This is a genomic window from Ruegeria sp. CG1, from assembly GCF_056537265.1.
This window is the reverse complement of sequence record NZ_JBQFRF010000004.1, coordinates 112,077-224,399: the sequence shown is the minus strand read 5'-3', so window position 1 is coordinate 224,399 and position 112,323 is coordinate 112,077. Positions and strand designations below refer to the sequence as shown.

Annotated in this window: 114 protein-coding genes (1 of these 114 cut by a window edge); 61 read left to right on the top strand and 53 right to left on the bottom strand. The window is 57.8% G+C overall.

What is annotated here, in order from left to right:
- The first annotated feature begins 93 nt into the window (after positions 1-93).
- Positions 94-300 (top strand): cold-shock protein, encoded by a 207-nt coding sequence (locus ACR0AU_RS13440; RefSeq protein ID WP_010442474.1) that lies wholly within the window; start codon positions 94-96, stop codon positions 298-300.
- A 167-nt stretch (positions 301-467) separates the two neighbouring features.
- Complete coding sequence (locus tag ACR0AU_RS13435) at positions 468-1,022, top strand: L,D-transpeptidase (protein ID WP_170733615.1); 555 nt, start codon at positions 468-470, stop codon at positions 1,020-1,022.
- On the opposite strand, the gene ACR0AU_RS13430 is transcribed toward ACR0AU_RS13435, so the two are convergent.
- Both ACR0AU_RS13430 and ACR0AU_RS13425 read right to left on the bottom strand, forming a co-directional pair.
- Positions 1,019-1,633, bottom strand: coding sequence for an SOS response-associated peptidase (locus ACR0AU_RS13430; RefSeq protein WP_170733614.1), 615 nt, complete (start codon positions 1,631-1,633; stop codon positions 1,019-1,021). The genes ACR0AU_RS13435 and ACR0AU_RS13430 overlap by 4 nt on opposite strands.
- 10 nt (positions 1,634-1,643) lie before the next feature.
- Positions 1,644-2,264: an arylesterase gene (locus tag ACR0AU_RS13425; RefSeq protein ID WP_170733641.1), complete on the bottom strand. Its 621-nt coding sequence runs from the start codon at positions 2,262-2,264 to the stop codon at positions 1,644-1,646.
- A 69-nt stretch (positions 2,265-2,333) separates the two neighbouring features.
- On the opposite strand from ACR0AU_RS13425, the gene ACR0AU_RS13420 reads away from it, so the two are divergent.
- Together ACR0AU_RS13420 and ACR0AU_RS13415 are read left to right on the top strand one after the other, a co-directional pair.
- Complete coding sequence (locus tag ACR0AU_RS13420) at positions 2,334-3,029, top strand: ATP-binding cassette domain-containing protein (RefSeq protein WP_170395925.1); 696 nt, start codon at positions 2,334-2,336, stop codon at positions 3,027-3,029.
- On the top strand, positions 3,026-5,554 hold the full coding sequence (locus ACR0AU_RS13415) for an ABC transporter permease (protein WP_480795796.1): 2,529 nt from the start codon (positions 3,026-3,028) through the stop codon (positions 5,552-5,554). The genes ACR0AU_RS13420 and ACR0AU_RS13415 overlap by 4 nt, the downstream gene beginning before the upstream one ends.
- On the opposite strand, the gene ACR0AU_RS13410 is transcribed toward ACR0AU_RS13415, so the two are convergent.
- Entirely contained in the window at positions 5,551-6,003 is a 453-nt protein-coding gene (locus ACR0AU_RS13410; RefSeq protein ID WP_480795795.1) for an RrF2 family transcriptional regulator, read from the bottom strand. The genes ACR0AU_RS13415 and ACR0AU_RS13410 overlap by 4 nt on opposite strands.
- Before the next feature lie 94 nt (positions 6,004-6,097).
- Between ACR0AU_RS13410 and ACR0AU_RS13405 the strand changes: the two genes are divergently transcribed.
- The gene (locus ACR0AU_RS13405) at positions 6,098-6,709 is read left to right on the top strand and encodes a gamma-glutamylcyclotransferase family protein (protein ID WP_170514025.1); all 612 of its coding nucleotides are present in this window, start codon (positions 6,098-6,100) and stop codon (positions 6,707-6,709) included.
- A 15-nt stretch (positions 6,710-6,724) separates the two neighbouring features.
- On the opposite strand, the gene gltX is transcribed toward ACR0AU_RS13405, so the two are convergent.
- Together gltX and ACR0AU_RS13395 are read right to left on the bottom strand one after the other, a co-directional pair.
- On the bottom strand, positions 6,725-8,050 hold the full coding sequence (gene gltX / locus ACR0AU_RS13400) for a glutamate--tRNA ligase (protein ID WP_170733612.1): 1,326 nt from the start codon (positions 8,048-8,050) through the stop codon (positions 6,725-6,727).
- Between the two features lie 60 nt (positions 8,051-8,110).
- The gene (locus tag ACR0AU_RS13395) at positions 8,111-8,449 is read right to left on the bottom strand and encodes a DUF1801 domain-containing protein (protein WP_480795794.1); all 339 of its coding nucleotides are present in this window, start codon (positions 8,447-8,449) and stop codon (positions 8,111-8,113) included.
- A gap of 212 nt (positions 8,450-8,661) precedes the next feature.
- On the opposite strand from ACR0AU_RS13395, the gene ACR0AU_RS13390 reads away from it, so the two are divergent.
- Positions 8,662-9,594 (top strand): MBL fold metallo-hydrolase, encoded by a 933-nt coding sequence (locus ACR0AU_RS13390; protein WP_170733610.1) that lies wholly within the window; start codon positions 8,662-8,664, stop codon positions 9,592-9,594.
- 3 nt (positions 9,595-9,597) lie between these two features.
- On the opposite strand, the gene ACR0AU_RS13385 is transcribed toward ACR0AU_RS13390, so the two are convergent.
- From ACR0AU_RS13385 to ACR0AU_RS13375, 3 genes are all read right to left on the bottom strand, one after another.
- Positions 9,598-10,929 (bottom strand): NAD(P)/FAD-dependent oxidoreductase, encoded by a 1,332-nt coding sequence (locus ACR0AU_RS13385; RefSeq protein ID WP_480795793.1) that lies wholly within the window; start codon positions 10,927-10,929, stop codon positions 9,598-9,600.
- A 149-nt stretch (positions 10,930-11,078) separates the two neighbouring features.
- Positions 11,079-11,420 carry a hypothetical protein gene (locus ACR0AU_RS13380; protein ID WP_170395910.1) on the bottom strand — a complete coding sequence of 114 codons (342 nt, stop codon included), beginning with the start codon at positions 11,418-11,420 and terminating at the stop codon, positions 11,079-11,081.
- Between the two features lie 218 nt (positions 11,421-11,638).
- Positions 11,639-13,297 carry an NAD+ synthase gene (locus ACR0AU_RS13375; RefSeq protein WP_170733608.1) on the bottom strand — a complete coding sequence of 553 codons (1,659 nt, stop codon included), beginning with the start codon at positions 13,295-13,297 and terminating at the stop codon, positions 11,639-11,641.
- 141 nt (positions 13,298-13,438) lie between these two features.
- Here ACR0AU_RS13375 and ACR0AU_RS13370 point away from each other — a divergent pair, with 141 nt between their 5' ends.
- Positions 13,439-14,944 (top strand): 2-isopropylmalate synthase, encoded by a 1,506-nt coding sequence (locus tag ACR0AU_RS13370; RefSeq protein WP_170514006.1) that lies wholly within the window; start codon positions 13,439-13,441, stop codon positions 14,942-14,944.
- Positions 14,945-14,951: 7 nt separating this feature from the next.
- Here ACR0AU_RS13370 and ACR0AU_RS13365 read toward each other — a convergent pair whose 3' ends face one another.
- Entirely contained in the window at positions 14,952-15,617 is a 666-nt protein-coding gene (locus ACR0AU_RS13365) for an SDR family NAD(P)-dependent oxidoreductase (RefSeq protein WP_170566546.1), read from the bottom strand.
- A 276-nt stretch (positions 15,618-15,893) separates the two neighbouring features.
- On the opposite strand from ACR0AU_RS13365, the gene ACR0AU_RS13360 reads away from it, so the two are divergent.
- Entirely contained in the window at positions 15,894-17,465 is a 1,572-nt protein-coding gene (locus ACR0AU_RS13360) for a 2-isopropylmalate synthase (RefSeq protein WP_170395900.1), read from the top strand.
- A gap of 172 nt (positions 17,466-17,637) precedes the next feature.
- On the opposite strand, the gene ACR0AU_RS13355 is transcribed toward ACR0AU_RS13360, so the two are convergent.
- Positions 17,638-18,423: a 23S rRNA (adenine(2030)-N(6))-methyltransferase RlmJ gene (locus tag ACR0AU_RS13355; protein ID WP_170612941.1), complete on the bottom strand. Its 786-nt coding sequence runs from the start codon at positions 18,421-18,423 to the stop codon at positions 17,638-17,640.
- A gap of 154 nt (positions 18,424-18,577) precedes the next feature.
- On the opposite strand from ACR0AU_RS13355, the gene ACR0AU_RS13350 reads away from it, so the two are divergent.
- From ACR0AU_RS13350 to ACR0AU_RS13325, 6 genes are read left to right on the top strand one after another with little or no spacing between them, the layout of a single operon-like run.
- On the top strand, positions 18,578-19,624 hold the full coding sequence (locus ACR0AU_RS13350; RefSeq protein WP_039523195.1) for a rod shape-determining protein: 1,047 nt from the start codon (positions 18,578-18,580) through the stop codon (positions 19,622-19,624).
- A gap of 56 nt (positions 19,625-19,680) precedes the next feature.
- Positions 19,681-20,583: a rod shape-determining protein MreC gene (gene mreC, locus ACR0AU_RS13345; RefSeq protein ID WP_170408296.1), complete on the top strand. Its 903-nt coding sequence runs from the start codon at positions 19,681-19,683 to the stop codon at positions 20,581-20,583.
- Positions 20,576-21,112 carry a rod shape-determining protein MreD gene (locus tag ACR0AU_RS13340; protein WP_170423786.1) on the top strand — a complete coding sequence of 179 codons (537 nt, stop codon included), beginning with the start codon at positions 20,576-20,578 and terminating at the stop codon, positions 21,110-21,112. The genes mreC and ACR0AU_RS13340 overlap by 8 nt, the downstream gene beginning before the upstream one ends.
- Positions 21,109-23,058: a penicillin-binding protein 2 gene (gene mrdA, locus ACR0AU_RS13335; protein ID WP_170733605.1), complete on the top strand. Its 1,950-nt coding sequence runs from the start codon at positions 21,109-21,111 to the stop codon at positions 23,056-23,058. The genes ACR0AU_RS13340 and mrdA overlap by 4 nt, the downstream gene beginning before the upstream one ends.
- Positions 23,055-24,194 carry a rod shape-determining protein RodA gene (gene rodA, locus ACR0AU_RS13330; protein WP_170395892.1) on the top strand — a complete coding sequence of 380 codons (1,140 nt, stop codon included), beginning with the start codon at positions 23,055-23,057 and terminating at the stop codon, positions 24,192-24,194. Before mrdA ends, rodA begins: the two co-directional genes overlap by 4 nt.
- Before the next feature lie 10 nt (positions 24,195-24,204).
- Entirely contained in the window at positions 24,205-25,137 is a 933-nt protein-coding gene (locus ACR0AU_RS13325; RefSeq protein WP_480795792.1) for a 2-hydroxyacid dehydrogenase, read from the top strand.
- Here the strand turns inward: ACR0AU_RS13325 and ACR0AU_RS13320 are convergent.
- The 6 genes from ACR0AU_RS13320 to ACR0AU_RS13295 form a co-directional block, all read right to left on the bottom strand.
- Complete coding sequence (locus tag ACR0AU_RS13320; protein ID WP_480795791.1) at positions 25,134-27,149, bottom strand: M3 family metallopeptidase; 2,016 nt, start codon at positions 27,147-27,149, stop codon at positions 25,134-25,136. The genes ACR0AU_RS13325 and ACR0AU_RS13320 overlap by 4 nt on opposite strands.
- A 52-nt stretch (positions 27,150-27,201) precedes the next feature.
- The gene (locus ACR0AU_RS13315; protein ID WP_170733602.1) at positions 27,202-28,260 is read right to left on the bottom strand and encodes a molybdopterin-synthase adenylyltransferase MoeB; all 1,059 of its coding nucleotides are present in this window, start codon (positions 28,258-28,260) and stop codon (positions 27,202-27,204) included.
- On the bottom strand, positions 28,260-28,715 hold the full coding sequence (dut, locus tag ACR0AU_RS13310; RefSeq protein WP_170566362.1) for a dUTP diphosphatase: 456 nt from the start codon (positions 28,713-28,715) through the stop codon (positions 28,260-28,262). The genes ACR0AU_RS13315 and dut overlap by 1 nt, the downstream gene beginning before the upstream one ends.
- A 26-nt stretch (positions 28,716-28,741) precedes the next feature.
- Complete coding sequence (gene coaBC, locus ACR0AU_RS13305) at positions 28,742-29,938, bottom strand: bifunctional phosphopantothenoylcysteine decarboxylase/phosphopantothenate--cysteine ligase CoaBC (RefSeq protein ID WP_170733600.1); 1,197 nt, start codon at positions 29,936-29,938, stop codon at positions 28,742-28,744.
- A 63-nt stretch (positions 29,939-30,001) separates the two neighbouring features.
- Complete coding sequence (locus ACR0AU_RS13300; RefSeq protein ID WP_480795790.1) at positions 30,002-30,823, bottom strand: ChaN family lipoprotein; 822 nt, start codon at positions 30,821-30,823, stop codon at positions 30,002-30,004.
- Positions 30,820-31,698 carry an RNA polymerase factor sigma-32 gene (locus tag ACR0AU_RS13295; RefSeq protein WP_480795789.1) on the bottom strand — a complete coding sequence of 293 codons (879 nt, stop codon included), beginning with the start codon at positions 31,696-31,698 and terminating at the stop codon, positions 30,820-30,822. Before ACR0AU_RS13295 ends, ACR0AU_RS13300 begins: the two co-directional genes overlap by 4 nt.
- A 103-nt stretch (positions 31,699-31,801) precedes the next feature.
- Between ACR0AU_RS13295 and cobU the strand changes: the two genes are divergently transcribed.
- Genes cobU through ACR0AU_RS13275 form a run of 4 tightly spaced genes read left to right on the top strand, consistent with a single transcriptional unit; the run spans position 31,802 to position 35,403 of the window.
- Positions 31,802-32,323, top strand: coding sequence for a bifunctional adenosylcobinamide kinase/adenosylcobinamide-phosphate guanylyltransferase (cobU, locus tag ACR0AU_RS13290; RefSeq protein WP_170408461.1), 522 nt, complete (start codon positions 31,802-31,804; stop codon positions 32,321-32,323).
- On the top strand, positions 32,320-32,898 hold the full coding sequence (locus ACR0AU_RS13285; protein ID WP_170408306.1) for a histidine phosphatase family protein: 579 nt from the start codon (positions 32,320-32,322) through the stop codon (positions 32,896-32,898). Before cobU ends, ACR0AU_RS13285 begins: the two co-directional genes overlap by 4 nt.
- Positions 32,899-32,956: 58 nt before the next feature.
- Complete coding sequence (locus ACR0AU_RS13280; protein ID WP_170733598.1) at positions 32,957-33,841, top strand: glutathione S-transferase; 885 nt, start codon at positions 32,957-32,959, stop codon at positions 33,839-33,841.
- A 47-nt stretch (positions 33,842-33,888) separates the two neighbouring features.
- The gene (locus tag ACR0AU_RS13275; protein ID WP_170733597.1) at positions 33,889-35,403 is read left to right on the top strand and encodes a YifB family Mg chelatase-like AAA ATPase; all 1,515 of its coding nucleotides are present in this window, start codon (positions 33,889-33,891) and stop codon (positions 35,401-35,403) included.
- On the opposite strand, the gene gshB is transcribed toward ACR0AU_RS13275, so the two are convergent.
- From gshB to rsmI, 3 genes are all read right to left on the bottom strand, one after another.
- A complete protein-coding gene (gene gshB / locus ACR0AU_RS13270; RefSeq protein WP_170733596.1) occupies positions 35,400-36,332 on the bottom strand; it encodes a glutathione synthase in 933 nt (310 codons plus the stop codon). The genes ACR0AU_RS13275 and gshB overlap by 4 nt on opposite strands.
- 61 nt (positions 36,333-36,393) lie before the next feature.
- On the bottom strand, positions 36,394-36,765 hold the full coding sequence (locus ACR0AU_RS13265) for a YraN family protein (protein WP_170733595.1): 372 nt from the start codon (positions 36,763-36,765) through the stop codon (positions 36,394-36,396).
- Position 36,766: 1 nt separating this feature from the next.
- Complete coding sequence (rsmI, locus tag ACR0AU_RS13260; RefSeq protein ID WP_480795788.1) at positions 36,767-37,624, bottom strand: 16S rRNA (cytidine(1402)-2'-O)-methyltransferase; 858 nt, start codon at positions 37,622-37,624, stop codon at positions 36,767-36,769.
- Between the two features lie 87 nt (positions 37,625-37,711).
- Here rsmI and ACR0AU_RS13255 point away from each other — a divergent pair, with 87 nt between their 5' ends.
- The 3 genes from ACR0AU_RS13255 to murJ are packed head-to-tail and all read left to right on the top strand — an operon-like array spanning position 37,712 to position 43,201.
- Entirely contained in the window at positions 37,712-38,884 is a 1,173-nt protein-coding gene (locus ACR0AU_RS13255; RefSeq protein ID WP_170395865.1) for a penicillin-binding protein activator, read from the top strand.
- The gene (locus ACR0AU_RS13250) at positions 38,844-41,663 is read left to right on the top strand and encodes a [protein-PII] uridylyltransferase (protein ID WP_480795787.1); all 2,820 of its coding nucleotides are present in this window, start codon (positions 38,844-38,846) and stop codon (positions 41,661-41,663) included. The genes ACR0AU_RS13255 and ACR0AU_RS13250 overlap by 41 nt, the downstream gene beginning before the upstream one ends.
- Positions 41,660-43,201: a murein biosynthesis integral membrane protein MurJ gene (gene murJ / locus ACR0AU_RS13245; protein WP_170733592.1), complete on the top strand. Its 1,542-nt coding sequence runs from the start codon at positions 41,660-41,662 to the stop codon at positions 43,199-43,201. The genes ACR0AU_RS13250 and murJ overlap by 4 nt, the downstream gene beginning before the upstream one ends.
- 6 nt (positions 43,202-43,207) lie before the next feature.
- Here the strand turns inward: murJ and ACR0AU_RS13240 are convergent, their stop codons facing one another.
- Complete coding sequence (locus ACR0AU_RS13240) at positions 43,208-43,894, bottom strand: rhomboid family intramembrane serine protease (RefSeq protein ID WP_170423757.1); 687 nt, start codon at positions 43,892-43,894, stop codon at positions 43,208-43,210.
- Positions 43,895-43,980: 86 nt separating this feature from the next.
- Between ACR0AU_RS13240 and trpS the strand changes: the two genes are divergently transcribed.
- Complete coding sequence (gene trpS, locus ACR0AU_RS13235) at positions 43,981-45,009, top strand: tryptophan--tRNA ligase (RefSeq protein WP_170408313.1); 1,029 nt, start codon at positions 43,981-43,983, stop codon at positions 45,007-45,009.
- A 66-nt stretch (positions 45,010-45,075) separates the two neighbouring features.
- Here trpS and ACR0AU_RS13230 read toward each other — a convergent pair whose 3' ends face one another.
- Positions 45,076-46,125, bottom strand: coding sequence for a Glu/Leu/Phe/Val family dehydrogenase (locus ACR0AU_RS13230; protein WP_480795786.1), 1,050 nt, complete (start codon positions 46,123-46,125; stop codon positions 45,076-45,078).
- Between the two features lie 129 nt (positions 46,126-46,254).
- Here ACR0AU_RS13230 and ACR0AU_RS13225 point away from each other — a divergent pair, with 129 nt between their 5' ends.
- The 13 genes from ACR0AU_RS13225 (at position 46,255) to ACR0AU_RS13165 (ending at position 57,212) form a co-directional block, all read left to right on the top strand.
- Positions 46,255-46,716 carry an Lrp/AsnC family transcriptional regulator gene (locus ACR0AU_RS13225; RefSeq protein ID WP_170408315.1) on the top strand — a complete coding sequence of 154 codons (462 nt, stop codon included), beginning with the start codon at positions 46,255-46,257 and terminating at the stop codon, positions 46,714-46,716.
- A 59-nt stretch (positions 46,717-46,775) separates the two neighbouring features.
- Entirely contained in the window at positions 46,776-47,639 is an 864-nt protein-coding gene (locus tag ACR0AU_RS13220; protein ID WP_170408316.1) for a branched-chain amino acid aminotransferase, read from the top strand.
- A gap of 73 nt (positions 47,640-47,712) precedes the next feature.
- Positions 47,713-48,168: a universal stress protein gene (locus tag ACR0AU_RS13215; RefSeq protein ID WP_170733589.1), complete on the top strand. Its 456-nt coding sequence runs from the start codon at positions 47,713-47,715 to the stop codon at positions 48,166-48,168.
- Between the two features lie 9 nt (positions 48,169-48,177).
- On the top strand, positions 48,178-48,771 hold the full coding sequence (locus ACR0AU_RS13210) for a DsbA family protein (protein WP_480795785.1): 594 nt from the start codon (positions 48,178-48,180) through the stop codon (positions 48,769-48,771).
- A gap of 69 nt (positions 48,772-48,840) precedes the next feature.
- Entirely contained in the window at positions 48,841-49,404 is a 564-nt protein-coding gene (locus ACR0AU_RS13205; RefSeq protein WP_170395847.1) for a NifU family protein, read from the top strand.
- Entirely contained in the window at positions 49,394-49,984 is a 591-nt protein-coding gene (gene tsaB / locus ACR0AU_RS13200) for a tRNA (adenosine(37)-N6)-threonylcarbamoyltransferase complex dimerization subunit type 1 TsaB (protein ID WP_170395845.1), read from the top strand. The genes ACR0AU_RS13205 and tsaB overlap by 11 nt, the downstream gene beginning before the upstream one ends.
- Positions 49,981-50,412 carry a GNAT family N-acetyltransferase gene (locus ACR0AU_RS13195; RefSeq protein ID WP_480772024.1) on the top strand — a complete coding sequence of 144 codons (432 nt, stop codon included), beginning with the start codon at positions 49,981-49,983 and terminating at the stop codon, positions 50,410-50,412. The genes tsaB and ACR0AU_RS13195 overlap by 4 nt, the downstream gene beginning before the upstream one ends.
- Positions 50,413-50,547: 135 nt before the next feature.
- Complete coding sequence (locus ACR0AU_RS13190) at positions 50,548-51,546, top strand: BMP family lipoprotein (RefSeq protein ID WP_170395841.1); 999 nt, start codon at positions 50,548-50,550, stop codon at positions 51,544-51,546.
- Positions 51,547-51,627: 81 nt separating this feature from the next.
- Positions 51,628-53,157 (top strand): ABC transporter ATP-binding protein, encoded by a 1,530-nt coding sequence (locus ACR0AU_RS13185; protein ID WP_170395839.1) that lies wholly within the window; start codon positions 51,628-51,630, stop codon positions 53,155-53,157.
- 3 nt (positions 53,158-53,160) lie between these two features.
- Positions 53,161-54,255: an ABC transporter permease gene (locus ACR0AU_RS13180; protein ID WP_170733584.1), complete on the top strand. Its 1,095-nt coding sequence runs from the start codon at positions 53,161-53,163 to the stop codon at positions 54,253-54,255.
- Positions 54,255-55,265 carry an ABC transporter permease gene (locus ACR0AU_RS13175; protein WP_170408321.1) on the top strand — a complete coding sequence of 337 codons (1,011 nt, stop codon included), beginning with the start codon at positions 54,255-54,257 and terminating at the stop codon, positions 55,263-55,265. Before ACR0AU_RS13180 ends, ACR0AU_RS13175 begins: the two co-directional genes overlap by 1 nt.
- Positions 55,266-55,525: 260 nt before the next feature.
- Positions 55,526-56,446, top strand: a complete 921-nt coding sequence (locus tag ACR0AU_RS13170; RefSeq protein ID WP_170395834.1) for a sulfite exporter TauE/SafE family protein — start codon at positions 55,526-55,528, stop codon at positions 56,444-56,446.
- Between the two features lies 1 nt (position 56,447).
- Positions 56,448-57,212, top strand: coding sequence for a TIGR02186 family protein (locus ACR0AU_RS13165; RefSeq protein ID WP_170395832.1), 765 nt, complete (start codon positions 56,448-56,450; stop codon positions 57,210-57,212).
- A gap of 3 nt (positions 57,213-57,215) precedes the next feature.
- Here ACR0AU_RS13165 and ACR0AU_RS13160 read toward each other — a convergent pair whose 3' ends face one another.
- From ACR0AU_RS13160 to ACR0AU_RS13135, 6 genes are all read right to left on the bottom strand, one after another.
- On the bottom strand, positions 57,216-57,944 hold the full coding sequence (locus ACR0AU_RS13160) for an SDR family oxidoreductase (protein WP_480795784.1): 729 nt from the start codon (positions 57,942-57,944) through the stop codon (positions 57,216-57,218).
- Positions 57,941-59,473, bottom strand: coding sequence for an AAA family ATPase (locus ACR0AU_RS13155; RefSeq protein WP_170733582.1), 1,533 nt, complete (start codon positions 59,471-59,473; stop codon positions 57,941-57,943). Before ACR0AU_RS13155 ends, ACR0AU_RS13160 begins: the two co-directional genes overlap by 4 nt.
- A 60-nt stretch (positions 59,474-59,533) precedes the next feature.
- Positions 59,534-60,172 (bottom strand): acyl-homoserine-lactone synthase, encoded by a 639-nt coding sequence (locus tag ACR0AU_RS13150; protein ID WP_170589699.1) that lies wholly within the window; start codon positions 60,170-60,172, stop codon positions 59,534-59,536.
- 83 nt (positions 60,173-60,255) lie between these two features.
- Positions 60,256-60,975 (bottom strand): helix-turn-helix transcriptional regulator, encoded by a 720-nt coding sequence (locus ACR0AU_RS13145; RefSeq protein ID WP_170395826.1) that lies wholly within the window; start codon positions 60,973-60,975, stop codon positions 60,256-60,258.
- Between the two features lie 367 nt (positions 60,976-61,342).
- Positions 61,343-62,629, bottom strand: a complete 1,287-nt coding sequence (ccrA, locus tag ACR0AU_RS13140; protein ID WP_170395824.1) for a crotonyl-CoA carboxylase/reductase — start codon at positions 62,627-62,629, stop codon at positions 61,343-61,345.
- Between the two features lie 111 nt (positions 62,630-62,740).
- Complete coding sequence (locus ACR0AU_RS13135) at positions 62,741-64,123, bottom strand: 1-acyl-sn-glycerol-3-phosphate acyltransferase (protein WP_170733581.1); 1,383 nt, start codon at positions 64,121-64,123, stop codon at positions 62,741-62,743.
- 145 nt (positions 64,124-64,268) lie between these two features.
- Between ACR0AU_RS13135 and ACR0AU_RS13130 the strand changes: the two genes are divergently transcribed.
- From ACR0AU_RS13130 to deoD, 3 genes are all read left to right on the top strand, one after another.
- Entirely contained in the window at positions 64,269-66,236 is a 1,968-nt protein-coding gene (locus tag ACR0AU_RS13130) for a protein meaA (RefSeq protein ID WP_170733580.1), read from the top strand.
- 115 nt (positions 66,237-66,351) lie between these two features.
- A complete protein-coding gene (locus ACR0AU_RS13125; RefSeq protein ID WP_170647115.1) occupies positions 66,352-66,663 on the top strand; it encodes an H-NS histone family protein in 312 nt (103 codons plus the stop codon).
- Between the two features lie 18 nt (positions 66,664-66,681).
- Entirely contained in the window at positions 66,682-67,392 is a 711-nt protein-coding gene (gene deoD, locus ACR0AU_RS13120; protein WP_480795783.1) for a purine-nucleoside phosphorylase, read from the top strand.
- Between the two features lie 12 nt (positions 67,393-67,404).
- Here deoD and ACR0AU_RS13115 read toward each other — a convergent pair whose 3' ends face one another.
- The 11 genes from ACR0AU_RS13115 to ACR0AU_RS13065 form a co-directional block, all read right to left on the bottom strand.
- On the bottom strand, positions 67,405-68,268 hold the full coding sequence (locus ACR0AU_RS13115) for an urea carboxylase-associated family protein (protein ID WP_480795782.1): 864 nt from the start codon (positions 68,266-68,268) through the stop codon (positions 67,405-67,407).
- A 286-nt stretch (positions 68,269-68,554) separates the two neighbouring features.
- Positions 68,555-68,695 carry a hypothetical protein gene (locus ACR0AU_RS13110; protein WP_170395806.1) on the bottom strand — a complete coding sequence of 47 codons (141 nt, stop codon included), beginning with the start codon at positions 68,693-68,695 and terminating at the stop codon, positions 68,555-68,557.
- A gap of 137 nt (positions 68,696-68,832) precedes the next feature.
- Positions 68,833-69,612, bottom strand: a complete 780-nt coding sequence (locus ACR0AU_RS13105; protein ID WP_170408332.1) for a succinate dehydrogenase iron-sulfur subunit — start codon at positions 69,610-69,612, stop codon at positions 68,833-68,835.
- 12 nt (positions 69,613-69,624) lie between these two features.
- The gene (gene sdhA / locus ACR0AU_RS13100; RefSeq protein WP_170395802.1) at positions 69,625-71,433 is read right to left on the bottom strand and encodes a succinate dehydrogenase flavoprotein subunit; all 1,809 of its coding nucleotides are present in this window, start codon (positions 71,431-71,433) and stop codon (positions 69,625-69,627) included.
- Positions 71,434-71,445: 12 nt separating this feature from the next.
- The gene (locus ACR0AU_RS13095; RefSeq protein ID WP_170733578.1) at positions 71,446-71,829 is read right to left on the bottom strand and encodes a succinate dehydrogenase, hydrophobic membrane anchor protein; all 384 of its coding nucleotides are present in this window, start codon (positions 71,827-71,829) and stop codon (positions 71,446-71,448) included.
- A 13-nt stretch (positions 71,830-71,842) separates the two neighbouring features.
- Positions 71,843-72,226, bottom strand: a complete 384-nt coding sequence (gene sdhC, locus ACR0AU_RS13090; RefSeq protein WP_170423721.1) for a succinate dehydrogenase, cytochrome b556 subunit — start codon at positions 72,224-72,226, stop codon at positions 71,843-71,845.
- Positions 72,227-72,433: 207 nt separating this feature from the next.
- Positions 72,434-73,105, bottom strand: a complete 672-nt coding sequence (locus ACR0AU_RS13085; RefSeq protein ID WP_370644346.1) for a DUF1194 domain-containing protein — start codon at positions 73,103-73,105, stop codon at positions 72,434-72,436.
- Positions 73,106-73,171: 66 nt separating this feature from the next.
- The gene (locus tag ACR0AU_RS13080; protein ID WP_480795781.1) at positions 73,172-74,200 is read right to left on the bottom strand and encodes a MaoC family dehydratase; all 1,029 of its coding nucleotides are present in this window, start codon (positions 74,198-74,200) and stop codon (positions 73,172-73,174) included.
- On the bottom strand, positions 74,200-74,406 hold the full coding sequence (locus ACR0AU_RS13075; RefSeq protein ID WP_170408336.1) for a DUF1737 domain-containing protein: 207 nt from the start codon (positions 74,404-74,406) through the stop codon (positions 74,200-74,202). Before ACR0AU_RS13075 ends, ACR0AU_RS13080 begins: the two co-directional genes overlap by 1 nt.
- A 12-nt stretch (positions 74,407-74,418) precedes the next feature.
- Positions 74,419-74,973 carry an NnrU family protein gene (locus ACR0AU_RS13070; RefSeq protein WP_480795780.1) on the bottom strand — a complete coding sequence of 185 codons (555 nt, stop codon included), beginning with the start codon at positions 74,971-74,973 and terminating at the stop codon, positions 74,419-74,421.
- A 6-nt stretch (positions 74,974-74,979) separates the two neighbouring features.
- Positions 74,980-75,837 (bottom strand): HpcH/HpaI aldolase/citrate lyase family protein, encoded by an 858-nt coding sequence (locus tag ACR0AU_RS13065; protein ID WP_170818597.1) that lies wholly within the window; start codon positions 75,835-75,837, stop codon positions 74,980-74,982.
- 175 nt (positions 75,838-76,012) lie between these two features.
- On the opposite strand from ACR0AU_RS13065, the gene ACR0AU_RS13060 reads away from it, so the two are divergent.
- Complete coding sequence (locus tag ACR0AU_RS13060) at positions 76,013-76,312, top strand: hypothetical protein (protein WP_170818596.1); 300 nt, start codon at positions 76,013-76,015, stop codon at positions 76,310-76,312.
- On the opposite strand, the gene ACR0AU_RS13055 is transcribed toward ACR0AU_RS13060, so the two are convergent.
- Positions 76,309-77,064, bottom strand: a complete 756-nt coding sequence (locus tag ACR0AU_RS13055; RefSeq protein ID WP_170395788.1) for a sulfite exporter TauE/SafE family protein — start codon at positions 77,062-77,064, stop codon at positions 76,309-76,311. The two genes, ACR0AU_RS13060 and ACR0AU_RS13055, sit on opposite strands and share 4 nt — an antisense overlap.
- Before the next feature lie 161 nt (positions 77,065-77,225).
- Between ACR0AU_RS13055 and mdh the strand changes: the two genes are divergently transcribed.
- The 10 genes from mdh to ACR0AU_RS13005 all read left to right on the top strand — a co-directional run bounded on the left by mdh (position 77,226) and on the right by ACR0AU_RS13005 (position 88,312).
- Complete coding sequence (mdh, locus tag ACR0AU_RS13050) at positions 77,226-78,188, top strand: malate dehydrogenase (RefSeq protein ID WP_170353522.1); 963 nt, start codon at positions 77,226-77,228, stop codon at positions 78,186-78,188.
- Positions 78,189-78,497: 309 nt separating this feature from the next.
- Positions 78,498-79,691 carry an ADP-forming succinate--CoA ligase subunit beta gene (sucC, locus tag ACR0AU_RS13045; protein WP_480592455.1) on the top strand — a complete coding sequence of 398 codons (1,194 nt, stop codon included), beginning with the start codon at positions 78,498-78,500 and terminating at the stop codon, positions 79,689-79,691.
- Between the two features lie 4 nt (positions 79,692-79,695).
- Positions 79,696-80,208: a hypothetical protein gene (locus ACR0AU_RS13040; RefSeq protein WP_480795779.1), complete on the top strand. Its 513-nt coding sequence runs from the start codon at positions 79,696-79,698 to the stop codon at positions 80,206-80,208.
- 15 nt (positions 80,209-80,223) lie between these two features.
- Complete coding sequence (gene sucD, locus ACR0AU_RS13035; RefSeq protein WP_058278790.1) at positions 80,224-81,105, top strand: succinate--CoA ligase subunit alpha; 882 nt, start codon at positions 80,224-80,226, stop codon at positions 81,103-81,105.
- A 34-nt stretch (positions 81,106-81,139) separates the two neighbouring features.
- Positions 81,140-81,679: a DUF805 domain-containing protein gene (locus ACR0AU_RS13030; RefSeq protein ID WP_170395785.1), complete on the top strand. Its 540-nt coding sequence runs from the start codon at positions 81,140-81,142 to the stop codon at positions 81,677-81,679.
- On the top strand, positions 81,676-84,633 hold the full coding sequence (locus ACR0AU_RS13025; protein ID WP_170513076.1) for a 2-oxoglutarate dehydrogenase E1 component: 2,958 nt from the start codon (positions 81,676-81,678) through the stop codon (positions 84,631-84,633). The genes ACR0AU_RS13030 and ACR0AU_RS13025 overlap by 4 nt, the downstream gene beginning before the upstream one ends.
- 3 nt (positions 84,634-84,636) lie before the next feature.
- A complete protein-coding gene (odhB, locus tag ACR0AU_RS13020; protein WP_480795778.1) occupies positions 84,637-86,151 on the top strand; it encodes a 2-oxoglutarate dehydrogenase complex dihydrolipoyllysine-residue succinyltransferase in 1,515 nt (504 codons plus the stop codon).
- 1 nt (position 86,152) lies between these two features.
- Positions 86,153-86,422 (top strand): hypothetical protein, encoded by a 270-nt coding sequence (locus ACR0AU_RS13015; protein WP_170395780.1) that lies wholly within the window; start codon positions 86,153-86,155, stop codon positions 86,420-86,422.
- Positions 86,423-86,493: 71 nt separating this feature from the next.
- The gene (lpdA, locus tag ACR0AU_RS13010) at positions 86,494-87,882 is read left to right on the top strand and encodes a dihydrolipoyl dehydrogenase (RefSeq protein WP_170513084.1); all 1,389 of its coding nucleotides are present in this window, start codon (positions 86,494-86,496) and stop codon (positions 87,880-87,882) included.
- 121 nt (positions 87,883-88,003) lie between these two features.
- The gene (locus ACR0AU_RS13005; protein WP_170733571.1) at positions 88,004-88,312 is read left to right on the top strand and encodes an EthD family reductase; all 309 of its coding nucleotides are present in this window, start codon (positions 88,004-88,006) and stop codon (positions 88,310-88,312) included.
- Between the two features lie 17 nt (positions 88,313-88,329).
- Here ACR0AU_RS13005 and ACR0AU_RS13000 read toward each other — a convergent pair whose 3' ends face one another.
- From ACR0AU_RS13000 to ACR0AU_RS12985, 4 genes are read right to left on the bottom strand one after another with little or no spacing between them, the layout of a single operon-like run.
- A complete protein-coding gene (locus tag ACR0AU_RS13000) occupies positions 88,330-88,935 on the bottom strand; it encodes a pyridoxamine 5'-phosphate oxidase family protein (protein WP_170733570.1) in 606 nt (201 codons plus the stop codon).
- Positions 88,922-89,662: a lysophospholipid acyltransferase family protein gene (locus ACR0AU_RS12995; RefSeq protein ID WP_170513904.1), complete on the bottom strand. Its 741-nt coding sequence runs from the start codon at positions 89,660-89,662 to the stop codon at positions 88,922-88,924. The genes ACR0AU_RS13000 and ACR0AU_RS12995 overlap by 14 nt, the downstream gene beginning before the upstream one ends.
- Positions 89,662-90,561 carry an FtsX-like permease family protein gene (locus ACR0AU_RS12990; protein WP_170408348.1) on the bottom strand — a complete coding sequence of 300 codons (900 nt, stop codon included), beginning with the start codon at positions 90,559-90,561 and terminating at the stop codon, positions 89,662-89,664. Before ACR0AU_RS12990 ends, ACR0AU_RS12995 begins: the two co-directional genes overlap by 1 nt.
- A complete protein-coding gene (locus tag ACR0AU_RS12985) occupies positions 90,558-91,235 on the bottom strand; it encodes a cell division ATP-binding protein FtsE (RefSeq protein ID WP_170423929.1) in 678 nt (225 codons plus the stop codon). The genes ACR0AU_RS12990 and ACR0AU_RS12985 overlap by 4 nt, the downstream gene beginning before the upstream one ends.
- A 182-nt stretch (positions 91,236-91,417) precedes the next feature.
- Here ACR0AU_RS12985 and ACR0AU_RS12980 point away from each other — a divergent pair, with 182 nt between their 5' ends.
- Entirely contained in the window at positions 91,418-92,185 is a 768-nt protein-coding gene (locus ACR0AU_RS12980) for a zinc-ribbon domain-containing protein (protein ID WP_480795777.1), read from the top strand.
- Here ACR0AU_RS12980 and ACR0AU_RS12975 read toward each other — a convergent pair.
- From ACR0AU_RS12975 to argH, 4 genes are all read right to left on the bottom strand, one after another.
- Positions 92,182-94,668: a TIGR02302 family protein gene (locus ACR0AU_RS12975; protein WP_480795848.1), complete on the bottom strand. Its 2,487-nt coding sequence runs from the start codon at positions 94,666-94,668 to the stop codon at positions 92,182-92,184. The genes ACR0AU_RS12980 and ACR0AU_RS12975 overlap by 4 nt on opposite strands.
- Positions 94,669-94,764: 96 nt before the next feature.
- Positions 94,765-96,030 (bottom strand): diaminopimelate decarboxylase, encoded by a 1,266-nt coding sequence (lysA, locus tag ACR0AU_RS12970; RefSeq protein ID WP_170733567.1) that lies wholly within the window; start codon positions 96,028-96,030, stop codon positions 94,765-94,767.
- Between the two features lie 294 nt (positions 96,031-96,324).
- Entirely contained in the window at positions 96,325-96,507 is a 183-nt protein-coding gene (locus ACR0AU_RS12965; protein WP_170395762.1) for an argininosuccinate lyase, read from the bottom strand.
- The gene (gene argH, locus ACR0AU_RS12960) at positions 96,507-97,895 is read right to left on the bottom strand and encodes an argininosuccinate lyase (RefSeq protein WP_480795776.1); all 1,389 of its coding nucleotides are present in this window, start codon (positions 97,893-97,895) and stop codon (positions 96,507-96,509) included. The genes ACR0AU_RS12965 and argH overlap by 1 nt, the downstream gene beginning before the upstream one ends.
- Before the next feature lie 21 nt (positions 97,896-97,916).
- Between argH and ACR0AU_RS12955 the strand changes: the two genes are divergently transcribed.
- From ACR0AU_RS12955 to yddG, 10 genes are all read left to right on the top strand, one after another.
- On the top strand, positions 97,917-98,483 hold the full coding sequence (locus ACR0AU_RS12955) for a TlpA disulfide reductase family protein (RefSeq protein WP_170395758.1): 567 nt from the start codon (positions 97,917-97,919) through the stop codon (positions 98,481-98,483).
- 93 nt (positions 98,484-98,576) lie between these two features.
- Positions 98,577-98,906 carry a hypothetical protein gene (locus ACR0AU_RS12950; RefSeq protein ID WP_170395756.1) on the top strand — a complete coding sequence of 110 codons (330 nt, stop codon included), beginning with the start codon at positions 98,577-98,579 and terminating at the stop codon, positions 98,904-98,906.
- 59 nt (positions 98,907-98,965) lie between these two features.
- Positions 98,966-99,352 (top strand): hypothetical protein, encoded by a 387-nt coding sequence (locus ACR0AU_RS12945; RefSeq protein ID WP_170395754.1) that lies wholly within the window; start codon positions 98,966-98,968, stop codon positions 99,350-99,352.
- A complete protein-coding gene (locus ACR0AU_RS12940) occupies positions 99,349-100,320 on the top strand; it encodes a sterol desaturase family protein (protein ID WP_170395752.1) in 972 nt (323 codons plus the stop codon). Before ACR0AU_RS12945 ends, ACR0AU_RS12940 begins: the two co-directional genes overlap by 4 nt.
- A 90-nt stretch (positions 100,321-100,410) precedes the next feature.
- A complete protein-coding gene (locus ACR0AU_RS12935; RefSeq protein ID WP_170395750.1) occupies positions 100,411-100,599 on the top strand; it encodes a hypothetical protein in 189 nt (62 codons plus the stop codon).
- A 110-nt stretch (positions 100,600-100,709) separates the two neighbouring features.
- Positions 100,710-101,543: an EAL domain-containing protein gene (locus tag ACR0AU_RS12930; protein WP_170626183.1), complete on the top strand. Its 834-nt coding sequence runs from the start codon at positions 100,710-100,712 to the stop codon at positions 101,541-101,543.
- 194 nt (positions 101,544-101,737) lie between these two features.
- Positions 101,738-102,913 carry an acetyl-CoA C-acetyltransferase gene (locus tag ACR0AU_RS12925; RefSeq protein WP_480795775.1) on the top strand — a complete coding sequence of 392 codons (1,176 nt, stop codon included), beginning with the start codon at positions 101,738-101,740 and terminating at the stop codon, positions 102,911-102,913.
- A 187-nt stretch (positions 102,914-103,100) separates the two neighbouring features.
- Positions 103,101-103,823, top strand: coding sequence for an acetoacetyl-CoA reductase (gene phbB / locus ACR0AU_RS12920; protein WP_170513883.1), 723 nt, complete (start codon positions 103,101-103,103; stop codon positions 103,821-103,823).
- 303 nt (positions 103,824-104,126) lie between these two features.
- Positions 104,127-105,074 carry a transcriptional regulator GcvA gene (locus tag ACR0AU_RS12915; RefSeq protein WP_170513880.1) on the top strand — a complete coding sequence of 316 codons (948 nt, stop codon included), beginning with the start codon at positions 104,127-104,129 and terminating at the stop codon, positions 105,072-105,074.
- Entirely contained in the window at positions 105,071-105,937 is an 867-nt protein-coding gene (gene yddG, locus ACR0AU_RS12910; RefSeq protein WP_170423689.1) for an aromatic amino acid exporter YddG, read from the top strand. Before ACR0AU_RS12915 ends, yddG begins: the two co-directional genes overlap by 4 nt.
- 4 nt (positions 105,938-105,941) lie before the next feature.
- Here the strand turns inward: yddG and ACR0AU_RS12905 are convergent, their stop codons facing one another.
- The 3 genes from ACR0AU_RS12905 to ACR0AU_RS12895 form a co-directional block, all read right to left on the bottom strand.
- Positions 105,942-106,106 carry a YdcH family protein gene (locus ACR0AU_RS12905; protein ID WP_170395738.1) on the bottom strand — a complete coding sequence of 55 codons (165 nt, stop codon included), beginning with the start codon at positions 106,104-106,106 and terminating at the stop codon, positions 105,942-105,944.
- A gap of 124 nt (positions 106,107-106,230) precedes the next feature.
- Positions 106,231-106,998, bottom strand: coding sequence for a methyltransferase (locus tag ACR0AU_RS12900; protein ID WP_170395736.1), 768 nt, complete (start codon positions 106,996-106,998; stop codon positions 106,231-106,233).
- Entirely contained in the window at positions 106,995-107,210 is a 216-nt protein-coding gene (locus ACR0AU_RS12895; RefSeq protein WP_008755664.1) for a putative signal transducing protein, read from the bottom strand. Before ACR0AU_RS12895 ends, ACR0AU_RS12900 begins: the two co-directional genes overlap by 4 nt.
- Before the next feature lie 56 nt (positions 107,211-107,266).
- On the opposite strand from ACR0AU_RS12895, the gene ACR0AU_RS12890 reads away from it, so the two are divergent.
- On the top strand, positions 107,267-108,265 hold the full coding sequence (locus ACR0AU_RS12890) for a polyprenyl synthetase family protein (protein WP_480795774.1): 999 nt from the start codon (positions 107,267-107,269) through the stop codon (positions 108,263-108,265).
- Here the strand turns inward: ACR0AU_RS12890 and ACR0AU_RS12885 are convergent.
- From ACR0AU_RS12885 to ACR0AU_RS12875, 3 genes are all read right to left on the bottom strand, one after another.
- Entirely contained in the window at positions 108,258-109,076 is an 819-nt protein-coding gene (locus ACR0AU_RS12885; RefSeq protein ID WP_170733563.1) for a 4-(cytidine 5'-diphospho)-2-C-methyl-D-erythritol kinase, read from the bottom strand. The two genes, ACR0AU_RS12890 and ACR0AU_RS12885, sit on opposite strands and share 8 nt — an antisense overlap.
- The gene (locus ACR0AU_RS12880) at positions 109,066-110,778 is read right to left on the bottom strand and encodes a tetratricopeptide repeat protein (protein WP_170733562.1); all 1,713 of its coding nucleotides are present in this window, start codon (positions 110,776-110,778) and stop codon (positions 109,066-109,068) included. The genes ACR0AU_RS12885 and ACR0AU_RS12880 overlap by 11 nt, the downstream gene beginning before the upstream one ends.
- Positions 110,779-110,882: 104 nt before the next feature.
- Positions 110,883-112,323, bottom strand: partial view of an electron transfer flavoprotein-ubiquinone oxidoreductase gene (locus ACR0AU_RS12875; RefSeq protein ID WP_170626187.1) — the 3' portion only. 206 nt of this gene lie beyond the right edge of the window; only the last 1,441 of its 1,647 coding nucleotides appear in the window; its start codon lies off the right edge, out of view; it ends in the stop codon at positions 110,883-110,885.

The window sequence follows — 112,323 nt, the reverse complement described above, 5'->3', positions numbered from 1 at the left end:
CAGTCTCCTTCTACGGCGCTCAGTCTATCGATACAGACAACGACGCCGGGCTGCCGCATCCACGTGGGCAGCACTAAACAGGAGACAACGGATATGCCCGCAGGCACCGTAAAATGGTTCAACACCACCAAAGGCTATGGCTTTATCGCACCCGAAGATGGCGGCAAAGACATCTTCGTACACATCTCGGCTGTCGAGCGTTCGGGCCTCACCGGTCTGGCCGACAACCAGAAGGTCACGTACGAGCTGCGCGCTGGTCGTGACGGCCGCGAAAGCGCCGACAATATCGAACTGGCCTAAGCCATTCAAAGGGCGGGATTTTTCCCGCCCTCTCCGCTATGCCCGCGCCCCGTGTGTGGCATAGGGAATACATCACAATCGGGTTATTCCTCCCCGGTGATTGACCAAATCCGCTATCATTTCAAAACTAGCGTTATGATTTCTTTGGTCATTTGAGGGATGTCGCCATGTTCACACGCCGCGTATTTCTGGCCGGTACTGCCGTCAGCCTGCTTCCGGGCGTTGTCAGCGCCAAGAAAGCGCTCGAGTATGATCCCACGCCACAATTCGTGCGGGTCAAAAAGCAATTCCTACCCGGTCAGCTGCTGGTCGTTCCCCGTTCCTTCTACCTTTATTACATAACCGAACCCCGCAAAGCGATCCGCTATGGCTGCGGCGTCGGCAAAGCCGGACTGGAGTTTACAGGAACCGCAACTATCGACGTAAAGAAGGAATGGCCCACCTGGCGACCGACCGATGAGATGATCGAACGCGACCCGGTGGCCTATGGTCGGTTCAAGGACAACGACTATGTCCAACCCGGAGGGAGCGATAATCCACTGGGCGCGCGCGCTTTGTATCTGTTCCAAAACGGAGTCGACACCTATTTCCGCATCCATGGCACCACACAACCGCAAACCATCGGTCGCGCGGCCTCGAACGGCTGCATACGGATGCTGAATGAGCATGTAATCGATCTGTACAACCGGGTGCCGATTGGAACCGTGGTGACCGTGGTCTAAGCCGCCGACCAATCCACATCGTCGGCTTGTTCAATCCTCAGGCGACCTTTTGGCCATGGGCGCATCAGCTTCTGTGCCTCTTCTTCGGATCCATGTAACCAGCAATCCACATCCTGCGACCCCAGCAACACACCCATACGGTGGTGGATCGGCTTTACATCGGCATTTGGCTCGCAGGTGACTGCGGCGACCTGATCCACACGCTGCCCACCAGGGGCCTCCCAACTATCCGTAATTGCAGCAAATAACAGCGGTATGCCATCCTTCGCTGCGATACGCCATGCAGTTTTGCGCCGTTTCTCTCCGGTCCACTCGTACCAGCCATCAACTGGTATAACTGCGCGCCCAACACCTTCGAATGCGCTTTTGTCAAAAACCGTTTCAGAGCGAGCGTTGATAATGGTCTCCATCACCGGACGTCCGCGCGCATTGACCCTGCCGACCGGGATCATCCCCCATCGCATCATCTTCAAGCCTTCACCGGTCAATACCGTCACCTCCTGACCCGGTTGAATATTTCTGCGCGGGGGCTGAGGCCCTACGTTATCTTTCACATTCAGGAACTTAACTATCTCGCCAATTGGTCGTGTGAGAAAAAACCGGCCTGGCATAGGACCCCTCCTAATCAGTAGCGCGCTCCGCTAAAGCCAGTACAAAAGGTCCTAGTGCGTCAACGATCAGCGCAACGCCTTGGGCATTTGGATGGATGCCATCAGATTGCATGAACTGGCGCGCGACTGCAGGATCGCCCTCGGTCGTGAGCCCGTCAAAGAAGCTTTCCGCATAGATCGCGCCATACTGCTGCGCCAGTTCCGGATACATGGCATCGAAACTTTGCTTGTAATCCGACCCATAGTTCCCGGGGGCTTGCATGCCGATCAGCAGAACTTCGACATTCGCAGCTTCAGCGGTGTTCAGGATTGCCTCAAGATTGGCGCGCGACACATCCGGATCGATACCGCGTAACAGATCATTGCCGCCGAGGGCTACAATCATGCCATCGACCTCTGGCGTCAGAGTCCAATCAACGCGGGAGGCTCCTCCTGCGGTCGTATCCCCGGAAACACCGGCGTTGATAAGCTGAATATCCGCCCCTTCCTCCTGCAACCAGCGTTGCAGTTGGGGCACAAACCCGTCTTGTTGCGGAAGTCCATATCCTTGTGTCAGGGAATCTCCGAGCGCCGCAATCACCACCGGCTCAGCCGTCGCGGCAAATCCGCAACAGATGAACACGCCTGACATCAAACCCTTGCGCAGCTTCTGTATCGCGCCATATCCCAATGGACTGTACCCCTCTTGATGGCCTGATCGATGACGACACCCGTTCTCACCCTCCAAGATGCCGCATTATCGCTGGATGGCAATGCCGGAAGAGTGGATATCCTGCACGACATCACTTTGACTGTGAGCAAGGGTGAAACTCTGGGGCTGATCGGTCCCTCTGGTTCCGGAAAGTCTTCGCTACTGATGCTGATGGGCGGCTTAGAACAGGCAACCGGCGGACGTGTTACCGCATTGGGTCAAGATCTAACGAAAATGAGCGAAGATGCGCTGGCACGGTTCAGAAGAGATGCCATGGGCGTAGTGTTTCAGAATTTCCACTTGATCCCGACGATGACCGCGCTTGAGAACGTGGCGACCCCGTTAGAACTCGCGGGACACAAAGATGCTTTCCAGCGCGCCGCGGCCGAGTTGGAGGCCGTGGGCCTTTCACATCGTATCGATCACTACCCGGCGCAGTTGTCAGGCGGCGAGCAACAGCGTGTGGCGCTGGCCCGCGCTTCGGCCCCGCGCCCGCATATATTACTGGCAGATGAACCAACGGGAAATCTGGATGAAACCAACGGTTCAGCAATCATTGATCTGTTATTCGGACTGCGGGACCGTCACGGGGCAACTCTGGTTCTGGTCACGCACAGCCATACGCTGGCTCAGAAATGCGACCGCGTTGTGCGCTTGCGCGATGGGCGTATCGCCGAGGAATCCCAGCGTGAGGCCGCCGAATGAGCCTGCGTCTGGCCGGTCGCCTGGCCCGGCGCGAACTGCGCGGTGGGTTGCGCGGGTTTCGGGTGTTTCTGGCCTGCCTGGCTTTGGGTGTTGCAGCAATTGCTGCGGTTGGCATGGTGCGCCAAGCCATTCAGACCGGATTGCAACAAGAGGGCGCGTCGCTCTTAGGCGGCGATGCCCAGCTGGAGTTCACCTATCGCTTTGCAAATGATGAGGAACGTGACTGGATGGCGGACACCGCGCAAGCAGTGTCGGAGGTCGTCGATTTCAGGTCCATGGCCGTCACGGGTGATGGCGCAGGCGCGCAACGGGCGTTAACTCAGGTGAAGGCCGTGGACGGGGCCTATCCGCTGTTGGGATCGGTGGCTCTGGAACCCGCAGTTTCTTTGCCCGAGGCCTTGGCGGGCGCCGATGGGCTGCCCGGCGCCGTGATGGCTCCGTCCCTGATTGACCGCCTGAACCTTGCGATTGGGGACCAATTTGATCTCGGCACGCAGAGGTTCGTTTTGATGGCCTCGCTGGAACACGAACCGGATGGTGCGGCAGATGGGTTCTCGCTGGGACCGCGCACGTTGGTTCGAACCGAGGATTTGCAATCATCGGGCCTGCTGGCTCCGGGTACTTTGTTTTCCACCAAATACAGGATGAACTTGCCGCAAACCGCCGAGTTGGAGGCGCTGTCGCAGCAGGCCAGGCAGGCCTTCGAGGGAACCGGCATGCGCTGGACTGATGCCCGCAATGGTGCGCCGGGGATATCCGAGTTTGTAGGGCGCCTCAGCGCGTTTCTGGTGCTGGTTGGTCTATCCGGATTGGCGGTTGGGGGGATCGGCGTATCGGCTGCCGTGCGCGCCTATCTGTCCCAGAAAACGGAAACCATTGCGACATTGCGGACTTTGGGCGCTGATCGGGCCACAATCTTTCAGACATACATGATCCAGATCGCCGTTCTTTCAGGCGTTGGTATCGTCATGGGTTTGACCCTGGGCGCGGCGCTTCCAATGCTGCTGGCACCGGTTATCGAAACCCAACTGCCGATCCCTGCTGTATTCTCGCTATATCCGCAGCCCCTGTTCGAGGCCGCACTTTATGGTGTGCTAACCGCGTTCCTGTTTACGCTTTGGCCTCTGGCCAGAACCGAGGAGGTGCGTGCGGCAACATTGTTCCGGGATGCGCTGACTTCGGCAAGCAGCTTCCCGCGCTTGATTTATGTAATTGCGACTACAATTGGCCTGGCCGTACTGATCGGAGCCGCCGCTTGGTTCAGCGGTTCAACCCGGTTGACTCTCTGGACAAGCGCAGGTCTGGCGGGGGCGCTCACTTTGCTGACCCTTTCTGCCTTTGCCATTCGCAAATTGGCCCGCGCGGGCGCTCCTTGGGCCAGAGGGCGTCCAGCCCTGCGGTGGGCGTTGTCCGCCATCTCTGACCCACGCGAAGGGGCAGCGTCGGTGGTTCTGTCCCTTGGGCTCGGCCTGTCGGTCCTTGCAGCGGTGGGACAAATCGACGGCACCCTGCGCAATGCGATCTCGGGGAACCTGCCAGAAGTGGCACCCTCATATTTCTTCGTCGATATCCAGAAGGATCAGATGCCCGGGTTCAGCGAACGTCTCGACACTGACCCTGCCGTCAGTCGGGTAGAAAGCGCTCCGATGCTGCGTGGGATCATTACCAAAATCAATGGGCAACCCGCGCGCGAGATTGCAGGCGATCACTGGGTTCTGGACGGCGACCGGGGCGTGACCTATTCCGCCCAACCGCCACAGAATGCCCGCGTGACCGACGGAGAGTGGTGGCCCGAGGATTACAGCGGCCCGCCGCAGGTCAGCTTTGCCGCCGAAGAGGCCGCCGAGATGGGGCTGAAACTGGGTGATGAACTGACCGTTAACATCCTGGGCCGCGATATCACCGCTGAATTGACATCTCTGCGCGAGGTTGATTTCTCCACCGCTGGAATGGGATTTGTCATGTCGATGAACCCCTCTGCGTTGGCAGGTGCTCCGCACAGCTTTATCGCGACCGTTTATGCAGAAGAACAGGCCGAGGCCGCCATCCTGCGGGATCTGGCCGGACAATTCCCAAACATCACCGCTGTTCGGGTCCGAGATGCCATCGACCGGGTATCTGGACTGCTGGCAGGGCTCGCGGCTGCCACCTCATACGGGGCGGGCGTGTCCCTTTTGACCGGGTTTCTGGTGCTGATCGGCGCCGCTGCCGCAGGCGAACCGGCGCGCAGGTATGAGGCTGCGATCCTCAAAACTCTGGGTGCAAACCGGGGGCGCATTCTGCGCAGCTTTGCCCTGCGCGCGATCCTGTTGGGGGCGGCCGCGGGTTGCGTTGCTTTGCTGACCGGAATTCTGGGCGGTTGGGCCGTGGCCACATATATCTTCGACACAGAGTTCGCGGTCATCTGGCGATCCGCGCTTGGGATCGTCATCGCCGGTGTTGGCGTCACATTAGGCGCGGGCATGGTTTTTGCCCTGCGCCCGCTGTCAGTACGTCCGGCGCGTATCCTACGCGCCAGCGACTAAGCTGAGCGCATACAAGCGACCGGCTGCAATATCTTCAACAACTGATCGTTGTCGCACACCAACGCATCGAGCGTGATTTCATCAAGCGAGGCATAGAACACCTCAGCCGCGTCCTGCAGCGCCAATCGCAGACGGCACGCATCGGTCAGTGGGCAGGTGTTGTCGGCATCCGCAAAACACTCGGCAATCGGCAATCCGCCTTCGACATGGCGAAACACGGACCCGACCCGGATCTGATCCGCCGGGCGCGCGAGCGTCATGCCGCCATTGCGGCCGCGTTGTGTGCTGAGATAGTCTAGCTGGCTCAGTTGGTTGATCACCTGTGCCAGATGGTTTTCTGAAATATTACAGACATCGGCGATCTCGGCCTTCGTGACCAGCCGTTCCTGATGTGCGGCGCAATACATCAAAACACGCACCGCGATATTCGTCCGTTTGGTAATCCGCATTAGGGCCTCCCGAATCTCAAGGTGAAGCTTTATTGCATGTCTCGTAAAAAGACTGTTTGACATACATCAATCGTCAAAGAAGGACGCGACCCGCATGGCAGACCCTTATTTCTTCGGCTATGGCAGCCTCGTGAACCTATCGACGCATGATTTCCCCGACCCGCGCCCAGCGCGACTGAAAGGTTGGCGACGCGCATGGCGGCACACGGATCTGCGCCCGGTGGCGTTTTTGACCGCTGTGCCGGATGCTGATTCCGAGATCGATGGTATGATCGCCCATGTTCCTAAAAACGACTGGGCCGCGTTGGATGAAAGAGAATGGGCTTATGACCGCGTTCCAGCCACACGGTCGGTCACGCACACTCTGACGCAAGAGGTGGAAATCGCTGTCTACGCAGTCCCGCATGATCGACACACCGCGCCCAGCAATCACCATCCCCTATTGCTCAGCTATATTGATGTTGTCGTGCAAGGGTATCTGCGGGCTTTTGGACCAGAGGGCGCCGATCGCTTCTTTGCAACAACCGATGGTTGGGATGCTCCGATTTTGAACGACCGCGCCGAGCCCCGTTATCCCCGTCACCAACAATTGAAGCAGGCCGAGACCGAATTCGTGGATGACCGCCTGCAACGCGTTTCGGCGCAAGTTTTGCGACCCGGAGAACAAAGAAAGGCAGGTGATTTACCTGCCTCCTTCGTATTCTAAGCACTGACCCTGAAGTCAGCCGCGAGCGCGGATCACCTGCAACAGCGGCAGCAAGGTCGCCATTTCGGGCCCGCGCTCCATCCCCGTTAGCGCTTTGCGCAGCGGCATGAACAGGCCTTTGCCCTTGCGGCCTGTGGCCTCTTTCACGGCCTTGGTCCATGTGCCCCAAGTTTCCCCATCGAATGGGCCTTCGGGCAGCAATGAGACAGCCTGAGCGATGAACTCACGGTCCTCGTCAGCGATCAGGGGTTCGGCCCCATCACGACACAATTCCCACCATCCCTCGAGATCGCTTAGCGTCGTGATGTTTTCGCGCGCCATGGTCCAGAAAGGCTCGGCCAGTTCAGCAGGTACACCTGCTTTAGCAACGGCATCGGCCACATCGGCCAGCGGTAGCGATTGCAGGTGCTTCGCGGTCAGCGGGAACAGGTCCTGCACGTCGAACTTGGTTGGGGCCGCACCGAAGCGTGTAACATCAAAGCCGTCGATCAACTCTGACATATCCGAGCGCAACTCAACCGGATCTGACGACCCCAGACGCGCCATCAGGCTCAGTAAGGCCATTGGCTGCACGCCCTGCTCTCGCAGATCGCGCAAGGCCAGAGTGCCCAAGCGTTTCGACAACGCCTCTCCCTGCGGGCCAGTCAGCAACGAGTGGTGCGCAAAACGCGGACAGGTGCCGCCCAACGCCTCGATGATCTGAATCTGCGTTGCGGTGTTGGTGACATGGTCCGAGCCGCGCACGACATCGGTTACGCCCATCTCGGTGTCATCGACCACAGAGGCAATCGTATAGAGAACCTGACCATCGCCCCGGATCAGCACCGGGTCGGATACTGAAGCTGCATCGATCGAGATGTCGCCCAAAATGCCATCGTTCCATTCGATACGCTCGTGGTTCAGTTTGAACCGCCAGACGCCATTGCCACGCTCAGCGCGCAGGGCTTCTTTCTCGGCGCCGCTGAGGTTCAGCGCTGCACGGTCATAGACCGGCGGCTTGCCCATGTTCAGTTGCTTCTTGCGCTTGAGGTCGAGCTCGGTGGGCGTCTCGAACGCCTCATAGAACCGGCCCATCTCGCGCAGCTTGTCGGCGGCCTCGGCGTAGCGGTCCAGACGCTCCGACTGTCGCTCAACCCGGTCCCAATGCAGGCCCAACCACTCCAGATCCTGCTTGATCGCGTCGACATATTCTTCCTTCGACCGCTCAGGATCGGTGTCATCGATACGCAAGATGAACGTACCGCCGGCTTTGCGGGCGATCAAATAGTTCATCAGGGCGGTGCGCAGGTTGCCCACATGGATGTAACCGGTGGGCGACGGGGCAAAACGGGTCGTGGTCATGGAAGTCTCCTGTTGGCGCGGCTCATCTCACATGGGCGCGTTTTTGTCCAGAAGAGGCTTTCAGGTTGGTTCAACCGGCCAAATGCCATCTAAGCGTTCGAGCCCGGCTTTGATGAGTTCACGAAGCACGTCGAGATCGATATCCGGTAGCTTATTCATATAGAGGCAGGATTTACCCAGCTTGTGCTTGCCCAGTCTTGATAAGACATCTCCGAAGTCAGCATACCCGGGCCTGATATAGATGGAATGCGCCGCCTTGCGCGGAGAGAACCCAGTTGCGAGAAAGTCGCCCTCGCGCCCTGACGCATAGCGATAGTGATATCGACCATAGCCAATGATCGACGGCCCCCACATTACTGGCGCATAACCTGTGGTTTCACGAAACAGCCTGTCCAGCACGTGCGCCTCCTCCGCCTTGCGGGTCGGCTGAATACTCGCCAGAAAATCAGCAACGTTTTGCTCGGTGGGTACGGTTTTATTCGCAGATCGCGGCATGAACAAAAATTAACACGTAATGTTCAACCACGCAGCCCATATAACAGTGCCATAGTATGGCCACAGGCCCAGACTGACCTAATTCAGTCAAACATGCTCTGACAGGGAGAACGACCATGACCATCAGATTGACTCGCCGGGCGGCGCTTGGAACGGTTGCGGCTCTGCCGCTTGCGGCAGCTACTTCGCCTGTTCTGGCCGCGGGTACCGAGACCAAAGCCAACTCTACAATAGCAAAATCGTTTCAACTGGGCGATTTCACCGTCACCACCTTGTTGGATGGCAGCCTGCCTCGTGATGGTGCGCAAGACATTTTCGGCGGCGGCGCCTCGGATGAAGATTTCGCCCGTGTATCGGCTGACAACTTCATCTCGCCAGATGTTGCACAGTTCTTCTTCACACCAACGCTGGTTAATACGGGGTCCGAGATGATCCTGTTTGATACTGGGCTTGGCCAAGGTGGAATTCAGGCCGCGTTGGCCGACGCCGGCGTAACGCCTGATCAGATCGATGTGGTGGTCATTACCCACATGCATCCCGATCATATCGGTGGTATGACAACCAATGATGCCGCGACTTTTGCCAATGCGCGTTATGTAACAGCAGCACCCGAATACGACTTTTGGTCAGCGCAAGACGCGGGCAACCGAGTGGGTGATTTGGTTGCAGCCAAAGTCACCCCGATGGCAGAGAAGATGACCTTTATCGGGGATGGTGGTGAAGTCGCATCCGGCGTCACCGGTATGGCAGCGTTTGGTCATACTCCGGGCCATATGGTCTATCACCTAGAAAGTAACGGTCAGCGTCTGGTCCTGACGGCGGATCTTGCAAATCACTATGTCTGGTCATTTGCACATCCTGAATGGGAAGTGCGATTCGACATGGACAAAGCCGCTGCAACGGAATCGCGCAGGAATGTGCTGGGCATGCTGGCTGCGGACAAAGTGCCTATGATCGGCTATCACATGCCTTTCCCGGCCGCTGGGTATGTCGAATCCCGTGGCGACGGGTTCCGGTTCGTGCCGGTCAGCTATCAAATGATGGGTTAGAGGCTAAAAACCAGCATCCGGCCGCACTTTTGACTCATCCGTGAAACGGGACAGGCGAAAGGCGGTCGGATCAACGCAAGGCGTGCTTTCCGTAACAAGGTCCGCCACTAATCGACCTGCGGCAGGACCGATGCCAAAACCGTGGCCGGAGAAACCGGTCGCAATATGCAGGCCCTGCACCGCGTCCACTTTCGAGATGACCGGGATCGCATCCGGGGTCACATCGATCAGGCCGGCCCAGCTTTGCACGATCTCCGCACTATCAAGCGCAGGCAACGCCTTGCGGGCGTTGGCCCACGCCCTTCGCAACACTTTCTGGGAAGGTTCCGGGTCGAGTACTCGGCAATGTTCAAACGGTGTCACATCGGTCGGCAGCCAGCTTCGATCCTCATTCGCCTCGACCATCCAGCGTCTCGAAAGGCGAAACCTTAAGGACCGCCACTCTTGCCGGAATGCGGGCAGAAACTGCAACCCGAGTCGGAAACTGTCAGGAACGATATCCACTGTATTCTCGTGACCCGAAGCTATGGTGTATCCCCCGTCCGAGCGCTTTCGAATGGCAAAATCATCTCTCCAAAGCGACACTTCTGGCCCTGCTGCAACCGGAGAGGTCCGCATTACCGTATTGAGCACTTTGAGCTGTGGCAGAGCGATTCCAGCGTTCCCCGCAAACAGCCGAGACCAGGCTCCGCCTGCAAGTACAACTTGACTACACCTTACGCGGCCGCGTTCGGTGAAAACACCTGCGATCCGGCCCGCAGCAACATCGACACTTCGCACCGCGCATTGCGTCATGATCGCGGCCCCACGGTCGCGCGCCGCCTCGGCGATTGCGGGGGCCGCCCATTGCGGCTCGGCCCGCCCGTCCTGCGGCATGTAAAGCGCTGAGCGCAGTTTCATACTGTTATCCGACAGCAACCCGTCCAGTTCAGGGCCGGATACCATGCGAGCACCTGTTTGCAGCCCTTCAACATGGTCCAGCCATCGCGTCAGGTTTTCATCGTCTCGTGCGCCAGATGCGCCAAACACGATTCCTGATTGAACATAGCCTGTGGCGCGTCCCAATCGCGCATCCAGCCCTTGCCAGATTCTAAGTGCCTCTTGCATCAGGGGGATCTCGCGCGGATCACGTGTCCCAAGGCGCACCCAGCCCCAATTGCGCGAGCTTTGCTCGCCCGCAATCCGGCCCTTCTCGCACAACAGAACGGAAACACCTCGCTCAGCAAGCTCGAAGGCTGCCGAAGCCCCGATGATTCCACCACCTATGACGACAACATCTACGTGTTTGGGAAGTGTGAGATCAGATTCGACGGGTGTCGGTGTGGGGCCTGGCATTAACCGCTCGGTGCTCGTTCATCGGAGCGACATCCAGCCTGAAGGCGATTTCACTGGCAATGTAGAAAACGGTTGGTCCCGAGCAATTGCCGGAACCTGTGGCCAATTGGCCAATGCGTGGCGAATTACGCCGCGCAGATGCGTTCAGATTACGCCGCCCCGGAAAGTTGCGCCCATTTCTGGCGCAGTACCGTGCTGAGCTTGGGATCGGACTTTGATGCAAGCGATTCCTGTGGCTGCAACACCGGAAATTCCGATCGCAACGGAACCGGGCCTGCCACCGCGCCGGGCGTCGGCTCTTCCTGGCTCATAATGTCTGCAATCGCAGCATCCAGCGCCTGTTCATCCAACTTGCGCGGCGCTGATTCCATAGGCTTCAACTGCAACGGAGAATGAAGCGGCTTATCGTATCCATTCGTCATTTGACCACCAATACCTTTACTGACATCCCAAACACGGATGCCTTTTCCCAGTTCCACAATCCCGGTCATCGGCTCTGAAAATGGCAGGCCAACCTACCGGATTGCGTCACATCCGCCCCATATGAGGCGAACCCCTGTCGTAAATGTGGCAAAAAAAGGACGCGCGTACAAGCGAAACATAGTCTTTTAACCGCACAACTGGCTGAAATTGATAAACAAACTGCCGCAGAAATCCGCATTACCATTCACTTTCGAAACAATGGTAAATTCTTCAACCAGAGCGGTGCTTACGTTCTATCCCGCCAGCGATTTACAATCGGATAGCGACGATCCAGCCAGAAGGCCCGCGGTGTCAACCGTGTGCCAGGCGCGGACTGGAAGCGCTTGTATTCACTAATGTAAATTAGGTGTTCGACCCGCCGGGCCTCGGCCTTGTCAAATCCGGCTGCAACGCAGTCGGCGATTGAGCCATCCTGATCTACCAAGATATCAAGAATCGCATCGAGAACGGGGTAGTCCGGCAGGCTGTCGCTATCTTTCTGATCTTCACGCAATTCAGCACTTGGCGGCTTGTCGATCACCGAAGGGCGTATCACCTCACCCTCGGGACCCATCATCCAGTCGCGATGATTGGCGTTGCGCCAGCGGCAGGTCTCGAACACGCGAGTTTTGTACAGATCCTTGATCGGGTTATAGCCGCCGTTCATGTCTCCATAAATGGTGGCATATCCCACTGCGACCTCGGACTTGTTGCCGGTGGTCAGCAGCATCTCGCCAAACTTGTTCGAAATCGCCATCAACAGCAGACCGCGCAGGCGGGACTGAACATTTTCCTCGGTCAGGTCCTCATTTCGACCCGCAAACAGCGGAGCCAGAGTGTTGGTTACTGCGGCGCGTCCCTCAGAGATCGGCACAAAGTCGTAATGCACGCCCAGCGCCTTGGCGACGGCTTCGGCATCATCCAAAGAACTTTGGCTTGTATATTCCGAAGGCAGCATTACGCAGCGTACATTTTCCGCACCGATCGCATCCACGGCTATTGCGGCCACCAGCGCCGAGTCGACGCCGCCCGACAACCCCAGCACAGCTTTGCCAAACCCCGTCTTGCCCATGTAATCGCGCAGAGATTGCACCATCGCGCGATAGTCCTGCTCCCATTCGTCGGGTTGCGGCACGACTTCACCAGCCACAATACGCCATCCGTCATCTTGGCGCGACAGATCGATATGACTGACGGCCTCATCGAAGACGGGCATGCGGAACGCAAGCTCTCCACCCGGGTTCAATCCAAACGTAGCACCGTCGAAAACCTGATCATCCTGCCCGCCGACCATGTTCAGGTAGATTACCGGCAGACCCGTTTCGACCGTGCGAGCCACCATGTGGTTCAACCGGATATCGTATTTGTTTCGAAAATAGGGCGAGCCGTTGGGGATCAGCAGAAACTCGGCCCCGGTTTCTTCCAGTGTCTCGGCGACATCCTCGTGCCAGCCATCCTCGCAAATCGGGCTACCGATACGGACATTTCCAACGGCATAAGGGCCGCCCATAGGACCCGCATCATAAAGGCGTACTTCATCAAAGACGGTTTCATTGGGCAAATGATGTTTAAGAACTTTGCTGACAATCCGCCCACCGTTAAGGATCAGGTAGGCGTTATAAAGCTTCCCATCTTCAACCCAAGGACCGCCGATGGCCAACGCCGGGCCGTCGGCACAGTCTTCAGCCAACGCCTGCACCGCATTCATCGCGGCCCGATGAAACGCGGGCTTCATCACCAGATCCTGGGTATTGTAGCCGGTTATGAACATCTCGGGCAGCGCCACAAGATCAGCCTGCGCCGCGCGCCCTTGCTGCCAGGCTGCAGCAGCCTTGGCGGCATTAGCGTCGATATCCCCAACCGTTGGGTTCAATTGCGCCAGAGTGATGCGGAAACGATCGGCCATTTTTGCCCTCTTGCCCTCATGTCTTTCAGGGATTTAGCAGATCACACCGCGAGTGAAAGGCAAATGCGCCAAAAGCCGTTGCTCTGCCCTCGGCGGTATCTTAGTTTTGCGCCAACACAAACACCGCAGGCAGGTACAAAAATGAAAGCGATCCGCACATCCCTTACCGCTGCAACGCTTACAATGCTGGCGTCTTTTGCTATCGCCCAACAGGACGGTCAGATTGTCATCGCTGATGATGATGTCGGAGGTGTCTACGAGGGCACGTTCGAAAACGGGCTGCGCCATGGCACCGGCACTTACCGCCTGCCGAACGGTTTTGAATATTCCGGTCAATGGGTCGAGGGCGAGATTCAAGGACAAGGCACCGCGCGCTACGCCAATGGCTCTGTCTATGAAGGGACATTCACCAAGGGCCAACCAGAAGGGCGCGGCAAAATCGTCTATTCTGATGGCCAGTCCTATGAGGGCGAGTGGGCCAACGGCACGATAAACGGTACCGGTATCGCGACATATTCCAACGGCTCGCGATACGAGGGCGGCTTCAAGGACGCCAGATATCACGGTCACGGCGTGCTGACCGGCCCGGATGGCTCGGTTTATGAGGGCGACTGGGTAAACGGCCAGAAAACCGGCAGCGCCAAGATCACCTACGCCGATGGAAGTACCTATGAGGGCGACTTGAATGGCGGGCAACGGCATGGTCAGGGTAGTCAGGTCTGGGTCGACGGCATGACTTATGCTGGGTCCTGGGCCAACGACCAGATGGCCGGAACAGGCCGTTTGGTTCAACCAAACGGAGATGTCTACGAAGGCGAAATGGTCGAAAATCGCCGACAGGGCAAAGGCAAATCCATCTATGCCAACGGTGCGACCTATGAAGGCGACTATGCTGATGACCAGCGCCATGGTCAGGGCACCTATAGTGGTAGCGACGGGTTTGCGTACACAGGCGCCTGGCAAAAGGGCCAGATTGAGGGCCTGGGTGAGATGCTCTATCCCGATGGTTCGGTTTATATCGGCGACTTTCTAGATGACCTGCCTCATGGCAAGGGGCAAACGACATACCCCGACGGATCAGTTTACGACGGCAACTGGATCGCCGGGATTTTTGAGGGCACCGGCACGGCAACCTATCCCAACGGAACGGCTTATACGGGCCAGTTCAAAAACGCCCGCTTCGACGGCAAAGGTATTCTGACCTTTGCAAATGGCTATCGCTATGATGGCGATTGGGTAGACGGTGTCCGACAGGGCAAGGGCAAGGCTACGTTTCCGGACGGGATCATTTACGAAGGCGATTTTCTGAATGGCAAGCGTCACGGCAAGGGAACACTGACCCGACCGGGCGGATACAGCTACACAGGCGACTGGGCCGACGGCAAGATCACTGGCTTTGGAACCGCCACCTATGAGACCGGGGATGTCTATGAGGGCAATTTCCTGGAAAACAAACGCCATGGTGACGGCACGATGCGTTTCGCAGGCGGCGAGGTTGAGACCGGCGTTTGGGAAAATGACACGCTGGCGACCGAGACAGAGATTGCGCCCGAAACACCCGCTTCGAGCGCCGAAACCCCTGAGCCCGACTCTACCCCCGACGCGCCCGCCCCTGACGCGACGGACCCGGATACAAACGACGGCTAAATCAGCCCTACCAAGGCACGCGCTTACCAGCCCAATCAAAAAAGCTACCCGTGTCGGCAGGGGTAAGCCCATTGACAACGGACAGCAGATTGGCTGCGGCCTCATTGGGTTCAACAGCCGGATGGCGGGCAAGGTACTTTTCAGTAAAGGCCGTTTTGACTGTTCCGGGGTGCAAAGCGACACATATGGCCTGTTTGTGCGTGCGTGCCAATTCGATGGCAGCCGTATGTACAATCTGGTTCACAGCCGCCTTGGCCGCACGGTAACTGACCCACCCACCCAGCCGGTTGTCCCCGATTGAACCAACCCGGGCCGACAGCACGGCGATCACCGATCTGCGGTCGCGTGGCAGCAGGCGGTGCACGTGCTTCAACACCAAGGCCGGGCCAACTGCGTTCAGTGCGAACTGGTCCATCATCGCCTGCGCGGACAAGGTGCGCATAGATTTTTCCGGACCCATACCGTTAATCTCAAGCGCCCCTGAGGTCACCATGATCAGATCAAACGGATCAGAAAGGGACGCCAGCATACGCTCTGCGCCATCCGGGTCGGTCAGGTCAAACCCATCCGTTGATCTGGCCAGTCGGGTGACTTTGACACCATCCGTTGTCAGGTGGTCATTCAAAGCGCGCCCGATACCGCCAGAAGCTCCGATGATTAATGCAGTTTTCATGCACAAGAAGTTAGCCGAAAGCTTCATCGCTTCAACTCCACCGTCAATTTTGTTCCCCCGTAAATTTCCCGCTTTTCATTCGCCGCGCGCCCTGTATAAGCTGATCCCCATGATCAACCGCGCAGATATCGCTTTCGCAAACGCCGCACTCAGCGGCGCGTTGCTGCGTGGTCTACTGATCCTAATCCGCCTCTGAGCGTGCCATCCGGCGCGCCCGCTCAGAGGAGGACGCCCGCGCGCCAAGAGGCTTTAGGACAGAAGAAGAAAGAGAACCCCATGACAAACGTGACCGACCAAGACCGCGTCGTGATCTTCGACACCACCTTACGCGACGGCGAGCAGAGCCCCGGCGCGACCATGACCCACAACGAAAAGCTCGAAATTGCCGAGCTTCTGGATGAGATGGGCGTCGACATCATCGAAGCCGGATTCCCCATTGCATCGGAAGGCGACTTCAAAGCGGTGTCCGAGATTGCCGAGCGGTCGAAGAACAGCCGCATCTGTGGTCTGGCCCGCGCCAATTTCGCCGATATCGATCGGTGTTGGGAGGCGGTGAAACACGCCGAGAAGAACCGGATCCACACCTTTATCGGAACCTCTCCGCTGCACCGGGCGATACCAAATCTGACGCAAGACGAGATGGCCGACAAGATCCACGAAACGGTCAGCCACGCGCGCAACCTTTGCGAAAACGTGCAGTGGTCGCCGATGGATGCGACCCGGACCGAATGGGATTATCTGTGCCGCGTGATCGAGATTGCAATCAAGGCTGGCGCCACCACGATCAATATCCCCGATACTGTCGGTTATACTGCCCCGGTCGAGTCTGCAGATCTGATCAAGCGCCTGATTGAGACGGTTCCAGGCGCGGATGAGGTAATCTTTGCCACCCACTGCCACAACGACCTTGGCATGGCGACAGCGAACTCTCTGGCAGCTGTCGCAGGTGGTGCGCGTCAGATCGAATGCACCATAAACGGGTTGGGTGAACGCGCAGGCAACACCGCGCTGGAAGAAGTTGTGATGGCGTTGCGCACACGCAACGACATCATGCCGTGGCATACTGGCATCGACACCACCAAGATCATGCATATTTCGCGCCGGGTCGCGACCGTGGCCGGATTTCCAGTGCAGTTCAACAAGGCCATTGTCGGCAAGAACGCTTTTGCCCATGAAAGCGGCATCCATCAGGATGGCATGCTGAAGAACCGCGAAAACTTCGAGATCATGCGCCCTGAAGACATTGGGCTCTCTGGCACCTCTTTGCCGCTGGGCAAGCATTCGGGCCGCGCTGCACTGCGCGATAAGCTTGAAACGCTGGGGTATGAGGTTGGTGACAACCAGCTCAAAGACATTTTCGTGCGCTTCAAGGATCTGGCCGACCGCAAGAAAGAAGTCTTTGACGATGACCTCATCGCGTTGATGAGCGTCGACGACGAAGCGGACGATCACCTGCAACTGGTGTCGATGAAAGTGACCTGCGGTACCGGAGGTCAGGCCGAAGCGACGGTCGAGCTGGAAGTAGAGGGTGCAGACAGGATCGCCACGGAAAACGGTGACGGCCCAGTCGACGCAACCTTCCGGGCGATCCGGGCGATCTATCCCAACACTGCGCGGCTGCAACTGTATCAGGTGCATGCGGTAACCGAAGGCACGGACGCGCAAGCCACGGTTTCGGTCCGTCTGGAAGAGGATGGTATGATCGCCACCGGTCAGTCTGCAAATACAGATACGGTGGTTGCGTCGGCCAAAGCCTATATCCACGCGCTGAACCGCCTGATCATGCGTCGTGAAAAGGCCGGTCCGGGGGCAGATACACGCGAGATCAGCTACAAAGACCTGACCTGATTGAAGGGTAAGGCGAATGACTCCCGCACCCGCGGCGGCCCGGCTTCGCCGACCCTTCTTGGGTTTTGGCCCCGGCAGCGCGCCTCTGGCGCGCTGCCGGGGCCAACGCGTTTGACGGCATCTTTGATGCGGGCAAACAGGACGGGAGCTTTCCCTGTGTAATTCTTGCTTATCAAAGCTGAGCGAACAGCTCCGACAAGCGGCGCGTTTCGTCTTCGATCCCGAAGGGTGCATTCAACATGAACATACCTGATCCGACCATGCGATGACCTTCCCGCGCCGGAGGGAACGTGACCTCATGGCAAATCGTTTTGGGATATCCAGCGGATTTCAGAGACGAAATCATAGCCTTGTGACGTGCATCCGTCAGGATTGGATACCAAAGTGCGATCACACCCACATTCCATTTGCGGTGCAGCTTCGCGATCACCCCAGGCAAACGGTCATACTCGGCTTTCACTTCATAACTGGGATCGATCAGCATCATGCCCCGCCTCGGGGTCGGAGGCAGCAACGATTGGGCCAACTCAAACCCATCCTGCCGATAGACCTTCGCCCCGAAAGGAGACAGCGCCAGTGAAAGTGCCGTATGTTCCTGCGGATGCAGCTCGGCGAAATGCAAGCTATCCTGTTTTCGCAGCAGGTTGGCCGCAATCAGAGGTGAACCGGGATACGCTTGCACGCCGTGACTGGCCTGTATGGTATCCAGCACCCGCGCCATTGGATGATCGGAATCAAACCAACCTTCGCGCCTGACGCGCCCGATCCCGGCGACAGCTTCACCCGTTCGAACCGCCTCAGCCGCGTCAAGGTGATATAGTCCACGCCCGGAGTGCGTTTCGATATAGCTGAGGGGTTTGTCCTTTTGGGTCAAATAACGCAGCGTCCACGCCAATAAAGCGTGCTTTTGTACATCAGCCAGATTTCCTGCGTGGTAAATGTGTTGATATGAGAGCATCTTGCCTTCTAAAGTCCCCATCAATAAGGCGGAAAGGTGCTGACTGTCGCGGAATCAGCCCTTTAACCGGGCGAGTTGGCACCCTATAAGGCATCCGTCCCGGAACCGTCGAGTCGCGGGCAGTGGAAATTCTGACAAACGGGATCAGGGAAATATGGGCATCTTTGGCAATCTGGGCGGCCTGTTCACAGCGGACATGGCTATCGACCTTGGAACAGCGAACACGCTGGTTTATGTCAAAGGGCGCGGAGTGATCCTGTCTGAGCCCTCGGTCGTTGCCTACCACGTCAAGGATGGGGTCAAGAAAGTCCTTGCTGTTGGCGAGGACGCCAAGCTGATGTTGGGCCGGACCCCGGGCTCCATTGAAGCCATCCGTCCGATGCGCGAGGGTGTCATCGCGGACTTCGACACCGCCGAAGAGATGATCAAGCATTTCATCCGCAAGGTGCATAAACGCTCGACATTCTCGAAACCCAAGATCATTGTTTGCGTCCCTCATGGCGCAACCCCGGTTGAAAAACGCGCAATCCGCCAGTCGGTTCTGTCCGCAGGCGCGCGCCGCGCGGGTCTGATTGCCGAACCAATTGCGGCTGCGATTGGCGCGGGGATGCCGATAACCGATCCGACCGGCAACATGGTTGTCGATATCGGCGGCGGTACCACCGAGGTCGCGGTTCTGTCGCTGGGCGATATCGTCTATGCCCGCTCGGTCCGCGTTGGTGGCGACCGGATGGATGAGGCGATCATCTCGTACCTGCGGCGTCAACAGAACCTGCTGGTGGGTGAATCAACTGCGGAACGGATCAAGACCACCATCGGTACCGCACGGATGCCGGACGATGGCCGTGGCCAGTCGATGCATATCCGGGGTCGCGACCTGCTGAACGGTGTGCCCAAGGAAATCGAGATCAGCCAGGCTCAGGTGGCCGAAGCGCTGTCTGAACCCGTGCAGCAGATTTGCGAGGCGGTAATGACAGCTCTGGAAACCACGCCGCCCGATCTGGCTGCCGATATCGTGGACCGGGGTGTTATGCTGACCGGAGGCGGAGCTTTGCTAGGTGACCTTGACCTTGCTCTGCGCGAACAGACCGGTCTGGCCGTGTCGATTGCCGATGAAAGCCTGAATTGTGTGGCTTTGGGCACGGGCAAAGCACTCGAATACGAAAAACAACTGCGCCACGCGATTGACTACGAAAGCTAAGGCGCGCACCCTGATCGGGTGAGAACTCAGGCACGAGCAGCACGGGAAGGTAACCTGTGGCAAAGGACCGATCACAGCGCGATGAATACACGACACCCCTGCGCCGATTGCTTCTGGGGATCGTTGTTCTGTGCCTGCTTGGTATTTTCCTCGTCTGGCGCATTGACAGCCCGCGCGTTGAACGGTTCCGCGCGCAGGTGGTGGATACGGTTGTCCCCTCGATGGAGTGGGCGATGGTTCCGGTCACTGCGCTGGTGAACCTGTCTCGTGATTTCCAAAGCTATCAGCGGCTCAGCGAGCAGAACCAGGAATTGCGCAGCGAGCTGCGCCTGATGCGCGCCTGGAAAGAGGCCGCGCTGCAGCTGGAACAGGAAAACGCCCGCCTGCTGGACCTTAACAATGTTCGGCTTGATCCGCGCCTGACCTATGTCACCGGGGTGGTGATGGCGGATAGCGGCTCACCCTTTCGGCAATCTGTGCTGCTGAACGTGGGGGAGCGTGACGGGATCGTGGATGGTTGGGCAACGATGGACGGGATCGGAGTGGTCGGGCGCATATCGGGTGTTGGCCCGGATACCGCGCGCGTGATCCTGATGACCGATGCCTCAAGCGCGATCCCGGCGACGATCCAGCCTTCGGGGCAGACGGCGCTGATCGCAGGTGACAATACTTCGGCCCCTGCAGTGGAGTTTCTGGAAAACCGGGAACTCGTGCGACCGGGCGACCGGGTCGTTACATCAGGCGATGGTGGCGTGTTCCCCGGTGGCTTGCTGATCGGTCAAATCACGGTTGATCCCGGTGGCAGGTTGCGCGTGCGGCTGTCGGCAGATTTCGAGCGGCTCGAGTTTCTGCGCGTACTACGCTATCAGTCGGCCCCACCAATCACGGAATCCGGTGATATCGTCGGCCCGCGTCAACCCGAAGCATCCTTGACCCCATCCGAGGTCAATGATGGATAGGTCGGTCTCAGGTCTGTGGGCCAAGCGCGGTCTCTATGTCGCTCTGGCGGCATTTGTGGTGTTTCTGCACCTGTTGCCGCTGGATACAAAACCTGATCGCCTGCCCTTTCCTGACATACTGATCGCTCTTACTTACGCTTGGGTTTTGCGGCGGCCGGAATATATTCCGATCCTGATCATTGCCATGGTCATGTTCATGGCCGATTTGCTGTTGCAACGCCCACCGGGGTTGCTTGCTGCGTTAGTGGTTCTGGGTGCAGCCTATCTTCATTCCACTGCAGCTGGCATGAAAGACAGTGGGTTTGTGGGCGAATGGGCAACCGTCGGGGCAGTGATCACGGTTGTGTTTGTGCTCTATCGACTCATTCTTGCTATCCTCTCGGTGCAACAGGCAACTCTGGGACCGGTAGTGGTGCAAGTTATTCTGACAATCGCAATCTATCCTGTGATGGTTTTGATGAGCCAAACTGTGTTTGGCGTAAGGCGCAAATCTGTTGCCGACAGCACGATGCCACGGGTGCGGCCATGAAGCAGCGCAAACCAAAGCCCAAGGGCCTTGCTTACAAACGTTTGCCGCGCCGCGCCTTGATCCTCGGTGGGCTACAAGCGGCCTTTATCGGGGGGCTGGCAGCCCGGATGCGGTTCATGCAGGTGGATCAAGCGGATGAATACCGTCTGCTGGCCGAAGAAAACCGGATCAACATCCGTCTGATCCCACCAACCCGGGGCCGGATATATGACCGGAACGGGCAGATCATAGGATTAAACTCTCAGTCCTATCGCATCGTCATCGTGCGCGAGGATGCAGGCGATATCGACAAGGTTATCGCCAAGCTTTCGGAACTGATCCCATTGACCGAGGATGAGATCGAACGTGCCATAACCGAGATGCGTCGATCGGCCCCGTTTCTGCCGGTCACACTGGCTGATCAGGTAACTTGGGAGGATATTTCAAAAGTCGCAGTCAATGCCCCTGCATTGCCTGGCGTCACGCCCGAGGTCGGCATGACGCGCCAGTATCCACGTTACGAGGATTTTGCCCACGTTGTTGGCTATGTCGGCCCGGTCAGCGATTACGATCTAAGCCAAATTGAAGACCCTGAACCGGTACTACGTATTCCAAGGTTTCAGATCGGTAAGGTCGGGCTGGAAGCCAAGCAAGAGATCACATTGCGCGGTAAGGCGGGCGCCAAGCGGGTTGAGGTCAACGCCACAGGCCGGGTGATGCGCGAGCTGGACCGCCAGGTCGGTGAAGCCGGGGCAGATTTGCAATTGTCAGTCGACGCCAATCTGCAGCAATACGCGCAGGCGCGATTGGCTGGGGAAAGCGCCGCTGCGGTCGTGATCGATTGCGAAACCGGCGACATTCGCGCCATCAGTTCGGCCCCCAGCTTCGATCCGAACCTGTTCGTGCGTGGGATCTCGGTGGCGGACTATCAGATGCTAACGCAGGACAAGTATCGCCCGCTTGCCAATAAGACGGTGCAGGGCACCTACCCTCCTGGATCGACTTTCAAAATGATTACCGCCATGGCTGCGCTCGAAGCCGGGGTGATCAGCCCTTCTAGCACGGTGTACTGTCCGGGTCACATGAAAGTGGGCAGCCGCCGCTTTCACTGCTGGAAACGCGGCGGGCACGGGACGGTTGACCTTGAAACTTCGCTGAAGCGCAGTTGCGACGTCTACTATTACGACGTGGCAATACGCGTCGGGATCGACAGGATTTCCGAGATGGCACGCACCTTCGGACTGGGTATCAAACATGACATTCCGATGTCTGCCGTTGCTGCCGGGCTTGCCCCCAATCAGGAATGGAAGCAGCGGGTTCACGGACAGGACTGGCTGGTAGGCGACACCGCAAACGCGTCGATCGGTCAGGGGTTCATGCTTGCCTCACCGCTTCAATTGGCCGTGATGACCGCGCGTTTGGCGACAGGTCGCGCCGTGCAACCACGCCTTGTTCGATCAATCAATGGGGTTGAGCAACCCTCGGGCGCGGGTGAACCGCTGCAGGTGAACCGCAACAACCTTGAGCAAGTGCGCAAAGCCATGTTCACAGTCTCGAATAACAGGCGTGGCACCGCGTATCGCAGTCGCATCATCGCCGATGAGTTCCGCATGGCAGGCAAAACCGGCACCAGTCAGGTGCGCAATATTACCAAGGCAGAACGCGCCGCAGGTGTGATCCGAAACGAAGACCTGCCATGGGAGCGTCGAGACCACGCCCTGTTCGTCAGCTTCGCCCCCTATGACAATCCGAAATACGCTGTGGCTGTGGTGGTGGAACACGGCGGCGGCGGCTCCAAAGCCGCGGCCCCAGTGGCGCGCGATATCATGCTGCAGGCACTCTACGATGGCACGCCACCGCTCGAGGCGTATCCGGCCGGAGACCGAGAGCGCATCAAAGAACAACAGAAACGGCTGGAGGGTGACCGTCGCCCCAAAGCGCGTCCTGACGAGAAGGACCGCGCATGAGCTATCTTGAATATGCCGTCAAATCCACGCCGTCAGGGTTTCGCAAGTTCCTTTATATGAACTGGCCGCTCACCCTGTTGCTGATCAGCGTGGCAAGCGCGGGGTTCCTGATGCTCTACTCGGTCGCGGGTGGATCCTGGATGCCGTGGGCGGAACCGCAAATGGAACGGTTCGGTCTGGGCTTGGCAGCCATGTTTATCATCGCGCTCGTGCCTATCTGGTTCTGGCGGAACATGTCGGTTGTGGCCTATCTGGGCGCGATCGGTCTACTGATCGTGGTCGAACTGTTTGGAACGATCGGCATGGGGGCGCAGCGCTGGATTGATCTGGGCTTCATGCGGCTGCAACCCTCAGAAGTAATGAAAGTGGCGTTGGTGATGGTGCTGGCCGCTTATTACGACTGGCTGCCGGCGCACAAAACCTCGCGCCCGCTCTGGGTGATTATCCCGGTCATTTTGATTCTGATCCCGACATTCATGGTGCTGCGCCAGCCCGACCTAGGCACATCGATCCTGTTATTGGCTGCTGGTGGTGGTCTGATGTTCCTTGCCGGGGTGCATTGGGCCTATTTCGCTGCCGTGATTGCAGCGGGGGTCGGCCTGATCGCTGCGGTGTTCAACAGCCGAGGGACTGAATGGCAGTTGCTCAAAGATTACCAGTTCCGACGCATCGATACGTTTCTGGATCCTTCAACCGATCCGTTGGGAGCGGGATATCACATCACGCAATCCAAGATCGCTCTGGGTTCGGGGGGCTGGAATGGGCGCGGTTTCATGCAGGGAACGCAATCACGTCTTAACTTCCTGCCCGAAAAACACACCGATTTCATCTTCACCACCTTGGCCGAAGAGTTCGGCTTTGTCGGCGGCATCACACTGTTGATCCTTTACGGTTTGATCCTGATCTTCTGCATGGTCACGGCGCTGTCGACCAAGGATCGTTTCTCGTCTCTGGTGACACTTGGGATCGCGCTGAATTTCTTCCTGTTCTTTGCCGTCAATATGTCGATGGTGATGGGGCTGGCCCCAGTGGTCGGAGTACCGCTGCCGATGGTCAGTTATGGCGGCTCGGCCATGCTGGTCCTGATGGCCGCCTTTGGCATCGTTCAAAGCGCCCATATACATCGTCCCCGCTGAAAGGTTTCCCATGCCCGTGAATGTCCTGTTTTCCGCGCGCCCTGAGTTGTGGCCCGAGTATGAAGCTCTGATGCATCAATACTTGTCGGACGCAGGGCTAGATTTTCATCTGGCCACGGACATCCCTGCAGATCAGGTCGACTACATCGTTTACGCCCCGAACGGAGGGGTACAGGATTTCACGCCCTTCACACGGCTCAAGGCGGTGCTGAGCCTCTGGGCGGGGGTTGAGAAAATCTCGGGCAATGAAACCTTGACCGTTCCGCTGGCGCGTATGGTTGACGGGGGGTTAACGCAAGGCATGACGGAATGGGTTGTGGGCCATGTGCTGCGCTATCACCTTGGGATGGACCAACACATTACGCTACAGGATGGGGTCTGGACATCTGATGCGCCACCACTGGCCCAGCAACGCACCGTCTGCATCTTGGGTTTGGGCGCATTGGGTGAAGCATCGGCCCACGCGTTGGCAGCGTTGAATTTCCATGTCATCGGTTGGAGCCGTACCGCCAAGACTATTCCCGGCGTGACCTGTCTGCATGGTAAGAACGGGCTGCGCGATGCACTGTCCCAGGCCGAGATAGTGGTTTTGCTGCTGCCAGATACTCCGGCGACCGAAAACACGCTCAACGCCGAAACACTGGCGCTGTTGCCGGAAGGGGCCAAGATCATCAATCCGGGTCGCGGGCCGCTTATCGATGATGAGGCCCTGCTGGCCGCGCTGAATTCAGGGCAGGTCGGGCAAGCCACGCTGGATGTCTTCCGCACCGAACCCCTGCCGACCGAGCATCCCTATTGGGCACATCCCAGTGTGACGGTGACGCCACATATAGCCTCGGAAACCAGACCTGTTACCGCGGCTCAGGTGATCTGCGAGAACATTCGCCGAGGTGAAGCGGGTGAACCCTTTCTCCACCTCGTCGACCGAAAGCTTGGGTACTAGGCCGCGATCAGCCCGCGGCCTTTGAGCAAGGCTTCGACGCCAGGCAGACGTCCACGGAAGGCCAGATACAGCTCTTCCGCCTCGCGGGATCCGCCAGTTGACAGGATGTGTTCCTCCAGTGCCTTGGCGCGTTCGGGATCAAACGCACCGCCCGCTTCTTCAAAGGCGGCAAAGGCGTCGGCATCCATGACTTCGGACCACATATAACTGTAATAGCCCGAGCTATAACCGTCGCCCGCAAAGACATGGGCGAAATGCGGGGTGGCGTGGCGCATTCCAATGGCCCGAGGCATGCCGATTTCGGCCAGCACCTCGGCCTGTTTCTCCATCGGATCAGCGGGGGCAGCCCCCTCATGAAACGCCAGATCGACCAGGGCCGAGGCGACATATTCCACCGTCTGGAACCCCTGATCGAAATTGGCGGCCTGTAGCACCTTCTGCAACATCTCTTGCGGCATCGGTGCGCCGGTTTCGGCGTGGGTCGCGAACTCGGCCAGTACATCAGGCACTTCCAGCCAGTGTTCGTAAAGCTGGCTGGGCAGTTCAACGAAATCACGCGCCACCGAGGTGCCCGAGATGCTCTCATAGGTCACATTGGACAGCATCTGGTGCAGGGCATGGCCGAACTCGTGAAACAACGTTCGGGCGTCATCATAGGACAAAAGCGCTGGTTCACCTTTGGCAAAGTTACAGACGTTGATCACGACCGGAGCCTGTTCTTTCGGGTATTTCGCCTGCCCGCGCATTGCGCTGCACCATGCACCCGACCGTTTCGATCCGCGTGCAAAGTAGTCACCGATGAACACCGCAATATGCTGCCCGTCACGGGTCACCTCCCACGCACGGCAATCGGGATGATAGAGCGGCACATCAAGCGGCGCGAACTCCAGCCCGAACAGCCGTGTGGCGCAGGCGAAAGACGCCTCGATCATTCGGTCCAGTTGCAGGTACGGCTTCAGCGCCGCTTCATCGAGATCATGTTCGGCCTTGAGGCGTTTCTCGGCATAGTAGCGCCAATCCCACGCCTCCAGCGGGCCATTTACGCCATCCTCTTGCATCATTGCCGTCAGCACCTCGGCATCTGCGTCGGCGCGGGATTTGGCGGGCTCCCACACATCCAGCAGCAGCTCTCGCACGCGATCTGGTGTGCGGGCCATCTCGGTCTCAAGCTTGTAGGCGGCGAAGCTGGCATACCCCAGCAGCTTGGCGCGTTCTTCGCGCAGGCGCAGGATGTCCGCCGCAATCTCGCGGTTGTCGGTCTCACCTCCATTTGCCCCCCGTGCAGTCCACGCGCGATAAGCCTTTGCACGCAAATCCCGGCGGGGCGAGAATTGCAGAAAGGGCACGATAATCGACCGAGAGAGGGTCACCACCGGGCCATCCGCCCCCTTTTCCTGACCCGCTGCGCGCGCTGCATCGATAACAAAATCCGGCAAGCCTTGCAGGTCTTCTTCGGTCAAATCCATGAACCAGTCGCGTTCATCCGCCAGCAAGTTCTGCGTGAAGGACGTGCCCAGAGACGCCAAACGGGCCTTGATCTCTTGCATTCTCGCATCGTCGGCGCCGGTCAACGCCGCCCCCGCCCGCATGAACCCGCGATGAGACAGCATCAAAACGCGCGCCTGTTCATCGGTCAGGTCTAGATTATCGCGCCGGTCCCATAAATCCGCCACGCGCTTAAACAGTGCTTTGTTTGATGAGATGCGCGAGTAGTGTGCCGCCAGCTTGGGCGAAAATTCGCGTTGCAGTTCTTCACGCTTGGGGTTGCTGTCCGCACCTGCAACGGTGAAAAAGACCGACAGAACCTTATCCAACTGCTCGCCTGCAGCCTCCAGCGCTTCGATCGTATTGGCGAATGTGGGCGTGTCCGGACTCGCTGCTATCGCCTCAATCTCGGCATCATGTGCGTGCATCGCCTGTTTCAGCGCGGGGGAAAAATCATCATCCGAGATTGTGTCAAACGGTGCGATTTCGAAGGGCGTGTTCCAGTCAGAAAGGATCGGGTTGGTCATTGAGGTCTCCTTTGACCTCATAGCTAAGACCGCCCGACACAATGATCCAGAGCTAGTCTGAACTTTGAACCCCTGACCCGCAAATCGGGCAATCTGCGCGGCGCGCCAGGGTGATCTTGCGGCTTTCGCCGTAAAGCGCATCGTAGATCAACATCTCACCCCGCAACGCCTGCCCAGCGCTGGTGATGACCTTGATCGTCTCAATCGCCATCATCGAACCAACCACGCCGGGCAGTGGGCCGATCACCCCTGCCTCGGCGCAAGAAGGCGCAAGGCCGGGGGCGGGTGCTTCGGGGAAAATGCACTGATAACATGGGCCGGTGGTGGCAGGGTCAAAGACGCTGAGCTGCCCTTCCCACTGCGACAGCGCGCCAGATATCAGGGGTTTTCCCAGTGCAACCGCCGTACGGTTTGCAAGGTAGCGGGTGTCGAAATTGTCAGTGCCGTCGAGGATCAGATCAAAATCAGCAAACAGATCTGCTGCAATCTCTTCGGTCAGGCGACGGTGGTACGGCAAGACGACCACGTTGGGATTCTGCGCCACCATCGCCTGCTGGGCCGAGAACACTTTGGGCATGCCGATATCTGCGTCGCGGTGGATCACCTGCCGCTGTAGGTTGGCGTTTTCGACCACGTCATCGTCGATCACGCCGATTGTTCCCACTCCGGCGGCAGCCAAATATTGCAGGGCGGGCGCGCCGAGCCCCCCCGCACCGATTACCAGCACGCGCGCCTGTTTCATTCGCTTTTGGCCGGGACCGCCCAGTTCACGCAGAACGATGTGGCGGGCATAGCGTTCAAGCTCGGTCTCGCTGAACTGATCGGATGGCTTGGCGGGCTCCGACGTCTGGCCGGACGCGGCGCGATTTCGCAACGCCTTCAAACCCCGCCCATAAAGCAGCACCAGCACAGCCGCTCCAGCGAGGATCAGCCACATCGCTGCCGACCCGCCGGTTGCCTGACGCAACGGGTTACCCTCGGGCAGCAGAAGTTGAGCAATAATCACGCCTGTCAGGAGCGCGCCAACAGAAACCAGCCGCGCGCTGCGCGACACCCCGGCAATATAGCCAACACCCCAAAGCCCGGCAGCAAGGATCAGAACCAGCAGCATCAGCCCCGCCCGGTTGAACCGAACCCGCCCGCGCCGCGATCAGTCTCGGTCAGAGCCTCAACGTCCTGGAACATGGCCTGCACCACCGGTGCAACGATCAGTTGCGCGATACGTTCGCCATGCGCAATCTCGAAGGGGTCCTGACCCGCGTTCATCACGATCACGCCCAATGGCCCGCGATAGTCGCTGTCGATTGTACCCGGAGTGTTGGGCAAGGTGATCCCGTGTTTCAAGGCAAGGCCCGATCGTGGACGCACCTGAACCTCGAACCCCTGCGGAATTTCGATCCTAAGGCCTGTCGGTATCAGCGCACGACGGCCCGGTTCCAGAATAATAGACGTACCATCCGGCAGATTGGCGCGCACATCCGCCCCGGCAGCACCCGCGGTTTCGTATGAAGGCAAGGGCACCAACGGGTCAGCCCCCTCCTCTCGGATCACGCGAATTGCCACCATACCTGTACCTCTTGTCTTTATGGCTGTTATCTGGTCAGCGCGCCAGCGATCTTGGCTGCCAGCCGCTTTGCCACATCATCCTTGCCCATACGCGGCCATTCTTCGGCACCTTGCTCTGAGATCAGGATCACCGCATTCTCAGAACCGCCCATGATACCTGTCGCGGGGCTGACATCATTCGCAACGATCCAGTCACATCCCTTGCGGGCACGTTTGGCCGTAGCATGTTCGATCACGTTGTCTGTTTCGGCGGCAAAACCCACTACCAAAACGGGCCTGCCACTTCCCATTCGCGCGATGCGCTTCAAAATGTCGGGATTCTCGGCAAACTCTAGCGCGGGCACCCCGTCGCGGCTTTTCTTCAGCTTCCGGTCCGAGGCACTGGATACCCGCCAATCGGCCACTGCAGCTGCAAATACCCCCGCATCCACTGGAAGCGCTGCGTCGACCGCATCCGACATTTGCAGCGCGGTCTCTACACGCACGACCTTCACGCCGTCTGGAGGAGGCACGTCAGCCGGACCCGTGATAAATGTAACATCGGCCCCCAGCGCAGATAGCGCGCGTGCAACAGCTGTTCCCTGAGCGCCCGACGATCGGTTGGCGATGTATCGTACCGGATCAATTGGTTCATGTGTCGGACCCGAGGTCACCAGAATACGTTTGCCAGCCAAAGGCCCATCCCCGAACTGCGCCTCGATCGCAGCGACAATTTCAAGTGGCTCCGACATGCGGCCCGGACCGTATTCACCGCAAGCCATATCGCCTTCGTTGGGGCCGACAAAACGCACGCCGTCTGCTTCCAGTTGCGCATGGTTACGCCGGGTTGCGGGATGCTCCCACATGCGGACATTCATCGCAGGCGCACACAGAACCGGCGTATCGGTCGCCATCAAAAGGGTCGAGGCCAGATCATTAGCCAACCCGCCTGCCATCTTACCCATCAGATCGGCCGTTGCCGGAGCAACCACGATCAGATCAGCCGAACGGGAAAGCTGAATATGACCCATCTCCGCTTCATCGGTCAGATCAAAGAGATCTCGATAGACCTTTTCACCGGCCAGGGCAGACACGGATAACGGAGTTACGAATTCTTCGGCAGCACGGGTCAAAACCGGCGTGACCGCTGCACCACGTTCCCGCAACCGCCGGATCAGGTCCAGCGACTTGTAGGCCGCAATCCCACCGCCGATAATCAGCAGAATACGTTTCGATGACAGCATGGCTCACCCTTCCCGTCCCGGTCGGCCCTGACATTAGGCAACGCTGGCGGGCAGTTCCAGCAGTTAATTCTGCACCTCAAAGGCTTTGCAGGGGTCTTCTCGCTCGACTGTGGGGCTATCGATAACAGCATCAAAATCCCCGCTCACGAACCCATCTTCGGATTGTCCGAGTACAAAGACCTTCAAACCGGGGCGCAGTCGCGACAGAAAAGTCGGAATTCCGCGATCCTTACGGGCATGGCCATTGCCAGTGATGACCGCGACAGGCCCACCAGTTTCGTCGGTGGCGCGCAGAATGGCTCGGGTCAACACAGCGTCCCTCAGACGTTGAATGGCGACCATCTGCGGTAGAACTTCAGCGGGCAATGCGTCGCAATGTGCCGCCAGTTGATCAGCCTCGCGTGCGGCTTGATCTTCATCCGACAGGGGTACAGTCAATCCATATCTGGCCGCATCAGCCCCCAACGCTGTGGCCGCCCCGCGTTCCATAGCAGCGCGGGCCGCTTCACGCGGAACCATCGCGCCATACACCGGCACATCCGCGGCCTGAAAAATGGGGTAGTACATTCTGAGAGGCGGCCAACCGGATTCTGCCCAGCGCAGAATTCGGGACAGCTCCTCGGGATTGGTTGCCGCTTTTTGAGCCAACCGCTGAGCACCTTCTTCGGTCACCATCTCCCAGACAACCGCCGTGGGCGTGATTGCCTCAACTGCTTCGGCTTGGACCAGATGATGCTGAGGGTTGTCATGAATCTCGCCCAGAATGACGACATCCGCGGCCCGCATGTCGGCCAACACGTCCTGAGGGATAAATTCAGCAGCTCGAACCGTTTGAGGCAAAGTGGCGAGCAACACAAAAGCTGTAAGAATCGCAAGAGGTTTCATGCGAAGAAGTGTTGCACCTCGCGCGATTGCGCTTCAAGGTTCTTGCGCATCTTTGTGAACGCTGCCGCCTCGAGCTGGCGCACACGCTCTTTCGACAGGCCAAGCTCTTTCCCAAGACTTTCCAGCGTCCGGGCAGGCTCACGCAGTTTTCTTTCGCGAACGATAAACCGCTCGCGATCGTTCAATGCTTGCATCGCCGCCACCAGCCATTCGCGCAGTTGCTGGTTGTCGTGGCAGTTCTCTACTACCTCGGCGGCTTGTTCGCTGTCATCTTCCAGCGCATCAATCCACTCGCGCCCGTCCTCATCTGCAGACTGCACCGCATTCAGCGAGAAATCGGACCCTGCCAGACGGCCTTCCATCATCTCGACATCACGCAGCGGGACTCCGATTTCGGCGGCAATCTTCTGATGCAACTGATGGCGATCCAGCTCCAGCCCCTCAGTCGCGGCTTCGCGCTCCAGACGCGCCTGTACCCGACGCATGTTGAAGAACAGCGATTTCTGGGAAGAGGTCGAACCAGTGCGCACCATCGACCAATTGCGCATCACGTAATCCTGAATGCTGGCCTTGATCCACCACACTGCATACGTTGAAAACCGCACACCCCGATCCGGATCGAACTTGTCGGCGGCTTTCATCAAGCCCAGTCCCGCCTCCTGAATCAGATCATTCATCGGCGCGCCGTAGCGTTTGAATTTCGCCGCCATTGATATCGCCAGCCGCATGTAAGCCGTAATGAGGCGATGCAGCGCCTGTTCATCGCGTTCATCGCGCCAGGCATAGGCCAGTTTCAGTTCTGTCTCGGCATCCAGCAACTCGGCCTTCATTGCCTTACGGGACATCGAAAAATCATGTGCGTTGTCGAGTGCCATGCAATTCTCCCCTTTTTTCACAGGCGATGGGCCGGGCTTGCCTTGCCGACTTGTGGTCGATACGCAGGACAAAACCGGGTGGATCACCAGAAAGGTAATAAAAGTGCATGCCGATTTAACCTTTATCCTAGGCGGCGCTGCATCCGGAAAATCTGCTTTTGCGGAGCAACTTGCTGTTTCAACTGGGAAAAGTCGCGTTTACCTTGCGACATCACAAGTGTTTGATGACGAGATGCGCCTAAAAATCAGGCAACATATTGCACAACGCGGCAGCGGGTGGACGACGATCGAAGCGCCATTTGATCTATCGCCGGAACTCGCCAAGCTGACAAATGATCAGATTTGCCTGATCGATTGTGCAACCATGTGGCTGACAAATCACCTGCTGGCAGAGAATAACCTAGAGGAAGCACAGGCCGGGCTGCTTGAGGCGATGAAGACCTGTGCCGCCCAGATCGTCGTGGTATCAAACGAAGTCGGCCACGGGATCGTCCCCGACAACGCCTTGTCCCGTCGATTCCGCGAGGCGCAGGGACGGCTGAACATCGCTCTGGCTGCGCAGGCAGATCGGGTGGTGCAGGTTACGGCCGGGCTGCCGCTGGTTCTCAAAGGGCAACCCCTATGACGCGCCTGCATTTGGTACGGCACGGCCCCACCCATGCTAAAACTATGGTAGGCTGGTCCGACCTTCCTGCCGACTTGAGTGATAAGGCCGCGATTGCACGGCTTGATGCGCATCTGCCTTCCAATGCCGTCGTAATCTCATCAGACTTGTCACGCGCCAGCGATACGGCCAGCGCCATTCAAGGCACGCGACTCCGCCTTCCGCACCACCGCGATCTGCGCGAAATTAATTTCGGCAACTGGGAGATGCGCCCCTTCGCCGAGATCGAGGCGGAAGATCCCGAGCTTTGCTTTGCCTACTGGGATAATCCGGGCGAGGTCAGGCCTCCAAACGGGGAAAGCTGGAATGAGGTCCGCGCGCGTGTCGATAGGGTCGTCGACACCCTGATCGCGGCCCATACCGGATGTGACCTAGTCCTGGTCGCCCATTTCGGAGTGATCCTGACTCAGGTCCAACGCGCTCTGGACGTGGACGCCCAACACGCGTTTGGTCACCGCATCGATAACCTGTCCGTCACCGAGATCACGCGCCATAACGATGGTTGGACTGTAGGTCGGATTAATCACCGACCGTGATAAGGGTGCGCACAAATCTCTGATTTACCGACGCGTCTCTGTCCGACATCGTTGCCGCATGACATATGAGCTCTTTATCGGTGACCGGTTATTTTCCAGCTGGTCCATGCGCGGATGGCTGATGCTTGAGAAATTCGGCCTGCCATACCGCACCCACATGATTGGCCTTTATTCCGGCACCATGGCGGCGGATATAGAACCACTGGCCCCGGCGCGCCTTGTTCCTGCGCTGCGTCTTCCAGATGGAACCGTGGTCGGCGAAAGCCTCGCGATGGCAGAGACATTGGCAGAACGCCATCCCGAAGCAGGGCTTTGGCCGTCAGACCCCTCCGCCCGCGCCACAGCCCGGTGGCTTTGTGCTGAAATGGTTGCCGGTTTCACAGCGCTGCGGGGGCAATGCCCCATGCAGTTGAAACATTGCTGGGAAGGGTTCAAACCTTCACCTGAAACGATAACTGATTTGCAGCGGATTGAAACCCTCTGGGCCCATGCACGGAAGGTCTCTGGCGCCGCGTCGGGCCCGCTGTTTGGTGCCTATTCTCTGGCTGATGTTTTCTACACGCCGGTCGCTGCGCGAATTATTGGCTACGGACTGCCCGTCTCCGAAGACAATCGCGCATACTGCATGCACCTGCTCTCGGATATCGCAGTTCGACAATGGCGCGCCATGGGCATGACGATCGCGTATGAGCCCTTCCCGTACCCGCAAGACCTTCCCGCACACAGCTGGCCAATTGGTGGGGATTCAGAGGCATTGGCAGTCAGCACAGGCCCCTCGGTCAACACAGCCTGCCCCTATTCCGGCAAGCCTGTACAAGAATATCTGGAACTCGATGGCAAGATTTGGGGCTTTTGTAATCCGTTTTGCCGAGACAAGACCATTGCCGACCCTGAGGCGTGGCCGAAATTTACGGCGATGGTTGCTGACGTTAACGATTCTTAAACTGCAGCCATGGCAGCAACGTCCTGTTAACCAAGAACAGGATTGCCATGGTCGCCCGCGCCCACACTGTTGCCTTTCAAGGAGTCGATGCCCGCCCGGTCGAGGTGCAATGCGCCGTCTCACCGGGCCTTCCGGCCTTTTCCATCGTGGGATTGCCTGACAAGGCAGTCTCCGAAGCACGGGACCGGGTACGCAGCGCGCTAAGTTCGATGGCGATCGCGCTGCCGTCGAAACGGATCACGATTAACCTTTCGCCTGCCGATCTGCCCAAAGAGGGCAGCCATTTCGACCTGCCTATCGCCGTCGCTTTGTTGACTGCGTTGGAAATCATCCCAGCGGATGCTGCCGAGGGCGCTGTCGCGTTGGGCGAGTTGTCTTTGGATGGTTCTCTGGTACCCGTCGTCGGCGCGCTGCCCGCTGCCATGACAGCAGCCGCCGATGATCGCAGCTTGCTTTGTCCCAGCGCCTCGAGCGCCGAAGCCGCGTGGGTGGATGCCACGCAGGTGATCGGAGCGGGCTCGTTGGGGGATGTAGTAAGGCACTTTACCGGTCAGTCTGCGCTGCCCGCTGCGACACCGGGCGAAGTGAAACTATCACCCAACGCACGGGACCTGCGGGACGTGAAGGGGCAAGAGCGCGCCAAACGCGCCTTGGAAATCGCCGCAGCCGGGCGGCATCATTTGATCATGATCGGGACACCGGGTTCCGGCAAATCCATGCTGGCGGCGCGTCTGCCGAGTATTTTGCCGCCTCTGAGCCCGGTCGAAGCTTTAGAGACATCGATGATCCAGTCGCTTTGCGGCTTACTGGACGAAGGTGGCATCAGCCGCGCCAGACCGTTTCGCGAGCCGCACCATACCGCTTCGATGGCCGCGATCGTGGGCGGTGGCAAAGGCGCGAAACCCGGTGAGATTTCACTGGCGCATAACGGCGTCCTGTTCATGGACGAGTTTCCCGAATTTCCGCGCACAGTTTTAGAAACCCTGCGCCAACCTATTGAAACCGGCAAGGTAATGGTCGCCCGCGCCAACGCCCATGTGAAATACCCATGCCGCTTTATGCTGGTAGCCGCCGCGAACCCGTGCAAATGCGGATACCTGACGGACCCGTCCCGCGCCTGTTCACGCGCACCGGTCTGTGGCGAAGATTACTTGGGGCGTATCTCAGGGCCGTTGGTGGACCGGTTCGATCTGCGCATCGAAGTCCCTCCGGTCGGATTTACCGATCTCGACCTGCCGCCTACCGGCGACAGCTCTGCGACCGTCGCAGAGCGGGTCGAAGCGGCGCGCGCCATACAAGCAGATCGCTTTCGCGACACGCCAAATACCCGTCAAAACGCAGATGTCGAAGGCAATGTGCTGGAAGAAATCGCCGCCCCTGATGCCCAGGGCAAAGAACTATTACTGAAAGCCGCGGAACGCTTTGGCCTGTCGGCCCGCGCCTTTCACCGCATCCTACGCGTGGCCCGCACCATTGCCGACCTCGAAGGTGAGCCGGATGTGCGCCGCCCCCATGTCGCAGAGGCGCTGAGCTTTCGCATCAGCGCCAAAGCAGGAGCTTAAAGTTTCGCCTCAATCGCTTGCCAGATTTTCTCGGCGATGTTCACGCCATTGAAGCGCTCAAGCTCCTGAATACCAGTGGGTGAGGTCACGTTGATCTCGGTCAGGTAGTCGCCAATTACATCGATCCCCACAAAGATCTGACCACGTTCCTTCAATAACGGTCCAATCGCAGCGCAGATTTCCATATCTCGCTCGGACAGGCCGATTTTCTCGGGGCGCCCGCCCACATGCATGTTCGAGCGGGTCTCGCCCTCAGCCGGAACGCGGTTGATGGCGCCCACCGGCTCACCATCGACAAGTATGACCCGCTTGTCGCCATTGCGCACGTCCGGCAGGAATTTCTGCGCAATCAATGGCTCACGAGAAAAGCCGGTGAACAGCTCATGTAGCGATGTCAGGTTGCGGTCATTCGCATCAAGACGGAACACGCCAGCACCTCCGTTGCCGTAAAGCGGCTTGAGGATGATATCGCCATGCTTTTCCTTGAACGCCTTGATGGTTCGCAAATCCCGCGCAATCGTGGTGGGCGGAGTCAGTTCAGGGAAATCCAGAACCAGCAGCTTTTCGGGATAGTTTCGCACCCAAAACGGATCGTTAACCACCAGGGCCTGCCCCTTTAGCCGGTCAAGCAAATGGGTCGAGGTGATGTAGTGCATGTCAAACGGGGGGTCTTGGCGCAGCCAGACGACATCAAATTCAGCAAGGTCCACTTCACGCTCAGGGCCCAACACTGCCGGGTTGCCAGCGACTCGTTGCACCGTCATGTCATGGCCGCGCGCCGTGGTCTTGCCTTCCTGGTAAGCCAGTTGATCCGGGCCATAAAAAAACAGCTGGTGGCCGCGTACCTGAGCCTCTTCTGCCAGACGGAAAGAGCTGTCGGCGTTGATATCCACGGCCCCGATTGGGTCCATCTGAAAGGCGATCTTCATGGTGTATCCCTCAATTCCACGCTCGATACATGGCGCAGAGGCTTGACGGGTTCAATGGGGGTCAGTCCAAACCAAAGGCGTTTTCGATGATTTGAACAGTTCCAGTGTCATCAACCAGTGCCGCATCAAACCGAGTATTCGTCAGCTGACCAGCAGGCTCCTGTTCAAGAAACTGGGCAGCGGATGCGCAAATTCGATCCATCTGTCGGCGACTAATCCGAGCGGCTGCACGGTCAAAACTACGGCTTTTCTTAACCTCAATGAAGACCAACCCATCTGCGTTGCGCGCGATCAGATCTATTTCACCGCCAGCACCGCGCCACCTGCGTCTTGCGATTGAATAACCCCGTCGCTCGTATTCGGCGGCCACGCAAAGTTCGGCGGATTGTCCAGCGTGATAAGATACAGAACCCCGAACGGATCTCTGTGCCATATCATCCCTTTCCCAGCTTCAGAGCCATCTGATAGATCGGGCGGCGCGGCAGGCTGAACATCTCTGACACCAGATCAGCCGCATCACGCACCGAATGCGTTTGCAATGCTTTTATCAATGCCTCTTCTACGTCAGCGTCCTTAACAGATTGCGAATGGGCGCGGTCCACAAGCAGAACCACCTCGCCCTTTACCGATGCGCCCTCGTACTCTGTTGCCAGATCAGCGAGCGTCCCTCGGCGAGTTTCTTCAAACTTCTTCGTGAGTTCACGGCACAGGGCCGCCTGTCGGTCTCCACCCAAAATATCCGCGAGATCAGAGAGGCAGGCAGCCACGCGCTTCGGCGATTCATAGAAGACAAGCGTTCCGGGGACGCTGCGCAGGGATTCGATTCGTGAACGCCGTGCGCCAGAGGCATTGGGCAAGAACCCGGCAAAGAAAAATGCATCCGTGGGAAGCCCCGCCAATGTCAGCGCCGTCAAAACAGCAGACGGTCCCGGTGCACATGTCACGTTGTGCCCAGCCTCAGCCGCCTGACGGCCCAAATCATAGCCGGGATCGGCGATCAGCGGCATTCCCGCCTCGGACGCGTAAGCCACCGATTGCCCTTGTTCCAGCGCCTCAAGTATTTTGCCCTGCGCGCCCGCGCCGCTGTGATCGTGGTAGGCCAATATGCGGCGCCCTTCGAGCGGCACGCCATGGATTTCCATCAAACGTCGCAAGCTGCGCGTATCTTCGGCAGCAATCATGTCTGCCGAGGCCAAAACATCGAGCGCCCTGAGCGTAATATCGCGTGCCGTCCCGATTGGGGTGGCAATAAAGTACAGCCCAGTGGCCAATCTGATCTTTTGGAAATTCAAAGCTGGACCCTCACAGCGTGACGTTTATTATCGCGGTTCAATAGACCAAGGTGCCCTCAGACGCCGGATCAGGGAGTTTTCTTTTAGATGTTTACCGTTTGCAAGCCCGCACGCAAACTGGCGAAATCCGCCATTGTACTGGCCACGGCCGCTTTTCTGGCCGCCTGTGAAGTCGGCGGCATCAGCGGAGGCCCCTCGATCGACACCTCTGACCCGGTTCCGGTGGCCCTGTTGGTCCCAAGCGGATCACCTCAGTCTGGCGATGCGGCCCTTGCACGAAGCCTTGAGAACGCGGCACGGCTGGCCATCGCGGATTTGCCGAACGTCAAGATTGATCTGCGCGTCTACGACACGGCCGGAAATGCCGGAACGGCTTCGGCGGTTGCACAGCAAGCTGTAGCGGACGGGGCCAAGATCATTCTTGGGCCAGTGTACGCACAAGCCGCAAACGCGGCAGGACTTGCGGTGCTAAACAACAATGTGAACGTGCTTTCCTTCTCGAACAACACCAGCATTGCGGGCGGCAATGTCTATGTGCTTGGCCCCACTTTCCAGAACACGGCCAACAGGCTGGTGAACTACGCCGGACAGCAGGGCAAAAACAGTACTGTCATTGTGCACAGCAATGACTCAGCGGGCCAGCTAGGCCAGTCTGCCATCGCTGCCGCGCTCAGCAATAGCCGCGTCAACAATGCGGGCACAGTTGGATATGATCGGTCTCAGCAGGGCGTGATCGATTCGGTTTCGGCGATCAAAGCAACGGTCGATTCGACCGGCGCAGATTCGATTTTCCTAACCGCGACAACCGCAGGCGCGCTGCCGCTTTACAGCCAGTTGTTGCCCGAGGCTGGTGTGTCGCCTGCGACAACTCAGTATATCGGCCTGACACGTTGGGACATTCCGGCCCAAACGCTGGAATTGCCTGGCGTACAAGGTGGCTGGTTCGCACTTCCCGATCCGGCAAAGGCACAGGCGTATCGCCAGCGTTACAACAACACCTACGGTGAGGCACCACACCCGATCAGCGGGCTTGCCTATGACGGAATCGCTGCGATCGGAGCCTTGGTTAGCCAGGGCAAATCGAACGCGTTGACAGGTGCAGCATTAACCCAGAACGCCGGTTTTCAGGGTGTCGGCGGTATTTTCCGCCTGCGGCCGAACGGTACGAACGAACGCGGTCTGGCTGTTGCCACGATCCAGAACAAACAGGTGGTTGTGATTGACCCTGCCCCACAAAGCTTCTCTGGCGCCGGATTCTAATCGACCGACGCAGGGCTCTGCGCCCGATGTCAATCTGATCTGCGCGGCTGACGAGATTTTTAACAACGCCGAGGTCAATGCCAACCTGTCCGCCGCTGTTGAAAACAGTTCGGACAACGCAGCCTTGCGCGCCGAGACGGTGCGCATACTGCGAGAGGCGCAAAAGACAGGCCGCAAGGCGATTGCGGACGCCTTTGCCGAGCGCCCATTTGATGCACTGCCGCTGACGCATTCCTATACCTATCTGACGGATCAGATGGTCGGGACAGCAATGCGCATCGCCAGCGAGCATCTGCATCCGCTGGCAAATCCCACGCAAGGCGAGAAAATCGCTGTGCTGGCAGTGGGAGGTTATGGCCGGGGTGAGATGGCCCCGTCATCCGATGTAGATCTGCTTTTTCTGACGCCGTACAAAATCACCGCCTGGGCCGAGAGCGTGATCGAATCCATGCTCTATATTCTCTGGGATCTGCGGCTGAAGGTCGGTCACTCTTCACGCACGATTAAAGATTGCCTGCGTCTGGGGGCCGATGATTTCACCATCCGTACCGCCATGCTGGAACAACGGTATCTCGTCGGGGATCAGCCCCTTGCGCAAGAACTTGAAGCGCGCCTGAAGACCGATCTTTTCAAAGGCACCGAGCGGGAATTTATCGAAGCCAAGCTGAAAGAGCGCGATGAGCGGCACCTGAAGCAGGGTGAACGCTATATGGTCGAACCCAATGTCAAAGAGGGCAAGGGCGGCTTACGCGACCTGCAATCGCTCTACTGGATCGCAAAATACATCTATGGCGTAACGGACGTGGCCGAACTGGTCCCTATGGGCCTCTTTACGCCCGAAGAGTTTGACGAGTTCGCGCAAGCCGAAGAATTCCTCTGGGCCGTCAGGTCTCATTTGCATCTGGTGACGGGCCGCGCGACGGAACAACTGACCTTCGATCTGCAGGTCGAGGTGGCCGATCGTATGGGATATCAAGACCGCGCTGGTCGGCGCGCCGTCGAGGTGTTCATGCAACGCTATTTCCGCGAAGCCACCCGTGTGGGCGAATTGACACGGATTTTCCTGACCAAACTGGAAGCCTCGCACATGAAGGGCGCGGCCTTGCTGGAACGTATTTTCCGCCGTCGCCCTCGCGTCAAGGCCGGTTACCGCGTGGTCCATGGCCGTCTGGATATCGCGGACCCTGACACGTTCCTGTCAGACAAGGTCAACCTGTTACGGTTGTTCGAAGAGGGTTTGCGCACGGGTATGCTGATCCATCCCGACGCAATGCGGTTGGTAACGGCCAACCTGAACCTGATCGACGATGAGATGCGCAACGACAAAGAGGCGCGGCGCATTTTTCTTGATCTGATGCTGAAACACGGCAACCCCGAACGTGCCCTGCGACGCATGAACGAGTTGGGGGTTCTGTCAGCCTTTTTGCCAGAGTTTGAGCACATCGTGGCGATGATGCAGTTCAATATGTATCACAGCTATACGGTGGACGAGCATACGATCCAGTGCATCGTCAATTTGGCGCAGATCGAGCGAGGAGAGTTAATCGAGGAACTGCCCTTGGCGTCATCCATCCTGGAGGGTGGTGTTAGCCGAAAGGTTCTATACGTGGCTCTGTTGCTGCACGACATCGGCAAAGGACGCCCCGAAGATCATTCGATTCTGGGTGCGCAAATCGCGCGCAAAGTGGCACCACGATTAGGGCTGAGCAAGGCGGATTCGGAAACCGTCGAATGGCTTGTACGCTATCACTTGCTTATGTCCGATATGGCGCAAAAACGCGACATCTCAGACCCGCGCACAATCCGCGATTTCGCTAAAGCTGTTGCAACCGTCAAACGGCTGGACTTGCTGACGGTGCTGACAGTCTGTGACATCCGCGGTGTCGGACCAACGACCTGGAACAACTGGAAGGCTACATTGCTGCGCGCTTTGCATGCTGACACCAAACACGCACTGGAATCCGGGATGGAGGCGCTTAACCGAGCCAATCGTGGAGATGGGGCGAAAAAGCGGTTGCGGGCCGAATTGGAAAACTGGTCCAAATCTGACCTGAAAACCGAAACCGGGCGGCATTATGATCCGTATTGGCAGGGACTGAACCTTTCGACACATGTCGAATTCGCGGAAATGTTGAAATCGCTGGAGGACAGCGGCGATCCGGGTGCCGTAGAAATCCGTCTGCATCCGGATGAGGATCGCGACGCCACCCGCGCGTGTTTTGCCATGGGTGATCATCCGGGTATTTTTTCTCGCATAGCGGGGGCACTTGCCCTTGTAGGAGCCAACGTGGTTGATGCCCGCAGCTATACGACGAAAGACGGATATGTAACTGATGCGTTCTGGGTTCAGGACGCCGAGGGCCATCCCTTCGAGGCCACGCGCCTGCCTCGGCTGACCCAGATGATTCACAAGACACTCAGGGGTGAGGTGGTCGCACGGGACGCATTGAAATCCCGCGACAAGATCAAGAAGCGCGAACGCGCCTTCAACGTCCCGACCCATATCACCTTCGACAACGAAGGTTCAGAGATTTACACGATCATCGAAGTCGACACCCGCGACCGGCCCGGATTGCTATATGATTTGACGCGCACGATGGCAGCCGCCAATGTCTATATCGCGAACGCAGTGATCGCCACCTATGGCGAACAGGTGGTCGACACGTTCTATGTCAAGGATATGTTCGGCCTGAAATACCACTCTGAGGCCAAGCAACGCGGGTTGGAAGCCAAGCTGCGCGCGGCCATCACCGAAGGTGCCGAGCGGGCCGCATCATGAAGCCGATCCGCCTGATTTCGGGCTTTTTTACCGTTGGGTTCTGGACCTTGGCAAGCCGCATTCTGGGCTTTTTGCGGGAAATCCTGCTGACCGCTTATATCGGGCCCGGACCGGTGATGGACGCTTTCGTCGCAGCCTTCCGACTACCCAATATGTTCCGCCGCTTCTTTGCCGAGGGAGCATTCAACGCAGCCTTTGTTCCAATGTTCTCAAAACGCCTTGAAGGCGGTGAAGACGCCGAAGGTTTCGCACAGGATGCGTTTAACCTGTTGGCGGTGGCGGTGTTGGCGCTAGTCGGTCTGGCGATGGTCTTCATGCCCGCGTTGGTTTGGATAACCGCCGAAGGATTCTATGGTGATGAACGCTTCGATCTGGCGGTGGATTATGGTTACGTCGTGTTCCCCTACATCCTGTTTATGTCCCTCGCTGCGCTGTTTTCCGGAGTATTGAACGCTACCGGGCGCTTCGCCGCTGCAGCCGCCGCTCCTGTGCTGCTGAACATATTCGCCTGCTCCGCGTTAATCTTTGGCGCGATATCTGGTGGAGACATCATACGCTGGCTCATCGCGGTCATCCCAGTCGCAGGCATCGCGCAATTGGCGCTTGTCTGGATTGCGACTGAACGCGCCGGAATTCGCATTCGGCTCGGTCGGCCAAAGCTCAGCCCGGAAATGCGCCGCATGGTGCGGATCGCGGTTCCTGCGGCGTTGGCCATGGGCGTAACGCAAGTCAATCTTGTAGTCGGACAGCTTGTGGCATCAAAAACCGAAAAGGCAGTCAGTTGGCTGTTTGCCGCAGATCGTTTGTATCAACTGCCGCTCGGAGTGGTTGGCATTGCCGTCGGCATCGTGCTGTTACCCGACCTGTCGCGCCGCCTGCGCGCAGACGACAAAGATGGAGCACGCAACGCCTTTTCAAGAGCCGGAGAGTTTACTCTGCTGCTGACCTTGCCTTCGACAGTTGCCTTTATGATCATCCCCGGCCCGTTGGTCTCGGTCCTGTTCCAACGCGGCCAGTTCAGCGCCGAAGATACAGCGGCGACCGCCTTGGCCGTGGCCATCTATGGTATCGGGCTGCCCGCATTCATGCTGCAAAAGCTGCTGCAACCCTTGTTCTTCGCCCGCGAAGATACCAAATCACCGTTTCGATACGCAGTGGTTGCGATGGTGGTGAATGCCGGACTTGCCTTTGGGCTTTATCCCATTGTCGGGTGGATTGCGCCCGCAATCGCAGCGTCGACTGCTGGCTGGGCCATGGTTGCGCTGCTTGCAATCGGCGCGCGCAGAATGGGCGACGAAGCCCGATTTGATGACCGGTTCAAACAGCGGATCTGGCGGGTCGTGGCGGCATCGGCTGGCATGGGGGTGGTGTTGTTTACGGCCATTAACCTCTTCGGCTGGACGTTCGGCGTACCAGGCTGGCGTTACCTTGCGCTGATCGTGCTCATTGTAACTGCGGCGGTGGCCTACTTCCTTTTGGGGCACCTCTTGGGGGCCTTCAGGATTTCGGAATTCCGAACAGCGCTGCGCCGTAGCTAAAGCGCATCAATCCCGCCGGGTTTTGCTAAGGATACGCGCCCATCCACCCGGAGCCAGAAAGAAAGACAAACCAAACCCGGTGGCAAAACCGCCCAGATCGGCGACCCAATCCGAGGTCCCACCGAAGATCAGACCGAACAGCAACTGAATGCCCATAAGAACCGCGATCAGGCTGAATGCGCGCGATTGGTTTTCACCCACCAGAGAAAGCTTGCGCCATAGCAACCACGTGAACGCACCGATTAGCCCGTAGACCGGAGGAAACCCACCAACCAATGGATATGGCGGGTTCAACAGCACCGCATAGGCCAACGCTCCGCCGACACCGGACAAGACGAATATGATCAGCATGGCGACGCTGCCAAAGACCTCAGCCACCATCTTCCCCATCGCCAGAACAAACACGCAGACAAACACAGCTTGTGTGAAATTGGCCTGAACAAAGGGATATGTGACAAAGCGGATCACATGTTCGAACGGCCAGCGCCCGTTCTGGACCATCCAATCGAATATATCGGGCGAAAAGGTATATTGCTGCAACGCATCCAAGCGCCAACCAACAGCAGTCGGCCCTCCGACCAAGCCCCTGCTGCCAAGCAAGAAGATCAGTTCAATCCCGATGATGAACAGAACCAGCGCCACCACGACCGGCGGCAGAGGGTTCACGGGCGGTGTATAATGCTCACTGCTCATTGGGCTGGCCTTTCGCGGCTGTTGACGTCCCTTGGCCTCATGGGTAAGCGACGGGGGCTGATTTTTCCAGACAGGAGTTTCCTTCGATGACCGAGACCCAATTCACGCCGCGCGTGTTTTCCGGCATCCAGCCTTCAGGAAACCTGCACTTGGGTAATTACCTGGGTGCACTTAAACGTTTCGTGGATATGCAGGGGCCGGAATACGAGACCGTCTACTGCATGGTCGACCTCCACGCGATTACTGTCTGGCAAGATCCGGATCGTCTGCGTGAAAAGACCCGCGAAGTTTGCGCGGGGTTCATTGCCGCTGGTCTGGATCCCGAGAAATCCATCCTGTTCAATCAGAGCCAGGTGCCCGAGCACACACAGCTGGCATGGATCTTCAACTGCATCGCCCGTATCGGCTGGATGCAGCGAATGACACAGTTCAAGGACAAGGCCGGTAAGAATGCGCAGAATGCTTCGCTGGGTCTGTTCGCCTATCCTGCCCTGATGGCGGCAGACATTCTGGTCTATCACGCGACCCATGTGCCTGTTGGTGAAGACCAGAAGCAACATCTGGAACTGACGCGCGACATCGCAATCAAGTTCAACCATGACTATGGCGTCGATTTCTTTCCGGTAACCGAACCGGTCATCGGTGGGCCTGCGCCCCGTGTGATGAACCTGCGTGACGGGTCCCGGAAGATGTCGTCGTCAGACCCGTCTGATATGACGCGGATCAACATGACCGATGATGCCGACGCCATCGCCAAGAAGATCCGTAAAGCCAAGACCGATCCGGACGCTTTGCCATCGGAGGTCGATGGCCTTGAAGACCGTCCCGAGGCGCGCAATCTGGTGAATATCTATGCCGCGCTTAGCGACCAGACGGCCGCACAAGTGCTGGCTGAGGTCGGCGGGAAGCAATTCGGTGAGTTCAAGCCATTGTTGGCAGAACTTGCGGTCTCGAAACTCTCGCCCATTTCAACCGAAATGGCGCGCCTGATGGGCGAAGAGGCCGAGATTGATCAGATTCTCGCCCGAGGTGCTGAACGGGCACGTGCAATCGCGGCCCCGATTCTGCAGCAGACCTACGAGATTGTAGGGATGGTCGGTGCGGGCAAGTCCTGACCACGCGATCGCAATCCAAAAAGAACGCCGCCCTTTCTCGGGCGGCGTTTTTCGTTCCGTCGGCTCTTATGCCGCCTGCAGGCTCAGCATCTCGTGCACGATGGATTCCGCAACTTCGTGCGGGCTGACCGCTTCGGCTTTGGCCCGTGTCAGGATGCGATCCATCGTCTGCTCCAGCGCCTGCAACCTACCGGCGACCCAAGCTTCACGCTCTGCGACACGGAGGATTTCCGTCGCCACATTCACGATACCACCGCCATTGGCGACGAAGTCAGGGGCGTAAAGAATGCCACGCTCGTGGAGCAACTGCGCGTCCCGATCGCTGGACAACTGATTATTTGCCCCTCCGGCCACAGCGCCGACTTTCAGTAATGGAATACTCGTTTCGTTCAGGATGCCGCCGATCGCACAAGGCGCAAAGATATCCGCTTCAACGCCGTAGATCGCATCGGGTGCAACGACCCGTGCCGCAAACCGTTCGGCCACGCGGGCCGCTTGCCGGGTGTCGATGTCAGTTACGATTAACTGCGCACCAGAATCGTGCAACAACTGGCACAAATGCTCGCCTACATGGCCAAGACCCTGAACCGATACCGTCAGGCCTTTAAGGCCAGAAAGCCTGAACCGGTGCTGCGCTGTCACCCGGACAGCATTGAATATCCCGCGCGCCGTTATCGGAGACGGATCACCGCTGGCGAACTCACCTTCCGCCAGCCCAGCCACAAATTCGGTTTTAGACCCGATATGCGCCATATCTGCAGGCGTCATACCCATATCTTCTGCCGTCCAGTACAGACCGTTCAAACCTTGAATCACGCGCCCAAAGGCCTGCAAAAGTTCAGGTGATTTATCCTCATGAGGATCCCCGATAATGACAGCCTTGCCTCCCCCGAGCGGCAGATCTGCCGCGGCGTTCTTGAACGTCATGCCCCTTGCCAGTCGCAAAGCATCGTCCAGGGCCTCGGCTGGGTGGCCATAAGGGCGCATGCGCACACCACCCGCAGCGGGGCCACGTTGCGTTGAGTGGATCGCGATGTAGCCCAATAGACCAAGTGAGTTATCTTTGAATTCGACCACGCGCTCGTGCTCTGGCGCGTCTACGATGGTGATGTCCATTCTTCTCCTCCGGAATGCTTCCGAGAGTTTGCCACCTATCGTCGAGTGATTTTCACCCTTTTGTCACTATATTAGGGAAATTTTTGGTGCTAACATCTAAAATTGAAAACTTTTGTGGAGTTTTTCGCCATGGATGATATCGATTCCAAGATAGTCCGCGCCCTTCAAAACGATGGCCGTATGACTGTCATTGATTTGGCGGAGCATGTCGGGCTGTCCCCGACACCCTGCGCACGGCGTTTGGATCGGCTGCAGCGGGACGGGATTATCACCGGCTACGCCGCACAGGTCGACCCCGAGCGGCTTGGATTCGGCGTCACAATCTTTGTGTCTGTCGAGTTGGAGAAACAGGATCGCAACGCCATCGATTCCTTCGAAAAGGCCATTCGTCGCTGCGACGAGGTGATGGAATGCTACCTCATGACCGGATCACGCGACATTCTGCTGCGCGTGGTTGCCAAAGACCTCAATGCGTTTGATGCATTTCTGGAAAACCGGCTTATGAAAATTTCGGGCATTCGAAACCTACGATCAAACTTCGCTTTGCGCACAATGGTCAAACGCGAAGCGCTGCCCCAGCATCACGGATAATCTGCTGGACCTTGCGTCAGCCCCAACCTAGGTTTCCCCGAAGCTTGAGGGAGGGCGCAATGGCAGTCGGCAAAAACATCCGCACCTATTTCAACGGCCAATGGCATGACGGGGACGCACCGATCATGCGCGCTGCTGACCATGGCGCATGGCTGGGCTCATCGGTGTTTGACGGTGCCCGGTACTTTGATGGAATGACCCCGGATCTGGATGCCCATTGTGCCCGCGTGAACCGTTCAGCCGAGGCGCTGATGCTGACACCTTCTGTAACAACCGAACAGATGGTCGATCTGGTTTACGAAGGGTTACAGAGTTACGCACCAGACACCGCCGTTTACATTCGCCCCATGTATTGGGGCATCGACGGGGATCACACCGCCATCGTCCCTCAGGAAAACAGCACTGGCTTTGCCATCTGTCTTGAAGAAATCCCAATGGCACCCGAAACCGCCTCGGCGACGCTGACAACCACTCGGTTCCGCCGTCCTGTCCTGGAATCCGCTGTGGTCAATGCAAAGGCAGGGTGCCTGTATCCGAACAATGCCCGGATGTTGCAGGAGGCACGCAGCAAGGGCTTTTCGAACGCCCTTGTGGCCGACGCGATGGGGCATGTGGCCGAGACTGCGACCGCAAATATCTTCATGGCGCGCGATGGTGAGGTTTTTACTCCAATCCCCAATGGGACATTCTTGGCCGGGATTACACGCGCGCGGCATATTAAAAACCTGCGCGCCGACGGGGTAACCGTGCATGAAACCGTGCTGAGTTTCGATGACTTTCACGACGCGGACGAAGTGTTCATGAGCGGTAACATGAGCAAAGTGACGCCAATCACCGCGCTGGATGACACCCAGTATCAGGTGGGCCCAATCGCCCGTCGCACACGCGAGATGTACTGGGATTGGGCTGCAAGCAATTGCTGATCTGCTCCTTTTCTGTTTCAGTTGCCACTGCTTACCCTGTGGGGCATGATCCCGAAAACAAACGAGGACAAACATGCGCAAGTTCCTAGTCGTTCTGGACGACAGCCGTGAATGCCTGAACGCCATGCGCTTTGCCGCTATGCGTGCGGCACATACTGGCGGCGGGGTTACGGTTCTTTCGGTAATTCCACCGGACGAATTCAACCACTGGATCGGTGTTGCCGAGGTGATGCGCGAAGAAGCGCGTGAACGTATTCACGCCCATTTCGAGGTGTTCGCCAAATGGATGCGCGACAAACAGGGTGTCGAGCCCGAATTGGCAATCCGTGAAGGCGATCCGGTGGCCGAAATCATTGAACATGTCCAATCCGATGCCGAGATCGGCGTATTGGTTCTGGGTGCAGGTACCGACAAAAAAGGCCCCGGACCGTTGGTGACACAACTGACCCGGAACTCTGGAAGCTTGCCCATTCCTATTACCATCGTGCCCGGCGATCTGAGCAAAGAGAAGCTGGAAGCCATCACCTGAGGTGAATTTATGTCCGCGAAGCTGCAGTTCTGGTTCGACTTCGCATCGACCTATTCTTATCTCAGCGCGATGCGTATCCAGCAGGCGGCTTCGGAATATGGAGTTGCCATAGATTGGCACCCATTCCTTCTGGGGCCGATCTTTGCTGAACAGGGATGGAACAACTCGCCGTTCAACCTCTACCCGTCAAAAGGTCGGTACATGTGGCGAGACATGGAACGGCTTTGCGCCGCGCGCGATTTACCATTTCGGCGGCCTGAGCCATTTCCGCAAAACAGCTTGAAAGCAGCAAGGCTAGCGCTGGCGATCGAACCAGCTGATCAACGGGCAGCCTTTGTACGCACTGTCTATTCTGCGCAGTTTGGTTCCGGTCGTGATATATCGAATCCGGCGGTTCTGGTTGAGTGCCTTACCAAATCTGGCGTTTCGACTGATCTGATGGATCGGATAAGCGACCCCGCGATCAAGGCTGCCTTGTTCGAGCAAGTTACTCAGGCCAAGGCTAAACACATCTTTGGTGCGCCGAGTTTCGTTATTGGGGACGAGCTGTTCTGGGGTGATGATCGTCTGGATGATGCGATTTCTTACGCCGCCACAATTTAGAACGGTTCCAAATCTTGACTTCCCCCGCACGGACGCGCATATCAGGTGCATCTTAGACGGAGCCGCGCCATGTTCATTCAAACCGAATCCACACCCAACCCGGCCACACTAAAATTCCTACCCGGCCAGACGGTTCTGGAAGCAGGCACCGCTGATTTTCCAAGCGCCGACGCTGCAGAAAAATCACCGCTCGCCAAACGCATATTCGGTGTAAACGGCGTAACAGGCGTGTTCTTCGGCAACGATTTTGTCACGGTAACCAAATCTGATGACGTGCAGTGGGATCACATCAAGCCCGCAATTCTCGGCGCTGTGATGGAGCATTACCAGTCCGGCCAACCGGTTATGGGCGCAGGCGCAGAGACCGCCTCGGGCCACGCTGAACACACCGGCGAAGATGCAGAGATTGTCAACCAGATCAAAGATCTGCTGGATAGCCGCGTGCGTCCTGCTGTGGCTCAGGACGGCGGTGACATCACCTTCCACGGCTTCGACCGCGGCGTTGTTTATCTGCACATGCAGGGAGCCTGCGCGGGCTGTCCGTCCTCGACCCTAACGCTGAAAATGGGGATCGAGAATCTGTTGCGTCACTACATCCCCGAAGTGACCGAGGTTCGCCCTGTTGCCGTCTGAACCGACGATTTTGGCATTCGATACATCGGCCGCGCATTGCGCGGCCGCTTTGCTGCGAGAGGGCAAGATTATCGCATCGCACGCCGAGGCGATGACTCGTGGGCAGGCGGAACGGTTGATGCCCTTGCTTGAAGAAATCCTGACCCGGAACAATTGCACATGGCGGCACCTTGACGCGATCGGCGTCGGAATCGGCCCCGGGAATTTCACCGGCATCCGAATCTCGGTATCCGCAGCGCGCGGGTTGGCGCTTGGGCTTGGTGTGCCGGCGGTTGGGGTGTCGGGGTTTGATGCAGTTGCGGAAATTGCGCCCGACGGGCATCTCCCGGCGATTGTCGCACCGCGCGATCAGGTTTATCTGCAGCCTCAGGGGGAATTGCCTTACCTGACCTCACGTCATGCTGCGTCCGATATTGGGCCATTGTATTTCTGCGATGACCCTGAACAGCAGGTTCGTGCGATCGCCCAGGTGGCCGCTGGTCGTTGGACGACAGTTCAAGCGCCACCCGCTCCGCTTTATGTCCGCCCTGCAGATGCGGCCCCTTCAAGCGATGTCCCACCGGTGCTTTTGGACGAATGACACCACAGGACATGGCAGAAACCCACGCCGCAGCCTTCACACAATCACGCCCGTGGAGCGCGGAAGAATTCAGCAATCTGATTGCCAATCGCTTTACCCATGTTGTTGGCGACAAACGGTCTTTCGCCCTCATTCAAGTGATCGGCGAAGAGGCCGAGCTGCTCACGATCGCGACACGTCCAGACTATCAAAGACGCGGGCTGGCGCGGCGCATCATGGCAGACTGGCACGCCAAGGCACGAGAACTCGGTGCAATCCGTGCATTTCTGGACGTTGCCTCAGATAACCATTCGGCGATATCTCTGTACCAAACCAGCGGATACACGGCATGCGGCAATCGCGCAGCCTATTATCATCGCAAAAGTGGCCCAAACGCCGATGCGATCGTCATGGAACGCCCCTTGAGCGAAAAATATTCGCTTTTTTAGACCATATGGTCAAAAATGTGTTGACCGAAGCTGTTGCAAACAGCTTCAATTCCCGCCATCACAACAGGTATGCTCGCTCTGAGTGGGTACCGGGGGATTAAGCCCCGGACCGATAACAGCCAACGGGAGTAACAAATGACATTTATGAAATCCTTGATGGGCGCAGCCGCTGCGGTTGCACTAACAGCAGGTGCTGCTATGGCAGAACCGGCCCTTATCTTTGATCTGGGTGGCAAGTTCGACAAATCGTTCAACGAAGCCGCGCATAATGGCGCTCAGCGTTGGGCGGAACAGACCGGCAAAAGCTATCGCGAGATCGAGCTTCAGTCGGAAGCGCAACGCGAACAGGCGCTTCGCCGCTTTGCCGAAGCGGGCGCAAACCCGATTATCACAATGGGCTTCGCCATGGCCGATCCATTGGCTGCAGTGGCAGGTGACTATCCGGATACCAAATTCGTTGCGGTCGACGTGACCTGGCTGGAAGCCCCGAACATTCGCCAGATCGGATTTGCCGAACATGAAGGATCATACCTGGTCGGCATGATGGCGGCGATGGCGTCCCAATCCGGCACAGTGGGCTTTATCGGTGGTATGGATATCCCTCTGATCCGTCACTTTGGTTGTGGTTATGCACAAGGTGCGAAGTCCGTGAACCCGGACATCAACGTTGTTGCCAATATGACAGGCACCACCCCTGCAGCATGGAACGACCCGGTGAAGGGCTCGGAGTTGACCAAAGCACAGATCAGCCAGGGTGCTGACGTGATTTACGCCGCTGCGGGCGGTACCGGTGTTGGCGTTCTGCAAACCGCAGCCGACGAAGGCATCCTGTCAATCGGTGTCGATAGCAACCAGAACCACCTGCACCCGGGCAAGGTCCTGACCTCGATGCTCAAGCGTGTGGACGTTGCTGTATATGACGCCATGAAAGCTGGCGAAGACGTCCAGACCGGTGTTTACACCATGGGTCTTGCACAAGATGGCGTTGGCGTTGCGATGGATGAAAACAACGCGGAACTGGTGAGCGAAGAAATGAGCTCGGCCATTGAAAGTGCCCGTCGCGACATCATCGATGGCAACGTAAGCGTTGTCAGCTACTACGAGAACGACAGCTGCCCTGCACTGCAGTTCTGATGTAACTGGGGGCGGGGGCCATGGCCTCCGCCCTGCACCACTCTGCCGCATGCGGCCCTTTCGGCAACCCAAGGACAAGATATGACCGTCCCCGCCATTGAACTCAAAGGGATTTCCAAAGCCTTTGGGCCGGTTCAGGCTAATAAAGATATTTCCATCAGCGTCGCCCGCGGAGCGATCCACGGGATCATCGGTGAAAACGGAGCGGGCAAATCCACGCTGATGAGCATCCTCTACGGATTTTACAAAGCCGACAAAGGCGAAATCTGGATCAACGGCACCAAGACCGACATCCCTGACAGCCAGGCGGCGATCGCCTCGGGCATCGGGATGGTGTTTCAGCATTTCAAACTGGTCGAGAATTTCACCGTTCTGGAAAACATCGTTCTGGGTGCGGAAGACGGTGGGCTGTTGGCTCCGTCGCTGGCGAAAGCCCGGAAAGAGCTGAAAGATCTAGAGGAAGAATACGAACTGTTCGTCGACCCTGACAAACGCATCGATGAGATCGGTGTGGGCATGCAGCAGCGGGTTGAGATTCTCAAGGCGCTCTACCGCAAGGCCGAAATTCTGATTCTGGACGAACCCACGGGCGTTCTTACCCCTGCCGAGGCGGACCAGCTGTTTCGCATTCTCGATCGGCTGCGGTCCGAGGGTAAAACAATCATCGTGATCACGCACAAGCTGCGCGAAATCATGGAGAACACCGATACGGTTTCGGTTATGCGCCGTGGTGAGATGACCGCCACCGTCAAAACAGCTGATACCAATCCGCAGGCCCTGGCCGAATTGATGGTTGGCCGCAAGGTCTTGCTACAGGTTGATAAGGTGCCTGCACAGCCGGGCAAACCGGTTCTGGAAATCGAAAACCTCAGTGTCACCGATTCGGCCGGTGTCGAGCGTGTCAAAGGCATCGACCTAACCGTTCGCGCGGGTGAGATCGTTGGCATCGCGGGCGTTGCTGGCAACGGGCAGTCCGAGCTGCTTGAAGTTTTGGGCGGTATGCGACCCGGGGTAGGCTCGATCAAACTGAACGGCGAGCCTCTGGCGTTGCACGGCCCCGGATCGGACGGGCAAGCGCGGCGCGCCCGACATATCGCTCATGTCCCCGAGGATCGGCAGCGCGAAGGCCTGATCATGGATTTTCACGCGTGGGAGAATGTGGCGTTCGGCTACCACCGCGACCCTGCTTACAAACGCGGGCTGTTCATGGACAACGCCGCCCTGCGTGCCGACACCGAAGCCAAGATCGAGAAGTTCGACGTGCGCCCGCCCAATGGCTGGCTGACGGCAAAAAGCTTCTCGGGCGGCAATCAACAGAAAATCGTCGTTGCACGAGAAATCGAGCGCAATCCCGATCTGCTGCTGGTGGGCCAACCCACGCGCGGCGTGGATATCGGTGCCATCGAGTTCATTCATAAACAGATCGTCGCCTTGAGGGATCAGGGCAAGGCGATACTGCTGGTTTCGGTCGAGTTGGAAGAGATCTTCTCACTCTCGGACCGGATCGCGGTTATGTTTGACGGACATATCATGGGCGAGCGTCTGCCCGCCGAGACGGATGAAAAAGAACTGGGCCTGCTGATGGCCGGTGTTGCAGGAGAGGCCGCCTGAACCATGGAAAAAATGCCCAAATGGGCCGATGTGGTACTGATCCCGCTAATCAGTCTGCTTCTAGCCACAATCCTTTCGGCAATCGTGATCCTGGCCATCGGGGAAGATCCGCTTGAGGCGGTAAATCTGATGGTCACTGGGGCCCTAGGGTCAACCTACGGCTGGGGCTATACACTTTATTATGCAACGAACTTCATCTTCACCGGACTCGCGGTTGCAGTTGCCTTTCACGCGCGCTTGTTCAACATCGGCGGCGAGGGTCAGGCCATGCTGGGCGGACTGGGCGTTGCCATCGTCTGCCTATCGGTTCCTTGGCCGCATTGGACAATAGCTTTGCTGGCCGCCTGTGCTGCTTCGATGATCTTCGGTGCAGCCTGGGCCGCGATCCCGGCCTATCTGCAGGCGAAGCGGGGCAGCCATATCGTGATCACCACGATCATGTTCAATTTCATCGCTGCCGCTTTCCTGAATTACATGCTGGTCAACGTCATGCGCCCGCAAGGGTCGCAAGATCCAGCAACGGCTCGTTTCCCCGAGGCAGTGCATCTCCCGACTTTCCAGTCGATGTTCTCGAGCGCCGAAAACATCGTTTTCCGAGGTGCGCCTGCCAACATCTCGTTCTTCGTCGCAATCCTTGCGTGTTTTGTTGTCTGGGCGCTGATCTGGCGAACTCGGCTGGGCTATGAAATCCGCGCCTACGGCCATTCGGAAACCGGTGCCGTCTACGCTGGTATCTCGCCTGTACGTATCACGATTATTGCCATGCTGATCTCGGGCGCTCTGGCGGGCCTGATGGCAGTCAACAACGTGATGGGCGAAGCCGAGCGGTTGGTGCTGAACGCAACCGAAGGCGCGGGTTTCATTGGAATTGCCGTGGCACTGATGGGTCGGTCGCATCCATTCGGGGTATTTCTAGCCGCTGTTCTGTTTGGGTTTCTGTATCAGGGCGGTGCCGAACTGGCGCTTTGGACATCAATTCCGCGCGAACTGATCGTGGTCATCCAAGCGTTGGTCATTCTGTTTACCGGAGCACTGGACAACATGGTGCGCATGCCGCTTGAAAAGCTGTTCATGGCGCTTCGGAAGGGGTCGGCCTGATGGATTTCTTCCTGACACTCATCCAGGTTCTGGATTCGACCATCCGACTGGCTACGCCTTTGCTGCTTGCCTGTCTGGCCGGTCTATACTCCGAGCGCGCGGGCATCTTCGACATCGGCCTTGAAGGCAAGATGCTGATGTCAGCATTCTTCTCGGCTGCCGTCGCCGCCGTAACCGGTTCGGTGTGGCTGGGATTGCTGGCCGGGATCGCGGCATCTCTGGTCCTTTCGGCGCTACACGGGTTTGCGTCGATCACGTTCCGGGGCAATCAGCTTATCTCGGGGGTTGCGATCAACTTTCTTGCCTCAGGTATGACCGTTCTTGTCGCCCAAAGCTGGTTCAAGCAGGGTGGTCGTACGCCATCATTGTTCGGTGAAGGGCGGTTTGAATCTGCAGAATTCCCTTATGCGATCGGTCCGGCTGACGCCGAACTGACAGGCCGTCCGGTTTCCGAGCTGATGTCTGAAACCAATCCCCTGCATATGGCCTATTCCGAGCTTCTGTCTGGCCATTCCATTCTGGTGTATGTGGCTTTCCTTATGGTGCCACTGACTTGGTGGATTCTGTTCCGCACCCGGTTCGGGCTGCGTCTGCGCGCGGTCGGAGAGAATCCTGCGGCGGTGGATACTGCTGGAGTTTCGGTTGTAGGTCTCCGCTACGCAGCGGTTGCGATTTGCGGCGTACTTTGCGGCATCGCAGGTGCCTACCTGGCCACCGCGCTGCAAGCAGGCTTTGTGAAAGAGATGACCGCTGGGCGCGGATTTATCGCACTGGCTGCTCTGATCTTTGCAAAATGGCGTCCGTGGCACGCGATGTGGGCATGCCTCTTGTTCGGGCTGTTGCAGGCCATTGCCTTGCGGTTCCAGAACATCGATTTGGGCGGGGTCGTGATCCCGGTGCAGGTCATGGACGCTCTGCCCTATATCCTGACCGTGGTGATTCTTGCCGGGTTCGTCGGCAAGGCCATACCGCCACGCGCAGGCGGCGAACCATATGTAAAGGAACGCTGATAGAGCCAGTTCAGGACTGCCCCTCAGTCCTGTTTGCTGCAAAGCGGCATACAGAGTTGATTTTGTATGCCGCAACCGCTCTAAGGGGGTATGGACGTGTCCCGCATCAGTTCCGCAGCCATGCTATCGACTATTTTCAGGTTGAGCCACGGAAACAACTAGATGGCCCCACCTGGCACGCGCGCTTCGTCTGTTGAGATTTATGTTACCAATGGCTTTGCCACACCGCGTGGTACGGCCTCTCCTGTCTAGAAGAAGCCATGCAGATTTACCTCCCGATTGCCGAAGTATCCGTAAACGCGTTTCTACTGTTTGGACTGGGTGGAATGGTGGGCATTCTGTCTGGAATGTTTGGCGTTGGCGGTGGGTTTTTGATGACTCCACTGCTGTTCTTCATCGGCATTCCGCCTGCGGTTGCGGTCGCAACCGAGGCAAACCAAATTGTTGCTTCATCATTTTCTGGGGTGCTGGCGCATTTCAGGCGCCGAACCGTGGACCTTAAAATGGGTACAGTCCTTTTGGTCGGAGGGCTGACAGGCGCTGCGTTGGGTGTTGTTGTCTTCAACTATCTCAAGAGCCTCGGACAGGTCGATCTGCTGGTCAAACTTTGCTATGTCGTATTTCTGGGCATCATCGGCAGTCTGATGTTTGTCGAAAGCCTGAACGCGATTAGAAAAACGCGGAAAGGCGGCACGCCGCCTCCGAAACGACGCCAGCGCGGTTGGGTGCACGCCATGCCGTTCAAGATGCGGTTTCGGACGTCGGGCCTGTACATCTCGGTCATTCCACCGCTTGTCGTAGGCCTGTTTGTCGGTGTCCTGTCTGCTATCATGGGTGTCGGCGGCGGGTTTATCATGGTGCCCGCGATGATCTACCTATTGGGCATGCCGACCAAGGTTGTTGTCGGAACTTCGCTGTTTCAGATCATCTTTGTAACCGCCTTTACCACTATGCTGCACGCCACCACCAACTATACCGTTGATGTCGTGTTGGCGGTTCTTCTGCTCGTCGGTGGCGTAGTTGGTGCCCAAATCGGAACAGTCATCGGTGCCCGAATGCCGGCTGAACAACTGCGTGTTTTGTTGGCGGCTCTGGTACTTGTTGTCTGCGGCAAGCTGGCGCTTGATCTTCTGCTTCAACCCGCCGAGTTGTATTCGCTTGGCGATGCAGGAGGGCATTAAGATGCTGCGTCTGATTGCTCTTCTTTGTCTGATCTGTCTGCCAGCCTACGCAGCCGAAGAACAGGTTGTTCTGGGCCTAAGTCAGGATCGGGTGTCGATTACCGCCAATTTTGACGGGTCCGAAATACTGGTTTTCGGCGCGGTAAAGCGCGAAGCTCCAATCCCGGACGGTCCACCGCTTGAGGTCATCGTATCGGTGGTCGGCCCATCCGAACCAGTCACCGTACGCCGCAAAGAGAAACGGTTCGGTATCTGGGTGAACACCGACAGCCTTGTTGTTGATCTGGCACCAAGCTTCTACGCCGTTGCCACCAGCGCCCCGTTTTCCGAGGTTCTGACCCAGACCGAAGACCTACGCTATAAGGTTTCGATCGAGCGTGCCATCCGGTCGGTCGGTGCGGACATGAGCATTCAAGGCGCACAGGATTTTTCCGAGGCGGTCATCCGCATCCGCGAAGATGAAGGGCTGTACTCGATCCGGGAAAACACAGTGGCTGTGGACGAACAGACGTTGTTCCGCACATCAATCGACATGCCGTCGGACCTGACCGAAGGCGACTACAGCGCCCGTATCTTCCTGACACGAGACGGAAAGGTGGTCTCGACCTTTGAAACCTCGATAGGAGTACGCAAAGTCGGGCTTGAGCGTTTCTTGTACGCGATGTCGCGTGAACAACCCATTTGGTACGGGCTTATGTCACTGGCCATCGCGATTGCCGCCGGTTGGGGCGCTTCGACAGCCTTCCGCCTACTGCGCGAGAACTGATCGTCACCCGCGACCGATATATGGCATGGTCGTGGCCATAACGGTCATGAACTGCACATTCGCCTCAAGCGGCAGTTCGGCCATATGCAGTACCGAGCGGGCGGCATCCCCGACATCCATGGTGGGATCAGGGTCGCGGCCTTCGGCAAGTGCCTCATCGACCAGCCCTTGCACCATCGGGGTGCGCGCATTTCCGATGTCGATCTGACCACAGGCAATTCCAAAACTCCGCCCGTCCAGAGACAGGCTGCGCGTCAGACCGGTAATCGCGTGTTTCGTCGCAGAATAATGCACCGAGTTCGGGCGCGGCACATGAGCAGCGATTGAACCGTTGTTTATGATACGCCCCCCCCCCTGCGCCTGAGCCCGCATCGCAGCAAATGCAGCCCGTGCACACAGGAACATGCCGTTCAGGTTCACATTGACCGAGCCGTACCAATCCTCAAGCGCGATCTCGTCGATGGTGCCACCAGAGGCAAAAATCCCGGCATTGTTGAACAGCACGTCCAGTCGCCCGGTCTGTCGGGTGAATGCAGTAAAGGCGTTTGCAACGGCATCCGGGTTAGTCACATCGGCAACCAGCGGGATCGCCGAGGCGTTATGCTGTGCCATAGCAAGAAGTTTGTCAGCGCTGCGGGCCAGAAGCCCGACAGTCCATCCTTCTGACAGAAACAGCTCGGCGGTGGCGCGGCCTATGCCCGAGCTTGCGCCGGTCACGATGATCGTCTTCATGTCTCTTCCGGCTCCAATGTCAGGGATGGTGCCGCAACCGCACGCAGGTCATCCACACGCAACGGGTGGGTCGGTTTCGACAAGCGGTTCCGCACAACCCAGATTAGCCTCTCCTGTGCGCGGGTTATGGCGACATAAGCTAGGCGCTTCCACAACGGTTGCCCGGCCTCAGTACGGCCCATGCGGGCGGCTGCGTAGATGTCTGGCGCAAAGACCTGAACCGTGTCCCATTGCGACCCTTGCGCCTTATGGATCGTCACAGCGGCACCATGCAGGAACGTTGCCCCCATACGGGCAGCATAGGGAATGAACGGCTCCTCCTCATCGGGCTTTTCAATCTGCACGATCGACGCCGCCGAGACCTGAGGGTCTTCGGCCCCCATTACATGCAACCGCGAAAAACCCGGCTTGCGACCAGGGCCAAGATAGATGACCTGTGCACCCTTGATCAGCCCGCGCGCCTCAAGGTCCAGCCGCTTTTTGCGGTGCTTCAATGGCAGCTCAATACCGTCGCAAATCAGCGGCTCCCCTTCCAGCAATTCGGTCTCCGGCGCGCCATGCACGGTACGAAACGCCTGGATCAGCCGGATTCGGGTCGCATTGCGCCAGACAAGAACCGGGCTGCGCGCCATCAGATCAACTTCGACCCGTTGCCCCCAGACAACGCGATCATCTTTGCGGGCGGTTTCTTCGATCAAGCGTTCGAAATCCTCAAACCCCATGACCGGATCGGACAGCGCATGGGCGAGGTCTAGGATCGGGTTGTCCGCAGTTTGCCGATGCACGCGATGCAGGATTTGCTTGCGCGGCTCGGGCAATCCGTCAAACACCATCGAGCCTGATTGATTGACCGGTGCCAATTGCGCCGGATCACCAAATAGCAACAAGGTCGGGAAGATTTCCTTCAGATCCTCGAATTGTCGGTCGTCCAGCATCGAGGCTTCGTCGACAAAGCCTATATCCAGCGGCTCATCCCGACGTTTCCAGCCAGTGATGAAATCGGAACCACGTAACCCAGCAGCGGCCAGCGCGCCGGGGATGGATTTGTTGTTGGCGTAAAACGCGGCTGCACGGTCGAGCGCTTCATCCGTCAGCCCTTCGATCTCGGGCCGTTCGTCATTGCCCGCCAGCCATTCGGCGATGCGCTCGTATTCGGGGTCATAAACAGGCGTATAAAGGATGCGATGGATTGTCGTCGCGGGCACCCCACGCAGCCGCAATACGCTGGCGGCCTTGTTCGTCGGCGCAAGGATCGCAAGGCTGCGCTTGTCGCGGGATTTGCGACTTTCGAAATCACCCGAGATAAGGTTGACCCCCGTCTCGGCCAGGACTTTGTAAAGCTCTGCCAGCAACAGGGTTTTGCCCGATCCGGCCTTGCCAATGACTGCCATCACGCCAGACTTTCCGTTGCCAGGCAGTTTCAGCAGCGCGTCGTCTTCAAGGTCTACGCCAGCTGTGCGCAACATCTCGGCAATGTTGTCGAAAGCGGCGGCCTGATCTTCGGAAAAGTTGACTTGGGGCAAGGACATGGCGCGACCCTACAGGGACGCGCCGCGCGCTGCCAGATGCCGATTGGTTTTTCCGCGCGCTTAGGCCGACAAAGCGAACCGGTGCTGTGCGCCATGGCCAAATGCCGTCTTGAACCACAGGCGCGACAACTCGCGCGGGATACCTGCGCGGGCCGCGACACGGTTGCAGTCTTCCGCTGAATATGGCCACAGGCCAACCGAGATTTGATCGCGCCCTTTTCCTTCGGTTCCCAGAACCACTGGGGACGATCCGATCATTCGATAAATCCGGATCATGCGGGCATCAAAAACGCCTGCTATGTGGGTCAGGCCAAACCCTTCCATCACCTCACCTCCGCTCAGCATGATGGCCCCGGCAGTATGAGCGCTGGCGTTGCGCGAGAGGCAAAAGCGGGTGACTTCCCAGATCAGCGGGCTGCAAATCGGGCTGCCTCCGGTCAGATGTCCGAATACCTCATTCACCATGACCGGACCGGTCGTCGGCAAAATCCGCATGGAACCACCATGGCTGCCATCCGCCTCTTCCCAGATCACGTAGAGCGGGTTGAGATCATCGTACTGGTCCCGCTCTTCCCCCTTTTCATTAACCTTAACGTCCCAGCCAAGGCGGGTTTTGAACTGATCAGCGCGATCCCTGAACATTCCCTTGGCCAATTCCGGAAATTTATGCAGCTCATCAGCATACAAATAACGCAACATGACGTGTTCCCCTTATCGTCCACAGTTGGAACAAAGGGGGTACGAACACGTGGTTAAATTAAGGTGAGACCACCGTACGGTCGTTAAACGACTATTAATCCTCTACTGAGTGCAGTGGCGATTGCATGAGTCGTATTTTGCGCACCGAGTTTTGAGCGTGCGCTTTCGATATAGGCCCTGAGCGTATGCTCAGAAATGGAAAGCGAGTGCGCCACCTGCGCTCGGCTATACCCCAGCGCCAGCAATGTCATTGCATCGATTTCGCGGGGCGAGAGCCCCCGCATGTTGTCCGGCTGCCGTTCTTTTGCAAATTCCAGCGCTTTTCGATTGAGGAAATGCGCCACCAATATGAGATCGCGGCCGTACGTTTCGACAAATGCCTGCCATGCGATGTCATCACAGCTGTTGTTGACCGTAAACAGCGCGAATTGCCCGCCTGGCCCCCGCAGCGGGATCGAATAGCCCTGATTGCCGACGCCATGTTCCTGCGCGTCCTGCAGGAAGGCCTTTACTGCTTTGCCCGACCAATTCAGCTGTTTCCAGTCCACAGCGTGAAATCGCTGAAAACAACCCAGAATAACCGGATCAATACGATGATAATTCCTGTCTCGATACCGTTCATCCCAGGCATCCGAATAAGTCGTGAACCCGTATTGATCCCCGGCCCCATCAACCCAGTGATATGTCATGTGGTCAATTTGCAGCTTGTCCCGCAACTGGACTGCTACGCTGGTCAGCTCATCAAGCGTGCTGGTGCTTTCCAAATCCCCTAGGATCTGGCTCAAATCGAATTTTCTTCCCATTCGCGGGCGCGCAAGCCTCATCCTTTGAGGACGCAATCTCGGCCGCGGCGATCAGTCTTGTGTCGTCAAGCTGCTCGGCCAGCGCGCTCAACCCATTCGCCACAGCAAAGGCGTTGAGGTCCGACAGAACGTCCAAAATCCACTCATTTTGCGCCATCAGGGTGTCCCCGAAATAGTTAACGAAGGGTTAACACAACCATAACATGTGCAGACTAATTCGGCCTACTCGCTGCTTTCTACTCCCCAGAAATAGCGGGGCGCGATTTCTTAAAGCATTGAAAATGCATAATCATCGATAGAAACGATGAACACCCGCAAGGCGTGTTTGCGCCCTGCGGGTGTTGCAGCTGCTGTTTGCCTGAGACCGTTAGTCGCGGGCAGCCAATACTTCTTCAAGGGTGCGCATGCCTGTATGCGGAGCCTGAACCAGCACCGACATGTTGCCCGGCTTGTGTTCGTTGCGCATCATCTTCATGTGCGCCTCAGGCAGATCCTGCCAAGTGAACACTTCGGACATGCACGGATCCAAGCGGCGCTCGACCATTAGCTGGTTTGCAGCCGAGGCCTGTTTGAGATGCGCAAAATGCGAGCCCTGCAAGCGTTTCTGGTGCATCCACATGTAACGCACGTCGAAGGTCAGGTTGTAGCCAGTGGTCCCGGCGCAGATCACAACCATACCTCCCTTTTTCACGACAAAAGTGGACACCGGGAACGTGCTTTCGCCGGGGTGCTCGAACACCATGTCGACGTTCACACCTTTGCCGGTAATATCCCAGATGGCCTTGCCAAACTTGCGGGCTTCTTTGAACCATTCAGCATATTCCGGAGTATTCACCGTGGGCAGCTGGCCCCAGCAGTTGAAATCCTTGCGGTTGATGACGCCTTTGGCGCCAAGGTCCATCACAAACTCACGCTTGCTTTCATCCGATATCACGCCGATCGCATTGGCACCCGCAGTGTTGATCAACTGTATCGCGTAAGAGCCCAGACCGCCCGATGCGCCCCAAACCAGGACGTTCTGGCCCGGCTTTAGATCGTGCGGTTCGTGCCCAAAAAGCATCCGATAGGCTGTTGCCAAGGTCAGCGTGTAGCAGGCGCTTTCTTCCCAGGTCAGGTGCTTGGGACGCGGCATCAGCTGCTGTGCCTGAACATTTGTAAACTGCGCGAACGAGCCATCAGGTGTCTCATATCCCCAGATGCGCTGGCTGGGCGAATACATCGGATCACCACCATTGCAGTGTTCGTCATCGCCATCGTCCTGGTTGCAGTGAATCACGACTTCATCGCCGACTTTCCAGCGCTTCACTTTGTCACCAACCGCCCAGACGATGCCCGACGCATCTGAACCTGCGATGTGAAAGGGTTGGCCGTGGCCATCAAACGGGCTGATCGGCTTGCCAAGCGATGCCCAGACGCCGTTGTAGTTTACACCCGCCGCCATAACGAGAACCAGCACTTCGTGGCTGTCCAGCTTCGGGACATCAACGACTTCCAACTGCATCGCTGTGTCTGGCTCACCGTGGCGCTCTTTCCGGATGGCCCAGGCATACATTTGCTTGGGAACATACCCCATAGGGGGGATTTCACCCATCTCGTAGAGGTCCTTTTCCGGCGCCTCATACGACGCGATACCGCTGTCGACATCCAAAGCCATGCTGGCCTCCTTTTTCCAACTGTTGCCGCGCCGCAGAATCGCGGCTTTCCAAAGACGAAATATTAGTCCCTGAGTAATATTGCAACCGTTTTTGGTATCTATTTTGTAATTTTATGACCCAGCGGTTGCAGAAATACTTTCTGCACCTGCATCATTCTCAGCCCGAACAACGGGTTCTGATGCTGCCGCGTAATAAGCAAGCAGCTCTGATCGCTCGCCTGATGGGCGCAACACTCCAGCCTCGCGACGCAGAATCCGTCGCTCGACCAACTGATTGATGGCATCGTCAACAGCCTCTCCATCATCCTGGGCAACCGCGTCGCCGCCCAACGTCAGCAAACGCGCCTTCAACTCCTGCTCTGACATCTCACCTTCTTCCTGAACCAGCCGACACGCTGCAGGCACTGGAACAAAGGGAATTGCGGCGCCGATCCTGCGCATCAACTCGCGGGCCAGATCGGTCGTTAGGTCCCGTTCGTGCGCGACTCGAAATTCTTTCAGTGAAATCGGTGTCGCATACCGCACCGAGGCAATCCCGAATCTCTTGTAGCGCCCGACAAGCCTGCGCCAAATCTGCTTGAGCGACCAGCGGGTGATAACCCCGATCCGCGCGCGGAAGCGGCGTTCACTATCCTTCGCTGCCGCTGTTAATACGGTATCTTCAAGCACCCGATCATAGTTCAAAGCAACCGGAACAAACACCACATCCCGCCCCTGCGGTTCGACTCCGTCAAGGATATACTTCAACAATCCCAGCTTGGGGCGCCCCAGTTTGCCAGTCAGACTCAGCCCGCCCTCAGGGAACATGGCCTGCGTCACGCCCGCTTCGGTCGCGTGTCTTACATAGCTTGCAAGGACCTGTCGATATAGGTCGCTACCCGACTTGCGGCGAATGAAATAGGCCCCCATCGCGCGAATCAATCGACTTAGAGGCCAGACACGGGCCCATTCGCCCACAGCATAGGATAAGGTCGAATGATCTGCCGCCAGATAGGTGACCAGCACGTAATCCATATTGCTGCGGTGGTTCATGACATAAACGACCGTCGCATCGGGATCGATGCTGTCCAGCGCGGCTTTGTCCTCGTAACCCAACTGCACCTTGTAAAAGGCGTTGCTCAGCATGCGGGCAAAACGGATCGCGATGCTGAAATACGCCACTGTCGAGAATGAGGGCGCAATCTCGCGCGCATAACGCCGTGCTAATTCTGAGGCAACAGCGTCAGGCACACCTTCTTCTTTGGCATGCTGCTGCACCGCCCGGCTTACTTGCGGGTCATAGATAAGCCGTTGAATCATGTCATGCCGCCCCGCCAACTTGAACGGTTGGATCGGACGCTGCAGTCGCTTGTTCAACCGTGCGACGGCGCGCTCAAGGCGGCGGCGGAAAAACCAGCGCACCGACGGAAACAAAAAATGCGAGGCAAATGTGACCGCGGCAAACAGCACGATCAGCACAAACAGCCAAAGCGGGATTTCCACAGTCTGCATCATTCGGGCACAGTGCCATCAAACGCGACCACCCACAATCTGCAGAAACCGTCGATGCCGCAACGCAGCGAATTGACATGTACTGAAAATTACTATTTACCACCATAGAACGTAATTTTGTTACCCACCGATCCGCGAGGCCCGACCCATGACGCAGTTGCAGAAAGATCGCCCCTGGCTCATCCGTACATATGCCGGTCACTCAACGGCCAAAGCGTCAAATTCGCTTTATCGTGCGAACCTAGCCAAAGGTCAGACCGGCCTGTCCGTGGCCTTCGATCTGCCAACCCAAACAGGGTATGACAGCGATCACACTTTGGCGCGCGGCGAAGTTGGAAAAGTTGGGGTTCCGATCTGCCATCTGGGGGACATGCGGGTTCTGTTCGATCAAATTCCGCTGGAACAGATGAATACCTCGATGACGATCAATGCGACTGCTCCTTGGCTTTTGGCGCTATATATCGCAGTTGCCGAGGAACAGGGCGCGGATGTCTCGAAATTGCAGGGGACCGTCCAGAACGACCTGATCAAGGAATACCTGAGCCGCGGCACTTATGTGTGCCCACCCAAGCCATCGCTGAAGATGATCGCGGACGTGGCCGAATATTGCTACGATAACGTGCCCAAATGGAACCCGATGAATGTGTGTTCGTACCACCTGCAAGAAGCAGGCGCGACGCCCGAGCAAGAGCTGGCCTATGCTCTGGCGACTGCCATTGCAGTGCTGGACGAACTTCGCCCGCGCGTTCCGGCTGAAGACTTCCCGGCACTCTGCGGGCGGATTTCGTTTTTTGTGAATGCGGGCATCCGGTTTGTCACCGAAATGTGCAAAATGCGCGCCTTTGTGGATCTTTGGGACGAAATTCTGCAGCAGCGCTATGGCATTGAAGACCCCAAGTTCCGCCGATTCCGTTATGGCGTTCAGGTAAACTCGCTGGGACTGACCGAACAGCAGCCGGAAAACAACGTTTATCGCATACTGATTGAAATGCTTGCGGTGACGCTATCCAAACGTGCCCGCGCACGTGCGGTGCAGTTGCCTGCATGGAACGAAGCGCTCGGCCTGCCTCGTCCATGGGATCAACAATGGTCGATGCGGATGCAACAAATCCTCGCCTATGAAACCGATCTGCTGGAATATGGCGATTTGTTCGACGGCAATCCGGTTGTCGACGCCAAAGTCGAAGAACTTAAAAATGGCGCACGGGCCGAATTGGCTAATCTCGAATCGATGGGCGGCGCGGTAGCCTCGATCGAATACATGAAATCGCGGCTGGTCGAGTCCAATGCCGAGCGCCTGAACCGTATTGAACGCAATGAAACCGTTGTCGTTGGCGTAAACAAATGGACCGAGGGCGAAGCCTCACCTTTGCAGACCGAGGATGGCGGCATCATGGTCGTCGACCCGGCGGTTGAACAGGAACAAATCGGGCGCTTGAACGACTGGCGTGCGGATCGGGATGACGCCGCCGTGGCTGCGGCGTTACAAGCCCTGCGCGAAGCAGCGAAATCTGGTGCCAATGTGATGGCACCTTCAATCGCTGCGGCCAAGGCCGGTGTCACAACTGGCGAATGGGCCGAGGAAATGCGCAAGGCCTACGGTACATATCGTGGACCAACCGGCGTCTCGGGATCTGTTTCGAACAAAACCGAAGGTCTGGAAGACTTGCGCGCGGCCGTAGATGCGGTAAGCGACCGTCTGGGGCGCAGGCTGAAGTTTCTTGTTGGCAAACCTGGTCTTGACGGACACTCGAACGGAGCCGAACAGATCGCCTTCCGCGCACGCGACTGTGGCATGGATATCAGTTACGAAGGTATTCGTCTTACGCCCGAAGAAATCGTAACTGCGGCACAAGAAGACAAAGCGCATGTGATTGGTCTATCGATCCTCTCTGGCAGCCACCTGCCTTTGGTGAAGGACGTGATGACACGGCTGAAAGCAGCAGGGCTAAGCGATATTCCCGTCATTGTTGGTGGGATCATCCCCGATGAGGACGCGGATCAATTGCGTTCCATGGGTGTATCGAAAATCTATACGCCGAAAAATTTCGAATTGAATGCAATCATGGGCGATATCGTCACATTGGTTGACCCAACGGAAATTGCGGCTGAATAGAAAAGCATATTACAGAAATCTCCATTTCTATTTCCGGTAAAATGGGAATAGATAGGTTCGGGTTTATTCAATTTCCCCTGCAATAAGTAGGGGAATAGCCGAAATGGAGAAGATTATGGCGATCGATCTTGAAAAAATGTCGCGCAAAGAACTGCTCGAATTGCGCAATCGGGTCGAAAAGGCGCTAAAAGCCGCCGAAGTGCGTGAGCGAAAAGAAGCGTTGAAAGCCGCCGAAAAGGCGGCGGCGGAATATGGGTTTTCGTTGTCTGAATTGTCAGGAGACAGCGCTAAATCGGTAAAATCATCTAAAGCGAAGTATCAAAATCCGAACAATCCGTCGCAAACCTGGACCGGGCGGGGCCGCAAACCGCAGTGGGTTCATGACGCCATAAAAGCCGGTACCGATATTACTGATCTGGAAATCTGATCGGGGGCAAGTGGCAAAATGACTATCCATATTGGAGCCCAAAAAGGCGAGATTGCCGAAACCGTTCTTTTGCCCGGCGACCCGTATCGTGCAAAATGGGCGGCCGAAACGTTTCTTGAAGACATAAAGCTGGTAAACGAAGTGCGTGGCATGCTGGGGTTCACCGGCACCTGGAAAGGAAATCGTGTTACCATTCAGGGTAGTGGCATGGGGATGCCGTCTCTGTCGATCTACGTGAACGAATTGATCCGTGACTACGGCGCCAAAACTCTGATCCGGATCGGGTCATGTGGCGGGATGCAAGACAGTGTGAATGTGCGTGATGTTATTCTGGCGATGACGTCGACCACACTCAGCACCCCTTCGCGCGGGATCATGAGAGAAATGAACTTCGCCCCTTGCGCGGATTGGGGTCTTTTGCAGTCTGCAGCATTGGCTGCACAAGCCAAAGGTACGCCAACCCATGTTGGCGGCATCTATTCATCCGATGTCTTTTATGACGAACGCCCGGACCTGAACGAACAAATGGTTCGGCACGGTATTTTGGGTGTCGAGATGGAAGCGGCAGAGCTTTACATCCTTGCCGCGCGTCACAAATGCCGCGCATTGGCGGTACTGACAGTCTCGGACCACCTGCTGACCGGCGAAGCCCTGCCCTCCTCGGACCGAGAAAGCAGTTTTGGCGACATGGTCGAAATCGCGCTGCAGGCGGCGTTCCCGGACAGCTGAATTGCGCGATATCTAGCGCCCGTGCGTGCGGTCATATCCGTTGCGCGCGGGGCTGCGCCATCCCTCAAGCGCACCTTCAGCCGGGGCAAAGGTTTCTACCAGCAGGGGATAACAGGCTGCGGTATCCGATGAATGCTCGGACGAGCAATCACCGCCCGGGCACGCGCTTAGATTTCCCAGCAGGTCAATCTCGGCGAAAAACTCAAGATAGTCTCCCGGACGGACAGGTGAGGCTTTCATGAAATACTGCCCGGTATCACGCGTGAAACCGGTGCACATGAACACGTTCAATACATCATGTACCGCAGGCTCGGCTTCGGCCAAAGAGACGCCCAAATGATCCGCCAGCGCGCGTGTCAGATTCGAATGGCAACAGTGATGGTACTGGGATCCAGCTAGCAGATTACCGGTATAGGGATCACATCGGGTCCCGATCACATCGTGCACCGACCCGCCGAAATCATCGATTCCGTACCACCCCAGCGTATCTGCAATGATTGTCGCCATCGGTCGCATATGTGGAAAGCTCGACCACATGCGCTCACCCACGGTGATATGTGTGCCATGCAACGCGCGCGTCTTGCCGGAATAGAACCGCTCGGAAAGGTCGTTGAGGTTCCACAGGTTTAGATCGCCAACTTGCGATCCTTCAACAGAAGTGATCCGAAAGAAATGCCCTGCAGGCACCTCAAAGCATCGCGCATCTCGCGGTGGCACCAACACCTCACCCGTTTTGTGCGCTGTATCACGCGCAGTTTCATAGAGCCCTAGATCGGGTTTTGGTAGCCCTTCATTCGGGTAGCAAACAACGGGCGCAATCGCGCGGCGCGCATCTGCATCCGTGGGTGGGCGGGGAGTATTCCGAGATTCTGACATGGGCCGAGAGTGGCGCAGTTCGGCCCGGTGGGAAACCCCCAACAGCAGCTATTGCCCTTTCAGACACTGTGTGGGCTCAACATCAGATTTTGACACCGCGCCACAGTAAGCACAGCGCCACTGGCCCTCGCTTCGATGTTGCCGCCACCTGCAGTCGCGCGTCAGAGACGACGTGCGGGACCGCCAAAAAAAATAGGCAAAAACGCCAGCGGCGAGCAGAAGCAATAGAACGGGCATAGCTCTGCATTGCCTATTGTGTCGTAATTTTCAAGCCCGCGCGACACGGTTAAGCCGCGTTCGCATATTCAAACAATTCTGGTGTTTCGTCTTTGGCCGGAACTTTGGGTTCGGGCGTATAATAGGCCCAAGCTTGCTCCAGAAATTCCAACGCTTTGGCCGCGTCGTGTTTTTGGTTTTGCATGTTCATCGGAGTGACCTTTTTTCGAACTCATCACTCCTCCCTGCGCCAACTTTAGATCCGCGCTCGTACAAGCGCATCGCATAGTTTTGCAGAGGCGGCATGCACTTGCCGCAACCCGGCAAGTGCTTTGTTTTGGTGCGTGATCAGACCGCGCGGTCCACCATCATCTTCTTGATTTCTGCAATCGCTTTGGCAGGATTCAGACCCTTGGGACAGGTCTTGGCGCAGTTCATGATGGTGTGGCAGCGATACAGCTTGAACGGATCTTCCAGCTCGTCCAAGCGCTCACCGGTGGCCTCATCCCGACTGTCGATGATCCAGCGGTAAGCATGCAGCAGCGCGGCAGGGCCGAGATAACGGTCGCCGTTCCACCAGTAGCTGGGGCACGAGGTCGAGCAACTGGCACACATCACACATTCATAGAGACCATCCAATTTCTTGCGGTCTTCGATGGATTGCTTCCACTCTTTTGCCGGGCGATTGGTCTTGGTCTCCAACCACGGCATGATCGAGGCGTGTTGGGCGTAGAAATGAGTCAGATCAGGGATCAGGTCCTTGACCACCGGCATATGGGGCAGCGGGTAGATCTTCACGTCGCCCTTGATCTCATCCATCCCATAGATACAGGCCAGCGTGTTAATCCCGTCGATGTTCATCGCGCAGGACCCGCAGATGCCTTCGCGGCACGAACGGCGGAAGGTCAGAGTCGGATCGATCTCATTCTTGATCTTGATCAGAGCGTCCAGAACCATCGGGCCGCAAGTGTCCATGTCGACGAAATAGGTATCGACACGCGGGTTCTGGCCATCATCCGGGTTCCAGCGATAGATCTGGAATTTGCGCACATTGGTCGCGCCGTCGGGCTTGGGCCAGGTTTTACCGGTGGTGATCCGGGAATTCTTGGGGAGGGTCAGTTGTACCATAAGTTCCTCTCCTTAGAACGTCCGCGCCTTGGGCGCGATTCTTTTCATGCTTATGCCGCCCTCGTCTTCGGTCGTCAGCGGATCAACGATAACCGGACGGTAGCTAAGCTCTACTTTATTGCCATCGACACGGCTGACCGTGTGGACGCGCCAGTTCTCATCGTCGCGCTCTGTGAAATCTTCATGGGCGTGCGCACCGCGGGATTCCTTACGCGCTTCGGCACCAACGATGGTGGCGAGCGCGCTTGGCATCAGGTTGGTAAGCTCGAGCGTCTCCATCAGATCGCTGTTCCAGACCAACGATCTGTCAGAAACCTTCAGATCATCCATCTTGGCGGCGATCGCAGTCATCTTCTCGACGCCCTCAGCCATGGTCTTCGAGGTGCGGAAAACCGCCGCGTCCTCTTGCATGGTGCGCTGCATCTCAAGCCGCAGATCTGCGGTTGGAATTGCACCGCTGGCGTTGCGCGCCGCATCGAACCTGTCAAACGCCTTATCGACAGAGGCTTGGTTCAGAACCGGGTTCGACGCGTCGGCATCCACAACTTTGCCCGCTCGGATCGCCGCAGCGCGGCCAAAGACCACGAGGTCGATCAGCGAGTTTGAACCAAGACGGTTTGCCCCGTGAACCGAGGCACACCCGGCCTCGCCCACAGCCATCAGACCAGGCACCACGGCGGTCGGGTTGTCGGCTGTCGGGTTCAGAACTTCACCCCAATAGTTCGTCGGGATACCGCCCATGTTGTAGTGCACGGTCGGCAGAACCGGGATCGGTTCCTTGGTAACATCAACCCCTGCAAAGACGCGCGCAGATTCTGAAATGCCCGGTAGGCGTTCCGCCAAAGCTTCGGCTGGCAAATGGCTGAGGTTCAGGTGGATGTGGTCGCCGTTGTCACCATGTCCGCGCCCTTCGCGAATTTCCATGGTCATTGAACGGCTAACGTAGTCGCGCGGCGCGAGGTCTTTGTACTGGGGCGCATAGCGCTCCATGAACCGCTCGCCTTCCGAGTTGGTCAGGTATCCGCCTTCACCACGTGCACCTTCGGTGATCAGGCAGCCCGATCCGTAGATGCCGGTTGGGTGGAACTGAACAAACTCCATATCCTGCAGTGCAAGACCCGCGCGGGCCACCATACCGCCACCGTCGCCGGTGCAGGTATGTGCCGAGGTTGCACTGAAATAGGCGCGGCCATAGCCGCCGGTCGCCAGAACAACCATCTTGGCGTTGAAGACGTGCATCGTGCCGTCGTCCAACTTCCAGCACACGACACCCTGACACTGTCCGTCCTCAGACATTATCAGATCAATGGCGAAATACTCGATGTAGAACTCAGCGTTGTTCTTCAGCGATTGACCATACAGCGTGTGCAGGATCGCATGACCGGTCCGGTCGGCGGCGGCACAGGTCCGCTGCACAGCGGGGCCTTCGCCAAATTCGGTGGTGTGGCCACCAAATGGGCGCTGATAGATCTTGCCTTCTTCGGTCCGGCTGAATGGCACTCCGTAGTGTTCTAGCTCATATACGGCTTTGGGTGCTTCACGCGCGAGGTATTCCATCGCATCGGTGTCACCCAGCCAGTCCGAGCCCTTTACGGTGTCATACATGTGCCACTGCCAATGGTCTGGCCCCATATTCGACAAGGACGCCGCAATGCCGCCTTGGGCGGCCACTGTGTGTGAACGGGTCGGGAATACCTTCGTCACGCAAGCGGTGCGCAAACCCTGCTCGGCCATGCCCAATGTTGCACGCAGACCCGCGCCACCGGCACCGACAACCACCACGTCATATTCGTGGGTTTCGTATTCATATGCTGCTGTCATTGTTCTTGTTCCTTACTGCGCATATCCGAGGGCCAGACGCGCGAGCGCAAACAGACCCGCAGCAATGAGTGTGTATGCAAAAGCTTGCGCGGCCATCAGCGCCAGCTTTTCCGCGACGCCATGCACGTAGTCCTCAATCGCTTCCTGGGCTTCGCGCAACAAATGCGGGACGACAACAACCAGTGTCAGACCCATGATAATCGCCGGGAACGGGCGGCTGTAATAGGCCAGAGCCTCTTCGTAGGTTCCGCCTAGGGCGTGCCCGAAGGTAAATACAAACAGCGGAACAAGGATGACCAATGCCGCCGAGCTGAGCATCATTTGCCAGTGGTGATGTGTACCTGCACGTCCGGCCCCCATGCCCTTCGCGCGTTTACGGTCTGTGAGAAACTGCATCGCGAACCTCCCCTTAAAGCGCTACGGCTGTGATCAGAGCCAGAACAGTTGCCAGCACGAACATGCCAATGCCCATCTTCTCGGACACCTCAACATCCACGCAATATCCCAGATCCCAGATGACGTGCCGCAAACGGCCCAGCATGTGATAGAAAATGGCCCAAGCCGCGCCGAACATGATCAGATCACCCAGGAAACTGGTCATCAATCCATTGATCAGCTCAAAGGCGCTTTCCGATGTGGCCGCAGCAAGTAACCACCAGACGACCAACAAAGCCAAACCAAAAGACGCAAGACCCGTGATGCGCACCATAATCGAAGATATGGACGTCATCTGTGGACGATAGATCGTCAAATGTGGAGAAAGCGGGCGGTTGCCTCGATTTACATCGGCCATGTTGGCTCCTTTTCGGTTGGCTACCGAACGTTTTACTGTTTTTTACGACTCTGTCACGCGCTGCAGGTGCAAAATCCAGTAAATTTAACGCAAAATCGCTGATAAGCCGTGTTTGTGATCACGCAAAATATTCTCGTGATCACAAATCACATTCGATACCGCCAATGTTAGCGTTTTCAATGAAAAAGCAATGTGATCACGAATCTATTATTGGAGCGGCGTCAGCCCTGCAGTCTGCTGTGTCACCTCGCGTAAAAGCTTCTTGCGAATACGTTCGGGATAATCCGCGAAGCCTGCTGCAGAGACGACAAAGGCCCCCTCGCCAACGATGACGTTCTCGAAGAAATAGGCTGTCAGATCGGGTTCACTTTCTTCTATCGCGATCGCGTTCACTGTGATGCCGCGATCCCGCAGTTTGGCGTGGATGGTCGACGGCTCGATTCCTTCATTCGAAATTCCGTCGCCCGAAAGATCAATAAGATGCCTTTCGCATTCGGGCACGTCGTCAAAGCTGGCAACCGTCATATCGAGCGCCTCACCTATCGCAGTTGAGAAGTTACGCCAGACACGAGGATCAGCTGCGACCTGATCAGCAAAACTGTCCAGGGTGTTAAAACTATCGATCCGGGTCCAGGGGATCGTGATCCTCTGGCGAGAACTGCCTGTCCATTGCACAAGCATCAGCCGAGCCTGTCCGCGCACCAAGGCCTCGGATACGATAGGGTCCCGCAGACCTGCGGCAAGACCGTCCATTTGGATACGATATTCCTCGGAATCAACCGAGCCTGAAACGTCTACGGCCAAGGCCAGAGCCAAATCACAAGCATAGGCCTGAGATGCCAGATACAGGCTGGCGGCGAGCGCACGAAACATCATCATGCGCCAAGCGTAGCATGGATTTCGCGGACCGCGATCACTTGAATGTCAGCCGCCAGAAGGCATTGGCTACATTGGCATAATAGCCCAATAATCAAAATCTAACAAAACGTTAGGAAGATATCTCCCCTCGTCATTGCGCAGAACGAAGGGCTCGCCGCCTTTGGTCGCAACCAAGCGCAAGCGGATGGCACCGATTCCGGGAGTTCCAGTCTCGGCCTTGTCCAAAACCTCGGACCAGGCTTTGATCGTATCGCCCGAGAAACAAGGGTTGGCGTGGGCACCGCCGTTCAGGCCAACGATCATCTGCGCATTCGCCAGGCCATTAAACGACAAGGCACGCGCCATCGAGATAACGTGGCCGCCATAGATCAACCGCCCCTCTGGTCGGAAGGTGAGGTCGAAATGCACTTTGGCGGTGTTCTGCCACAGGCGGGTGGCCAGCATGTGCTCGGCCTCTTCGACGGTCACGCCATCGACGTGATCAATCGTTTCTTCCGTGTTGTACGCATCCCAGCGGTGGTTTTCGCCGGATTGTACAAAATTGTATTTCGAGAAATCGAGCCCCTGTGGTACCACCAGATCGCTGACATCAAGCGCCTTTTTCAGATTGGGCACCACCGTCTCTGGTGCAGGCGCATCGAGGTTTGATTTGCGCACCATGACCCAGCGAACATACTCGATCACCACTTCGTCGCGTTGGTTCAGCCCGCGGGTGCGGACCCAGACGACACCGGTTTTGCCGTTTGAGTTTTGCTTGAGGCCGATCACCTCGGATTCGGCGCGCAAGGTATCGCCGGGATAGACCGGTTTCAGCCAGCGACCCTCGGCATAGCCCAGATTGGCGACCGCGTTCAGCGAGATATCGGGAACCGTTTTGCCGAATACCACATGGAACGCCGCCAGATCATCAATCGGGCTTTGCGGCAGGCCACAATTCCGGGCGAACTCATCCGAGGAATAGAGTGCGTGTCGTGCAGGGTAGAGCGCGTGATAAAGCGCGCGCTCGCCATCCGTCACCGTGCGCGGCACGGCGTGATGCAGGATCTGACCGACTGAATAATCCTCGAAAAAGTTACCCGGATTGGTTTTTGCCATTATTGCTGTCCCAGTTTCATGTCGGGGGTGTAATCAGCGGCGACCTCTTTGGTCACAGCCTGCGCGCAACGCATCACGTTATTTGCGGCGTCAAAGGCATAGGACGGGTCGCCATAAAGCTCCCATCCCTTTGCCAACGCGTCCGAGACCTTGTGGCAGAAGGCTGATGTGTCTTCCTCGGTCAACAAACGATAAAGTTTCGCCATTGATTAGGTCCCTTATCCACCAAACGGAGACGGACCAACCAGCCCGTGAATATAGCCCACAACGCCCAGCAGCACGATGGAGCCCACAAAGAACATGGCATCTTTGACGTATGTGCCGGGTTCGCCCAGCGCCCAGTCTGGTTCGGATTTGTTGATCACGATTACTTCGACAATTGCCCAGGCCAGCAAGCCACCAAACAGGATGATCGAGGCCAGATCACCGTTCACCAACAGGTGCGCAAAGGCCCAGAGTTTAAAGCCACCCAGCATGGGGTGACGGACCTTGTTCAACAGGCGACCTTTGGTTCCCGCAGGGCTGGCCAGATAGAACGCGATCAACACCAGCAGGTTGTTGACGTGAATCAGAAAGGTTGGCGGCGCCCAGACATATATGAAATCGGTCATGCGATAACCGAAGATCATCAACAATACCGAGGCCACCAAGGCGAGCGCCACGACGCCCTTGCCCGCGTCGCCCATGGCGGCACGTCGTTCCGGCATCGCGCGCTTAAAAAGATGTGCGGCCCACCAAAGTGCCACACCAAGGATCAGAAGAACAAAGCCCATACTGGCTTACCCCGCTTGCAAAGCTACTATCGCCTCTGCTTTTGCCAGAGTTTCGCGGGCAGTTACAACGTGTAGGTTTTCAACAATCTTGCCATCGACAACGGCGACCCCCTGCCCCTGCGACTCGGTTTCCTCGAAAGCGGCAATCTGACGGCGAGCCAGATCAATCTCATCCTCGGAAGGGGCAAAGGCGGAGTTTGCGATGTCGACCTGGGCCGGGTGGATCAGGGTTTTGCCATCAAAGCCCATGTCGCGGCCCTGGGCACACTCGGCGGCCAGACCGTCGGTGTCCTTGAAGGCATTGTAGACGCCATCGACGATGATCAGCCCCTCTGCCTTGGCCGCCAACAGGCACAGGCCAAGCGAGGTCATCATCGGCAAACGGTCGGGGCGGAAGCGCGTCTGCAGCTCTTTCGCAAGATCGTTGGTCCCCATGACAAAGCCTGCCATCAGCGGATGTGCAGCAATTTCGGCTGCGTTCAGCGTCCCGCGCGGCGTCTCCATCATCGCCCAGATCGGCAGGTCTCCGGTGATTGAGGTCAGCGCATCCACATCCGCCGCAGAACTCACCTTTGGCAACAGAACGGCATCTGCATCCATCTTGCGCACGGCTTCGGCATCGGCGCGCCCCCATTCGGTATCAAGCCCGTTGATCCGCACGATCTTGACTCGTGCGCCATAGCCTCCGGCGGCCAAAGCCGCCTTGAGGGTCTCGCGCGCGTTCTCTTTCTCATCAGCCGCAACCGCGTCTTCAAGATCAAAGATGATGGCGTCCACCGGCAATGTGCGGGCCTTATCAAGCGCGCGTTCACGCGAGCCGGGGATGTATAGTACCGAGCGATAGGGGCGTTGGCGCGGGTCCACTGGACTCTCCCATTGAAATAATGTTGCGCGGAATGGGGCATTTTTTGACGGAAAGTTCAAGAACAAAATCGCCGCAGCGCAGCATTTCCTGCGCTGCGCAACGTGCGTTGCCTTAACGCGATGTCCTTTTGCCTGCGGCACGCTGCTTTGAGGAAGAGCTTGAAAGGGGTGACCAATGAAAACGGTTATGCTGAAAATGACGATTGGCTTGGGCATCATGGTACTGGCAGCGCAACAAGTCAGCGCACAGAATTGTGCGCCACGCGAAGACGTGATCAAGCGATTGACAAAGTCATATGGCGAAACCCGACGAGGCATCGGTATTGCGCGTCGGGGAGCGGTGATGGAGGTTTTTGCCTCGGACCAAACCGGCAGCTGGACCATTGTTGTGACCTTGCCGGAAGGTGTGACCTGCCTGATCGCCTCAGGCCAGTCTTATGAAACACTGGCCGAAGCATTGCCGCCCAACGCCTAAACCAGCGCATCCCAAATAAGTTTGCTTCCCGTCAGGGTCAGCAAGACGTAGGCAATGTTGAAAAACAATCGTTCGGAGAGCATGAAATGCGCCCGGACGCCCAGCCAGGCCCCGAGGATCGCAAACGGGGTCAGCAACAGGTCTGCCAAGGCTGTGTGCCAGGTGAAGAGGCCCAGATAGGCGAAGGGCACGAATTTGACGGCGTTGATTACCCAGAAGACCAGCACGGTCGAGGCTTGAAATTCGGTTTTCGTCAGGCGTTGTGACAGCAGGTACACGGCGGCGGGTGGGCCGCCCGCATGGCTGACAAAGCTGGTGAATCCGGCGATCAGCCCGGCAAACAGGCCCGCCGATGGAGGCAATCGGTTGGCAAAGCCCCGTACCCAGCCTCTGGTCTGGGCAACGTGCCAGATCACGAAACCGACCGATATTCCGCCAATCAACAGACGTAGCAGATCGTCATCCGTCGCACGATAAAGCCACGCGCCCAGCGCGATACCTGGTACTGCGCCCAACATCAGAAGGCGCGAATCTGGCCAGCTCCAGCGTTTCCAATACGGCTTTAACGTCGCCAGATCGATCACCATCAGTATCGGCAGCATTAGCGCTAGCGCCTGTCCTGGCGTCAGTATCAGAGCCAGAATCGACGAAGATGCAAACGCCACTCCCGAGCCGAACCCACCTTTCGAGATGCCCGCGAAGATCACCGCCGGGATCGCCACTGCAAAAAACATCAGGTTCATCTCGAACATCAGGCACCCCGGAAATATGCATGATTCACAGGCGGTTTAGCGCAATCGGCGGGGTGGGTGCAAACGGTATGCGGTGGCATGCCGCGCCGCAGAAGGCTTGCGTGACGCCGCTTTTGCGACTAGCACAACCGCGATTTCAAAACCGACCGGAGATATTCCAAATGGCCAGACCTAAGATCGCGCTGATCGGCGCAGGTCAGATCGGCGGCACGCTCGCCCACCTCGCTGCAATGAAAGAACTTGGTGACGTCGTGCTGTTCGACATCGCCGAAGGCACCCCGGAAGGAAAGGCGCTGGACATCGCCGAATCCGGCCCCTCGGAAGGCTTCGACGCCAAGCTGAAAGGCACTCAGTCTTATGAGGATATCGCCGGTGCCGACGTCTGCATCGTCACCGCTGGCGTGCCGCGCAAGCCGGGCATGAGCCGCGACGACTTGCTGGGCATCAACCTGAAGGTCATGAAATCGGTCGGTGAAGGCATCGCCGCAAACGCTCCGGATGCGTTCGTCATCTGCATCACCAACCCGCTGGACGCAATGGTTTGGGCGCTGCGTGAATTCTCGGGCCTGCCGCACAACAAAGTCTGCGGCATGGCGGGCGTTCTGGACTCGGGCCGTTTCGCACACTTCTTGTCGGAAGAGTTCAATGTGTCCATGCGCGACGTCACCGCCTTTGTTCTGGGCGGCCATGGCGACACGATGGTGCCTTCGGTGCGCTACTCGACCGTTGCCGGTATCCCGCTGCCCGATCTGGTAGAGATGGGCTGGACCACGCAGGAAAAACTGGACGCCATCGTTCAGCGCACCCGTGACGGCGGCGCAGAAATCGTTGGCCTGCTGAAGACCGGCTCGGCTTTCTATGCACCGGCGACTTCGGCGATCGAAATGGCCGAAGCCTATTTGAAAGATCAGAAGCGCGTTCTGCCTTGTGCAGCCTATTGCAACGGCGAACTGGGTGTCGACGGCATGTATGTCGGCGTGCCTACCGTAATCGGTGCAGGTGGTATCGAGCGCGTCGTCGACATCAAGCTGAACGAAGAAGAACAGGCCGGTTTCGACAATTCGGTCAATGCCGTTAAGGGCCTGATCGAAGCATGCAAGGGCATCGACAGCTCGCTGGCCTAAGTCACGAACCCTAAAACCAATGAACCGGCCCTCTTCACGGGCCGGTTTTCTTTTACACGGTGCCAAGCTGGCTAAAAGATGTTCGCGCAAACGTCGCAAAACTCATCTATGAATGTGTTTTGTGGGCATGATCCAGGATCATCGAATCAATTTCCACGCCCCACAATTTTTGTGATCACACCCCAAAAACCTGTGATCACAAATACTGAAAATCTTCGACAATTTCCCGTGACCCGTCAAAAAACTCTTTAATTTTGGCGCTTAGACACCCCTATAACGGTGTAATCGTAGTCAGACGGGACAATTTCGATGAACATTCACGAATATCAAGCCAAAGCGCTTCTTCGCAGCTATGGCGCTCCGGTCTCCGACGGTCGCGCCGTGTTGCGTGCCGAGGAAGCCAAAACCGCCGCTGGTGAGCTGGACGGACCGCTTTGGGTCGTCAAGGCGCAAATTCACGCAGGCGGTCGTGGCAAGGGATCTTTTAAAGAAACCGACGCCGGTGAAAAAGGCGGTGTCCGTCTAACCAAGTCGGTGGAAGAAGCCGCCGAAGAAGCCAAGAAGATGCTGGGCCGCACGCTGGTCACGCATCAGACCGGCCCCGCAGGCAAGCAGGTCAACCGCATCTATATCGAGGCCGGGTCCGGCATCGAACGCGAGCTGTATCTGGCCCTGCTGGTGGATCGCCAGACCAGCCGCATCTCGTTCGTGTGCTCGACCGAAGGCGGCATGGACATCGAAGAAGTGGCCGCTGCGACGCCCGAGAAAATCCTGTCCTTCTCGGTTGATCCCGCCACTGGTTATCAGCCCTATCACGGCCGCCGCATCGCGTTTTCACTGGGTCTGCAAGGGGCGCAGGTCAAGCAATGCGTCAAACTGATGAGCCAGCTTTACAATGCCTTCGTCGAGAAGGACATGGAGATGCTGGAGATCAACCCGCTGATCGTCTCGGATAAGGGCGACCTAAAAGTACTGGACGCCAAGGTCGGTTTTGATGGCAACGCGGTCTATCGTCACCCAGATATTGCCGAACTGCGCGACACGACCGAGGAAGACCCCAAGGAACTGGAAGCCAGCAAATACGACCTGAACTACATCGCGCTGGACGGTGAGATCGGCTGCATGGTCAACGGTGCCGGCCTGGCGATGGCGACGATGGACATCATCAAGCTGTATGGGGCCGAGCCTGCCAACTTCCTCGATGTGGGTGGCGGTGCCACCAAAGAGAAAGTGACCGAGGCGTTCAAGATCATCACCTCGGACCCGCAGGTCAAAGGCATTCTGGTCAACATCTTCGGCGGCATTATGCGCTGTGATGTGATTGCCGAGGGCGTCGTGGCCGCGGTGAAAGAGGTTGGGTTGCAAGTGCCGCTGGTCGTGCGTCTGGAAGGCACCAATGTCGAGAAGGGCAAAGAGATCATCAACACCTCTGGCCTGGACGTGATCGCGGCGGACAACCTGAAAGACGGTGCCGAGAAGATCGTGAAGGCGGTTAAGGGTTAAGTTCTTGGGCCACGCACTCCACCTTAATCGTTTCACCCAAGAGGGCGAATCTTTGAAACTTTGGTCAGAATCTGAAGCCTCTGCCGAAGCGGTGAAGCTATATGCCCTCTGTAACTCCCCCTATCCGAGGAGTGAAAGTGACTTGATGAAGGTCGTGCTAAAGGACGTTCTGAATACGGCCTTTCGTTTTGCGGTTCATGCGAGACGTGTGCTTGAGTTCGAAGGCGACACGACATCGCCCGTGGCTCCCACTGGAACTGAAAGCTTTCTAGGAAAAAAGTATAGCGAGACTTTCTCGTTCGAGAGAAACCTCCGCAAAGCAATCAGCAAGATCATTCATGCCCGTAAGGTGGCCGTACTAACAGACCGAGGAACGGAGCGTGGCAATGGCGTACTTCAATTCGAAGAAGCCGATATGATCGTTGCTTTCGAAATCAAAAGTGATCGCGGTGAAGAGTTCCATGTATCTCCTCAGGGAGTCGCATGGGGCTACCTTTACCGAGGCCAATTAGCTTAATAGGAGACTCCTAACATGGCAGTCCTCATCGACGAAAATACCAAAGTGATCTGTCAGGGCTTTACGGGCTCGCAGGGCACATTCCACAGCGAACAGGCCATTGCCTATGGCACCAAGATGGTCGGCGGCGTGACCCCCGGCAAAGGCGGGATGACCCATCTTGACCTGCCTGTGTTCAACTCGGTCCACGAGGCAAAGCATGTGACCGAAGCCAATGCCAGCGTGATCTATGTACCGCCGCCCTTTGCGGCTGACTCGATCCTCGAAGCGATTGATGCCGAGATGGAAGTGATCGTCTGCATCACCGAAGGCATCCCGGTTCTGGACATGATGAAGGTGAAGCGCGCGCTGGAAGGCTCGAAATCCCGCCTGATCGGCCCGAACTGCCCTGGTGTCATTACGCCCGACGCCTGCAAGATCGGCATCATGCCCGGCCACATCCACAAGCGCGGCTCGGTCGGCGTTGTGTCCCGTTCGGGCACCCTGACCTATGAGGCCGTCAAGCAGACCACCGATGTGGGTCTGGGCCAGTCCACCTGTGTGGGCATCGGCGGCGACCCGATCAAGGGCACCGAACATATCGACGTGCTGGAATGGTTCTTGGCCGATGACGAGACCGAGAGCATCATCATGATCGGTGAGATCGGTGGCTCGGCCGAGGAAGAAGCCGCCCAGTTCCTGGCGGATGAGGCCAAGAAGGGTCGCAAAAAGCCGACCGCTGGTTTCATCGCAGGCCGCACAGCCCCTCCGGGCCGCCGCATGGGCCACGCGGGCGCAATTGTCGCCGGCGGCAAAGGCGGAGCCGAGGACAAGATCGAAGCCATGCGCTCGGCCGGTATCGTCGTGGCCGAAAGCCCGGCGCAGCTGGGTGAGGCTGTGCTGGAAGCCATCGGTTGACCAGAATTTGACTGCTTTGGGAGGAGCGGTAAACATGACTTTCGGCGAAGCCATTAAAACCTGTTTCTCCAAGTTTTTCACCTTTTCGGGCCGTGCCTCGCGGCCCGAATACTGGTTTTTTTTCCTGTTCATCATGATCTGGAGCATCATTGCCGGGATCATCGACTGGCAGTTCTTCACTCAGGTCGCAGTGACCGAAACCGAAACATCCAAATCCGTCACGGCTACCTCGACAGGCCCGGTCCAAAGCATCGTCAGCCTGATTGTCTTCTTCCCGCATCTGGCCGTCGCGTGGCGGCGGATGCATGATACCGGGCGCAGCGGGCTTTATGCTCTGCTGCCGATCCTGCTGATACTTGGTGCGCTTGCCGTCCTGATCTTTGGCATCGGCCTTGCCAGCCAGTTCCATGGCGGCACGTTGGATATCCTGTTCACCCGCGCAACTCTTCTTATTGTCATTCCGACACTTCTTGTCCTGTTTGTGTCGCCCCTCCTGGTTCTGTGGTGGCTGACCCGCCCCAGCGAACCAGGCACCAACCAATACGGTCCCAACCCATATGAGGTAGCCCAATGACCGAACACTCGCCCAACACCGCCTTTCATGCCTCAAGCTTCATGCAGGGGCATAATGCCGAATATCTGGAGCAGCTTTATGCCCAGTACACCAAGAACCCCGGTGCGGTCGACGCAGCCTGGGTCGAGTTCTTCAAGGCCATGGGCGATGACGCGCCGGATGTGCAGCGCGAGGCCGAGGGCCCTTCGTGGGCGCGCAGCGATTGGCCTCCGATGCCTGCCGATGATCTGACGGGTGCGTTGACTGGCGAGTGGGCCGAGATCGACGCCAAAGCAGCGGGCAACAAAATCAAGGATAAGGCGGCGGCCAAGGGTGTTGAGGTCAGTGATGACCAGATCAAGCGCGCGGTGCTGGACAGCCTGCGGGCGCTGATGCTGATCAGGGCCTATCGTATCCGGGGCCATCTGGCAGCTGATCTGGACCCGCTGGGCATGCGCGCCGCCAGTACGCATCCCGAGCTGGACCCGAAGACTTACGGGTTCACCGATGCTGACATGGATCGACCGATCTTTATTGACAACGTGCTGGGCCTGCAGATGGCCAGCATGCGCCAAATCGTCGAGATCGTGAAGAGGACCTATTGCGGCACCTTCGCGCTGCAATACATGCATATCTCGAACCCGGAAGAGGCCGCGTGGCTGAAGGAACGCATCGAGGGGTTCGGTAAGGAAATCGCCTTCACCAAGGAAGGCCGCAAGGCGATCCTGAACAAGATGGTCGAGGCCGAGGGGTTCGAGAAATTCCTGCATGTGAAATACATGGGCACCAAGCGGTTTGGTCTGGATGGTGGCGAGGCACTGATCCCCGCGATGGAGCAGATCATCAAGCGCGGCGGCGCCTTGGGCCTCAGCGATATCGTCATCGGCATGCCACACCGGGGTCGTCTGAACATTCTGGCCAATGTGATGGGCAAACCCTATCGCGCCATTTTCAACGAGTTTCAGGGCGGCAGCTTCAAGCCCGAAGACGTGGATGGATCAGGCGATGTGAAATATCACCTCGGCGCGTCAAGCGACCGAGAGTTCGATGGCAATAGCGTTCACCTTTCGCTGACCGCAAACCCAAGCCACCTTGAGGCGGTGAACCCAGTGGTTCTGGGTAAGGTACGTGCCAAGCAGGACCAGTTGAACGACGAAGACCGCACCAAAGTGATGGGCATTCTGCTGCACGGCGACGCAGCCTTTGCCGGACAGGGTGTTGTGGCCGAAGGCTTCGGCCTGTCGGGTCTGAAAGGGCACAAGACCGGCGGCACCATGCATATCGTGGTGAACAACCAGATCGGTTTCACCACCGCGCCGCATTTCAGCCGTTCCAGCCCTTATCCCACGGATATCGCGCTGATGGTTGAAGCTCCCATCTTCCACGTGAATGGCGACGACCCCGAGGCGGTGGTACATGCCGCCAAGGTGGCGACCGAGTTCCGCCAGAAGTTCCACAAGGACGTGGTGCTGGATATCTTCTGCTACCGCCGGTTTGGTCATAACGAGGGTGACGAACCCATGTTCACCAACCCGATCATGTACAAGAAGATCAAGACGCATAAGACCACGTTGTCGTTGTATACCGAGCGCCTTGTCAGGGACGGGCTTATCCCCGAAGGCGAGATTGAAGACATGAAGGCGGCCTTTCAGGCACATCTGAATGAAGAGTTCGATGCCGGGAAAGACTACAAGCCAAACAAAGCCGACTGGCTGGATGGGCGCTGGTCGCATCTGGACAAGCACAAAGACGAATACATGCGCGGTGAAACCGCAATTACACCAGAGACGCTGGCCGAGATCGGCACTGCTCTGACCAGCGCCCCCGAAGGTTTTGCGATGCACAAAACCGTGGGCCGGTTGCTGGACCACAAGAAACAGATGTTCGAAAACGGAACCGGCTTTGACTGGGCAACGGGCGAGGCTCTGGCGTTTGGCTCTCTGCTGACCGAAGGCTACCCTGTACGTTTGGCCGGGCAGGACGCGACGCGTGGCACGTTCAGCCAACGCCATTCCGGATTTGTCCATCAGGAAACCGAGGAACGGTATTACCCGCTGAACAATATCCGCAAGGGCCAATCACATTATGACGTGATTGACTCGATGCTGTCCGAATACGCGGTGCTTGGGTTCGAGTATGGCTATTCACTGGCCGAGCCCAACGCGCTTGTTCTCTGGGAGGCACAGTTTGGCGATTTCGCCAATGGGGCACAGATAATGTTCGATCAGTTCATCAGTTCGGGTGAATCGAAGTGGCTGCGGATGTCTGGTCTGGTCACGCTGCTGCCGCATGGGTTCGAAGGGCAAGGCCCAGAGCACTCATCTGCACGGCTTGAGCGGTTTCTGCAGATGTGCGGTCAGGACAACTGGATCGTGGCGAACTGCACAACGCCTGCGAACTATTTCCACATCCTGCGCCGTCAATTGCACCGGACCTTCCGCAAGCCGCTTATCCTGGTGACGCCGAAGTCGCTGCTGCGCCATAAGCTGGCTGTCAGCAAGGCCGAGGAATTCACCACAGGCTCGAGCTTCCATAGGGTGCTGTGGGATGATGCTCAACAGGGCAACTCGGACACTAAACTGGTGGCAGATGACAAGATCAAGCGGGTCGTCATGTGCTCGGGCAAGGTCTATTTTGATCTACTTGAGGAACGCGATGCGCGCGGCATCGACGACATCTACTTAATGCGGATCGAGCAATACTATCCTTTCCCCGCGCATTCGCTGATCAACGAGCTTGAGCGCTTCAAGGGGGCCGAGATGGTCTGGTGTCAGGAAGAACCCAAGAACCAGGGTGCTTGGACCTTTATTGAGCCCAATATCGAATGGGTTCTGACCCGCATTGGCGCAAAACACACTCGTCCGGTCTATGCCGGTCGCGCAACTTCGGCCTCGCCCGCGACGGGTCTGGCCAGCCAACACAAAGCCCAACAAGAAGCGCTGGTGAACGAAGCGCTGAGCATTGAAGGAAAGTAAACGATGACGATTGAAGTTCGTGTTCCCACGCTGGGCGAGTCTGTCACCGAAGCCACCGTTGCGACTTGGTTCAAAAAACCCGGCGATGCAGTCGCCGTAGATGAGATGCTATGTGAACTTGAGACCGACAAGGTCACGGTCGAGGTGCCCTCACCCGCTGCTGGCGTGATGGGTGAGATCGTTGCAGCCGAAGGTGAGACCGTGGGCGTCGATGCCCTGCTTGCCACGATAGCGGCGGGCGAAGGGGCTGCGCCTGCTCCGGCAGCGGCGGCCCCGGCCCCGGCGGCAGCGGCACCCGCAGCATCAGGCGGCAGTGTAGATGTGATGGTGCCGACATTGGGTGAATCCGTCACCGAGGCTACAGTCTCGACATGGTTCAAACAGGTCGGCGACAGCGTTGCACAGGATGAAATGCTGTGCGAACTGGAAACCGACAAGGTCTCGGTCGAGGTCCCTGCCCCGGCGGCAGGCGTTCTGGCTGAAATCGTTGCGCCTGAAGGCAGCACGGTCGATGCTTCTGCCAAATTGGCGGTGATCTCGGGCGCAGCCGCAGGTGCGGCAGCGGCTCCGGTGGCGGCCGTCGCCGCTCCGGCTGCAGCCAGCACAGGTAAAGACGTGTCCAACGCTCCATCGGCTGAGAAAGCGATGGCCGAAGCCGGTCTGTCTGCGGATCAGGTCACTGGCACCGGACGCGATGGTCGTATCATGAAAGAAGACGTGGCAAAGGCAGTTGTAGCAGCTACGGCCCCAGCGCCTGCGGCGGCTGTGCCCGCCCCCGCTGCCCAAGCTCCGCGCGCGCCTGTGGCTGCCGAGGATGCGAGCCGCGAAGAGCGCGTGCGCATGACCCGTCTGCGCCAGACCATCGCCAAGCGCCTGAAGGACGCGCAGAACACCGCCGCGATCCTGACCACCTATAACGAGGTGGACATGACCGAGGTGATGGCCTTGCGCAACCAGTACAAGGACCAGTTCGAGAAGAAGCATGGCGTACGTCTGGGCTTTATGTCCTTTTTCACCAAGGCCTGCTGTCATGCGCTGAAAGAAGTGCCCGAAGTGAATGCCGAGATCGACGGCAATGACATCGTCTACAAGAACTTCGTGCATATGGGTGTGGCCGCAGGTACGCCGCAAGGGCTGGTGGTTCCAGTCATCCGGGATGCGGACTCCATGTCTTTCGCAGCGATCGAGAAAGCCATCGCCGAAAAGGGCAAGCGCGCCCGTGACGGTAAACTCTCGATGGCGGAAATGCAGGGCGGCACGTTCACGATCTCGAACGGAGGCGTCTACGGCTCGCTGATGTCTTCACCGATCCTGAACCCGCCGCAATCGGGCATTCTGGGCATGCACAAGATCCAGGATCGTCCCATGGTCATCAATGGTGAGATCAAAATCCGCCCGATGATGTATCTGGCGCTGTCCTATGATCACCGTATTGTGGACGGCAAGGGTGCTGTGACATTCCTTGTCCGCGTAAAAGAGGCGCTGGAAGACCCGCGCCGTCTGCTGATGGATCTTTAAGATGGCGACTCATGTACTGTGGCAAGCCGATGTGGCCGATTTCGATGCCTGGCTGAAAGTGTTCCGCGAGGATCAACCGATGCGCAAGGCCGCGGGTATCCGCGACCTGCATGTCTGGCGCGATCCAGATCAGCGGGATCATGCGATAGCGATGTTCGAAGTTATGAATCTGGATAAGGCAAAGGCGTTTTTTGGGTCGGAAGAGTTGGCGATGCATCACGAGCGGGGCGGGATAGCCCATATCTCGATCAAGCTGCTGGAACCCGTTTGAAATATAGGTACCCGACCCACCACACCGGATCGGGACGCTGCCGGATCACCCGGTCGATTTAGGAGAATGTAATGGCAAATTATGACGTCATCGTAATCGGCGCCGGACCCGGCGGCTATGTCTGCGCCATCCGTTGCGCCCAACTGGGCCTTAAAACCGCAGTTGTCGAGGGGCGCGAGACGCTGGGTGGGACTTGCCTGAACGTGGGCTGCATCCCCTCGAAAGCATTGTTACATGCCAGCCATCAGTTGCACGAGGCCGAACACAACTTTGCAAAGATGGGTCTGAAGGGGAAGTCACCTTCGGTCGATTGGAAGCAGATGCAGGCCTACAAGGACGAGGTGATCGATGGCAACACCAAGGGCATCGAGTTTCTGTTCAAGAAGAACAAGATCGATTGGCTGAAAGGCTGGGGCTCAATCCCTGCTGCGGGCAAGGTCAAGGTTGGTGATGAGGTCCATGAGACCAAGAACATCATTATCGCGTCGGGCTCTGAGCCATCGGCACTGCCTGGCGTCGAGGTTGACGAAAAGGTCGTGGTGACTTCGACCGGCGCATTGTCTCTGGGCAAAGTTCCCAAGAAAATGATTGTGATCGGTGCCGGTGTGATCGGGCTTGAATTGGGCTCGGTCTACAGCCGTTTGGGCGCAGAGGTGACGGTGATCGAGTTTCTCAAGGAAATCACGCCGGGTATGGACCCCGAGGTTCAGAAGACTTTCCAGCGTATCCTGAAGAAACAGGGTTTGAAGTTCGTCATGGGCGCTGCGGTGCAAAAGACCGAAGCCACCAAGACCAAAGCCAAGGTAACGTACAAGCTGCTCAAAGATGACAGCGAGCACGTCATCGATGCTGATACCGTGCTGGTGGCCACCGGGCGCAAGCCCTATTCGGAGGGTCTGGGGCTGGATGCTTTAGGCGTCGAGATGACCCCGCGCGGCCAGATCAAGGTCGGTAGTGATTGGCAGACCAACGTGCCGGGCATCTACGCCATCGGCGACGTGACCGAAGGCCCGATGCTGGCCCACAAGGCTGAGGACGAGGGCATGGCCGCAGCCGAGCAGGTTGCAGGCAAGCATGGTCATGTGAACTATGGTGTCATTCCTGGGGTCATCTACACTTGGCCCGAGGTGGCCAATGTGGGTGAGACCGAAGCGACACTCAAAGAACAGGGCCGCGCCTACAAGGTCGGCAAGTTCATGTTCATGGGCAATGGCCGGGCCAAGGCGAATTTCGCAGCCGACGGGTTCGTCAAGATTCTGGCAGACAAAGAAACCGATCGCATTCTGGGCGCGCATATCATCGGCCCCGCGGCCGGAGACCTGATCCACGAGGTTTGCGTCGCCATGGAATTCGGCGCATCAGCCGAAGATCTGGCCCTGACCTGTCACGCTCACCCGACCTATTCCGAAGCAGTGCGCGAGGCGGCGCTCGCCTGTGGTGACGGGCCAATTCATAGCTGACCCAACCTGAGCAGGTCCTCTACCTAGTCTCCTTGAGCGGCACCCCGTGTCGCTCAAAACCATTTGCGGCAGGTGATCAGACGCGGTTTACTGACTCCATTGCTTTTGGAAAGGAAGTCAGATGAGCGTCAGTTTACAGGTGATCTATCCCATAGGTACAGAAACACATTTCGATTTCGACTACTATGTCGACACACATCTTCCGCTTGTCGGCGAGCACATGGGGTCACATATCGAACGTACGGTCGTAACCAAAGGCATTGCGGGAGGCCCGGATGAGGCGGCGGGTCACTACGCGATCGCAACAATCATATTTGAAGATCAGGAAGCGATGAACGACGGTATGTCAAAGGCAGGCCCTGTACTGGCTGATCTGCCAAACTTCACCAATGTCAAACCGCAGATGCTGATCGGTGAGGTGATCGGCTGAATCAGAGCCATCCTTGCCTACCACATGGTTTTAGCGGCGCGGGCACCCCATTCCTGATCATATTGTGCGCCGCCTTCTTCTCCTGACGTCATCTCCGAGAGGATCTCGCCGACGGTTGGCAGCCTATCGGATTCATCCCGCCCGCTCCATGTTTGCGCGCGCATCAAGGCGCGGGCACATTGGGTGTAGATTTCGGAAATTTCGATCACGATGACGGTCGCGGGGCGCTTCCCGTTTTTCTCGAACCGGGCGCGCAGAGCTTCATCAGCAGTTAGTTGAGCGTTCCCATTTACCCGAACCACATTGTTCGAACCGGGTATCATGAACAACAATGAGACGCGTGGATCGAGTACGATATTTCGCAGGGAATCCAAGCGGTTGTTTCCCCGCCAATCCGGCAGTGCCAGGGTGCCTTGGTCCAGTTCCAACACAACTGGCCCTTCATCTCCACGCGGGCTGCCATCGACACCTTCGGAGCCGACGGTGCTGAGGATACACAAGCGTGAGGCCATAATCCATTTGCGGTAGAGCGGTGTTAGCCGCCGCGCCACTTTGCGTATGGAGGCTGCGCCGGGCGTGCCATACAGAGCCTCAAGGGCAGTGATATCCTTAACGAATTCCATCCGGGTCAAACCCCACTTCTCGCATCAGTTCGTTGGACCGTGTCTCAATAACGTTTTCCAGCCGTTCCAGAAAGTCATTCCGCGCAACGCCGGGTTCGATTGGATTTAGGAAATCGACAATCGCCGTGCCGGGCTTGCGCATGACACCGGTTCTGGGCCAGAAGACGCCCGCATTTGTGGCAACGGGTACGCACGGGAACCCGAGCCCTTCATACAGAACCGCCGTTCCAACCTTGTAGGGCTTGTGCACCCCAGGCGCGACGCGCGTACCTTGCGGGTAGATCACCAACTGACCGGGTTCGCTGAACTCGCGGGCGACATCCTTGACCATCTTCGCAACCGCCGCCCCGCGTTTGCCGCGATTGACCGGGATACATCCCAGACGGCGCGCATACATTCCGATGACCGGCGTCCACAGAAGCTCTCGCTTCATGATGAATTTGCCGTGTGGGATGGCGTCGAAGATTATGATGATGTCCAGAAACGACTGGTGCTTGGCGCCGATCACAACCTCGCCATGTGGGACTTCTCCGCGCACTTCGCAGCGAATACCAACCATCCAGCGGGCCAACCACTTGGTTGTGCGCGCATAGGTTTTGCATGCTCGCAATGCGCCACGCTTGGCGAACAGCGCATAGGGGGCAAAGACAAGCCCCAGTACCAGCATCCAGGCATAGATGGTGATCATGAAGATCAGCGACCGGACCCATTGAATAGCCATGAACATCACGAAAGCTCCTTCAACTTGCGCTGCGCGGCTGACCATGTGGCCAGAAACGCAACGGCCGCGCCCAATACCGGGATCAGCACGGGCAGGATCCAACCGATACCCTGAAACCCAAGGCCAGTGAGAAAACCACCCGCATCCGAGGCTTCGGGGAGCAACAATACACCCGTCATACCCAGCAAAGTGCCAACTGCTGCTCCAAACAGCGCCCGGAACGTAAAGCGGCGCACGAACGCTCCGGCGATGAACCGGTCCCGCGCGCCGACCTGACGCAGAACCTCGATTATCTGCGCGTTGGCGGCAAGCGAGGCGTTGGCGGCAAGCGTGATCATGGCGGCAGTGGCGCCACCGATCAGCAGGATCGAAATCCAGCCCAGACGCCGCAGTGAATTGGCCGCATCAACCAATGGTTCGCGCCAGCGAGTGTGATCATCCAGCACTGCGCCCGGCACCTCAGCCCCTAGCCGCAGCCGCAGGCCAGCCGCATCAAGACCCGGCTCACCTTCGATAATCTCTATAAGCTGCGGAATTGGTAAAGTGTCCAGAGGCAAGTCCGGTCCGAACCAGGGTGACAGCAGTGTGGCCTGCTCTTCGCTCGTCAACGCGCGAGCCGAAGCCACACCCGGCGTTTGCTGGAGGACATTCAAAGCAGCCTCGGTTTGCGCCGCACGTTGATCTGCAGGGGCATTGATCCGCAAGGTCGCTGCCCCCGCCAACTCTGAAGCCCAACGATCCGCCACACGGCCCGAGGCTAACGAAAGAGCCAGCGCAAAAACCGCCAGAAAGGCCATTGCACCAGACACGAACAGGGTCAATTGCGCGGTAAAGCCCGTGGGTGGCACCACCCGGTCGGCGCGGCTGTCACGGCGCAGCAAATTGCGGATCGTGCCCTTGCTCATAGATCCGCCCCCGCAAGCTGCACCCGGCGCTGCGCGATACGCAGAACGCGAGCCTGAACCTGGCTTTTGGCGGCGCGGATCAGGCTTAGGTCATGGGTGGCGATCAGCACGGTTTTTCCCATCCTGTTCAATTCGACCAGCAGGCGCAGAAGTCGTTGCGACATCTCCCAGTCCACATTGCCGGTGGGCTCATCCGCAAGCACCACATCGGGCGATAGGATGACTGCGCGGGCCAATGCGGCACGCTGGCGTTCGCCCCCCGATAGTTCAGGCGGGTGCGCCTCAAGCCTGCTGCCAAGCCCGACCCAGCCCAGCAGTTCGGTCAGATCGTCCTGCTGCCCATTTTCAGAGCGCCCCGAGACCATCAGCGGCAACGCGACATTCTCGGCCAGCGTCATGTGATCCAAAAATCGGCAATCCTGATGCACCACGCCAATTCGGCGGCGCAGCAGCGCCATCTGATCGCGGTCCATGCGGGCGATATCCTCACCAAAGGCCATCAACCTGCCCGAGGTTGGCAACAACGCGCCATAACAGAGTTTCAGCAATGTGGTCTTGCCCGCACCCGAAGGCCCGGTCAGAAAGTGGAACGATCCGGGCTGTAATTGCAGCGAAACATCGCTTAGCAACTCACCACCGCCGTAGGTATAGCTGATATTCTCCAGCTCGATCACGCCTGCCCCCTTTATTCTGCTCACCTCTTGCCCGAGCGCAGCGGTGGATTCAATGCCTTGGGCGGGGCCAATTGGCGACACTTGGCCCGCGAAACCGAAAACACGCTTTGCTGTTGGGTCTTAACGGAATATCATCCCTGAAAAAACTATTATCAGGCCAGCCTTGAAGGCCAGGAGGCAGAATGCGTTTAACGTGTCCGAATTGCAGCGCCCAGTACGAAGTCCCGGACGAAGTGATCCCCGAGGACGGGCGCGAAGTTCAATGCTCGGCTTGCGAAGAGACCTGGTTTCAGGAAAAGTATCCAGTCGCCAGCAAAGCAGAGCCGGAAGCGAAATCTGCAACTGCAATCCAGGCAGCCTTTGCCGAACCGGAAGATGTTAAGTCAGAGGATGCGCCAGAACCCGATACGGCCAAGGCCGAGCCAGAAAAGGTTAAGGCAGAAGACACACCAGAACCCGATGCGCCCGAGGAATTGAGTGTTGGAAACGTAGACCCGGCGGTATCCAGCATCCTCAAGGAAGAGGCTGCACGCGAGGCAGAACTGCGCGAGCGTGAAGGCAGCAATCTGGAAAGCCAACCTGATCTGGCATTGGATCCGCCTGAAGAGCCCAAAGTCAAACCGAAACGGCCCTCGGCCACTGAAATCGCCGCTGACGCAGGTCAGAAAGATGAGCTGCCGGATGTTGAGGCGATCAACTCGGGTCTGCGCAGCGACTTGACATCGGACGAAGCTGAAGCCGTTGCTCCGGCCCGCAAATCCGGTGGGTTTCTGCGTGGCTTTACCTTGATCATTATCATCGGCGTCATTCTGTTTCTGATATATGGAAACGCCAATCAGATCAGCGAGGCGGTTCCTCAGGCTGATCCGATGCTGAAATCATATGTCTCACTGGTCGATCAAGCGCGCCTTTGGCTTGAGACACAGACCGGGGGCGCAGGGCAGAACTAGAACCTTTCGAGCAATCGCTTGAGGTATTCCAACTCGATCTGAGGCCGATCCTGTTCACCGGTCCTACGGCGGATTTCATCCAGCAACTCGCGCGCACGGCGATATACATCTTCGCCTTGCAGCAAGTTGTCGTCGGTCGAGATTGATCCCGCGGAACCTGGCGTACGACCCAATGGATCGCGGTTATTGGCCTGCATGTCGCCGGCCTCGGTCCCTTGACCCGGCTGGTTCTGCTGGTTCTGCGCCAGGGCTTCGCCCAGTGAACGCATGCCTTCGCGCAGGGCTTCCATCGCCTCGGATTGACGGTCAATCGCCTCGGCCAGATCATCGCTGCGCAAGGCGTCTTCGGCGTCGTCCATGGCCCGGCCCGCACGGCCCAATGCTTCGCGCGCAGCGTCGCCTTCGGGTGTACCACCGCCGGGCAGACCCTGTTGCTGCCGATTCAACTCATCCCGCAGCGCCTGCTGCCGATCCGCCAGTGACCCCTGACCTTGCTGACCTTCACCAGCCTCATCCTGACCCTGGCCCTGACCGCCCTGGCCTTCATGGCTCTGGCCGCGTCCCAGACCACCATTGCGGCCCTCATTTCCCTGACTTTCGCCCGCTTGCGCACCGGGGTTGAACTGTTCCTGCAGGTCGCGGAATGCCTGATCGCTGAGGCCCTGTTGTTCGCGCAGGGTTTCTGCCAGCCCTTCCATGGCCTGCTGTCCTTCGGACTGGCCACCTTGGCCCTGCCCTTGTGTGACGCGCATGTTTTCCATCATTTGCTGGAACTCTTCCAATGCCTGCTGCGCCTCGGCCATGCGGCCTTGTTCCATGAGCTCCTGAATGCGGTCCATCATTCGCTGCAGGTCATCCTGCGTCATCTGCAGGGTTTCGCCGTTCTGGCCCTGCTGTCCTTGCTGCGTCTCACCGTTTTCCTGCGCCAGACGCTGGAGTTGCCGCATGTAATCCTGTGTCGCTTCGCGCAGCTCCTGCATCAGTTCGGCAATCTCTTCGTCGCTGGCACCGTTCTGCATCGCTTCGGTTAGACGCTCCTGCGCACGGCGCATCCGTTCCAGTGCGTCGGCCAGCGTGCCATCCTCGATCAGAACCGCCAGAACCCACAGTGCTTGCGCAATTTCTTCCTGCTGTTTAACGTTCAGTGCGCTGTATTTGTCGAAGGTCTCCAGCCGCCGCAGGATCACACGCAGACGTAGATACGCTGTATCTGAGCGGAACAGGTCCTCGGGTAGGTGCGAAACCGCACGCAGCAATTGCGATACACGCAGCGCATTTTCGCGCGACCAGAGCAGATCGCGCCGCTGTTCGATCACCGCAGCAGCCAATGGGTCAAAGAACCTACGGGCTGGCAGTTCTGTCAGATAAGGTTCTGCCACCGTCTCTTGATCTGCCGCGTCGATAGCCATGAGGGTTATTTTTACCGGCAAATGTGCCCAAGGGTGCTGCGAGAAATCCTCGATCAAGTCTTCGGTGAAATCGGTCCGATCGCCTGTAATCGGCATTGGCAACTCGACCGTAATGATCTCGCGCGGTTCAGGCTCGGTCGCAAGACCGAATTGACGGTTGACCGCTGGCAGGTCCAATTCAATCCGGGCTGTGCCGGAGACGATTCCATAGTCATCCGCAGCAGCGAAAGGCAGCTTCATCTGTCCGCCAGCCTCTGATTGCGCCACTCCTGCCGTCGCGATCCTGGGCGCAGTGTCTGGAAGGATCTCAAGCGCCCAATCGCGCCCGGCCGGGCCATCGATCCGCATCTGACCCGAGCGTTCGGCAACAAATTCCTGTTCCGGTTCTGTCGCGGCTTCGCTGCCCAGAGGTGTCGAAGATTCTGTCAGGCTGTGTGCGCCGACCTCGCCATAAAATCGTAGCGTGATGCGGCTGCCTTTAGGCACCGTCAACGTCGGATCGGTCTGATCGGCAAGGTAGAGCGTTGGCAGCCCGGTGTAGCGCGGCGGTTCAACCCAACCCTCCCAAGTCGGGTCCTGCCCCGCCTGAGCGGTCCCCGGCGTCATGTCAGCGACCGAGCCTATCCGCCAGAACGAGCCGAACAGAGCCGCAACGACGAGTGCCAATAAGGCAGCATAGCGAAGCGCATAGGGATCGCGAGACGCCAACCGCAAGTCGGGTTTCACCGGATCGGCCTTTGATGCACGATCTGCCATGCGCGTCTGGTGCGCATGCCACAGTGCCACCGAATCCGCATCCATCGCACCGATTGCCTGATCGTCCATCAGTGCTTGTATCGGGCGTCCGGGTAGGGTTTCATCCAGCCGAACCAGCGCCTCGGCCCGGGTTGGCAGACGGAACCGTTTGATTCCGAAAACCGCTGTCGCAATCAAAGCAATCAATCCGATCGCTGCAGAAATCCAAACGGCTTCAATGCGCACAAGATCGTGCAGACCCAGCATCAGGGCGGCCAGCAGCGCCATAAGAATAGAAAAGAACGGCCAGAAGGCGCGCATCACCTGCTCAGCCAGCATACCCCCGTGCGTCAGCCACAGGGACAGTCTTGGAATTGGCAAGGTCTGGTTGTCGCGCAAGGCGGGCCTCCTGATCGGCCCGACGCGCCTATCGCGTCAAAGCCACTCAGGTATGGTATCGCGGTTTATGATTTCGTCAAAGCTTGGGCGTTCACGAATTACGGCAAATTGATCCCCGTTCACCAGAACCTCAGGGATTAGGGGCCGCGTATTGTATTCGCTGGACATGACAGCACCGTAGGCACCTGCACTGCGGAATGCGATCAGATCGCCCGATTTCAAAGCCGGCATGTTGCGTTGTTTTGCAAAGGTATCCCCGGATTCACAGACCGGACCAACGATATCATACGGGCGCTGTTCGACCCCTGCGGCAGGTTCTTCGACCGCCACTATATCATGATACGCCTCATACATCGCGGGGCGGATCAGGTCGTTCATCGCGCCATCGAGGATCAGGAAATCGCGGTCTTCGCCGGATTTAACATAGACGACCTTGGACACCATCAGACCCGCATTGCCAGCGATCAGCCGACCGGGCTCAATCTCGATCTCGCAGCCCAGATGGCCCAGTGTTTTCTTGACCATCGCACCATATTCAACCGGCAGCGGAGGCGCGTCGTTGGAACGGGCATAGGGAATACCCAAGCCACCGCCCAGATCAAGGCGGCGGATGTTATGTCCCTCAGCGCGCAGACGCTCGGTCAGCTCAGCAACCTTGTTATAAGCCAGCTCAAACGGTTCCAACTCGGTCAGTTGTGAGCCGATATGAACGTCGATCCCAATCACCTCCAGTCCCGGAAGGCTTGCGGCCAGTGCATAAACCTCGGACGCACGCGAGATTGGGATGCCGAACTTGTTCTCGGACTTGCCGGTGGCGATCTTGGCGTGGGTTTTTGCATCCACGTCCGGATTCACCCGAACAGTGATCGGCGCAACCTTGCCCAATTCCAGTGCAACCGCATTGATCACCTGCATTTCGGGCTCGGATTCGACGTTGAACTGACGAATTCCACCGGTCAGAGCGGTACGAATCTCATCCGCTGTCTTGCCGACGCCCGAAAAGACAATCTTGTCTCCGGGCACGCCCGCGGCTTTGGCGCGCAGATATTCCCCGCCCGAAACCACATCCATTCCCGCACCTGCCTGCCCCAGCGTCTTCAGGATGGCCTGATTGCTGGCCGCTTTCATCGCATAGCAGACTAGGTGATCAGTGCCCTCAAGCGCGTCATCGAACAGCTTGAAATGCCGTAACAGCGTCGCCGTCGAATAGACATAGAACGGGGTTCCGACCGCGGCTGCGATTTCGGAGATTGGCACATCCTCGGCGAAAAGCGCGCCGTCGCGGTAGAGAAAATGATCCATGCCTGCGCGCTTAGACCAAAAGAGGTATGTGGATCAAATGATTCCGGTAGGGTTGTGGTCACCGTCGCGGTTCAGAACGTCTTTGACGCGCCAACCCTCGCATATCCTGAAACCGAGACCCCGGACCCGCTAGGTGCGGCCGTTGGTTCCGTTCGGGGTGCGCCTGACGGGTCGCAAGCTGCAAGTACGGCGAGGCAGAGGATCAGGCCGACAGGTCTCATGCATTTTCTCTTTGTCATTCAGGACGTGTCAGATGCAGATGGGTGTGCGATCAGCAAATTGCAATTTTGGAGTTCAGAGCCCCAGATAAACGCCCAGCCCACCGCGTCTGAGACCAACGCCAACACCGCCATAGGTGCCGCTGCTGCCTACGCCGACGCTTGCGCTCATGGTGGGCTGTATGGGTTCGCCATCGGCACCACACCCGGCCAAGGCCGCTGCGACCGCAATCAATAGCACCACCCGTCGTATCTGCATTACACCAGCGCCTTCCATCGCTTGATCTGGGCCCGCACCTGATCCGGTGCGGTGCCGCCATAGGATTGGCGAGAGTTTACCGAATTTTCGACGGTAAGAACAGAATAGACGTCGTCGGTGATGTCCGCGTGGACCGATTGCATGTCCTCCAGCGTCAGATCCGGTAGGTCGCAGCCCTTGCTTTCAGCCATGGCCACCAGCGATCCAGTGACATGGTGCGCGTCGCGGAAGGGCAGGCCCAGCACGCGGACCAACCAGTCGGCCAGGTCGGTCGCAGTTGAAAAGCCAGACCCGGCAGCGGCAGCCAGGCTTTCGCGATTGGCGGTCATGTCCTTGACCATGCCTTCCATCGCGGCAAGTGCCAGCATCCAGTTATCTGCCGCATCAAATACCTGTTCTTTGTCTTCCTGCATGTCCTTGGAATAGGTCAGCGGCAGCCCCTTCATCACCATCATCAGGCCAGTATTCGCACCAAATATGCGGCCAACCTTGGCACGGATGAGCTCAGCTGCATCGGGGTTCTTCTTTTGCGGCATGATTGATGAACCAGTCGAGAAGCGATCAGACAGTGATACAAACCGGAATTGGGCCGAGGACCAGATTACCAATTCCTCGGCAAAGCGCGACAAGTGCATGGCGCAAATCGAGGCGGTCGACAGGAACTCCAACGCGAAGTCGCGGTCGCTGACAGCGTCCAATGAGTTGGCTGCGGGGCGGTCGAAGCCCAGCGCCTCAGCTGTCATCTGGCGGTCGATTGGGAAAGAGGTCCCGGCCAACGCGGCTGCGCCCAAGGGGGATTCGTTCATCCGGGCACGGGCGTCGCGCACGCGGGACAGATCGCGGCCAAACATCTCGACATAGGCCATCATGTGGTGACCCCAGGTTACTGGCTGCGCGGTTTGCAGGTGGGTGAAACCGGGCATGACCCAGTCTGCCCCGGCCTCGGCCTGCGCCAAAAGCGCGCGGATCAGAGCCAGAAGACCGGAATCTGCGGCATCTAGCTGGTCGCGAACCCAGAGTTTGAAATCGGTCGCCACCTGGTCGTTTCGCGACCGGCCCGTGTGCAGACGGCCTGCGGGTTCTCCGATCACCTCTTTCAGTCGCGCCTCGACATTCATGTGAATGTCTTCCAGCGCAGTCGAGAACTGAAATTCTCCGTTCTGAATTTCTGACAAAACGGTGAGCAGGCCTTCCCGAATGGCGTGCGCATCACTATCAGTAATAACGCCTGTGGCAGCCAACATGGCGGCATGGGCGCGCGAGCCTGCGATGTCCTGGGCTGCCATCCGCTGATCGAACCCGATCGAGGCATTTATCGCCTCCATGATCGCGTCTGGACCAGCGGCAAAGCGGCCGCCCCACATCTGGTTCGAAGATTGATCGGTCATGAAAGAAAACCCGGAGTTGATATGCGCCTGTTACGTCTGATCCCCCTTTATATGGCCCTAGCGCTGGGTGCAAACGCCGCTTTGGCAACAGATGCGGCAACGCTTGGCCCATTGCGTGAGGGCAGCCTGAAGCGGCTGATCCTGCATAGTGAGCCCAAGCCGGTCAAAGTGGTCGATTTTGAACTAGAAGATGATGGTGGCACCGGATCGCTGGCCGACTACAAAGGCAAGTATGTGCTGCTGAACTTCTGGGCCACATGGTGTGCGCCGTGCCGCAAAGAAATGCCTCAGATCGCTGAACTGCAACAGGAGTTTGGCGGTGACAAATTCGAGGTTCTGACCCTGGCGACCGGTCGCAACACACCTGCCGGGATCAAGAAGTTCTTTGACGAAAACGGCATCGACAACTTGCCGCGCCATCAGGATCCGAAACAGGCGGTTGCACGCGAAATGGGAGTGATTGGCCTGCCGATCACTGTGATCATCGACCCCGATGGCAATGAGATCGCACGCCTGATCGGTGATGCAGAATGGAACTCGGACAGTGCCAAGGCGATAATTTCAGCGCTTGTCGAAGGCAATAGCTGAGGTCCCGCGCGCTCTTGCAGAAAATCTGTGTTAGAATGAGACCGGCCCCAACGGGCCGGTTTTCGTTTGCGACCGGAAGAAAGGGAGACTCCGATGAAACCGGTAGTTCTGTTGATTGGGCGGTTGCCGAATGTAATCGGCAACGTGGCACAACAACTGGATCACCTGCCGATTCAGTGGCTGGGCGCGCATGATCAGGATGAGGTGCGGCGGCAGCTGGACGCGGAACCGCGCATCGCCTGTGCGATCATGGGCGCGGGTCTTGATGACAAGATACGCGGAGAAATGGTTGGCATCATCGCCGCGCGAAGGCCCGATATCTGCATCCATCTCAAAGATCGGGCCTCTGGCCCTGACGGGTTAATGCCGTTTGTCGCACGCATCGTCCAGCATGAGATTCTGGAAAGCCTGGAAAGCGGCTGACGCCACGCCACCTTTGACAGACAAATCGCCCGCTTGCAGGTTATCTGCAGGAGGATGGAATGCCGCTGGAAATACTATTGATCCTCGTCGTCGGCGGCATTGCCGGGGTCGCCTTGCTGCTGCATCTGACGGGCAAATCACGCCTGCAAGTGCTGACACCCAAGACAGCACAGGAACAGTGGCTGCGTCACTTTCCAGATGATTCAATCATTGACGTAACCGTTGCCCATGATAGTCACGCCGCCCTTATCCGAACCGAAACCGGAGCCGGTCTGCTGTGGTCCTTTGGTGCCGATACCGTGGCCCGCCATTTACGGGATTTCGATTGGCTGGATCATCCCGAAGGCTTTGAAGTCCTGTTCCACGATTTCAGCACTCCTCGGGTCATCGTCCACCTTGATGAGACCGAACGCCAGCACTGGCAATATCTGATGGATCCCGCATGACCGATCACGTGAGCTTTCCCGACGCGGTGCAATGGGCCGTGCCCTTCTTCATCGCGGCCATTCTGGCCGAATTCCTTTGGATCGCGATCAAAGGCCGGGGCGGTAGGTACGAAACCCGCGATGCCTTGACCTCGCTGATCATGGGGGCAGGCAATATCGCCTCGGGCTTTTTGCTGGGCTTCATCGCATATGCGTTTTTCATGTGGCTGTGGCAGATAACACCGCTCAACCTAGGGACCTCGATCCCGGTCATCATCTTGTGCTTTGTACTGGACGATCTGCGGTATTACTGGGTGCACCGCTTTGGGCACCGCATTCGCTGGGTCTGGGCCAGTCATGTGAACCACCACAGCTCACAGCATTACAACCTGACAACGGCGCTGCGGCAGACCTGGACCTATACATTCACCTTTATGATGGTGGTACGTGCTCCGCTAATCTTACTAGGCTTTCACCCGGCGATGGTGCTGTTCGTCGGAGGTCTGAACCTGATCTACCAATTCTGGATCCATACCGAAGCGATCGGCAAAATGCCGCGCTGGTTCGAAGCCGTCATGAATACGCCCAGTCACCACCGCGCCCATCATGGGCGAAATGCGCGATATCTTGATTGCAACTATGCGGGTGTCTTTATCATCTGGGACAAGATGTTCGGCACATTTGTCCCCGAGCAAGAAGATGACAAGGTCGACTATGGGCTTGTCCACAATATCGGCACGTTCAATCCGCTGCGCGTGGCGTTTCATGAATGGGTTGGAATCTGGCGGGACGCCACCCAACCGGGCCTGACCTTGCGCCAACGTCTGGCTTATTGTTTTGCCCCTCCGGGCTATAGCCACGATGGCAGCCGCGACAATTCCCAACAGATCAAGGCCAAGCACCTTGTCCGCCATCCGCAAGATCACGGCACACCGGGATTCGAGCAGTTCGGCACCAAATCACCTGCTTCCACAGCCAAGCGGGCCTAGGTCTCAAAAAGACCTTTTCTTTGCTTGAAATTTGGCACAAGCGCTCCATATCCCCTGAGATGTTTTAAGAGTGCATTTCCGGAGGCCCGCATGTCAAAGCTGATGAGAATTTCTACGATCACAGGTTTGCTGGGCCTCGTCATCACAATGACAGCCGCACTCAACGGAGCAATGCCCGCGCTATTGGGGCTGGGATTTGTCATGGCCGCGCTGGGACTTTTAGGAGCGCTTATCGGTGCAGCTGCTTCGCTGCGTCATGCATGGCAATCAACACACTGATCTTCCGCCCCACCACCTGCGATAAAATTTTGAGCGTTAACCCCGGTTTTACCTGTCTTCCCTGAAACTGGCCCCGGCCAAAATCATCGGGATCAGGGGAACGGTACGTCATGGGAAACAGGAAACGCGCAGACCTGCCTGAGGGATCGGACGACCCTTTGAGCGCCGCCGTCACTTCACGGGATCGATCGGTGGTACAGATGGCGACCGAAGCCGTAAAGCATAGACAATGCAGGCTGGCGTTCCAGCCTGTCGTTCAAGCACATCCTCCTCAGGGAATCGCGTTCTACGAAGGGTTCATCCGTGTATTGGATGAAACCGGCCGCGTCATCCCCGCGCGCGAGTTCATGCCACAGGTTGAGAACACGCCAATTGGCCGGGACCTTGATTGCGTCGCGCTTGAAATGGGGCTGCGCACTCTGATCCGCAACCCTGGCATCCGCCTGTCGATCAACATGTCCGCGCGGTCCATCGGTTATTCCAACTGGTCGCGTGTGCTGGATAGGTTTCTGAAAAAAGACGCAAGCTTGGGCGAAAGGTTGATTCTGGAAATCTCAGAATCTTCGGCGATGCAGGTGCCCGAACTGGTGGTGGATTTCATGGATCGCCAACAAGCCCGCGGTATCGCCTTTGCGCTGGATGATTTTGGGGCCAGTAACTTTGGCTTTCGCCACTTTCGTGAATTTCTGTTCGATGCCGCCAAGATCGATGGGCAGTTCATCAGGGGCATCAGCAGCAATCCCGACAATCAATCGCTGGTGCGCGCACTGATTGCAGTTGCGCGGGAATTCGAAATTCTTGTCACCGCCGAATCGGTCGAAAGTGACGAAGATGCTCATTTCCTGATCGCAAACGGTGTCGATTGTCTGCAGGGCTTTCTGTATGGAGCGCCTTCAGTCACTCCGCCCTGGAGCTCGGAAAAAGCTGCAAAAACGGGCAGTTGATAGCAGCTGGTCGCGCGGAACACCGCCAAGGCTCACTCTGAGACAAGCTGTCCGTTGCTGCAGATGCAGCATTGCGCTATTGCAGAAGATGCTTGAGCGGGGGATCACGAGGCGCTCTTGCACCCGGAGAAGACTTCTCCTCACACCGCGCCGTCAGATTTCCCACAGGACCATGACGGTAAAGGATTGACTTTATGACCAACGTAGTAATCGCATCCGCCGCACGTACGGGCGTCGGTAGCTTTAGCGGTTCGTTTGCGAACACCCCCGCACATGATCTGGGCGCTGCCGTCCTTGAAGCAGTTGTCGAACGTGCCGGGATCGACAAGGGCGAAGTAAGCGAAACCATCATGGGCCAGGTCCTGACTGCCGCCCAAGGTCAGAACCCAGCGCGCCAGGCGCACATAAATGCCGGCCTGCCGCAGGAAAGCGCGGCTTGGGGCATCAACCAGGTCTGCGGTTCGGGTCTGCGTGCTGTTGCTCTGGGTGCACAGCATATCCAATTGGGCGATGCCGACATCGTTGCGGCTGGTGGACAAGAAAACATGACCCTTTCGCCCCATGCCGCCGCCCTGCGCGCCGGTCATAAGATGGGTGACATGAAATACATCGACACGATGATCCGCGATGGTCTGTGGGATGCCTTCAACGGCTATCACATGGGTCAAACGGCTGAGAACGTCGCCGAGAAATGGCAGATCAGCCGCGATATGCAGGATGAATTTGCGGTCGCCTCGCAAAACAAAGCCGAAGCCGCCCAAAACGCTGGCAAGTTCGCTGACGAAATCGTGCCCTTCACCATCAAGACCCGCAAGGGCGACATCGTGATGGACAAGGACGAATACATCCGCCACGGCGCGACAATCGAAGCCATGGGCAAACTGCGCCCCGCCTTCGCCAAGGACGGTTCTGTCACGGCCGCAAACGCTTCGGGCCTGAATGACGGTGCCGCTGCCACCCTGCTGATGTCGGCTGAGAATGCCGAAAAGCGTGGGATTGAGCCCTTGGCCCGAATTGCATCCTACGCGACCGCCGGACTTGACCCGTCGATCATGGGCGTTGGCCCGGTCTACGCTTCGCGCAAGGCGCTGGAGAAAGCTGGATGGTCGGTCGGTGATCTGGATCTGGTCGAAGCCAACGAAGCCTTCGCAGCGCAAGCCTGCGCTGTAAACAAAGACATGGGTTGGGATCCGTCGATCGTAAACGTCAACGGTGGTGCAATTGCCATCGGACACCCAATCGGCGCGTCCGGCTGCCGGGTTCTGAACACCCTGCTGTTCGAAATGAAGCGCCGGGATGCCAAGAAAGGTCTCGCGACCCTCTGCATCGGCGGCGGCATGGGTGTCGCCCTGTGTGTGGAGCGTGACTAAGTGCGCTGAAAACTAAATACAAAAGGGCGTCCACTGGGCGCCCTTTTTTGTTACAATCGGATCATACCCCATAGATGCGACAATATCGCCGGACAGAAAGACAAGATCGATCACGAAACGATATTGCGCATCCTTAACGCTCAGAGTAACAGAATTACCAAGACGACTAAATTTGGAGGAGTCCTAAATGGCACGTACAGCACTCGTAACCGGCGGTTCCCGCGGCATCGGCGCAGCAATTTCCAAGGCGCTGAAGGCCGAAGGATACAATGTTGCCGCCACTTATGCAGGCAATGACGAAGCCGCCGCAAAGTTCACCGACGAAACCGGTATCAAAACTTATAAATGGAATGTTGCGGATTACGACGAATCCAAAGCGGGCATCGAAAAAGTCGAGACCGAGGTTGGCCCGATCGACATCGTGGTCGCCAACGCCGGTATCACCCGCGACGCACCGTTCCACAAGATGACACCTGAACAGTGGCATCAGGTCATCGACACCAATCTGACTGGTGTTTTCAACACCGTGCACCCGGTATGGCCGGGTATGCGCGAGCGTAAATTTGGTCGTATCATCGTGATCAGCTCGATCAACGGTCAGAAAGGCCAGTTTGCGCAGGTCAACTATGCCGCAACCAAAGCGGGCGATCTGGGCATCGTGAAATCTCTGGCGCAGGAAGGTGCGCGGGCCGGTATCACGGCCAACGCGATCTGCCCCGGTTATATCGCGACCGAAATGGTTATGGCGGTGCCGGAAAAAGTACGCGAATCGATCATCGGCCAAATCCCGGCTGGTCGTCTGGGTGAACCGGAAGAAATCGCGCGTTGCGTCGCCTTCCTGGCATCGGACGATTCGCAGTTCATCAACGGCTCGACCATTTCCGCAAACGGTGCACAGTTCTTCGTCTAAACCGACGACCTGAGAATGAAAACGGGCCGGTCCATCAAGGACCGGCCCTTCTTTTATCCCGTAAGATCACGCGCGCTGCGATCAGCGGGAACCGAATAGCCAGGACCAGAATCCTACAACCGCCTTGCCGCGCTCTTCATGCGCGCGGTGAATGGCGTTCTGAATGGCTGGGTTTGTTGTCATCTCGATCATGCTGAACCCTTCTCAATCAAGTTGGTTTTGTCTTGCCATTAACATGGCCTTTGATTTTAAATTGCACAAACGAGAGTTTTCGATCCTTCAGTTCAGAAAAACTTAACCGTCATGACCGACCGCCTGCCTCCGCTGACTGCTTTGCGCGCCTTCGATGCCGCCGCACGACATATGTCGTTTGCCAAGGCGGCGGAGGAGCTGAATGTGACACCTGCGGCCCTGTCCTTTCAAATTAAGTCGTTAGAAGAGCATCTGGGCCACCCCGTGTTTCGCCGGCTCAATCGCGCCGTCGAGCTGACCGAAGCTGGGCGCACATTGGCACCCGGAACAGCAGATGGCTTTGCCGCCCTGCAAGCCGCGTGGCAAGCGACGCGGAGGCTGCAGGATGAAACAAGCCTCACGGTTACAGCAGGCCCTGCCCTGACAGCAAAATGGCTGGCTCCGCGCCTTTATGAGTTCGCCCGTGCAAATCCGGGGATTGACCTGAAATTCTCGGCCACTCTGCGCAACATGGACCTTGAACGCGATGACGTGGACGTGGCGATCCGCTTTGGCTATGGGCCGGATGAGGGGCTCTATTCGGTTCCCGTCCGCAAGGAGTGGCTGACACCGGTTATGACCCCGGAGCTGGCCGAACAATTCCCCACGCCTGCGTCGTTGCGCGACGCCCCCCTGATCCACGACGATTCGATCAGTTTCCTCAAGCCGCGTTGCGACTGGCCCGCGTGGTTCCGTGCGGTTGGATTGGATTTCACTCCGACCCATGGGGCGCATTTTTCGAACGCCGATCACGCCATCGACGCTGCCGTGGCCGGGGTGGGCGTGGTTCTGGGGCGGCGCGCCATGATCCTGAAAGACCTGACCGAAGGGCGACTGGTCGCGCCGTTCAAAGTGGCACTGGAGACCGCCGGGCGATTTCGTTTCCTCTGCCTGCAAGGGGCAGAGAAGCGACCGCAGATCGCAGCGTTCCGCGACTGGTTCATTTCCGAGATTGAAAAGACCGCGCATATATCGGATGAGTTTGAAATCATCCCTGTTGAGAAGGTAGCTGGTGAATGAGCAGAATGGGCGCGACCGCGATTGGTTTTGTCGCCGTTTTGCTGTGGTCTCTGCTGGCGCTGTTCACTGTGGGTTCGGCCCCGACGCCGCCTTTGTTGTTGAACGCGATCTGTTTTACCATCGGCGGTACGCTGGGTCTGATTTGGACATTCGCCAGCGGCGGGCTGGTTCAACTGCGCCGGGTCGCGTGGACGACATACCTGCTTGGATCAATTGGCCTTTTTGGCTACCACGCGCTGTACTTTTCAGCCCTTCGCATGGCCCCTGCAGCCGAGGCTGGGCTTATCGCTTATCTCTGGCCTTTGCTGATCGTTCTTCTGTCAGGTCTGCTGCCCGGAGAACATCTGAAACCTGGTCACCTTATCGGAGCCTGCCTTGGCTTTGCTGGAGCCGCCGTCATCATCACGGGTGGTGGCAGCGCAGGGTTTCAGGTCCAGCATCTGCCCGGCTACGGGCTGGCCTTGCTGTGCGCGCTTACATGGTCCAGCTACTCGGTTCTATCGCGACGGCTGGGTGATGTGCCGACAAGTTCGGTCGCGGTGTTCTGCATTTTGACGGCGATCGCCTCATGGGCCTTGCATTTCACGGTGGAAGAAACGATCTGGCCGCAAGGCACATTTGGCTGGGCCTCGACCTTTGCACTTGGCCTGGGACCGGTTGGGCTGGCGTTCTATGTCTGGGATATCGGCGTCAAGCGCGGGGACATTCAAATACTGGGCACCGCCTCATACGCGGCACCTTTGCTATCGACGCTTGTGTTGGTTCTGGCCGGGATCGCCGCCCCGTCCTGGGGCCTGGCGATCGCGGCCTTGTTTGTCACCGGTGGCGCTGCCATCGCGGCCCGCGCCAGCCTGAAGGCCTAGAACCTTAGGTCGACAGGCGCTCGATCTCTTCTTTTAGCTTCAGCTTTTGCTTCTTCAGCTGTGCGATATGGAGATCGTCAATACCAGGTGAGCGTTGCGCTTCTTCCACTTCAAGACCGAGAATTTCGTGTTTTTTCTTCAACTCCGTCAGATGTGCGCTCACGCTCATGGCGGTCCTCCTTCTCTGGTTTGTAAGTGTCACGTAAGAAGTTGATCACATCATTTCCAGCCTGTCACGCTGCAGACGCACGAAATCTATAATAAATCCGACAAATTCGGCTGGTCATTGCCGATCAGGCAAAGTGCCCGGTCAAATCCGCCGCATCGCGCAACACCGCCGAAACCACAGGAGTATAGCTTTCACCGTCTTCTACGTGCTGTTCACCGAGGTGCAGAATCAGCGGAGCGTGCAGCCGAAATGCGGCGCGTCCGCCCTTTCTGGCGCGCAAAACCACTAGCTCAGCCCCGCGATCCACACGGGGGGCCAGAGGTAGCACCTGAATCGAGCCCAAGCGGCCCGCGCACCCCGCAAGCATATCGGGCAGCCGGTCTGCCCTCTGGATCATGTGAAGATAACCGCGCGGCGCCAGACGTCGGGCGGCGACATTGATCCAGTCCTCAAGCGGCGTGTCTTCACCCAGTGCGATCTGCCGACCCGCGTCGGTGGCAGGGCTATGCGCGCCTGCCCGGTAGTAGGGCGGATTGGCGATCACATGATCGAACTGTTCTTGTCGCAGATCATTCGGTAGTGCGTTCAAATCCGCCTCAACCACGGTGATCGCTGCGTTTTGTTCCGAATTGCGGCGGGCCAGATCTGCATAGCCAGCCTGCAGTTCAACCCCAGTTGCCTTCAGGTGCGGCACTCGCGCCATTAGGCACTGAATAGCAGCCCCTGCCCCGCAGCCCAATTCCAGCACCGACTGGCCAGCTTGTGCCGGGACCGATGCCGCCAGTAAGACCGGATCGACCCCTGCACGATATCCTGAGCGCGGCTGCCACAGACGCACACGCCCGCCCAGAAAATCATTGCAGGTCAGATCACTGTCGGAAAAGCTGCTCATCGCCCCAGCGGGATCTCGTTATCGCGCATGACCCGTTCGGCGCGGGTCAGATCATCTGCCCGCACCATCAGGCGACGGGGAAAGATTCCGATGCCGCCTTCTAGGATGCTCATATTTACGTCCATCTGAAAGCAGTCTATATCCTCGCCCTCAAGGAGAGCCGTTGCAAAGGCTAGGATTGTCGGATCGGTGCTGCGCAATAGTTCTTTCATGGGGATGGATGTAAGGGCAAGGTGACAGGGATGTCGAGCCTTGTATCAGGAGAGTGATGAACGTCAGCACGATCTCGAAACCGCATGAGCGTCTGGCAGAGATGCTTGCGGGCGAAATGGCAGCAGTAAATACGCTGATTCGGACGCGTATGGCATCGGAACATGCCCCGCGCATTCCCGAAGTGACCGCGCACCTGGTCGAGGCGGGCGGTAAGCGTCTGCGCCCGATGCTGACCCTGGCGGCGGCGCAGCTGTTCGGCTATTCAGGCGACCATCACGTCAAGCTGGCTGCAACGGTCGAGTTCATTCATACCGCAACCCTGCTGCATGACGATGTCGTCGATGAAAGCAGGCAGCGGCGCGGGCGACCCACGGCAAACCTGCTATGGGACAATAAATCCAGTGTTCTGGTTGGAGATTACCTGTTTTCCCGCAGCTTTCAGTTGATGGTCGAAACCGGTTCGTTGCGGGTTCTGGATATCCTTGCAAATGCGTCGGCCACAATTGCCGAAGGCGAGGTGCTGCAGATGACAGCGGCCACCGATCTGGGCACGGATGAAAGTGTCTACCTGCAGGTTGTGCGCGGCAAGACAGCGGCGCTGTTTTCTGCCGCAACCGAAGTGGGTGGTGTGATCGCAGGCGCGACCGAGGCGCAGGTCAAGGCGCTGTATCACTATGGCGATGCGCTTGGAATCGCGTTCCAGATCGCTGATGATCTTCTGGATTATCAAGGCGATAGTGCGGCCACAGGCAAAAACGTCGGCGACGACTTCCGTGAACGCAAATTGACCCTGCCAGTGATCAAAGCCGTGGCTCAGGCAACTGCCGAGGAACACGCGTTTTGGGAACGGACGATTGGTCGCGGGCGGCAGGAAGAGGGTGATCTGGATCACGCTTTGTCGCTGATGGCCAAATACAGCACGCTGGATGCAACCCGCGCGGATGCGTTTGGTTGGGCGGCCAAGGCCAAGGCTGCGCTGGCGCCTCTTCCGGATCACGAAATCCGCACCCTGTTAGGCGATCTGGCCGATTACGTCGTATCGCGCCTTAACTGAGCGTCGTTGCGCGGTGCCACCAGCCGGGTTGGGCCGCGCCGATCTCATAGGCGGCAAAATGGGCTGCTTTGAGCGTTGGATAAAGTGCGAAACAGGTTGAGCCTGAACCCGACATACGAACCATCAACGCGTCTCGGGTGCCTTCCAACGCCGCTATGACCTCCGCAATGCCCGGCGCTACAGATATTGCAGGTGCCTCTAAATCATTCCGCTGAGCCCTCAACCACGTGGCGCAGTCTTCCGGTGTTTTGAATGCAGGGATCTCAGCAGGCATCGGTGCGTTGTCTCTGCTGTGCAAAGCGGAAAACACCGTGCCGGTGGGAACTTCAATACCCGGATTGACCAAAAGCGCCGGGAGGGGCGGCAACGCCATCGGCTCAATCTGTTCACCTATCCCGCGCATACGCGCTGCAGCAGCATGTATGCATACTGGGACATCCGCGCCAAGCGACAGCGGCACGCTATCGGGCCACTCTCCCCCCTTCGTCGCAGTGCGCAATACCGCCGCAGCATCCGAGGAGCCGCCCCCGACACCGCCACCGTGCGGCAGTTGTTTGTTCAGATGAATGCGACCGGTCCAGCCTGCGGCCTCGGCGGCCTGCCAGACCAGATTGCGATCATCGGTCGGTACGCCATTCGAAAACTCACCCGTGACCGACAGAGACAGCTCGGGGCCGGAACTGAGGCTCAACTGATCCCCAACATCGGCAAAGGCAACCAACGAATCAAGCAGATGATAGCCATCCGCGCGTTGGCCGGTCACATGCAGGGTCAGGTTGATCTTGGCGGGGGCAAATGCCTCAGCCTTCATTGGCGACCTTCAGGGGTTCGGCGCCTTCCTCGGCCAGAACCGCATCCAATCCGACTTCGATCTTGCGGCGGATGCGTTCAGGATCGGCTTCGCCGTCGGTATCTTCAGGATCAATGAAAGACAGTGCTCGTTTCCACTGGAACTCCGCTTCACGCCCACGACCTACGGCCCAGTAAACATCGCCCAGATGGTCATTTACCACCGGATCGACCGGCATCAGCTCAACGGCGCGCTCCATGTGGTCAACTGCTTCGTCGTACCGGCCCAGGCGGAACAACACCCAGCCCAAGCTGTCAACGATATAGCCGCTGTCAGGGCGCGCTGCGACGGCGCGTTCGATCATATTCAACGCTTCGTCCAATTTCTCGCGCCGCTCGACCAGCGAATACCCGAGATAGTTCAGCACCTGTGGTTGGTCCGGGTTCAACTCAAGCGCGCGGCGGAAATCGGCCTCGGCCTCGTCCCAGTTCTTCAGACGTTCATGCGATATCCCGCGGGCATAATGCAGGAACCAGTTTCCGCCTGCACCCTCTTCCGTCAGGCCAATCGCCTTGTCGTAAGAGGTGACCGCTGCCGCGTAATCCTCTTGCTGGCGCCGCAGGTCGGCCAGGGCTACATGCACACCGGGCAAATCGGGGCTTTGAGCGGCAAGGTTTTGCAGGACCTCGGCGGCAGCTTCTTTTCTGTCAGAGCGACTTAGGACCTCGGCGCGCCCCAGCTCGGCGGCATGATAATCGCTGCTGTCCGGAGGCACCTGCCGATAGACATCAACCGCCAGATCATATTGTTCCAGCCCATCCAACAACTCAGCGCTTAGCAAAAGCGCATCAATATGGTCAGGCCGCAGAAAGGCCGCGACGCGGGCATATAGCAGAACATAATCCTGCGCGGCCTCGGCACTCAGCGCAGCGCCAACGGTGAAGAAAACCTCGGCCATGCCATCCTGTGCAGAACGGACATGGGTAAAGGGCAGCGTTTCGCCATCAGACAGCCGGGTGACGTAACCTTCGATGGTCGGATCACTGCCGGCGGCAAAGACGTTATCCAGAAATTCCAGCGCATCGTCGTTGCGATCCAGCTGCGACAGCACTTCGGCACGCGCCAGCGCAGCCCGGCGTGAAAAACGGGCGACCAGGCCATCATCTGCGGCAAGGATCGCCTCGGCCCCCTCAAAGTCTCCGACTGACGCCAACGCCATGGCCTTGTGATAAAGTGCAAATTCTTTCAGACCTTCCTGTGTGGTAACAACGTCAAATTGTTCCATCGCTTTGGTCATGGCGCCTTGCCCCATATGAGCCCAAGCAATCATCAGGCCATCAACCAGCGGTCCAACCCCTTGCGTTTCAGGATCGCGGGCCAGAAATTCATCCAGCTTGCCATCTGCCACCAGATTGGCGGCGATCACCATCCGAGCGGCCTGGCTGGGCAGTTCATTTTCCTCGATAACTTCGGCGACGGTCAGGGCCCGCTCAATCTCACCCAAGGCGAGCCGGGCGACGACCACGTTTTCCAGCAGTTTCGGATTTTGGGGATCAGCGCGAAGCGCCTGCGCATAGTAACTCTCGGCAGCGGGATAGTCGCTCTCATAAATCGCCTGACGCCCGGCCAGATACGACCCCGATCCGGTATCCGATACCGCAGGAAACGCGATTGAAGAACTGAGGATCACGGCCAGAGCCGCGCGTCGAACCAGGGAAACCACTGATAATCTGCCTTGCTGTCGTTGACTGACCGACAAGCTAGGGCTTTGCTGGGCGAGAGGCAATGGCAGAGCCTTCACGACCCTGCCAACGCTCGTGTTCTTGCCTACATATTGGGGTAGTTCGGCCCGTCGCCGCCCTGCGGTGTAGTCCATGTGATGTTCTGGCTGGGATCCTTGATGTCACAGGTCTTGCAGTGAACACAGTTCTGGAAGTTGATCACGAATCGCGGCCCGTCTTCATCCTCGACCATCTCATAGACGCCTGCGGGGCAGTAACGCTGTGCCGGCTCGTCGAATTTGGGCAGGTTGACCTTAACCGGGATGTCCGGGTCGGCCAGTTTCAGATGACAAGGCTGACTTTCCTCGTGATTGGTGGCCGCAAACGATACGTTCGTCAGGCGGTCAAAGGACAGTGTGCCATCGGGTTTCGGGTAGTCGATGGGTTGATGCTTGCTGGCATCTTCGGTCGATTCCGCGTCGTTCTTGCCGTGGCCCAGCGTGCCCAACAGCGAGAAGCCCAGCGTGTTGGTCCACATGTCCATACCGCCCAGTACCAAGCTGGCGGTCAGGCCGTATTTCGACCACAGCGGTTTGACGTTGCGCACCTTCTTCAGATCCGAGCCGATTGCACCATCGCGAACGTCGGCCTCATAAGCGGTCAGCTCATCACCCGAACGCTCGGCCTTGATGGCATCATAGGCGGCTTCGGCCGCGGCCTTGCCCGACAGCATCGCGTTGTGGTTGCCCTTGATGCGCGGCACGTTGACCATGCCCGCCGAGCAACCCAACAGCGCAACACCCGGTGCGACCAGTTTCGGCATCGACTGGTAGCCACCCTCGGTGATCGCGCGGGCACCATAAGCCACACGCTTGCCGCCCTTAAGCAGGTCAGCCACCATCGGGTGATGCTTGAAGCGCTGGAATTCCATGTAGGGGTACAGGTGCGGGTTTTTGTAGTTCAGGTGAACCACAAAGCCGACATAGACCTGATTGTTTTCAAGGTGATAGATGAACGACCCGCCACCCGCGTTGCTGCCCAGCGGCCAGCCCATGGTGTGCGTGACGCTGCCTTCTTTGTGCTTGGCCGGGTCGATCTCCCAGATCTCTTTCATGCCGACGCCGTATTTCTGCGGCTCTTTACCGGCAGACAAGTCGTATTTGGCGATGACTTCCTTGGACAGTGAGCCGCGCACGCCTTCCGACAGGAAGACATATTTGCCATGCAGTTCCATGCCCGGCTCGGTGTTGGGGCCGTAGGATCCGTCTGGCTCCAGACCAAATACACCGGCTACAACGCCTTTGACTTCACCGTTCTCACCGTAGACCAGCTCGGAACAGGCCATGCCGGGGAAGATTTCGACGCCTAGTTCTTCGGCCTGCTCTGCCATCCAGCGGCAGACATTGCCCATCGAAACGATGTAGTTGCCGTGGTTGTTCATCAGCGGCGGCATCGGGAAATTGGGGATGCGGATCTTGCCAGCCTCGCCCAGCATGTAGAAATTGTCTTCATGCACAGGCACGTTCAGCGGGGCACCCTTTTCCTTC

Excerpts from the sequence above, each read along its gene's own strand:
- ACR0AU_RS13440 (WP_010442474.1), top strand. The coding sequence starts at position 94 with ATGCCCGCAGGCACCGTAAAATGGTTCAACACCACCAAAGGCTATGGC.
- ACR0AU_RS13435 (WP_170733615.1), top strand. The coding sequence starts at position 468 with ATGTTCACACGCCGCGTATTTCTGGCCGGTACTGCCGTCAGCCTGCTT.
- ACR0AU_RS13430 (WP_170733614.1), bottom strand. The coding sequence starts at position 1,633 with ATGCCAGGCCGGTTTTTTCTCACACGACCAATTGGCGAGATAGTTAAG.
- ACR0AU_RS13425 (WP_170733641.1), bottom strand. The coding sequence starts at position 2,264 with ATGTCAGGCGTGTTCATCTGTTGCGGATTTGCCGCGACGGCTGAGCCG.
- ACR0AU_RS13420 (WP_170395925.1), top strand. The coding sequence starts at position 2,334 with ATGACGACACCCGTTCTCACCCTCCAAGATGCCGCATTATCGCTGGAT.
- ACR0AU_RS13415 (WP_480795796.1), top strand. The coding sequence starts at position 3,026 with ATGAGCCTGCGTCTGGCCGGTCGCCTGGCCCGGCGCGAACTGCGCGGT.
- ACR0AU_RS13410 (WP_480795795.1), bottom strand. The coding sequence starts at position 6,003 with ATGCGGATTACCAAACGGACGAATATCGCGGTGCGTGTTTTGATGTAT.
- ACR0AU_RS13405 (WP_170514025.1), top strand. The coding sequence starts at position 6,098 with ATGGCAGACCCTTATTTCTTCGGCTATGGCAGCCTCGTGAACCTATCG.
- gltX (WP_170733612.1), bottom strand. The coding sequence starts at position 8,050 with ATGACCACGACCCGTTTTGCCCCGTCGCCCACCGGTTACATCCATGTG.
- ACR0AU_RS13390 (WP_170733610.1), top strand. The coding sequence starts at position 8,662 with ATGACCATCAGATTGACTCGCCGGGCGGCGCTTGGAACGGTTGCGGCT.
- ACR0AU_RS13385 (WP_480795793.1), bottom strand. The coding sequence starts at position 10,929 with ATGCCAGGCCCCACACCGACACCCGTCGAATCTGATCTCACACTTCCC.
- ACR0AU_RS13380 (WP_170395910.1), bottom strand. The coding sequence starts at position 11,420 with ATGACCGGGATTGTGGAACTGGGAAAAGGCATCCGTGTTTGGGATGTC.
- ACR0AU_RS13375 (WP_170733608.1), bottom strand. The coding sequence starts at position 13,297 with ATGGCCGATCGTTTCCGCATCACTCTGGCGCAATTGAACCCAACGGTT.
- ACR0AU_RS13370 (WP_170514006.1), top strand. The coding sequence starts at position 13,439 with ATGAAAGCGATCCGCACATCCCTTACCGCTGCAACGCTTACAATGCTG.
- ACR0AU_RS13365 (WP_170566546.1), bottom strand. The coding sequence starts at position 15,617 with ATGAAAACTGCATTAATCATCGGAGCTTCTGGCGGTATCGGGCGCGCT.
- ACR0AU_RS13360 (WP_170395900.1), top strand. The coding sequence starts at position 15,894 with ATGACAAACGTGACCGACCAAGACCGCGTCGTGATCTTCGACACCACC.
- ACR0AU_RS13355 (WP_170612941.1), bottom strand. The coding sequence starts at position 18,423 with ATGCTCTCATATCAACACATTTACCACGCAGGAAATCTGGCTGATGTA.
- ACR0AU_RS13350 (WP_039523195.1), top strand. The coding sequence starts at position 18,578 with ATGGGCATCTTTGGCAATCTGGGCGGCCTGTTCACAGCGGACATGGCT.
- ACR0AU_RS13340 (WP_170423786.1), top strand. The coding sequence starts at position 20,576 with ATGGATAGGTCGGTCTCAGGTCTGTGGGCCAAGCGCGGTCTCTATGTC.
- mrdA (WP_170733605.1), top strand. The coding sequence starts at position 21,109 with ATGAAGCAGCGCAAACCAAAGCCCAAGGGCCTTGCTTACAAACGTTTG.
- rodA (WP_170395892.1), top strand. The coding sequence starts at position 23,055 with ATGAGCTATCTTGAATATGCCGTCAAATCCACGCCGTCAGGGTTTCGC.
- ACR0AU_RS13325 (WP_480795792.1), top strand. The coding sequence starts at position 24,205 with ATGCCCGTGAATGTCCTGTTTTCCGCGCGCCCTGAGTTGTGGCCCGAG.
- ACR0AU_RS13320 (WP_480795791.1), bottom strand. The coding sequence starts at position 27,149 with ATGACCAACCCGATCCTTTCTGACTGGAACACGCCCTTCGAAATCGCA.
- ACR0AU_RS13315 (WP_170733602.1), bottom strand. The coding sequence starts at position 28,260 with ATGCTGCTGGTTCTGATCCTTGCTGCCGGGCTTTGGGGTGTTGGCTAT.
- dut (WP_170566362.1), bottom strand. The coding sequence starts at position 28,715 with ATGGTGGCAATTCGCGTGATCCGAGAGGAGGGGGCTGACCCGTTGGTG.
- coaBC (WP_170733600.1), bottom strand. The coding sequence starts at position 29,938 with ATGCTGTCATCGAAACGTATTCTGCTGATTATCGGCGGTGGGATTGCG.
- ACR0AU_RS13300 (WP_480795790.1), bottom strand. The coding sequence starts at position 30,823 with ATGAAACCTCTTGCGATTCTTACAGCTTTTGTGTTGCTCGCCACTTTG.
- ACR0AU_RS13295 (WP_480795789.1), bottom strand. The coding sequence starts at position 31,698 with ATGGCACTCGACAACGCACATGATTTTTCGATGTCCCGTAAGGCAATG.
- ACR0AU_RS13285 (WP_170408306.1), top strand. The coding sequence starts at position 32,320 with ATGACGCGCCTGCATTTGGTACGGCACGGCCCCACCCATGCTAAAACT.
- ACR0AU_RS13280 (WP_170733598.1), top strand. The coding sequence starts at position 32,957 with ATGACATATGAGCTCTTTATCGGTGACCGGTTATTTTCCAGCTGGTCC.
- ACR0AU_RS13275 (WP_170733597.1), top strand. The coding sequence starts at position 33,889 with ATGGTCGCCCGCGCCCACACTGTTGCCTTTCAAGGAGTCGATGCCCGC.
- gshB (WP_170733596.1), bottom strand. The coding sequence starts at position 36,332 with ATGAAGATCGCCTTTCAGATGGACCCAATCGGGGCCGTGGATATCAAC.
- ACR0AU_RS13265 (WP_170733595.1), bottom strand. The coding sequence starts at position 36,765 with ATGGCACAGAGATCCGTTCGGGGTTCTGTATCTTATCACGCTGGACAA.
- ACR0AU_RS13255 (WP_170395865.1), top strand. The coding sequence starts at position 37,712 with ATGTTTACCGTTTGCAAGCCCGCACGCAAACTGGCGAAATCCGCCATT.
- murJ (WP_170733592.1), top strand. The coding sequence starts at position 41,660 with ATGAAGCCGATCCGCCTGATTTCGGGCTTTTTTACCGTTGGGTTCTGG.
- ACR0AU_RS13240 (WP_170423757.1), bottom strand. The coding sequence starts at position 43,894 with ATGAGCAGTGAGCATTATACACCGCCCGTGAACCCTCTGCCGCCGGTC.
- trpS (WP_170408313.1), top strand. The coding sequence starts at position 43,981 with ATGACCGAGACCCAATTCACGCCGCGCGTGTTTTCCGGCATCCAGCCT.
- ACR0AU_RS13230 (WP_480795786.1), bottom strand. The coding sequence starts at position 46,125 with ATGGACATCACCATCGTAGACGCGCCAGAGCACGAGCGCGTGGTCGAA.
- ACR0AU_RS13225 (WP_170408315.1), top strand. The coding sequence starts at position 46,255 with ATGGATGATATCGATTCCAAGATAGTCCGCGCCCTTCAAAACGATGGC.
- ACR0AU_RS13220 (WP_170408316.1), top strand. The coding sequence starts at position 46,776 with ATGGCAGTCGGCAAAAACATCCGCACCTATTTCAACGGCCAATGGCAT.
- ACR0AU_RS13215 (WP_170733589.1), top strand. The coding sequence starts at position 47,713 with ATGCGCAAGTTCCTAGTCGTTCTGGACGACAGCCGTGAATGCCTGAAC.
- ACR0AU_RS13210 (WP_480795785.1), top strand. The coding sequence starts at position 48,178 with ATGTCCGCGAAGCTGCAGTTCTGGTTCGACTTCGCATCGACCTATTCT.
- ACR0AU_RS13205 (WP_170395847.1), top strand. The coding sequence starts at position 48,841 with ATGTTCATTCAAACCGAATCCACACCCAACCCGGCCACACTAAAATTC.
- ACR0AU_RS13195 (WP_480772024.1), top strand. The coding sequence starts at position 49,981 with ATGACACCACAGGACATGGCAGAAACCCACGCCGCAGCCTTCACACAA.
- ACR0AU_RS13190 (WP_170395841.1), top strand. The coding sequence starts at position 50,548 with ATGACATTTATGAAATCCTTGATGGGCGCAGCCGCTGCGGTTGCACTA.
- ACR0AU_RS13185 (WP_170395839.1), top strand. The coding sequence starts at position 51,628 with ATGACCGTCCCCGCCATTGAACTCAAAGGGATTTCCAAAGCCTTTGGG.
- ACR0AU_RS13180 (WP_170733584.1), top strand. The coding sequence starts at position 53,161 with ATGGAAAAAATGCCCAAATGGGCCGATGTGGTACTGATCCCGCTAATC.
- ACR0AU_RS13175 (WP_170408321.1), top strand. The coding sequence starts at position 54,255 with ATGGATTTCTTCCTGACACTCATCCAGGTTCTGGATTCGACCATCCGA.
- ACR0AU_RS13170 (WP_170395834.1), top strand. The coding sequence starts at position 55,526 with ATGCAGATTTACCTCCCGATTGCCGAAGTATCCGTAAACGCGTTTCTA.
- ACR0AU_RS13165 (WP_170395832.1), top strand. The coding sequence starts at position 56,448 with ATGCTGCGTCTGATTGCTCTTCTTTGTCTGATCTGTCTGCCAGCCTAC.
- ACR0AU_RS13160 (WP_480795784.1), bottom strand. The coding sequence starts at position 57,944 with ATGAAGACGATCATCGTGACCGGCGCAAGCTCGGGCATAGGCCGCGCC.
- ACR0AU_RS13155 (WP_170733582.1), bottom strand. The coding sequence starts at position 59,473 with ATGTCCTTGCCCCAAGTCAACTTTTCCGAAGATCAGGCCGCCGCTTTC.
- ACR0AU_RS13150 (WP_170589699.1), bottom strand. The coding sequence starts at position 60,172 with ATGTTGCGTTATTTGTATGCTGATGAGCTGCATAAATTTCCGGAATTG.
- ACR0AU_RS13145 (WP_170395826.1), bottom strand. The coding sequence starts at position 60,975 with ATGGGAAGAAAATTCGATTTGAGCCAGATCCTAGGGGATTTGGAAAGC.
- ccrA (WP_170395824.1), bottom strand. The coding sequence starts at position 62,629 with ATGGCTTTGGATGTCGACAGCGGTATCGCGTCGTATGAGGCGCCGGAA.
- ACR0AU_RS13135 (WP_170733581.1), bottom strand. The coding sequence starts at position 64,123 with ATGATGCAGACTGTGGAAATCCCGCTTTGGCTGTTTGTGCTGATCGTG.
- ACR0AU_RS13130 (WP_170733580.1), top strand. The coding sequence starts at position 64,269 with ATGACGCAGTTGCAGAAAGATCGCCCCTGGCTCATCCGTACATATGCC.
- ACR0AU_RS13125 (WP_170647115.1), top strand. The coding sequence starts at position 66,352 with ATGGCGATCGATCTTGAAAAAATGTCGCGCAAAGAACTGCTCGAATTG.
- deoD (WP_480795783.1), top strand. The coding sequence starts at position 66,682 with ATGACTATCCATATTGGAGCCCAAAAAGGCGAGATTGCCGAAACCGTT.
- ACR0AU_RS13115 (WP_480795782.1), bottom strand. The coding sequence starts at position 68,268 with ATGTCAGAATCTCGGAATACTCCCCGCCCACCCACGGATGCAGATGCG.
- ACR0AU_RS13110 (WP_170395806.1), bottom strand. The coding sequence starts at position 68,695 with ATGAACATGCAAAACCAAAAACACGACGCGGCCAAAGCGTTGGAATTT.
- ACR0AU_RS13105 (WP_170408332.1), bottom strand. The coding sequence starts at position 69,612 with ATGGTACAACTGACCCTCCCCAAGAATTCCCGGATCACCACCGGTAAA.
- sdhA (WP_170395802.1), bottom strand. The coding sequence starts at position 71,433 with ATGACAGCAGCATATGAATACGAAACCCACGAATATGACGTGGTGGTT.
- ACR0AU_RS13095 (WP_170733578.1), bottom strand. The coding sequence starts at position 71,829 with ATGCAGTTTCTCACAGACCGTAAACGCGCGAAGGGCATGGGGGCCGGA.
- sdhC (WP_170423721.1), bottom strand. The coding sequence starts at position 72,226 with ATGGCCGATGTAAATCGAGGCAACCGCCCGCTTTCTCCACATTTGACG.
- ACR0AU_RS13085 (WP_370644346.1), bottom strand. The coding sequence starts at position 73,105 with ATGATGATGTTTCGTGCGCTCGCCGCCAGCCTGTATCTGGCATCTCAG.
- ACR0AU_RS13080 (WP_480795781.1), bottom strand. The coding sequence starts at position 74,200 with ATGGCAAAAACCAATCCGGGTAACTTTTTCGAGGATTATTCAGTCGGT.
- ACR0AU_RS13075 (WP_170408336.1), bottom strand. The coding sequence starts at position 74,406 with ATGGCGAAACTTTATCGTTTGTTGACCGAGGAAGACACATCAGCCTTC.
- ACR0AU_RS13070 (WP_480795780.1), bottom strand. The coding sequence starts at position 74,973 with ATGGGCTTTGTTCTTCTGATCCTTGGTGTGGCACTTTGGTGGGCCGCA.
- ACR0AU_RS13060 (WP_170818596.1), top strand. The coding sequence starts at position 76,013 with ATGAAAACGGTTATGCTGAAAATGACGATTGGCTTGGGCATCATGGTA.
- ACR0AU_RS13055 (WP_170395788.1), bottom strand. The coding sequence starts at position 77,064 with ATGTTCGAGATGAACCTGATGTTTTTTGCAGTGGCGATCCCGGCGGTG.
- mdh (WP_170353522.1), top strand. The coding sequence starts at position 77,226 with ATGGCCAGACCTAAGATCGCGCTGATCGGCGCAGGTCAGATCGGCGGC.
- sucC (WP_480592455.1), top strand. The coding sequence starts at position 78,498 with ATGAACATTCACGAATATCAAGCCAAAGCGCTTCTTCGCAGCTATGGC.
- sucD (WP_058278790.1), top strand. The coding sequence starts at position 80,224 with ATGGCAGTCCTCATCGACGAAAATACCAAAGTGATCTGTCAGGGCTTT.
- ACR0AU_RS13030 (WP_170395785.1), top strand. The coding sequence starts at position 81,140 with ATGACTTTCGGCGAAGCCATTAAAACCTGTTTCTCCAAGTTTTTCACC.
- ACR0AU_RS13025 (WP_170513076.1), top strand. The coding sequence starts at position 81,676 with ATGACCGAACACTCGCCCAACACCGCCTTTCATGCCTCAAGCTTCATG.
- odhB (WP_480795778.1), top strand. The coding sequence starts at position 84,637 with ATGACGATTGAAGTTCGTGTTCCCACGCTGGGCGAGTCTGTCACCGAA.
- ACR0AU_RS13015 (WP_170395780.1), top strand. The coding sequence starts at position 86,153 with ATGGCGACTCATGTACTGTGGCAAGCCGATGTGGCCGATTTCGATGCC.
- lpdA (WP_170513084.1), top strand. The coding sequence starts at position 86,494 with ATGGCAAATTATGACGTCATCGTAATCGGCGCCGGACCCGGCGGCTAT.
- ACR0AU_RS13005 (WP_170733571.1), top strand. The coding sequence starts at position 88,004 with ATGAGCGTCAGTTTACAGGTGATCTATCCCATAGGTACAGAAACACAT.
- ACR0AU_RS13000 (WP_170733570.1), bottom strand. The coding sequence starts at position 88,935 with ATGGAATTCGTTAAGGATATCACTGCCCTTGAGGCTCTGTATGGCACG.
- ACR0AU_RS12995 (WP_170513904.1), bottom strand. The coding sequence starts at position 89,662 with ATGTTCATGGCTATTCAATGGGTCCGGTCGCTGATCTTCATGATCACC.
- ACR0AU_RS12990 (WP_170408348.1), bottom strand. The coding sequence starts at position 90,561 with ATGAGCAAGGGCACGATCCGCAATTTGCTGCGCCGTGACAGCCGCGCC.
- ACR0AU_RS12980 (WP_480795777.1), top strand. The coding sequence starts at position 91,418 with ATGCGTTTAACGTGTCCGAATTGCAGCGCCCAGTACGAAGTCCCGGAC.
- ACR0AU_RS12975 (WP_480795848.1), bottom strand. The coding sequence starts at position 94,668 with ATGCTGGCTGAGCAGGTGATGCGCGCCTTCTGGCCGTTCTTTTCTATT.
- lysA (WP_170733567.1), bottom strand. The coding sequence starts at position 96,030 with ATGGATCATTTTCTCTACCGCGACGGCGCGCTTTTCGCCGAGGATGTG.
- ACR0AU_RS12965 (WP_170395762.1), bottom strand. The coding sequence starts at position 96,507 with ATGCAGATACGACGGGTGGTGCTATTGATTGCGGTCGCAGCGGCCTTG.
- argH (WP_480795776.1), bottom strand. The coding sequence starts at position 97,895 with ATGACCGATCAATCTTCGAACCAGATGTGGGGCGGCCGCTTTGCCGCT.
- ACR0AU_RS12955 (WP_170395758.1), top strand. The coding sequence starts at position 97,917 with ATGCGCCTGTTACGTCTGATCCCCCTTTATATGGCCCTAGCGCTGGGT.
- ACR0AU_RS12950 (WP_170395756.1), top strand. The coding sequence starts at position 98,577 with ATGAAACCGGTAGTTCTGTTGATTGGGCGGTTGCCGAATGTAATCGGC.
- ACR0AU_RS12945 (WP_170395754.1), top strand. The coding sequence starts at position 98,966 with ATGCCGCTGGAAATACTATTGATCCTCGTCGTCGGCGGCATTGCCGGG.
- ACR0AU_RS12940 (WP_170395752.1), top strand. The coding sequence starts at position 99,349 with ATGACCGATCACGTGAGCTTTCCCGACGCGGTGCAATGGGCCGTGCCC.
- ACR0AU_RS12935 (WP_170395750.1), top strand. The coding sequence starts at position 100,411 with ATGTCAAAGCTGATGAGAATTTCTACGATCACAGGTTTGCTGGGCCTC.
- ACR0AU_RS12930 (WP_170626183.1), top strand. The coding sequence starts at position 100,710 with ATGGGAAACAGGAAACGCGCAGACCTGCCTGAGGGATCGGACGACCCT.
- ACR0AU_RS12925 (WP_480795775.1), top strand. The coding sequence starts at position 101,738 with ATGACCAACGTAGTAATCGCATCCGCCGCACGTACGGGCGTCGGTAGC.
- phbB (WP_170513883.1), top strand. The coding sequence starts at position 103,101 with ATGGCACGTACAGCACTCGTAACCGGCGGTTCCCGCGGCATCGGCGCA.
- ACR0AU_RS12915 (WP_170513880.1), top strand. The coding sequence starts at position 104,127 with ATGACCGACCGCCTGCCTCCGCTGACTGCTTTGCGCGCCTTCGATGCC.
- yddG (WP_170423689.1), top strand. The coding sequence starts at position 105,071 with ATGAGCAGAATGGGCGCGACCGCGATTGGTTTTGTCGCCGTTTTGCTG.
- ACR0AU_RS12905 (WP_170395738.1), bottom strand. The coding sequence starts at position 106,106 with ATGAGCGTGAGCGCACATCTGACGGAGTTGAAGAAAAAACACGAAATT.
- ACR0AU_RS12900 (WP_170395736.1), bottom strand. The coding sequence starts at position 106,998 with ATGAGCAGCTTTTCCGACAGTGATCTGACCTGCAATGATTTTCTGGGC.
- ACR0AU_RS12895 (WP_008755664.1), bottom strand. The coding sequence starts at position 107,210 with ATGAAAGAACTATTGCGCAGCACCGATCCGACAATCCTAGCCTTTGCA.
- ACR0AU_RS12890 (WP_480795774.1), top strand. The coding sequence starts at position 107,267 with ATGAACGTCAGCACGATCTCGAAACCGCATGAGCGTCTGGCAGAGATG.
- ACR0AU_RS12885 (WP_170733563.1), bottom strand. The coding sequence starts at position 109,076 with ATGAAGGCTGAGGCATTTGCCCCCGCCAAGATCAACCTGACCCTGCAT.